At 40.1% G+C, this 115343-nt stretch carries 106 protein-coding genes and 2 tRNA genes (2 of these 108 running past the window's edge); 62 read left to right on the forward strand and 46 right to left on the reverse strand.

All coding sequences use genetic code 11. The annotated features are described in order from the left end of the window. From EHO65_RS12190 to pgsW, 7 genes are all read left to right on the forward strand, one after another. Window positions 1-142, forward strand: partial view of an RNA recognition motif domain-containing protein gene (locus tag EHO65_RS12190; protein ID WP_135774682.1) — the end only. 218 nt of this gene lie to the left of the window's left edge; only the last 142 of its 360 coding nucleotides appear in the window; its start codon lies off the left edge, out of view; the stop codon is at window positions 140-142. Beyond that, a complete protein-coding gene (locus EHO65_RS12195) occupies window positions 139-540 on the forward strand; it encodes an FKBP-type peptidyl-prolyl cis-trans isomerase (protein ID WP_167482031.1) in 402 nt (133 codons plus the stop codon). The genes EHO65_RS12190 and EHO65_RS12195 overlap by 4 nt, the downstream gene beginning before the upstream one ends. A 194-nt stretch (window positions 541-734) precedes the next feature. Next, on the forward strand, window positions 735-2252 hold the full coding sequence (locus EHO65_RS12200) for a PAS domain-containing sensor histidine kinase (RefSeq protein ID WP_135774684.1): 1518 nt from the start codon (window positions 735-737) through the stop codon (window positions 2250-2252). A gap of 35 nt (window positions 2253-2287) precedes the next feature. Then, window positions 2288-3895 (forward strand): SpoIIE family protein phosphatase, encoded by a 1608-nt coding sequence (locus tag EHO65_RS12205; RefSeq protein WP_135774686.1) that lies wholly within the window; start codon window positions 2288-2290, stop codon window positions 3893-3895. A 42-nt stretch (window positions 3896-3937) separates the two neighbouring features. Continuing rightward, window positions 3938-5128, forward strand: a complete 1191-nt coding sequence (pgsB, locus tag EHO65_RS12210) for a poly-gamma-glutamate synthase PgsB (protein WP_135774688.1) — start codon at window positions 3938-3940, stop codon at window positions 5126-5128. Window position 5129: 1 nt separating this feature from the next. Beyond that, the gene (gene pgsC, locus EHO65_RS12215) at window positions 5130-5594 is read left to right on the forward strand and encodes a poly-gamma-glutamate biosynthesis protein PgsC (RefSeq protein ID WP_135774690.1); all 465 of its coding nucleotides are present in this window, start codon (window positions 5130-5132) and stop codon (window positions 5592-5594) included. A gap of 5 nt (window positions 5595-5599) precedes the next feature. Beyond that, window positions 5600-6703 carry a poly-gamma-glutamate system protein gene (pgsW, locus tag EHO65_RS12220; protein ID WP_244243535.1) on the forward strand — a complete coding sequence of 368 codons (1104 nt, stop codon included), beginning with the start codon at window positions 5600-5602 and terminating at the stop codon, window positions 6701-6703. Here pgsW and EHO65_RS12225 read toward each other — a convergent pair. The 3 genes from EHO65_RS12225 to EHO65_RS12235 are packed head-to-tail and all read right to left on the reverse strand — an operon-like array spanning window position 6700 to window position 9218. Then, window positions 6700-7677, reverse strand: a complete 978-nt coding sequence (locus EHO65_RS12225) for an alpha/beta fold hydrolase (RefSeq protein WP_135774694.1) — start codon at window positions 7675-7677, stop codon at window positions 6700-6702. The genes pgsW and EHO65_RS12225 overlap by 4 nt on opposite strands. A gap of 10 nt (window positions 7678-7687) precedes the next feature. Next, on the reverse strand, window positions 7688-7987 hold the full coding sequence (locus EHO65_RS12230) for a hypothetical protein (RefSeq protein ID WP_135774696.1): 300 nt from the start codon (window positions 7985-7987) through the stop codon (window positions 7688-7690). A gap of 1 nt (window position 7988) precedes the next feature. Next, a complete protein-coding gene (locus tag EHO65_RS12235; protein ID WP_135774698.1) occupies window positions 7989-9218 on the reverse strand; it encodes a DUF445 domain-containing protein in 1230 nt (409 codons plus the stop codon). Between the two features lie 176 nt (window positions 9219-9394). Here EHO65_RS12235 and EHO65_RS12240 point away from each other — a divergent pair, with 176 nt between their 5' ends. The 6 genes from EHO65_RS12240 to EHO65_RS12265 all read left to right on the forward strand — a co-directional run bounded on the left by EHO65_RS12240 (window position 9395) and on the right by EHO65_RS12265 (window position 17577). Beyond that, window positions 9395-11059, forward strand: coding sequence for a PAS domain S-box protein (locus tag EHO65_RS12240; protein WP_135774700.1), 1665 nt, complete (start codon window positions 9395-9397; stop codon window positions 11057-11059). 49 nt (window positions 11060-11108) lie between these two features. Then, window positions 11109-11582 (forward strand): cyclic nucleotide-binding domain-containing protein, encoded by a 474-nt coding sequence (locus EHO65_RS12245; protein ID WP_135774701.1) that lies wholly within the window; start codon window positions 11109-11111, stop codon window positions 11580-11582. Between the two features lie 7 nt (window positions 11583-11589). Then, entirely contained in the window at window positions 11590-12501 is a 912-nt protein-coding gene (locus EHO65_RS12250) for an alpha/beta fold hydrolase (protein ID WP_135774702.1), read from the forward strand. A gap of 44 nt (window positions 12502-12545) precedes the next feature. After that, entirely contained in the window at window positions 12546-14777 is a 2232-nt protein-coding gene (locus tag EHO65_RS12255; protein WP_135774703.1) for a PAS domain S-box protein, read from the forward strand. A 49-nt stretch (window positions 14778-14826) separates the two neighbouring features. Beyond that, the gene (locus tag EHO65_RS12260; protein WP_135774705.1) at window positions 14827-16689 is read left to right on the forward strand and encodes an ABC-F family ATP-binding cassette domain-containing protein; all 1863 of its coding nucleotides are present in this window, start codon (window positions 14827-14829) and stop codon (window positions 16687-16689) included. A gap of 192 nt (window positions 16690-16881) precedes the next feature. Beyond that, window positions 16882-17577: a hypothetical protein gene (locus EHO65_RS12265; protein WP_135774707.1), complete on the forward strand. Its 696-nt coding sequence runs from the start codon at window positions 16882-16884 to the stop codon at window positions 17575-17577. A gap of 36 nt (window positions 17578-17613) precedes the next feature. Here EHO65_RS12265 and EHO65_RS12270 read toward each other — a convergent pair whose 3' ends face one another. From EHO65_RS12270 to EHO65_RS12285, 4 genes are read right to left on the reverse strand one after another with little or no spacing between them, the layout of a single operon-like run. Beyond that, window positions 17614-20052 carry a right-handed parallel beta-helix repeat-containing protein gene (locus EHO65_RS12270; protein ID WP_135774709.1) on the reverse strand — a complete coding sequence of 813 codons (2439 nt, stop codon included), beginning with the start codon at window positions 20050-20052 and terminating at the stop codon, window positions 17614-17616. Further along, on the reverse strand, window positions 20046-21233 hold the full coding sequence (locus EHO65_RS12275; RefSeq protein WP_135774711.1) for an LIC11435 family protein: 1188 nt from the start codon (window positions 21231-21233) through the stop codon (window positions 20046-20048). The genes EHO65_RS12270 and EHO65_RS12275 overlap by 7 nt, the downstream gene beginning before the upstream one ends. Beyond that, the gene (locus tag EHO65_RS12280) at window positions 21223-23337 is read right to left on the reverse strand and encodes a FecR family protein (protein WP_135774713.1); all 2115 of its coding nucleotides are present in this window, start codon (window positions 23335-23337) and stop codon (window positions 21223-21225) included. The genes EHO65_RS12275 and EHO65_RS12280 overlap by 11 nt, the downstream gene beginning before the upstream one ends. After that, on the reverse strand, window positions 23321-25978 hold the full coding sequence (locus EHO65_RS12285) for an adenylate/guanylate cyclase domain-containing protein (protein WP_135774715.1): 2658 nt from the start codon (window positions 25976-25978) through the stop codon (window positions 23321-23323). Before EHO65_RS12285 ends, EHO65_RS12280 begins: the two co-directional genes overlap by 17 nt. 215 nt (window positions 25979-26193) lie before the next feature. Here EHO65_RS12285 and EHO65_RS12290 point away from each other — a divergent pair, with 215 nt between their 5' ends. From EHO65_RS12290 to EHO65_RS12305, 4 genes are all read left to right on the forward strand, one after another. After that, on the forward strand, window positions 26194-26649 hold the full coding sequence (locus EHO65_RS12290) for a peptidylprolyl isomerase (RefSeq protein ID WP_108927145.1): 456 nt from the start codon (window positions 26194-26196) through the stop codon (window positions 26647-26649). A gap of 124 nt (window positions 26650-26773) precedes the next feature. After that, window positions 26774-28999, forward strand: a complete 2226-nt coding sequence (locus EHO65_RS12295; RefSeq protein WP_135774717.1) for a PAS domain-containing sensor histidine kinase — start codon at window positions 26774-26776, stop codon at window positions 28997-28999. Between the two features lie 2 nt (window positions 29000-29001). Continuing rightward, on the forward strand, window positions 29002-29445 hold the full coding sequence (locus tag EHO65_RS12300) for a response regulator (protein WP_135774719.1): 444 nt from the start codon (window positions 29002-29004) through the stop codon (window positions 29443-29445). Next, a complete protein-coding gene (locus tag EHO65_RS12305; protein ID WP_135775226.1) occupies window positions 29442-30866 on the forward strand; it encodes a histidine kinase dimerization/phosphoacceptor domain -containing protein in 1425 nt (474 codons plus the stop codon). The genes EHO65_RS12300 and EHO65_RS12305 overlap by 4 nt, the downstream gene beginning before the upstream one ends. Here EHO65_RS12305 and EHO65_RS12310 read toward each other — a convergent pair. Next, on the reverse strand, window positions 30863-31333 hold the full coding sequence (locus EHO65_RS12310; RefSeq protein WP_135774721.1) for a four-helix bundle copper-binding protein: 471 nt from the start codon (window positions 31331-31333) through the stop codon (window positions 30863-30865). The genes EHO65_RS12305 and EHO65_RS12310 overlap by 4 nt on opposite strands. A gap of 177 nt (window positions 31334-31510) precedes the next feature. Between EHO65_RS12310 and EHO65_RS12315 the strand changes: the two genes are divergently transcribed. Then, window positions 31511-32551 (forward strand): diguanylate cyclase, encoded by a 1041-nt coding sequence (locus EHO65_RS12315; RefSeq protein WP_135774723.1) that lies wholly within the window; start codon window positions 31511-31513, stop codon window positions 32549-32551. A 147-nt stretch (window positions 32552-32698) separates the two neighbouring features. Beyond that, on the forward strand, window positions 32699-33067 hold the full coding sequence (locus EHO65_RS12320) for a hypothetical protein (RefSeq protein WP_208744076.1): 369 nt from the start codon (window positions 32699-32701) through the stop codon (window positions 33065-33067). A 2-nt stretch (window positions 33068-33069) separates the two neighbouring features. On the opposite strand, the gene EHO65_RS12325 is transcribed toward EHO65_RS12320, so the two are convergent. After that, on the reverse strand, window positions 33070-33843 hold the full coding sequence (locus EHO65_RS12325; protein ID WP_135774727.1) for an exodeoxyribonuclease III: 774 nt from the start codon (window positions 33841-33843) through the stop codon (window positions 33070-33072). A gap of 64 nt (window positions 33844-33907) precedes the next feature. Here EHO65_RS12325 and hisD point away from each other — a divergent pair, with 64 nt between their 5' ends. The 10 genes from hisD to hisF are packed head-to-tail and all read left to right on the forward strand — an operon-like array spanning window position 33908 to window position 48075. After that, entirely contained in the window at window positions 33908-35200 is a 1293-nt protein-coding gene (gene hisD / locus EHO65_RS12330) for a histidinol dehydrogenase (protein WP_135774729.1), read from the forward strand. Next, window positions 35197-36048 carry a pantoate--beta-alanine ligase gene (gene panC, locus EHO65_RS12335; protein WP_135774731.1) on the forward strand — a complete coding sequence of 284 codons (852 nt, stop codon included), beginning with the start codon at window positions 35197-35199 and terminating at the stop codon, window positions 36046-36048. The genes hisD and panC overlap by 4 nt, the downstream gene beginning before the upstream one ends. A gap of 6 nt (window positions 36049-36054) precedes the next feature. Then, a complete protein-coding gene (gene mfd, locus EHO65_RS12340; RefSeq protein WP_135774733.1) occupies window positions 36055-39492 on the forward strand; it encodes a transcription-repair coupling factor in 3438 nt (1145 codons plus the stop codon). A 50-nt stretch (window positions 39493-39542) separates the two neighbouring features. Further along, on the forward strand, window positions 39543-40283 hold the full coding sequence (locus EHO65_RS12345) for a lipoprotein LipL31 (protein ID WP_135774735.1): 741 nt from the start codon (window positions 39543-39545) through the stop codon (window positions 40281-40283). Window positions 40284-40304: 21 nt separating this feature from the next. After that, window positions 40305-41150 (forward strand): undecaprenyl-diphosphate phosphatase, encoded by an 846-nt coding sequence (locus tag EHO65_RS12350; RefSeq protein WP_135774737.1) that lies wholly within the window; start codon window positions 40305-40307, stop codon window positions 41148-41150. Window positions 41151-41179: 29 nt separating this feature from the next. After that, window positions 41180-44125: an LPS-assembly protein LptD gene (locus EHO65_RS12355; protein WP_135774738.1), complete on the forward strand. Its 2946-nt coding sequence runs from the start codon at window positions 41180-41182 to the stop codon at window positions 44123-44125. Window position 44126: 1 nt separating this feature from the next. Beyond that, window positions 44127-45542, forward strand: a complete 1416-nt coding sequence (locus tag EHO65_RS12360) for an undecaprenyl-phosphate glucose phosphotransferase (protein ID WP_135774740.1) — start codon at window positions 44127-44129, stop codon at window positions 45540-45542. Between the two features lie 21 nt (window positions 45543-45563). Continuing rightward, window positions 45564-45854: an Asp-tRNA(Asn)/Glu-tRNA(Gln) amidotransferase subunit GatC gene (gene gatC, locus EHO65_RS12365; RefSeq protein WP_135774742.1), complete on the forward strand. Its 291-nt coding sequence runs from the start codon at window positions 45564-45566 to the stop codon at window positions 45852-45854. Then, window positions 45851-47311, forward strand: coding sequence for an Asp-tRNA(Asn)/Glu-tRNA(Gln) amidotransferase subunit GatA (gene gatA / locus EHO65_RS12370; RefSeq protein ID WP_135774744.1), 1461 nt, complete (start codon window positions 45851-45853; stop codon window positions 47309-47311). The genes gatC and gatA overlap by 4 nt, the downstream gene beginning before the upstream one ends. Then, the gene (gene hisF / locus EHO65_RS12375) at window positions 47308-48075 is read left to right on the forward strand and encodes an imidazole glycerol phosphate synthase subunit HisF (protein ID WP_100723333.1); all 768 of its coding nucleotides are present in this window, start codon (window positions 47308-47310) and stop codon (window positions 48073-48075) included. Before gatA ends, hisF begins: the two co-directional genes overlap by 4 nt. Window positions 48076-48293: 218 nt before the next feature. On the opposite strand, the gene EHO65_RS12380 is transcribed toward hisF, so the two are convergent. The 5 genes from EHO65_RS12380 to folD all read right to left on the reverse strand — a co-directional run bounded on the left by EHO65_RS12380 (window position 48294) and on the right by folD (window position 53649). Continuing rightward, window positions 48294-49517 (reverse strand): alpha/beta hydrolase, encoded by a 1224-nt coding sequence (locus EHO65_RS12380; RefSeq protein WP_244243525.1) that lies wholly within the window; start codon window positions 49515-49517, stop codon window positions 48294-48296. 149 nt (window positions 49518-49666) lie between these two features. Next, complete coding sequence (gene rlmB / locus EHO65_RS12385; protein ID WP_135774747.1) at window positions 49667-50410, reverse strand: 23S rRNA (guanosine(2251)-2'-O)-methyltransferase RlmB; 744 nt, start codon at window positions 50408-50410, stop codon at window positions 49667-49669. After that, entirely contained in the window at window positions 50407-51816 is a 1410-nt protein-coding gene (cysS, locus tag EHO65_RS12390) for a cysteine--tRNA ligase (protein ID WP_135774749.1), read from the reverse strand. Before cysS ends, rlmB begins: the two co-directional genes overlap by 4 nt. Continuing rightward, on the reverse strand, window positions 51813-52778 hold the full coding sequence (locus tag EHO65_RS12395; RefSeq protein WP_135774751.1) for an acetylxylan esterase: 966 nt from the start codon (window positions 52776-52778) through the stop codon (window positions 51813-51815). The genes cysS and EHO65_RS12395 overlap by 4 nt, the downstream gene beginning before the upstream one ends. Before the next feature lie 16 nt (window positions 52779-52794). Next, entirely contained in the window at window positions 52795-53649 is an 855-nt protein-coding gene (folD, locus tag EHO65_RS12400; protein ID WP_135774753.1) for a bifunctional methylenetetrahydrofolate dehydrogenase/methenyltetrahydrofolate cyclohydrolase FolD, read from the reverse strand. Window positions 53650-53729: 80 nt separating this feature from the next. Between folD and asnS the strand changes: the two genes are divergently transcribed. Together asnS and EHO65_RS12410 are read left to right on the forward strand one after the other, a co-directional pair. Beyond that, on the forward strand, window positions 53730-55037 hold the full coding sequence (gene asnS / locus EHO65_RS12405) for an asparagine--tRNA ligase (protein WP_135774755.1): 1308 nt from the start codon (window positions 53730-53732) through the stop codon (window positions 55035-55037). A gap of 148 nt (window positions 55038-55185) precedes the next feature. Then, window positions 55186-55980 carry a tetratricopeptide repeat protein gene (locus EHO65_RS12410; protein WP_135774757.1) on the forward strand — a complete coding sequence of 265 codons (795 nt, stop codon included), beginning with the start codon at window positions 55186-55188 and terminating at the stop codon, window positions 55978-55980. Here the strand turns inward: EHO65_RS12410 and EHO65_RS12415 are convergent. The 3 genes from EHO65_RS12415 to EHO65_RS12425 are packed head-to-tail and all read right to left on the reverse strand — an operon-like array spanning window position 55949 to window position 60624. After that, on the reverse strand, window positions 55949-56815 hold the full coding sequence (locus tag EHO65_RS12415; RefSeq protein WP_135774759.1) for a hypothetical protein: 867 nt from the start codon (window positions 56813-56815) through the stop codon (window positions 55949-55951). The genes EHO65_RS12410 and EHO65_RS12415 overlap by 32 nt on opposite strands. Continuing rightward, window positions 56812-58809: an ATP-dependent DNA helicase gene (locus EHO65_RS12420; protein ID WP_135774761.1), complete on the reverse strand. Its 1998-nt coding sequence runs from the start codon at window positions 58807-58809 to the stop codon at window positions 56812-56814. Before EHO65_RS12420 ends, EHO65_RS12415 begins: the two co-directional genes overlap by 4 nt. Before the next feature lie 6 nt (window positions 58810-58815). Beyond that, window positions 58816-60624, reverse strand: coding sequence for a sodium-dependent transporter (locus EHO65_RS12425; protein ID WP_135774763.1), 1809 nt, complete (start codon window positions 60622-60624; stop codon window positions 58816-58818). Between the two features lie 235 nt (window positions 60625-60859). Between EHO65_RS12425 and clpB the strand changes: the two genes are divergently transcribed. Further along, window positions 60860-63427: an ATP-dependent chaperone ClpB gene (clpB, locus tag EHO65_RS12430; RefSeq protein WP_135774765.1), complete on the forward strand. Its 2568-nt coding sequence runs from the start codon at window positions 60860-60862 to the stop codon at window positions 63425-63427. Window positions 63428-63539: 112 nt separating this feature from the next. Here the strand turns inward: clpB and EHO65_RS12435 are convergent, their stop codons facing one another. From EHO65_RS12435 to EHO65_RS12450, 4 genes are all read right to left on the reverse strand, one after another. Beyond that, entirely contained in the window at window positions 63540-63947 is a 408-nt protein-coding gene (locus EHO65_RS12435) for a helix-turn-helix domain-containing protein (protein WP_010515694.1), read from the reverse strand. Window positions 63948-64250: 303 nt separating this feature from the next. Next, a complete protein-coding gene (locus EHO65_RS12440; protein WP_135774767.1) occupies window positions 64251-65786 on the reverse strand; it encodes an LIC12015 family putative lipoprotein in 1536 nt (511 codons plus the stop codon). Window positions 65787-65826: 40 nt separating this feature from the next. Beyond that, entirely contained in the window at window positions 65827-66174 is a 348-nt protein-coding gene (locus EHO65_RS12445; RefSeq protein ID WP_086448955.1) for a hypothetical protein, read from the reverse strand. 18 nt (window positions 66175-66192) lie between these two features. Further along, on the reverse strand, window positions 66193-66663 hold the full coding sequence (locus EHO65_RS12450) for a hypothetical protein (protein WP_244243526.1): 471 nt from the start codon (window positions 66661-66663) through the stop codon (window positions 66193-66195). Between the two features lie 31 nt (window positions 66664-66694). Between EHO65_RS12450 and EHO65_RS20055 the strand changes: the two genes are divergently transcribed. From EHO65_RS20055 to EHO65_RS12470, 5 genes are all read left to right on the forward strand, one after another. Further along, the gene (locus EHO65_RS20055) at window positions 66695-66853 is read left to right on the forward strand and encodes a hypothetical protein (RefSeq protein WP_244243527.1); all 159 of its coding nucleotides are present in this window, start codon (window positions 66695-66697) and stop codon (window positions 66851-66853) included. An 88-nt stretch (window positions 66854-66941) separates the two neighbouring features. Further along, the gene (locus EHO65_RS12455) at window positions 66942-67292 is read left to right on the forward strand and encodes an STAS domain-containing protein (RefSeq protein WP_008590048.1); all 351 of its coding nucleotides are present in this window, start codon (window positions 66942-66944) and stop codon (window positions 67290-67292) included. Between the two features lie 35 nt (window positions 67293-67327). Beyond that, complete coding sequence (locus EHO65_RS12460; protein ID WP_135774771.1) at window positions 67328-68083, forward strand: diacylglycerol/polyprenol kinase family protein; 756 nt, start codon at window positions 67328-67330, stop codon at window positions 68081-68083. Between the two features lie 96 nt (window positions 68084-68179). Next, complete coding sequence (locus tag EHO65_RS12465) at window positions 68180-68479, forward strand: nucleotidyltransferase family protein (protein ID WP_208744078.1); 300 nt, start codon at window positions 68180-68182, stop codon at window positions 68477-68479. Beyond that, a complete protein-coding gene (locus tag EHO65_RS12470) occupies window positions 68469-68819 on the forward strand; it encodes a HepT-like ribonuclease domain-containing protein (protein ID WP_135774773.1) in 351 nt (116 codons plus the stop codon). The genes EHO65_RS12465 and EHO65_RS12470 overlap by 11 nt, the downstream gene beginning before the upstream one ends. Before the next feature lie 21 nt (window positions 68820-68840). On the opposite strand, the gene lcpA is transcribed toward EHO65_RS12470, so the two are convergent. Genes lcpA through eno form a run of 7 tightly spaced genes read right to left on the reverse strand, consistent with a single transcriptional unit; the run spans window position 68841 to window position 73717 of the window. Continuing rightward, window positions 68841-69413 carry a complement regulator-acquiring protein LcpA gene (lcpA, locus tag EHO65_RS12475; protein WP_135774775.1) on the reverse strand — a complete coding sequence of 191 codons (573 nt, stop codon included), beginning with the start codon at window positions 69411-69413 and terminating at the stop codon, window positions 68841-68843. Then, window positions 69388-69933: a DUF4416 family protein gene (locus EHO65_RS12480; RefSeq protein ID WP_135774777.1), complete on the reverse strand. Its 546-nt coding sequence runs from the start codon at window positions 69931-69933 to the stop codon at window positions 69388-69390. Before EHO65_RS12480 ends, lcpA begins: the two co-directional genes overlap by 26 nt. 26 nt (window positions 69934-69959) lie before the next feature. Then, on the reverse strand, window positions 69960-70961 hold the full coding sequence (locus EHO65_RS12485) for a YheT family hydrolase (RefSeq protein ID WP_135774779.1): 1002 nt from the start codon (window positions 70959-70961) through the stop codon (window positions 69960-69962). Window positions 70962-70964: 3 nt separating this feature from the next. After that, window positions 70965-71321 (reverse strand): hypothetical protein, encoded by a 357-nt coding sequence (locus tag EHO65_RS12490; protein WP_135774780.1) that lies wholly within the window; start codon window positions 71319-71321, stop codon window positions 70965-70967. A gap of 12 nt (window positions 71322-71333) precedes the next feature. Continuing rightward, window positions 71334-71936, reverse strand: coding sequence for a ClpP family protease (locus tag EHO65_RS12495; protein ID WP_135774782.1), 603 nt, complete (start codon window positions 71934-71936; stop codon window positions 71334-71336). 10 nt (window positions 71937-71946) lie between these two features. Further along, window positions 71947-72411 carry an FtsB family cell division protein gene (locus tag EHO65_RS12500; RefSeq protein ID WP_208744080.1) on the reverse strand — a complete coding sequence of 155 codons (465 nt, stop codon included), beginning with the start codon at window positions 72409-72411 and terminating at the stop codon, window positions 71947-71949. Window positions 72412-72418: 7 nt separating this feature from the next. Continuing rightward, window positions 72419-73717 carry a phosphopyruvate hydratase gene (gene eno, locus EHO65_RS12505; protein ID WP_135774784.1) on the reverse strand — a complete coding sequence of 433 codons (1299 nt, stop codon included), beginning with the start codon at window positions 73715-73717 and terminating at the stop codon, window positions 72419-72421. A gap of 126 nt (window positions 73718-73843) precedes the next feature. Between eno and EHO65_RS12510 the strand changes: the two genes are divergently transcribed. The 5 genes from EHO65_RS12510 (at window position 73844) to EHO65_RS12530 (ending at window position 78827) form a co-directional block, all read left to right on the forward strand. Further along, window positions 73844-74527: a DUF6989 domain-containing protein gene (locus EHO65_RS12510; protein WP_135774785.1), complete on the forward strand. Its 684-nt coding sequence runs from the start codon at window positions 73844-73846 to the stop codon at window positions 74525-74527. A gap of 6 nt (window positions 74528-74533) precedes the next feature. After that, window positions 74534-75526, forward strand: coding sequence for a UDP-3-O-acyl-N-acetylglucosamine deacetylase (locus EHO65_RS12515; protein ID WP_135774787.1), 993 nt, complete (start codon window positions 74534-74536; stop codon window positions 75524-75526). Between the two features lie 103 nt (window positions 75527-75629). Continuing rightward, window positions 75630-76010 carry a TIGR04452 family lipoprotein gene (locus EHO65_RS12520; protein ID WP_135774789.1) on the forward strand — a complete coding sequence of 127 codons (381 nt, stop codon included), beginning with the start codon at window positions 75630-75632 and terminating at the stop codon, window positions 76008-76010. A 105-nt stretch (window positions 76011-76115) separates the two neighbouring features. Continuing rightward, window positions 76116-77921: a translation elongation factor 4 gene (lepA, locus tag EHO65_RS12525; RefSeq protein WP_135774791.1), complete on the forward strand. Its 1806-nt coding sequence runs from the start codon at window positions 76116-76118 to the stop codon at window positions 77919-77921. Window positions 77922-77924: 3 nt separating this feature from the next. After that, window positions 77925-78827, forward strand: coding sequence for a PALP domain-containing protein (locus tag EHO65_RS12530; RefSeq protein WP_135774793.1), 903 nt, complete (start codon window positions 77925-77927; stop codon window positions 78825-78827). Between the two features lie 68 nt (window positions 78828-78895). Here the strand turns inward: EHO65_RS12530 and EHO65_RS12535 are convergent, their stop codons facing one another. The 3 genes from EHO65_RS12535 to EHO65_RS12545 are packed head-to-tail and all read right to left on the reverse strand — an operon-like array spanning window position 78896 to window position 82244. After that, window positions 78896-79627, reverse strand: coding sequence for a succinate dehydrogenase/fumarate reductase iron-sulfur subunit (locus EHO65_RS12535; RefSeq protein WP_135774794.1), 732 nt, complete (start codon window positions 79625-79627; stop codon window positions 78896-78898). Further along, window positions 79627-81543 carry a fumarate reductase/succinate dehydrogenase flavoprotein subunit gene (locus EHO65_RS12540; protein WP_135774796.1) on the reverse strand — a complete coding sequence of 639 codons (1917 nt, stop codon included), beginning with the start codon at window positions 81541-81543 and terminating at the stop codon, window positions 79627-79629. Before EHO65_RS12540 ends, EHO65_RS12535 begins: the two co-directional genes overlap by 1 nt. Next, a complete protein-coding gene (locus EHO65_RS12545; RefSeq protein WP_135774798.1) occupies window positions 81543-82244 on the reverse strand; it encodes a succinate dehydrogenase cytochrome b subunit in 702 nt (233 codons plus the stop codon). Before EHO65_RS12545 ends, EHO65_RS12540 begins: the two co-directional genes overlap by 1 nt. Before the next feature lie 336 nt (window positions 82245-82580). On the opposite strand from EHO65_RS12545, the gene EHO65_RS12550 reads away from it, so the two are divergent. The 4 genes from EHO65_RS12550 (at window position 82581) to EHO65_RS12565 (ending at window position 85684) form a co-directional block, all read left to right on the forward strand. Then, entirely contained in the window at window positions 82581-83942 is a 1362-nt protein-coding gene (locus EHO65_RS12550; RefSeq protein WP_244243528.1) for an aldo/keto reductase, read from the forward strand. Then, on the forward strand, window positions 83926-84408 hold the full coding sequence (locus tag EHO65_RS12555; RefSeq protein WP_135774801.1) for a DUF309 domain-containing protein: 483 nt from the start codon (window positions 83926-83928) through the stop codon (window positions 84406-84408). The genes EHO65_RS12550 and EHO65_RS12555 overlap by 17 nt, the downstream gene beginning before the upstream one ends. A 4-nt stretch (window positions 84409-84412) precedes the next feature. After that, window positions 84413-85306: an alpha/beta fold hydrolase gene (locus tag EHO65_RS12560; RefSeq protein ID WP_135774803.1), complete on the forward strand. Its 894-nt coding sequence runs from the start codon at window positions 84413-84415 to the stop codon at window positions 85304-85306. A 168-nt stretch (window positions 85307-85474) separates the two neighbouring features. Beyond that, entirely contained in the window at window positions 85475-85684 is a 210-nt protein-coding gene (locus EHO65_RS12565) for a hypothetical protein (protein ID WP_008590531.1), read from the forward strand. Between the two features lie 68 nt (window positions 85685-85752). Here the strand turns inward: EHO65_RS12565 and EHO65_RS12570 are convergent, their stop codons facing one another. Further along, window positions 85753-86058, reverse strand: a complete 306-nt coding sequence (locus tag EHO65_RS12570; RefSeq protein ID WP_167482032.1) for a PilZ domain-containing protein — start codon at window positions 86056-86058, stop codon at window positions 85753-85755. Window positions 86059-86573: 515 nt separating this feature from the next. Further along, the gene (gene serA / locus EHO65_RS12580; RefSeq protein ID WP_135774805.1) at window positions 86574-87797 is read right to left on the reverse strand and encodes a phosphoglycerate dehydrogenase; all 1224 of its coding nucleotides are present in this window, start codon (window positions 87795-87797) and stop codon (window positions 86574-86576) included. 113 nt (window positions 87798-87910) lie between these two features. Here serA and EHO65_RS12585 point away from each other — a divergent pair, with 113 nt between their 5' ends. After that, on the forward strand, window positions 87911-88456 hold the full coding sequence (locus EHO65_RS12585; RefSeq protein ID WP_135774807.1) for a hypothetical protein: 546 nt from the start codon (window positions 87911-87913) through the stop codon (window positions 88454-88456). Window positions 88457-88545: 89 nt separating this feature from the next. Here EHO65_RS12585 and lysS read toward each other — a convergent pair whose 3' ends face one another. The 4 genes from lysS to EHO65_RS12605 all read right to left on the reverse strand — a co-directional run bounded on the left by lysS (window position 88546) and on the right by EHO65_RS12605 (window position 91553). Then, window positions 88546-90045, reverse strand: a complete 1500-nt coding sequence (gene lysS / locus EHO65_RS12590) for a lysine--tRNA ligase (RefSeq protein ID WP_135774809.1) — start codon at window positions 90043-90045, stop codon at window positions 88546-88548. 1 nt (window position 90046) lies between these two features. Then, window positions 90047-90682, reverse strand: a complete 636-nt coding sequence (locus tag EHO65_RS12595; protein WP_135774810.1) for a hypothetical protein — start codon at window positions 90680-90682, stop codon at window positions 90047-90049. Window positions 90683-90735: 53 nt separating this feature from the next. Beyond that, a tRNA-Leu gene (locus tag EHO65_RS12600) sits at window positions 90736-90818 on the reverse strand. Between the two features lie 63 nt (window positions 90819-90881). After that, window positions 90882-91553: a CDP-alcohol phosphatidyltransferase family protein gene (locus tag EHO65_RS12605; RefSeq protein WP_135774812.1), complete on the reverse strand. Its 672-nt coding sequence runs from the start codon at window positions 91551-91553 to the stop codon at window positions 90882-90884. Window positions 91554-91681: 128 nt separating this feature from the next. Here EHO65_RS12605 and EHO65_RS12610 point away from each other — a divergent pair. After that, window positions 91682-91755, forward strand: a tRNA-Asp gene (locus EHO65_RS12610). Window positions 91756-91943: 188 nt separating this feature from the next. Here the strand turns inward: EHO65_RS12610 and fliG are convergent. From fliG to pdhA, 4 genes are read right to left on the reverse strand one after another with little or no spacing between them, the layout of a single operon-like run. After that, the gene (gene fliG, locus EHO65_RS12615; protein WP_135774814.1) at window positions 91944-92963 is read right to left on the reverse strand and encodes a flagellar motor switch protein FliG; all 1020 of its coding nucleotides are present in this window, start codon (window positions 92961-92963) and stop codon (window positions 91944-91946) included. Between the two features lie 22 nt (window positions 92964-92985). Next, window positions 92986-94326 carry a pyruvate dehydrogenase complex dihydrolipoamide acetyltransferase gene (locus EHO65_RS12620; protein ID WP_135774816.1) on the reverse strand — a complete coding sequence of 447 codons (1341 nt, stop codon included), beginning with the start codon at window positions 94324-94326 and terminating at the stop codon, window positions 92986-92988. A gap of 44 nt (window positions 94327-94370) precedes the next feature. Further along, window positions 94371-95345 carry a pyruvate dehydrogenase complex E1 component subunit beta gene (locus EHO65_RS12625; protein WP_135774818.1) on the reverse strand — a complete coding sequence of 325 codons (975 nt, stop codon included), beginning with the start codon at window positions 95343-95345 and terminating at the stop codon, window positions 94371-94373. After that, window positions 95345-96325: a pyruvate dehydrogenase (acetyl-transferring) E1 component subunit alpha gene (gene pdhA, locus EHO65_RS12630; RefSeq protein WP_135774820.1), complete on the reverse strand. Its 981-nt coding sequence runs from the start codon at window positions 96323-96325 to the stop codon at window positions 95345-95347. Before pdhA ends, EHO65_RS12625 begins: the two co-directional genes overlap by 1 nt. 152 nt (window positions 96326-96477) lie before the next feature. Here pdhA and EHO65_RS12635 point away from each other — a divergent pair, with 152 nt between their 5' ends. The 6 genes from EHO65_RS12635 to EHO65_RS12660 all read left to right on the forward strand — a co-directional run bounded on the left by EHO65_RS12635 (window position 96478) and on the right by EHO65_RS12660 (window position 103409). Continuing rightward, window positions 96478-97155: a response regulator gene (locus EHO65_RS12635; RefSeq protein WP_135774822.1), complete on the forward strand. Its 678-nt coding sequence runs from the start codon at window positions 96478-96480 to the stop codon at window positions 97153-97155. A gap of 4 nt (window positions 97156-97159) precedes the next feature. Further along, the gene (creC, locus tag EHO65_RS12640; RefSeq protein WP_135774824.1) at window positions 97160-98587 is read left to right on the forward strand and encodes a two-component system sensor histidine kinase CreC; all 1428 of its coding nucleotides are present in this window, start codon (window positions 97160-97162) and stop codon (window positions 98585-98587) included. Window positions 98588-98670: 83 nt separating this feature from the next. Further along, complete coding sequence (gene creD, locus EHO65_RS12645; RefSeq protein WP_135774826.1) at window positions 98671-100005, forward strand: cell envelope integrity protein CreD; 1335 nt, start codon at window positions 98671-98673, stop codon at window positions 100003-100005. 67 nt (window positions 100006-100072) lie between these two features. Further along, entirely contained in the window at window positions 100073-100774 is a 702-nt protein-coding gene (locus EHO65_RS12650; RefSeq protein ID WP_135774828.1) for a DUF1361 domain-containing protein, read from the forward strand. A 532-nt stretch (window positions 100775-101306) separates the two neighbouring features. Beyond that, window positions 101307-102152 (forward strand): flagellin N-terminal helical domain-containing protein, encoded by an 846-nt coding sequence (locus EHO65_RS12655; RefSeq protein WP_008591598.1) that lies wholly within the window; start codon window positions 101307-101309, stop codon window positions 102150-102152. A 408-nt stretch (window positions 102153-102560) separates the two neighbouring features. Continuing rightward, the gene (locus tag EHO65_RS12660) at window positions 102561-103409 is read left to right on the forward strand and encodes a flagellin N-terminal helical domain-containing protein (protein WP_008590488.1); all 849 of its coding nucleotides are present in this window, start codon (window positions 102561-102563) and stop codon (window positions 103407-103409) included. Between the two features lie 45 nt (window positions 103410-103454). Here the strand turns inward: EHO65_RS12660 and EHO65_RS12665 are convergent, their stop codons facing one another. Continuing rightward, complete coding sequence (locus tag EHO65_RS12665; RefSeq protein WP_135774830.1) at window positions 103455-105470, reverse strand: acyltransferase family protein; 2016 nt, start codon at window positions 105468-105470, stop codon at window positions 103455-103457. Window positions 105471-105804: 334 nt separating this feature from the next. Here EHO65_RS12665 and EHO65_RS12670 point away from each other — a divergent pair, with 334 nt between their 5' ends. After that, a complete protein-coding gene (locus tag EHO65_RS12670) occupies window positions 105805-106125 on the forward strand; it encodes an ArsR/SmtB family transcription factor (protein WP_135774832.1) in 321 nt (106 codons plus the stop codon). Window positions 106126-106127: 2 nt separating this feature from the next. Beyond that, window positions 106128-106673 (forward strand): SRPBCC family protein, encoded by a 546-nt coding sequence (locus tag EHO65_RS12675; RefSeq protein ID WP_135774834.1) that lies wholly within the window; start codon window positions 106128-106130, stop codon window positions 106671-106673. A gap of 73 nt (window positions 106674-106746) precedes the next feature. On the opposite strand, the gene EHO65_RS12680 is transcribed toward EHO65_RS12675, so the two are convergent. After that, window positions 106747-107994 (reverse strand): lipoprotein LipL46, encoded by a 1248-nt coding sequence (locus tag EHO65_RS12680; protein ID WP_135774836.1) that lies wholly within the window; start codon window positions 107992-107994, stop codon window positions 106747-106749. A gap of 66 nt (window positions 107995-108060) precedes the next feature. On the opposite strand from EHO65_RS12680, the gene EHO65_RS12685 reads away from it, so the two are divergent. The 6 genes from EHO65_RS12685 (at window position 108061) to EHO65_RS12710 (ending at window position 113528) form a co-directional block, all read left to right on the forward strand. Continuing rightward, window positions 108061-109320, forward strand: a complete 1260-nt coding sequence (locus tag EHO65_RS12685) for an exo-beta-N-acetylmuramidase NamZ family protein (protein WP_135774838.1) — start codon at window positions 108061-108063, stop codon at window positions 109318-109320. Window positions 109321-109351: 31 nt separating this feature from the next. Then, a complete protein-coding gene (locus tag EHO65_RS12690; protein ID WP_135774840.1) occupies window positions 109352-109954 on the forward strand; it encodes an LIC_11883 family protein in 603 nt (200 codons plus the stop codon). After that, entirely contained in the window at window positions 109951-110805 is an 855-nt protein-coding gene (locus EHO65_RS12695) for a DUF2797 domain-containing protein (RefSeq protein ID WP_135774842.1), read from the forward strand. Before EHO65_RS12690 ends, EHO65_RS12695 begins: the two co-directional genes overlap by 4 nt. 8 nt (window positions 110806-110813) lie before the next feature. Next, a complete protein-coding gene (locus EHO65_RS12700; protein ID WP_135774844.1) occupies window positions 110814-111677 on the forward strand; it encodes a M48 family metalloprotease in 864 nt (287 codons plus the stop codon). 100 nt (window positions 111678-111777) lie between these two features. Next, a complete protein-coding gene (locus tag EHO65_RS12705; RefSeq protein ID WP_135774846.1) occupies window positions 111778-112971 on the forward strand; it encodes a DUF2157 domain-containing protein in 1194 nt (397 codons plus the stop codon). Next, on the forward strand, window positions 112968-113528 hold the full coding sequence (locus tag EHO65_RS12710; protein ID WP_135774848.1) for a GDYXXLXY domain-containing protein: 561 nt from the start codon (window positions 112968-112970) through the stop codon (window positions 113526-113528). Before EHO65_RS12705 ends, EHO65_RS12710 begins: the two co-directional genes overlap by 4 nt. Here the strand turns inward: EHO65_RS12710 and EHO65_RS12715 are convergent. The 3 genes from EHO65_RS12715 to EHO65_RS12725 form a co-directional block, all read right to left on the reverse strand. Continuing rightward, window positions 113500-114378: an NAD(P)-dependent oxidoreductase gene (locus EHO65_RS12715; RefSeq protein ID WP_135774849.1), complete on the reverse strand. Its 879-nt coding sequence runs from the start codon at window positions 114376-114378 to the stop codon at window positions 113500-113502. The two genes, EHO65_RS12710 and EHO65_RS12715, sit on opposite strands and share 29 nt — an antisense overlap. 45 nt (window positions 114379-114423) lie before the next feature. Next, window positions 114424-115173 carry a mammalian cell entry protein Mce gene (mce, locus tag EHO65_RS12720; RefSeq protein WP_135774851.1) on the reverse strand — a complete coding sequence of 250 codons (750 nt, stop codon included), beginning with the start codon at window positions 115171-115173 and terminating at the stop codon, window positions 114424-114426. A 68-nt stretch (window positions 115174-115241) separates the two neighbouring features. Next, window positions 115242-115343: the end of an ABC transporter ATP-binding protein gene (locus tag EHO65_RS12725; protein WP_135774853.1), read on the reverse strand. The gene runs 666 nt beyond the window's last position; the window shows 102 of its 768 coding nt (coding positions 667-768); the start codon falls outside the window, past its right edge; it ends in the stop codon at window positions 115242-115244.

Raw genomic sequence — 115343 nt, forward strand, 5'->3', positions numbered from 1 at the left:
GGTAGACGCCGAAGAATGGAAAAAAGAATTCGATAAAAAACAATCCGTGAAAGGTGGGCCAAATCACAATAAGGTGCAGGGAAGCCAGACCACGGGCGGTTTTGGAAGTTCCGTCAGACGTACTGGAGGTAGAGGAAAATGAATTTAAAAAGAATCTATATATTAACCGCAATTTTAATCTCAGCATTTGTTCTGAGCCTGGGAGTATTCGCTCAAGGCAACGGTCTGGTGATTAAAGATATCAAAAAGGGAACAGGAAAAGAGGCCTTCAATGGGTCTAACGTAACCGTTCATTATACCGGCTGGCTTACCAACGGAAAAAAATTCGATAGCTCCAAAGACAGAGGAACTCCGTTCCGCTTCGATCTGGGCGCAGGGCAAGTGATCCGTGGTTGGGACAAAGGGGTCCAAGGTATGAAAGAAGGTGGGGTCCGTAAATTGACAATCCCTCCTGAAATGGGTTACGGAAGCTCCGGAGCTGGAACTATCCCTCCTAACTCTACACTGATTTTTGAAGTAGAATTACTCAAAGTTTACTGACATTTCTGTGTTAATTCTGTTGCTTCTATTCTAATGGATCAGAAGCAACAGTAGCAAAATATCACGATTTCACTTCAATTCGCGCCATTCCTGCATCTTAGATCATCTTACTTCTTCTTTTTTTTCAGAAATTGTAATATTTAAACAAGCCTATTCTTCCCATTTATTATATAAGAAAAGGGAGGAAGAAGGTTTTGAATCAAGAAAACATATTAACTACTACAACTTCTTCCCAGTATCGTACTCTATTCGAACACCAACCATTAGCCGCGTTTTTAGTAGAAGCAGACGGGACAATTGCTCTAGTAAACCAGAAGTTCGAAGACATCTCCGGAAAGAAAAAGTCGGAGATAGAAGGAAGAATGAAATGGTCCCAGTTCGCACATCCTGACGATACCGAAAGCCTGACAGATGCATTCATAGATAGATTTCGACATGAAGTCCCAAAAGTGTTTTCCGCAAGAACAAGACTACTTTCCGCAAGCGGTTACAAAAAAGTATATGTAAGAGCAAACAGGATCCCAACGGAAGAAGGTAGAGTACTTGTTCAAATACAAGAGTTAGATGAAGAAGGCCTTCTCAAAGATTATTCCTTAGAAGATTCGGATTATCGCTGGCGTTCCTTTCTTATGGAAGGAATGGATTTCGTGGTTATTATGGACCTGAATGGGAATGTATTATTCATCAATAAAACATTCACAGGAGTTCCTGCAGACGAGATCCAAGGTAAGAACTTTTTCGAAATATTAAAAACTTCTGATGCACTAAAATTGCAGGCAGTGATTGCGAGAGTATTAAAAACAGGAAAGCCGGAAGCATTCGAAGAATGGAGTAGCTTCACCGGGAAAAAAAGCCATTATTATATTAGGATTTCTCCGGTAACAAAACAGAAAGAGATCAGTGCGATCTTACTTGCGATCTCGGATACCACCCAACAAAAGGAATCGGATTCCGATCGTTTGAGAAGAATGGAATCCCAAAGACATCGCCAAAAATTAGAAGCACTTGGAACTTTGGCCGCAGGTGTTGCCCACGAGATCAATAATCCGCTTACAGGGATCTTAAATTACGCAGAACTTGTTCGCACCCAAGTAGAAGAGAATGAATCCCTTTCTAAAAATATGGAAGTTATTATTCGGGAAAGCGAAAGAATTTCCGGAATTGTAAGAAGTTTATTAGGTTTTGCTCATAAAGAAGAAGGGATCAAAGCCCATGTTTCTACCGGAGAAATTTTATATTCTTCTATCCAACTTCTTTTACCATTCCTGATCCGAGACGGGATCCGTGTAGAAGGAATGGACGATTTGGTGGATCCGGATTCGGAAATTCCGCTTGTGATCGGGGAACCCCAAAAACTAAAACAGGTTTTTCTAAACTTGATCACCAATGCGAGAGATTCATTAAACGAAAAATATCCTTTTGAGACGGATCGTAAGAAGATCAAAGTATCTCAGTCCGTTTTTGAAAGAGGAGATACTCGTTTTGTCCGGATCACTGTAAAAGATTGGGGACTCGGGATCGGAGACGAGAATTTAAATCGGATTTTTGATCCATTCTTCACCACAAAACCAACCACGGTCGGAACCGGACTTGGACTTTCAGTCAGCTATGAGATCGTCCGCGAAATGGGCGGAGATATAGAGGTAGAAAGCTCCGAAGAAGAATACGCGACATTTCATATCATGATCCCTGCTTCGGAAAAGATTTCTTGACCTTGCTTTAGGCGAGGAGATACTCTTGATCTCCTATGTCTGAAGCAGAGGAAAAAACTTCCGGAACCCGTACCCCTTTCCAATCCGCTTCTAGAAAAGATGTAATTCGGATCTTAGAAAGAATTACAGACGCATTCCTGTCTCTGGACAGGGAACTTAGGATCTTATACGCTAACTTTGAGGCTGAAAAACTACTGGATATTATCCGGGAAAATTTAGTGGGCAAAAGATTACCTGAGATACTTCCCCAATTCAATTATACTTCTTTATTCCCAGCAATGATAGAGTCCATGCATTCCGGACTTCCAAAAGATCTAGAAATCTTAGATCCTAAGGAGAATATCTGGTACGAGGTCCGTATATTTCCTTCTGTCGAAGATATTGCAGTTTATTTGCGTGATGTGACTGCCAGAAAAGAAGGAGAAGTAAAACTCAAAGAATCGGAGGAAAGACTTTCCGAACTTGTGAGAACTTCTCTGGATTCTATACTTTCCGTGAATGAGTCCATGCAAATTGTAATGATGAATCCGGCAGCGGAGAAGATGTTAGGATATTCCTCTTGGGAAGTAAATGGGAAGTCGTTGGATCTATTATTCCCCCCGAGACGTAAGAAATATATTTCCAGAGTATTGTATAAAATAGGAGAGAATCCTGATAGAGGGATCTTTGGACCGTTTAGGGCCAGGCGAAAAAATGGGACTGAACTTATTTTAGAAGCATCCGTTTCCAAGGTAAATACCTCTTCCGGAAAAGGTTATACCCTTATACTTCGAGATATCACTGATAGGATTTCCATCCAAAAGAAACTTAGAGGAACCGTTGAAGAACTTAAGACGGTAGATAGGCAGAGGCTGGATCTACTACAAAATCTGGAAGCAGAAGTAGAGTCCCGTTCCAATGAGCTTACAAGATTTTATCGTTTAATGAAGGAAGAATTGAGCCTTGCCAAGCGGGTCCAAAACAGCTTACTTCCTCCAATCGATTATTCAATCCCCGGAGTTCAAACTTTTGTAAATTACGTTCCAGTAATGGAAGTGGGAGGGGACTGGTTCGATATATTCGAATTTCGTCCTGGAGTTCTTAGAGTTATTCTGGCGGATGCTACGGGCCACGGTGTTCAAGCGGCACTTGTAACAATGACAATCAAAGGAGTTTATGAGCCTCTTAAATATTTGGCTGATTCTCCCGTGGAGCTAATTAGAGGGATCAATATTGATTATTGTAGGAACTTTAAAAACCTACAGATGTATTTTTCCTGCTTTATATTAGATGTGGATACGATAGAAAGAAAGATAAGATTCGCATCTGGAGGACACCCAGCGCTCTTATGGAAATCCAAATCAGGGATCAAACCTTTAGAAAGAACAGGATCTCTTTTGGGTTTAAATTCAAAGATGGAATATCTGGAAGAAGAATACGATTATTCGGCAGGGGATTCCATACTGATGCTAACAGATGGAATCTTTGAAGAATTTGATTCTGAGCAAAATCCATTCGGTGAAGAAAGGATCGAAAAAATTTATAGAGAATCCGACTTAAGTGGGTTGGAACTACATTCTCAGATCATAAAAGAAATGAAAGCCCACCTGGGAGAAAAAGATCCCCAGGATGATATCACTCTGATTTCTCTGAACCTGACCTAATCTAAGTTGACCTAATGGGTAATTTAGAAGGACATTCTTTACGTGTCCGAATTTCTAATATTAGTTCCATTACTTCTGGTTTTATTAGGATTCGGATTTGTTGAATATATTCTTCATCTTTCCAGAAGAAACAAAATCTCAGTGCGTATCCATGTAAACGGCACTCGAGGAAAAAGTTCCGTCACACGACTGATCGCATCCGGCTTGAAAGAAGGTGGATTTCAAGTTCTCGCTAAAACCACAGGAACTATTCCGAGGCTGATTTTGCCCGACGGTTCTGAAAAAAATATAATCAGATACGGCGCTCCCAATATTTTAGAGCAGAAGTTTGCGATCCAAGAGGCAGTAAAACAAGGAGCCAATGTAATCGTTTTAGAATGTATGGCTCTTGTTCCGTTCAACCAAAAAGTTTCGGAAGAAAAATTGGTTAAGGCTACACATACTATCATTACAAATGTAAGAGAAGATCATTTGGAAATTATGGGGCCGGAGAAAAAGGACGTGGCCTTAGCTCTAAGCGGTTCTATTCCTGAATCCAAAGTATTATTTACTTCGGAAAAGGAATTTTATGCTTTTTTTCAAGAAGTTTGTAGAAATAAGAATACTGAGATTATTCCGGCTCGTTTTGAAAAATATTCTGACCTGAACTATATGCAAGGTTTTGCATATTATGAACATCCTGAAAATGTAGTTTTAGCATTGGAAGTATGTGAGTCATTGGGAGTAAAACCGGAGATTGCGGTACGAGGAATGTGGTCTCATTCTCCTGATTTGGGAGCTAGTTTTTTTGCTAAATACAATTTAGGTAAGAAGAAGATAGCCTTTGCAAATGGTTTTGCTGCAAATGATCCAAGATCCGCGGCAAGTATTTGGGAGAATGCAATCCTAGAGTTTCCCGAATATGTATATAAAGTTTCTCTTGTAAATTGTAGAAAAGACAGACCGGAAAGATCGGAACAAATGGCTAAAGAGATCCTTTGCTGGAAAAAAAATCCTGCGGATTTGATTTTGGTCATAGGAGAGGAGACCGAAGTATTCAAAAAAACCTGTTTGAAACTCGGTTTAGCAAATTCTAAATTAGAAGATCTAAAAAACCTAGATGCAAAAGGGATCTTGGGATTTTTTGAAAGTTCTCTGCCTTCTAATTCAATGGTAGTTGGACTTGGAAATATAGGTGGAATAGGTTTGGAACTTTTGAAATATTTAAAACAAAAGGAAATGTCGAAAGATTGATATGGATTTATTGAGTATTTCCATAGGGTTGGGGCTCGGAGTTAGTCTGTTCTTTTCCGAGTTTTTCGGGATAGCGGGCGGACTTGTGGTTCCAGGCTATTTTGCATTACAACTCCATAATCCAATTAATATTCTTCTTACGTTATCCGTCAGTCTATGTGTTTTTGGTTTAGGAAAGATCATTTCTAAATTTGTAATATTATACGGAAAGAGAAGGACTGCAATTCTACTTCTGCTCGGATTTGTTTTGGATGCGGTCGGCAACGAATGGATATTTCCTAAGATCTTTACTGGGATCGTCTACTTAGAAGCAGAAGTAAAAGCAGTGGGGCATATAATTCCAGGACTTATTGCTGTTTGGATGGATCGACAGGGTTGGTTGGAAACCTTGGCATCTTTACTCACTGCCTCTATAATTGTTCGTTTGATTTTGATCTTATCTCTCGGAAAGGAGTTATTACCTTGAAGGGAATGTATTGGAAATCTTCCAATAGATCGGTTCTGTATTTTCTGGTTTTGATGGTATTTTCCATTTTTGGAATGTATTCAGTGGAACATTTTCGTATTGAGAAAGTCCAAGCACACTATTCTGAGAAAATTGAAGCAGCCAAACTCACTGCAAAAGCATTTGAAGAGATTAAACTTTATAAAAAATCTAAAAACAAAAAAATAGATCTGAATTTTGATCCTGCTCAGACGGGACTTATAGGTGAATTTTTTACACCTATTACAAGCAATTTAGGCCAACTGAGAGCAAAACAAAGTTCTATCAATCCGAACTTTGGGGCCTTGGTTTTGGAATATTTAATCCAAGCTGGAGCCGATAAAGGAGATACGATTGCTGTTTCTCTTTCAGGTTCTTTTCCTGCTTTGAATATTGCAGTCTATTCTGCTGCAAAAATTTTAGATCTGAAGCTTGTAATTATTTCCAGTATGACTTCTTCCCAATGGGGAGCGAATGATCCTGATTTTCTATGGCCTGATATGGAAAGGGTGCTGTATGCTCGAGGGATTTTTCCTTACCAGTCTTTGGCATATAGTTGGGGTGGGATAGATGACCAAGCATTCGGAATATCTAAAGAAGGGTTGAATAGCCTACAATATTCCGCATCTAAAAATTCGCTTCCAATGTTACATTCTAAAAATTACTCAGAAAGTTTGGAAGAGCGAATGAGTTTGTATTCCGCTACGATGCCTCTCGGATCATATAAGGCATACATTAATGTAGGCGGCGGAACTGTTTCAGTTGGATCTAAGAAGAATGCAGGAGAATTTTTACCTGGGTTGAATCTAAAACATACTGCAATTCATGATGGAAGAGATTCAGTCATGAGACGTTTTGCAAATTTAGGAATACCAGTTATTCATCTAGTTAGAGTAGAAGAACTTGCAACACTGAACGGATTTACAATCCAACCTAAAAAACTTCCGGAACCCGGAGAAGGTAAAATATTCAAAAGATCTGAATATGATCTACGTTTGGTTGTAGCAGTTTTAGTCGGAATATTCCTTTTACTTTATATGTTTTTTAAAAGGGACTCATTTATAGAAGAAGATAGGGATGAGTCACTTTAAGATCTCAAAAATTTGAATATTTCCTGATCTCTTTCCTTATCTTCCAATAGCACTGATTCATAATGATTTTTATTTGAGAGTTCATAAACTTTCAGGTTATGGATCTTCTCTTTCATTTTTTCGATTGCAGAAGAAGGTAAAAGTTCATCTCCCGATTTGAAGTTCGGTTTTAGTGCACGGATCACAAGCACAGGGCAACGCAAACTGGAATAAGGCATTACCTTATTCTCTTGGAGGGTTTTGAGAAATTCTTTTGGATTTTTGAAAAGTCTCGCTAGGATCCCGGCAGGTTTCATCGCTCCACCCATATTTTTTAATTCTGAATCGATCACAAATGGAGGAATAGAACAAAGTACTGGTCCGTAAAAACTATCTCCAGGCATTAAAGAACTAGAAAGTGTTCCGGTTGGTTCCAGTTCATATAATAGGAAATTTTGTATATTCGTATTCCATGCAGAAAGCAAAGGAGATTTTTTTGCTTCTTGCAGATACATTTCCTTACTCGAGATCCTCCTTCCCAAACGAGCCAAAGAACCCTGGATCATAAGTAAATTGGAAATTTTACGTTTGATGGAAAGTTCTCCACCTCCGTCTATTAAGACCGCTTTTTCCAGAGAATTTCCGAACTTCTCCGCAAATCTAAGAGTTATCCAGGCCCCTAATGAATGGGAAAGGATAGATATTTTAGAATATCCTAATATAGTTGAGAGTTCTTTTAGATCTTGCGCATGTACTCTTGCGGAATATTCTTCTTTAGGTTTGTCCGAATTTCCTCTTCCACGTAAATCGTAAACGATTACAGTGATCCCTTTTTTGGAGAGACCTTGAGCGATTGGTTCGAAGTTTTTAAGATTTCCTGTCAGTCCATGAACACAGAAGAGGGGAACTTTGGATTTACCTGGAAAGATCCGATAGGCGATTCGGATTCCGGAGGGTAGGGTAGCTATTTTGGAATCCGAACCGAATTGTAACATTCTGAAATGTTTAGGAAACTTCTGCTCCTAGTCGGATCAGAATATTCTCCAAATTTTTTTCCATTTCTGATCTGAGAGCTATATGTAGTAAAGCAATCTTTTCCCTTTTTTTAACGGCGGAGAATCCTTCACCTTCTCTTTGTAATTTAAACCAGATCCTGGATTCACCTAATCCTGAAAATTTGATACAAAAATCGTCTTCTTTCAGATCGAATTTTGTGATTTCACCTAATCTTCCTCCGGCGATTGCCTTGGTTAATTTCCGAAGGAAAGATTCAGGATCAGATTCTGTAACCTTGATCAGATTCATATTATACTGCTATCATGTAGATCCCTTGTACAAGACCTACGATTGCTCCTAATACGGAACCGATAAGAATAAGAACATACTCGTCTTCTTGGAAAGCGGATCTTAAGATCGGTTCGAATTCTTCAGGTGGGAGGTCCTTCATACGTTTGAACATATTATTTTCTATGCTCATTGCTCTTCCCATATAAGTTTCGAGTTTAGTAGAACTTCCGGCTAAGGAATCACTTACTTTGCGGATCACTTCTTTTTTGGTATTCTCGAAATCCGAATCTTCTCCTTTATTTTCTTCATCCAAATGTCCGGATAAATTTAAGCGAGTGGCGGCAGATTCAGTTTCTGCTTGGATGGTTTCCACGAGAGTTCTTGCTGCTCTTTTGTATAAGATCTCTTCTAATACGTTTCTTGCCGTAAGAACCTGAGTTGCGAATACGTTAGAATATTTTTTAGAAACTTCTTCCTGTCTTGCGATGAATAAACCTCTATATTTGATAGGTCCCACTCTTTTTTCATAAAGAGGGCGGAAGATCATAGTGAGTGCCACCCAGTTTGTGATATAACCTACGATCACTCCTTGGATCGGAAGAGTCCACCAAATAGGAAGATAATTCCAAAGCACTGCCTGAGCTATACCGAGCGCACCACCAAGAGCCCAACCGCAATGTTCAATAAATTTGAATTCTTTAGAACCGACTTCTTCGAATATGTTTACGATCCTTTCTACATTCGGACCAGTGAGTTTACGAAGTACCAGGGATCTGAAATTGAAAACGGAGGATACATTCTCCTTCACCTGGGTCATGATATTTTTAACAGTGTGAGCGCATTTTTCTTGGACCGCTCTTACGATCTCTTCCCCATGTCCGTTCTCTAAATGTTTTCTAAGAACTGGATTGATATGATGAACTATTTCATGAGTTGCAGAAGGAATTAGATCGTTTAGAACAGGTTGGAACTCTGTCTCTAATTGGTCCGGATCCACTTTGGAGAAAAAGTCTTCTACCTTGATCAACCTCTCGGTCATAATATTCACCGATTTTAGGGCCAATTTTTGGGCCTTCTTCGGAACGATCCCTTGCCAGCCTAAATATGGAGGAATTCCCACAAATTCCAAAGGGTAGAAGGTCATTTTTAAGGCTACCACGTTGGTAAACCAACCCACGAATCCGTAGGTGAAGGGCATCATTATGATCCCGATCAATTCTTTGTTTTGACTGAGGAAGGACAGATCCATATTTTCAATTCCTGTAGCGTGCGCTATACTATTCGGTTCTATTGCAAAGTCCTTTTCGACCCAGTGCACTGCAAGTTATTTTTCCGTCCGTTTTTCGGATCTTTCCCGGCGGTTTTGAAAAAAGATTTTTCAGAGTCGAATAAACTTCAGAAATAGTCCTCTCCTGTTTTTAAGTTATGAAGTCGTCTTTCTTTCCATACTGGTGTATTCTAATGGATCCTTCCGGATTGATCCTTGAGACCAATCTTCCTCTGGAATCCTGGAGGAAAAATCATCTCTCACATTTTTTGAATGGGACGGAGAAGATACAAGGGGAGAGCGGAAGTGCAGTACTTTCTTGGCAGCCTGGAAAAAGCCCTCTCTCATTTCCTGGAAGTACAGGATTACTCGCAAGCTGGTCTCTCACTCATGGGATGTTTTGGATCAAGATGGAACCGATGGAAGAAGGTTCAGCTTCTCTTATTGAAAATTCGTTTTGGAAAGAATTCCTTTCCAGCGACAGACCTTTTCGGCAAATTTTCGAGACCAACCAAGCGATTAAATGGATCTTAGATCCTGACTCTGGAGATATTTTATACGCGAACCAATCTGCTATTCAGTTTTACGGATACAGCCAAGAAGAACTTCTGCAAATGAAGGTCACAGATATCAATACTCTCACAAAAGAACAAATTTTCGATGAGATGAGACAGGCTGCACTCGAATCCAGACAATATTTCCGTTTTAGACATAGATTAAAAAGCGGGGAAGTCCGCGAGATGGAAGTTTATAGCGGACCTTTGCAGTTTGGAGGTAAAAGGGTATTATTTTCCATTCTATACGATGTTACAGAAAGGGTGAAGGCAATTTCTTTATTAGAAGAAAGCGAAAGGAAGAATCGTTCCTTGGTAGAGAACGCTTCCGATTCGATTATCATTACAAATTTTGAAACTAAAATTCTGGAAGTGAATAGAAGAATGTGTGAACTTTTGGAATATAATAAAGATGAACTCCAATCATTCACCTTAAAAGATATTCTGGACGAAGATAGTTTTGCAGATGCAATTCGTAGAATTCCTGTCTTAGAAATAGGCAAACCGGTAATCTTAAATAGAAGATTCAAAAGTAAATCAGGTAAAATTGTAGAAGCAGACGTAAATGCAGTCCGAATAGACGAGTCCCGTTATATGGGGATCGTGAGAGATGTGACCGAAAGAAATTGCATGACCAGAACCTTGGAGAAGTCGTTAAAAGAAAAAGAATCTATGCTCCAAGAGATTCATCATAGGGTCAAAAATAACCTTCAGGTCATCTCAAGTCTTTTAGATTTACAATATGAGAATACGGAAGATCCAAACCTAAAGAGGATCTTAAAAGAATGCGAGAACCGGGTCAAATCCATGGGATTTGTTCATGCTGAATTGTATAGATCTGAAAATTTTTCAGCCGTAGATCTGGAGAATTATTTTACCACAGTTTCTTCTAATCTGATGAGAGCTTATGGAGGACTTCCTCGAATTAAACTCCAATTGGAACTAAGTTCTTTGGAAGTGAGTATCGAAAGAGCTATCCCACTTGGACTTATCCTAAACGAACTTCTTACTAACTCACTAAAATACGCATTTCCGGAAGATCGTTCCGGAAAAATTCAAATCAGTATTTTTAAAGAAGAAAAGAATATCGTCTTCTCATACTCAGACGACGGGGTAGGTTTTAAAAAAGAAAATCAGATCGGCTCCGGAACTATAGGTATCCAGCTCATAGAGATCTTATCCAGGCAGTTAAAGGCAAACTCTGAATTTACTTCGGAAAATGGAGTTGTTTTTCGTCTTAGAATTCCGGACCGAAATCCAGGAAAGTAGCTTGATGGTTTTTTTCTAGGCTCAATACTCGGTCTTTGGTAAGGAACACATGCAACACACTACAGAAGAAATCCTACACCAGATTTATTTATTTTCCAGCTTCTCTATGGATGAATTGGCTAAAATAGCGGAGAAGACAAAATACAAGGTGCTTGAACAAGGGGACGCGGTTTACCAAGAAGGGAACGATGCAAAAGCGTTCTATGTGGTAATGTACGGGACCTTAAAAATTTTGACCTCTACCGAAAAAGGGGACGATGTAAACGTAACCACTATCGCCACAGGTGATCATTTCGGAGAATTCCCATTTCTGGATCAGGGAAAAAGAGCGGGAACAGTAGAAGCAATGGAACGTTGCGAACTTTTGGAAATTCCTTTCGATCATCTACAACATATTTTGGATGCCGACAAGGAACTTGCTCTTAAGTTTTATAAAGGTATCACCAACTACTTGGTGAAAAGAATGAGACTTTTGACTCATGACTTGGCTTACGCTAGAGAATTAAAGAAACGTTATTCTTGATCTGAAAATGAACCGCAAATTTTTCCCAATCTACCTTTTTCTAATTTTATTCGGGCTGACCTATTGTTCGGAGACTCTTGTCAAAACAGGCATCGGTTACGAAAGATGGAAAGCCGGTCTCGAAAAAAAACAAACCAAGATAGAACCTTGGAATTGGGTATACTTACAAGGTGGAGAAGGTAGCGAAAAAATCCTTATGGTCCACGGATTCGGCGGTGACAAAGACAATTGGACTAGATTTTCCAAATGGCTTACTCCTTCATACACTGTAGTAGCTGTAGATCTTCCCGGTTTTGGGGAGAATGATAGGATCGCAGATCAGGATTATAATATTGCTCAGCAAGTAAAACGACTGGATGATTTCGTTACTCAACTTGGTTGGGAAAAATTCCATATCGTAGGTAACTCCATGGGAGGTGCGATCTCTGGGGTATATGCGGCAACGTATCCTCAAAAGATCTTATCTCTCGGATTATTCGCTCCTTCCGGCGTGAATAGCCCTGAAAAAAGTGAATTGTCTAAAAATTTGGAGAAGGGAAAAAACAATTTAGTTGCGACTAACGCAGAGGAATTTCAAGAATTAATGAAATTCATTTTTGTCACTCCTCCTCCGATTCCTTCTTTTTTAGCTTCTTATTTCGCAGACAAAGCGATCAGAAATTCTGAATTTAATAAATATATATTCAAACAAATACGATCTACTGGTTTTCCATTGCAGGAAAATATGAATAAGATCAAAGCAAGAACTCTAATTCTTTGGGGAGACACTGACAGAGTATTGAGTGTTTCCGGAGCTGGAGTATTAGAGAAAGGGATAGCGGGATCTAAAAAGGTGATCTTGAAAGATATGGGCCATGTTCCTATGCTTGAAAGACCCGAAGAAGTAGCGAATACTTACAAAGAATTTTTAGTGAAGTAAGCTCCAAGAAAACTTCGGTTTTTTAGGAGTTGTTCGGAGTAACGATGGCTCTTGCCAAACTTCTAAAATGGTTTCAAAATCGGAATCTTCGAAAGAAAATAGAAAAAGAAATTCGTGCCCTCGCGCCCGAAGTATTTAATGATTATCTTTACAGAGTAGATGTATTAGATAATGGAGATCTATTATTAAGCTGGGCAAACGAAGGATTTTTAAAATTCTGCGGGATCAGTTTAGATGATCTCAATAACCCATGGCCTGCAGCTGATCCAAAGTATTTTCATCCTGACGATCAGGATTTAGTTAAACAAAGGACAAGGTCCTTATTATCCGGTTCCCCTAGATCGGATGAATATAGAGTCTATGGTCCTGACGGACAGATCAGATGGTTGAGGGATCATGCCCATCCAATCTGGGATCCCGTAAAAAAAAGAGTGTCTCAGATCTACGGCTCCGTCCAGGATCTAACTCCATTAAGAAAAAGTGAAATAGTTCTACAAGACCAACTTTCTTATACGAATATCCTATTAGATAGTACGGAAGAATGGGTGATCCGTGTAAACCAAGCTGGGAAGATCCAATATGTAAACTCGTCAGGTAGATCCGAGGTTAGAAGGCAATTTGGGATAGAATTACTTCCTGATTCTAAGATATTATCTTTGGTCTCAGAAACTCATAAGGAAATTTTCCAGGCGCAGCTAAACAAAGCATTTTCAGGAGCGAAGGTCAAATGGCATTTTTCCAAATTATTCCCTGTCCAACCGAATTCGGAATTAGAAGTATCATTCGCACCCTTATCTAAAGAAGGAGCAATTAAGGAAGTCGTAATATTCCTGAAAGACGTGACTCTTAGGACCGTTTGGGAAACAGCACTTCTTGCTAGCGAAGAAAAATATAGAAAATTGGTAGAAGTTTCTCCGGATGCAATAGGCCTACATGCAGATGGAAAAGTGATCTATATCAACCAAACCGGCCTTAAGATGCTCGGTTATGAGTCCTTGGAGGAGGTGGAAGGAAGGCCTATCGTAGAATTTATACATCCGGAATCCAGGCAAGTCGTCGGTGAAAGAGTTTTGAAAGCGATGCTTAAATCGGAACCGTTGGAGCCGATTGAGGAAAAATTCCTCAGAAAAGATGGAACAGAGATCTCTGTAGAAGTTTCCGGAATTGCATTCGAGCAAAGAGGCCAAAAATTAATGCAGGTGATTGTCAGAGACATCACTGAAAGAAAAAAAGCAGAACTCGAGTTAGGTGAACTTAGGAAAAAAATCCTACAAACAAACGATAGACTCCAAGCAATCATAGAAGGTGTAAAAGATTCCATTTGTGCTGTGGATATGGATCTCAGGATTATCTCCTGCAATACTGCATTCGAACTTATGGTTTGGAAAGTGTATGGAAAGAGGATCACAGTCGGCCAAAAGATCTGGGATATAGGTATAGATGATCCGGAAGAAAAAGATAGGATCGTGCGAAATTGGAGTAGGGCTCTCACTGGCGAAGTTTTTAAAATGGAGAGAAAAATTTCAGGTCTGATCAAAGATTCCATCGTTCTTGAGATCAATTATAGTTCTATCAGAGACGAAAGCCATAATATGATAGGTGCCACTCAGATCATCCGGGATGTAACTGATAGATACCAATACGAAGAAACATTAAGAAAATCCTTAGACGAAAAAGAAGTAATGTTAAAGGAGATCCACCATAGGGTTAAAAACAATCTACAGGTAGTTTCTAGTCTTTTAAGTTTGCAGACCGATTTTACGGATGATCCAAAACTAGTTTCTATTCTGAAAGAGTGCGAGAGAAGGATACAGTCCATGGCACTCGTCCATAAGGAACTATATCAGAATGATACGATCGCAGATGCGGACTTCACTGAATATTTAAACAATTTACTTGTGGCGCTTGTCCAATCGTTCGGTGCGAATAAAAAAGTGTCATACTATATAGAATCCGAAGACATACGTTTGAATTTGGATTTTGCGATCCCTCTTGCATTGGTATTCAATGAACTAGTTTCAAATTCCTTAAAATATGCATTCCCCGGAGATAAAAAAGGGGAAATATCCTTGTCCATCTCCAAGACAGACAATGGACTTTCTATTTCGATCGGGGATAATGGAGTAGGACTTCCTAAAAAGGTGGATGTAAGAAATTCGGAAGGACTGGGCTTACAATTAGTAGGAATGTTATTGGATAAACTGAAAGCGAAATGGGGACTTGAAACCGTAGAGATCGGCACCAGATATAAAATAGAACTTCCGATCCCTAAGTAGAATCCTTAAAAGAATTGCTTCTCACCTGGTTTCAAAAAGGCTGGAAGCGATGAATCTAATCTCCATAGATAAAGTCGGTAAATCCATCGGCGAAAAATTATTATTCCAGGGCTTAAGCTTTGGAATAGACGAGGGAGAAAAAACAGGACTACTCGGGATCAATGGCTCCGGGAAATCTACCTTACTCAGGATCTTACTAGGAATCGAAGAACCGGATACAGGCAAGGTAGTCCGAAACAGAGAACTCAAAATTTCATTTTTATCCCAATTCCCTGAATTCGATCCCGACAAGACCGTATTAGAACATATACTTTCAGGTTCGGGAATTCTTTTAGATACAGTCAGAAGATACGAAAGAGCATGTATTGAATTGGAAAAAGGCGGGGAAGAAGCTGAAAAAGAATATCACCTCGCAATGGAAGAAATGGATTCCAAACAAGCTTGGGAACTAGAATCCAAACTCAAAAACATATTAAGAGAACTGAATATACCTGATCTTTCCCGAAAAATGGGGGAACTATCGGGGGGTATGGCAAAGAAGGTATCCCTCGCCCAAGCTTTAACTGATGAATCCAATTTTTTGGTATTGGACGAGCCTACAAACCATCTGGATATAGATGCAATCCTTTGGCTCCAGGACTTCCTAAAAAGTACGGACAAAGCAGTTTTACTTGTTACACACGATAGATATTTTTTGGAAGAGATCGCAAACAGGATCTTAGAAATAGATAGAGGGAATTTCAGGATTTATCCTGGAAATTACGATCTATATCTTGAAAAAAAAGTAGAGATGCAGGTGATCGAAGAAAAGGAAGAAGCAAAACGAAAATCCTTTCTTAGAACGGAACTTGAATGGCTAAAACGCCAACCTAAAGCAAGGGGCACAAAACAAAAAGCCAGAACTGATCGTGTGATTGAAGTTATGGAAAGAAAGAAAGCAGGCAAGGATATTGTCCTCGATATTTCCGTTTCTGGAAGAAGACTCGGCGGAAAAATATTAGAATTAAAGAATATTAAAAAATCATACACTAAAACCGAACTGATCTCCGGATTTTCCTATGTATTCAAAGGAAAAGAGAGGATCGGGATTGTAGGGCCAAACGGTGCGGGAAAAACCACACTTTTAAACCTGATCACTGGGAGAGAAAAAACAGACTCGGGAGATGTGGCGACAGGTCTCAATACAAGTTTCGGGTATTTCGATCAGCTAGGAAAAGAACTTCCCGGTCCTAAAAAAGTAATAGATTATGTTAAGGAAGAGATTGCACCTACCATCAAGATGAATGATGGATCTTCTTGGACAGCTTCTCAATTCTTAGAAAGGTTTTTATTTCCTCCTCAACTACAACAGACAAAGATCGAAAGACTTTCCGGAGGCGAAAAGAAACGACTTTATCTCATTCTACTTCTAATGAAAAATCCGAACTTCTTAGTTTTGGATGAGCCTACAAATGATTTGGATATTCCCACACTTTCTGTGCTCGAGGAATTCTTGGATGATTTCCCTGGAGTGGTACTTGTAGTTTCTCACGATCGTTACTTCATGGACCGAGTCACGGATTATCTATTCATATTCAAAGGAGAAGGGAAGATAGATAGATTCCCTGGCAACTATTCGGAATATCTGGAATACAGAGAATACGAAGAGAAAGAAATTAAAGCAAATACTCCAAAGCCTGCCGAAAAACAAACGGACAATAAGAAGAAGGGCTTAAGTTACCAAGACAAAAGAAAACTGGAGATCCTGGAAAAAGAAATACTCTCTATGGAAACAGAGGAGAAGGAGCTAGTCCAAAACCTACAGTCGCCTGATCCCGAACTTGCCCGCAAATCAGGAGAACGTTTAACCCAATTACAGGACGAATTACAGAAGAAGGTCACTGAATGGGAAGAGCTTGCATCCAAAGAATAGAATTTGCTCTAATCTATGGATCATGGATCATTCTGTAACGATTACTTAAAGTTCATATCGTATTAAACAGTGTTAAACGAACTAATCCAAAGTGATTAGTTTTCCTTGTAGAATATTCCTAATCCTATGATTTTTATTCCTTAGTGTCGCTCGATGCTTGACGGGAAAAGAACAAGAAGCATCTTCCATCCTATGAAACATCTATCTGCAATACTTCTTTTTTCCATAATCTCTATATTAAACTGTGCAGGTCCGAAACAAGATGATCTAAGCGGCTTACTGCTGTTATTGGCCGGAGGTGGGGGGCCAGGAAATTCATCTCATTGCGGTCAGACAGTTGCGAATCCGGTTTCGGTTTCGTTCGGCGTGACTAATGGAAATTATGTGACTGAATCTAACTTACTTGCCGCCCTTGGAGGAGATAATTGTAGCACTCCTAGTCTTACTGATAATAATAATGGAACGGTTACTGATTCGGCGAATCGTTTCATCTGGACACTTTGTGTGCTCGATGATTCTTCAAAAGCACCAAATGCCTTTAATACTCCAAATTGTGATGCCTTCGATGCGAATGATGGTATTTTTAGTCAGACTTCAGCTTCGACTGCTTGCTCCAACTTGACATACGCAGGCCGTTCTAATTGGATTTTACCGGATGCAATCCGGTTACATTCCCTCCGAATTGCAAGTTCTCCTTATGTTCTTGGAGCTTTCGGATCTGCAAATAATTCTCTAGGGGATTCTGGGACTGCCTGGTCCAGTACCGTTATCAACGGTACTATAGAAACGCTGGGAATTACTCCACTTTATGAAACCGTAAATGTATTTAGAGCATTTACACCTAGTACCGACGACCAAACAACTGTAGTTTGCGTTGCAGAATATTGATAAAATACTAAATTCTTAAACTTTATTTAGATTTTTTTAAAAGCAGCTTGGGTCGTCGAGTTCGAAGGCACCAATGGAATATCCGTCTGAACCAGATGGAGTAGCTCCACCTGAAGATGTTGTTCTGGTTACAGGTGCTCCGATGACTGCATCTAATTTATAATTTGCATCAAAACTATTTAGATAAGAAGTAGTCTCTACTCCTCCGAATGCAATCGAGCAAGGACCACCAGTTGCAGTACTCATTGCCAACCAAGGTTGAGCGATTGGATAACCGTTAAAGGAAGGCGTTGTTAAAAAGTTCTGATTCGATCTGGTTGCACTTAGGACATCGTTCATAAATGCATTGGCGACTAAACAAAGGCCAGTAATATTAAAAGTTCCATTCCCGCAAAAGATTGAGAAATTTGTCGCGCCTACGGTAACTGTTTTGCCAGAAGGGCAATCTAAACTATTTCCTCTAAAGATTGAGTTGGTAGATGGGGTAGTAGAAAAGGACGTGCAAACAGCATTTGATCCTTGTCCTACGATCAAATTATTCGCCATCTGAGCATTAGTCGCGACGCCGGTCATATAGATTCCATAATTTGAACCTACAGTAGCTCCACCTGCATAGATCGTATTACCCGCTATATAGTGTTTAATTAGGGCGGTATTCTCTTCATTTCGAATTCCATAGTTAAACTGAGAAGTCGCGGCACCATCAGTGTACGGACGGAAATTCATCGTGTTATTTATAATTGCTACTAATCTATCTACGAAGTTCACAAGTAAGACTGAGTGGGAATCGTTTACAGCTTTATCTCCGCTGATTCTATTTCTAAGCAAATAAACATTGGAATTATAACTATACACGGCAGAAGAACTCAACGCACCGAAGCCGCCTTTGATCACATTTGTATCAATCTGGTTATTCGATGGGGAGCTAAGAAGATAGATTCCACCTCTTGTTCCAGCAGCATTCTCGACTCCTAGTCCTCCTTGCCCTCCGGAAATATAATTTGCATATATATATATATAACTATTCGCATCTCCATTGAGGATCCGAATACCGAAAGCGTTTTGTTTCGTTTCGTCGGCAAATATACTAAATCCTTGGACTACATGAGCTTTGGTACTATCACCTGCCATTCCGGATGCTGTAATTGTGATCGGAGCACATTCATTTGAACTTAAAACAGTTCCAGGGCATTGTACTATATTTCGGTTATCAAAAATCCTAGTCGGAGTACCATCCAAATCCTGAGTGGTAAATGCAGAATCAAAACTTCCCAGAAGTCGAACCCCACCGGAAGAATTGAGTGTGATCGGAGAAGTAGTTCCTATAATTACATAGTCTCCACCTTCTACAAATACAGTACAAATGCTCGAAGGTGTACATTGGTTGACCCCGGTTTGGATTGTCTTACAAGAATCGCTCGGGTCCATACAAGTATTACTATCATTACCGGAGGTATCGCTCACGAAGTAAACATCACCTTCCATCATTCTAACATTTAAAGATATGGTTGCTCCGCCGTTTGCAAGAGCCACTGCATCCTTACAGCCAGTAAGTATAAATACAACGTCAAGAGGGAAGGTCAATGCTCCGAAAGACCAAGGTAGAGTAGTAGGCGCAACTCTTGCGGTGTTTCCTGCGTAGGTTATTCCTGGACTATTGCTCGCAGTTCCTGCAGAATAAGGAGGGCCTCCCCCAGTTGCGTCTAATACACAGCCCGTAACCGGCGCGGAGAATGTGAAAACCATTTGTTTGGTGGAAGGAAAGAAAGCACCCGCAGCAGGCACACTTGTTTTCATTAAGGTTAAACAACTGATCTGTAGATTTACATCTGCGCCAGCAATCGTTCCATTTGAAGGAGTAGTAATTACTAGGCAATTATGTGTAGAAGGAACCGTAGGCATTGTTCCGAGAGTGATATCGTATCCTAAACCGTCTCCTACATCAAAACTGACCGTTCCGTTGGCAGAAGTCGTTTTTAAGTCTGTGCCATTATTATAAATTTGTAAATTAGTGTTGTTTGTGCTGTCGATACCTGTGACGACCACATTTGCCTTATACCAGTTTTCGGCACAATTTACCACGAATGTAGTGCTTGCGAAAGTAAGATTAAGATTCGGATTGCTGATAATACAGGTCTGGGTCGGAAGTGTAGCGGGTGCGGTGATGATGCTTAAAGTATAAACGATATTCGGATCAAAGTATCCGCTGAATGATTGTGTTCCCGCTGCAGTAAAGGTGAGTTGTTCTGAATTTATCCCTAATTCTACTACCAGAGTGCCTGAGTTTGTCAGACCGTTTACTTGCACATTAATCGGAAAAGCTGTCCCCGTCAAATAGGACACAAAATTAGATATATTCATAAAATCTAAAATGCCCGATTTTTTAGGTTTGGTATAACAACCCATTGTGCTCAAAGTGAACACGATCAGCAAAATGGAATATAGTTTAGGAAGAAAATTCTTGAGAGTTACCATGCGAATTCCACTCCTAATTCCATTCTCTGTTGAAGAAGATAAGAATTCCCGGAAGCGTATGTAGTCGCCCTATCTGATTCTCTTGCGTTTCTAAGGATAGGAGAGACTGTTACGGGAGTATCTGTTCCTTCTACTTTTACTTGTTTAGGTCCTGGGAAAAACCCTGCGTCGATCACATTGATTAAATAAAAGAATCCTAATACTCCTAATGCCACTCCAAGTTGGTTATATTCTCCTACAGCATTAGAATATTTGGGTGAGATCTGAGTATAATTATATACTGCCAAAGTGAAAAGTGTTGGGTCCCCGGATTGTAAGAATGCGGAGTTATACATAATATTGCTTTGCCTTGCTGCATCCAATTCATGAGTTGCACTTAAATAAGAACTCCCTCTGGCAGCAGCATAACCACCGGCTACGAAGATCAAACTTGGGAAGATTGCAGTCCTAAATGTTGACTTCTTTTGATAATATTGCCCCCAACCAGGAAGAACTGCAGATCTTGCGGCAGCTCCCAGATCAAAGATAGAAGGCCCAGAGGTCCCGGAAGAAGATGACTTGGAATCTAAGGCAGCTAATTCATCTTCTGTTTCAGCTACTAAGAAATAATTTTCCTTTTCTGTGGACTTGTTTCTAGGATTTTCCAAACGTAAGGAAACAGCACCTTCCGGGGCTTTTTTCTTATCGATGGTAACTACCATAGTTTCGGAATTCTTGAGATCTATGGACTTAACAGGGATTTCGTTTCCTTTAGAATCTTTTAATATTACTTTTGTGGCTTCTGTAAAATGTTTTCCCTTGATCTCGAAAGATTCAGGCATGTCCTTACTTAAGAACTTACTTTTTTCAGCAGCGATCACTTCAGGTTTTTGAGAAAGAATAACTTCGAATGGGATCCAAGCGGAGAAGACCGAGACTCTTCCGTATTTGTTTAATACACCGATCCTGTGCTCGTATGCTCCCGGAGGTAATTCGATTTGGATCTGAGAACCATTTGTCTTCTCTCTGGTGATCTTACCGCGAGAATCTTTGATCTCTACTTGGTAACCGCCAGCATCAGGAATAGGTCTCCATTCTAGTTTTACACCTTCTTCCTTTCCGAAAATCGGAAGAGAAAATAAGAGGAATCCGACTAAAAGCGCCCCTATCGTATTAGATTTTCGGAATCTTCTACTCAACATAAAATTCCTTAGGAGTCAAAATCTCCGGTGCCTTGAATGTCGCGGACATGATTACTTCGAAATCCCTCGTTAAAGGGAGGGTAGTGCGGATTTGTCCAGAGCTGTCCCTGTATTTTGCGCTCAGTCTCCACTGATATTTTCCTTCCCTTAACCTATACAACTCTCGATAGTCGTAGGATTCTCCCTTAATTTCCTTTTTAAAGACTGTTTTTAGCGTTTTTTGGTCCGCTTCTAAAAGCTCCAGGATGTATGCCTCTGATTTGCCTTCAATTTCCCAATAAAATGACAAACTTGGTTTCTCGTCCAAATCTATCTTGTCCCTATCCCTCGGATATACAGGAGAAACAAAAGGTGCTGAGTCGGAGGTTTTAAACCCAGAAGAAGGACTGCTCGTCAGAACTTCTCCCTCAGGAGAAAGAAGAGTAACTTTCCAATAATAATCCCCTGGCCCTGAAAGTGGGACGGAGTTTTGTCCGGAGCGAACGGATGTTTCGAATATCTTAGAAGCAAAATTAGGATCTTTAGAAACTTCTAATTTATAAGTTCCGCTTGGGTCCGGTCTATCCCATCTAAATTGTAATTTGCCGTCCACTGGATGACCTAATTCGGATCCATCTTTAGGGAAGGAGAGTCGAATCAAACCAAGAGGTTTTAAAGTAAACTTACTGACAGAAGAAGAGATTACTTCGTCAGAGTTGGAGTTTGCTTTAATTCTCCAGAAATATATGCCTTCTTTCCAATCTAGATCCGGTTTCATAAAATTGGAGTTAGTCGATTTGGAGAAAAGTATATTTTTGAAATCGGAATCAGCGGCTATTTCTATGGAATAAGATTTGAATTCCTTGTTGGAACTCCAACTGAAGAAGGAACCAACCTTAAAGATACGAATTCCTATCTCTTCTCCTTGCAAAGGTTTCAGAAGTTTAGGAGGTTCTGCCTGTTCAGATTTTCGTAAAACGAAAGAAATTGTATCCGAACTTAACTCAGTGAACCCTTGTTTGTCGGAACTCATTTTTACCCGAGCAAAAAATTGTCCTTCCGTTTTAGGTTCCCATTTTAAGAAACCTGCGGAAGAATCTCCGGTATATGCAATTTGTTTAAAGTTTGCATCCGAGGAAACTTCCAGTTTATATTTTGTCTGAGAATCGAATGTAGTCCATTGGAATCGGACAGGTGGTGCTGTTTCCGTATAAGAGAACGTCTCTTTGTTGGTAGGGGAGACTAATCTTGGTTTATTCCAAGAAACTAATTTAAAGTTTTTAGAAGAACTGAATTCATCTTTTCCAGACTGAGGATTTTTTCCAGCGAGTCTCCAATAATAAGAGCCGTTAGGAAGTGAGATAGACGCAATTGTCCCACCTGCATTCAATTTTTTTAAACCTGTTCTGAAACCAGAATCTTTGGCAACTTCCAATCTGAAAGTTTTCACACTCGGAGAATTTTTCCATTCGAATCTGACAGGAAGAGTCTCCCCAGCGATTGGAAAATATGTTTTATCCGAAGGAGAAACTGTCTCCAGATTTAATGTATGAACTTCTACTTTTCCGTCTTTTAGATCTGCAGATTGGTTTTTCCCAACGGTATTCTCACCGGAAGACGAGACAACCTTTGCCTCTCCTTGTTTTACTTCTAAGTTTAGGCCTTTGTTTTCGTCTTTGGAAATTTTCAGATCTGAATTTCCGAGAGAGATCTTGGTATCCCCGGAACTGATCTGTAAATTACCCGATCCTCCGCCGGTAGCCGAGAGTGAACCTGATACGAAACTGATCTTGTCCGTATCTTCTACAAGGATCATACTTCTTTCGTCCATTCTGATCTCTGCAGAATTTTCTCCATCAGTAAAAAGTAATACTGCTTCGGAACCTTCTTCTGTACGGATTGTATCTCTGTATCTGATCGGATCCGACTCGTCTAACTCTTCCCAGATGACTTCCGAATCAAGTTTTCTTAATATTTTGAGTTGTTTTGTTTTAAGTTGGCCTACAACTTTATTGGTCCCGGTTTTGGGACCCGCATTTGCATAAAGATATAATAGTCCCGAAAAAAAGAACAGTAGTAGAACTAAAGCAGTAACGACGACACGGCCGTCATTCAAGTATTTCATACTTTAATTCCTCTTCCTCATCTCCTGTTTTTGTTTTTTTCTTGGATTCGTATTCTATTCCGAGCTTTCTTCTTAGCTCATTCAGATCTCTTGGACGATCCATATCGTCTTTTCTTCCCAGAACGGCGTAAATGGTTTGGGGTTCTTCTTTTCCCTTCACCTTGATAGATTGCATTTTTTCGACCGCAAAAATATCTTTTACATGATCCAGTAAATCTTGTGTAATTAAAATATCTGTTCCGAAAGGTTTGTTCAACGCTTCCACACGAGAGGCGAGGTTCACTGCGTCACCGATCACAGTATATTCTAATCTTTCTTCCGAACCGATTTGGCCTGCGATCACAGGTCCAAAGTTAAGACCGCAACCGATACGAATGATCGGTTTTTTATCTCCACCTCTTCCTTCATTGAACTTAAGAAGAGCGGCTCTCATTAAAAGTGCACCGTTCACCGCATTTTCCGCATCGTGCTCCGAGGTGCGAACTGCTCCCCAGGTTGCCATGATCGCGTCTCCGATAAACTTATCCACGATCCCGTGAGTATCGTTCACACAACGAACCATCTCTGTCATGTATTCGTTTAAGAATTCTACTACTTCTTCAGGCTGTAGTTTTTCCGATATTGCAGTAAAGGAACGAATATCCGAGAAGAAGATCGCACACATCTTTCTTTCTCCACCCAGGGTCAGTTCCTTGTTCAAGACCATTTCAGCGATCTCTTTGTTTACGAAACGGCCGAGAGCGTCTTTTACCTTCTCTCTTTCTTCCAGACCTTTTCCCATACTCACGAAATAATCAGTCAAAACGCCAATCTCGTCCTTTGTGCTGGACTTGATCCCAATCCTGAAATTTCCTTTTGCGATCTCAACCGTTGCGGTCAGAAGTTTTAATACTGGAATTGTGATGGTTCTTGCTAAGAAGAATACGATGATAAGTGCGATACAAAGTGCGATCGCCATGATTAAAAGGTTTTTGGTCTGGATCCGATACACCATCTCAAAAACTTTTTCTTCCGGGACCGAAACTATTACTCCTGCTCCACCAAAACCTAATTTTTGGTAAGAACCGTAATATTTGGTTTTAGTGGAATCTTCATATCTTGTTTGTTGGCTGTCTTCTCTTACGGAGGAAAGCATTGTTTCAAAAATAGGAAGATCCGCCCAATTTGTTTGGGACGCCAAAAGTTGAAGATCATGATGTGCGATCAGATCCCCATCTCCATTGATCAAGAATGGAACGTTAATATCTTGTTTTTGGAATACAGCAAGAAGTCTCTCTGCTCTGATGATATAAAGTAGAATGGACTTGCTTTGAGGATCATATACGGAAATAGAAAAAGTAGGTTCTTTAAAATTAGGAGTAAGGTTGTCTATTCTTCCGCCGGATTGGATCGTTTTTAAAAAAGAAGATTCCTTTTGAGAAACCGCGGCATCCAATTCCTCTCTATTGGAAGAAATTCCATCCAAGTAAGAATCATTATATAGAACTGTTCTTTTTTTGATTTTATCACCTTCTGCGGAATAAATTCCCGCTAAAAGAAAATCAGGTTCGTTCCTAAAGAAAAGATCTGCATAAGCACCAGGACCTTTTGGATCCAAAAGTTTTTCGGTAAGAGTTTTACCTTTATCACGAATATCTTTTAGGTCCGATTTTACTTTGATACCTAAAATATTCACCAAAGAGAAGTTAGTCTCCAATACTCTTACTTCGTAATTCTTTTTGAATTCGCTGGATGCATATAAAATGACTGTAGAAACAGTAACAGTAAGTAAAAGAGAGATCACCGCCATCAGTTTTAACTGAAGAGGGAACTTTGCAGTAGTTGCTAAATCCCCGACATCAGCGGCAGGATTAGGAGTGGATTCCTTTTTTGGAATATTCTTCTTTTCTGGTGTTGCTTGCGCCTTTGGTGTTTCTGAAACAGGCGAGGTGGTTTCGGAATCTTGTTTTTCTCCGGAGAATACCGTATCAAAGGAGATGACAGGTTTACTTTCCAAGGTGCGGAAACTCTCGGCCTCTTGGAATTTCGGGACCTTCTTCTTTCCGTTAGAATCTTTATGGCCGTTCTTGAAAACTCCTAGTTCAATTCCAGAAACTGCCAAAGGAAGTTCCTTTAGGAAAAGTGAAAATTCTCCTCTTGTGGAATCTGGAATTTCTTTAGGAGCTTTTTTGCGAGAAGCGTAGGTTTTAAACTCTCCTAAAAATTCAATCTCTGCTTGTCCTTGCAAACTTGGGAACCAAGCGCCTAACTCTCCTGTGGCGATATGAGGGTAGGAAGATATTACCATTTTGGAAAGTATCACTTCCCATCTTTCTTCTAATTCTTCCGGGATTAAAAATAAAATATTAGATTTTGCTGCTGCAGAAATTAATTTCCAAGCTGAATGGAATACTGACTCATTTGTTTCAGGTCCAGGAGGAATTTCTAATGCGAATAGTTTCCATTCTCCTGCGTGTAAAACTTCTTCTAAGTCAGTGACTAAAGAAGAACCTTTTTCAGAGAATACGCAGACTATAGTTTTGATCCCTAGATCTGCCCAGGCTCTTAATTCATCCTGGTTTTGGATTTTATCCTTCGCTCTTGCCCAGAAGGCGACCGCACCATTTGGTCCGAAGGGAATGTATTTTGTAGATGATGGCATTTTGTTCCTAAGGAAGTTCCGGAATAAAAATTCTCTTTTAGAAAGCTAAAAAATCGATCCGTCTAGCGGAAAGTAGATTCTGGAAATCCTCCGTTAAATTATCGGAACAACTGCATTCTATATTGAAAACAAGTCGAATGCGTTCTTCCCAATATAGGATACCTATTTAGTTGATTATACGGACATCGCTGAGAATTTGGACTTTGAGGATATTTATGGCAACTGCTAAGTTTACCACCAACCGAGGGACCTTCTCCGTTTTATTAGAAGATGAGAAAGCTCCAATCACTGCCGGGAATTTCATCCAATTGGCTCAGAAAGGCTTTTATAATGGTCTGATCTTTCACAGAATTATTGCAAATTTTATGATCCAAGGCGGTTGCCCTCAAGGAACCGGAACTGGTGGACCGGGGTATAAGATCCAAGACGAGTTTCACCCGGAACTTAAAAATAAGAAGTTTACTATCTCCATGGCGAACGCTGGTCCGAATACCGGAGGATCCCAGTTTTTCATCAATGTGAGAGACAATCTATATCTGGATAATCGCCATGCAGTTTTTGGGCATGTGAGTGAGGGAGAAGACATAGTTCAAAGTATTTCCGAAACTCCTACTGCTCCTGGGGATCGTCCTCTGCAACCAGTTGTGATTGAAACGATAGAGATCATCTAACGTATCCTTTGTGGGGTGTAAATTCCACAAACTCCACAAAAAGTCGAAATATGCTTGAAAATATCTATATTTCGCCATAATTAGAAACCCCTGCCCGGAATTTCTATTCCGGGCGGATCTATTTATGGGTTCTCCTTCTCCAATATTTTCAAGTTCTAACTCGGGAAATCCCAAATCCTTACTAGACTATATCCTCTCCAATTCGCCTATCGTGCTATTTTCCGCAGACGAAACGGGGCTTATGAACTTTGCATCCGGAAAAGCGTTAGACATGCTTGGCTTAGATTCTAGCGCTTTTATAGGGACTAACTTTGTACAACATGAATGGAACGCTGAATTTAGAGAAGAAGATGGAACAGTCCGCAGTCTCGAACAGACAGAAGCATTAAAACTCGTACTTTCTGGAAAAGAGATAAGTGCAGAGACTGTTTTTTTAGGAAGGCATTTTGCGGTCAGGATCTCTCCCGCATTGGGAGAAGACGGAAATATAAGAGGACTCGTAGGAGTCTCTCTGGATATTACCGATCGTAAGATAGCTGAAGATATATTAGAAAAACGAACTATAGATTTCGAGATTTTAATAGGTGCCTTGCCTGTTATCGTATTTTCTATTTCTCCGGAGGGTAGGATCATACTCGCTGACGGGAAAGGATTGGAAAGATTAAAGATCAATCCTAAAGATGTGGTGGGAAAAACCATTTTTGAAAGAGCAGGAAATCGCCCGGAGGTAATGGAAGCATTCTCTAAATCCCTTCAGGGAGAAGAGAGTATCTATCATACCAACCAAAACGATCTTCTCTTAGAAACAAGAATGTATCCTAGGATAGGTAAGAATGGTCGTGTCCAAGAAATATTAGGAATAGTTTATGATATTTCGGATCGAAAAGAATATGAAAGTCGTATCCGTAAAAATGAAGAAAAGTATCGGAATCTATTCCAAAATAATCCCCAGATCATGTTTGTTTTTGAAAGATCTTCTCTTAAGTTCTTGGCAGTAAACCAGACTGCAATCCAAACTTATGGATATTCTGAAAAAGAATTTTTAGAAAAAAGCGCAGAAGAACTTAGGCTTCCTGAAGAAAGAGAGTTTATGAAGGAGAAGATCAGGGAACTTAAGATTGGTACGAATTTTTTCCAGGAAATGAAACATCTCCGAAAAGACGGAAGTATCGTATATTTGGATATAGTTTCTTCTCCGATCCAATTCCAAGATACAGAGTCTGTTCTTGTTTCTGCAATAGATGTCACTGAACGGGTCCGTATATCAAGAGAAAATCGTTTTAATATCGAAGTCATTTCCCAAGTCAATGATGCGATTATCGCATTAGATGGTGATATGAATATCACCTATTATAATAGTTATGCCGCAAAAATGTACGAAGTAGAAGAGGGGGAATGTTTAGGAAAACATTATACTTCTCTTTTTCAAGAGGATTGGATCTCCGAGGAAAATTACAAATCTGCAATGGAAGATTGGAAAACCTTAGGGGCTTCCAAAAGAGAACTGATCCATACATTAAGATCAGGTAGAAAGATCACAATCGAAAGTAATTTTAAAAAGATCAATGCGGAAGGTTATCTGGTACCCGGTCTTATCATGGTTAACAGGGATATTTCAGAAAAAATTGAGTCCAGAAGATCACTAGAAGAAGCTCTTTTAGGTTTGGCAAAAACCAATAAGGAACTAGAACAATTTGCATATATCGCATCTCACGATTTACAGGAACCACTTCGGACAATCGCAAGTTACCTTCAATTATTAGAGAGAAAATTCTCAGAAGAGATCAAACCTGAGATGAGAGAATTCATCCATGTGTCCGTAGAAGCAGCTAAAAGACAACAGGGGCTGATCGAAAGTCTTTTAAGTTACTCTAGAGTGGGTTCCGATTCTGTGAATAAATCAAAAGGAGATCCTAATCTGATTTTGGATGAGGTCAGAAAGGATCTTTCTTCCGTAATACAAGAAACAAGCGCAAATTTAGTTTTAGAAGGTCCTTTTCCGGAGGTGTATGCAGACCAGGATCAGATCAGACGTTTATTCAGTAATCTGATCTCCAATGGTATCAAATTCCGTTCTCCAGCTAGGAAGCCGGAGATCCGCATCAAAGTAAAACATATTCCAGGTGCAAATGTGTTTTCAGTTTCAGATAACGGGATAGGTATGGATTCCAAATACTTTGATCGTATTTTTATCATATTCCAAAAATTGCATACTAGGACTGAATATCCTGGAACTGGGATAGGATTGTCCATTTGCAAAAAGATCGTGGAAAATCACGGGGGAAAAATTTGGGTCCAGTCCTCTATTGGAAAAGGGTCCGAGTTCTTTTTCTCCTTACCTGAGGTTTAATTATGAATGCTTCTTCTAAACAATATTTTGATATTCTTCTGGTGGAGGACAATCCTGCGGATGTTCGACTCACTATAGAAGCTCTGAACGATCTTAAATCCGATAAGAGATTATTCGTAGCAAAGGACGGAGAAGAGGCAATTGATTTCGTAAAAGGGGAAGGGGAATTCGTAGGAGCAAGACGCCCCGATCTGATCCTATTAGATCTGAACCTTCCCAAAAAGAATGGATTGGAAGTTTTAGAAGAACTTAAATCTGATCCTGAATACAAAAGGATCCCAGTTGTGGTATTGACTACTTCCGGATCGGACAGAGATATTATCGCCACTTTCAATCTACACGCGAACTCATATATACAGAAACCGGTGGAATACGATAATTTTTTGGAAGCAATGGATACGTTACGCATCTATTGGTTCAAAACTTCGAGGTTGCCTCCGAAATGAATGCAAGAGCGGTGTCCGTCCGGGTGAAACAAATTTTGGTAGTCGAGGACAACGAGGACGATTCTCGTCTGTTCGAAATATTTTTGAAAGAAGCGGATCCTTCTGGGGTTCGATTGAAACATTCTCCCACAGTTGCTGATGCTTTGGAAGTTCTAAAAGATCATGGAGAAGAGATAGATTGTATTCTTCTGGACCTTACCTTGCCTGATAGTTTTGGCTTGGACGGTTTCGAAGCTATTAAAAAATCCTATCCCAAGATCCCGATCGTAATCTGTTCAGGGACCCAAGATGAAACCATTGCAATGGAGGCGTTGCAATCAGGCGGTCAGGATTATTTGATCAAGGGCAAATTTGATTCCCATCTTCTATTAAGATCAATTCTTTATGCAATTGAACGACAGGACATGTTGTCTAAGCTAGAAGAGCAGGCATTTCTAATCAAAGAGAATGAAAAAAGATATAGGCTTATCTTCGAACATAACCCTCATCCGATCGTTTTGTATAATTTTGATTGTGAAAGTGTTTTGGATCTAAACCAAGAAACGGAAAGGATCTATGGTTATGATAGGGAAGAACTCCTTCATATGAAATTTTCGGATCTGTTTATAGGTGGTCCCGGAGAACGTCGGCAATATTTGGCTCTACATAATGGTAAAAATATTCCGGAAACACATGTGCATAGATCCAAGGAAGGAACTCCACTTTTAATGGAGATCACTTCTTATAGATTCCAATTGGAAGGAAAAGAAGTGGTCCTTGCTATCCTTGTGGATATGACCAAATGGAAGCAGTCGGAAGATAATCTAATACAATCATTGAGAGATAAGGAAGCTCTTCTGCAAGAGATCCATCATAGAGTGAAAAATAATTTGCAGATTATGGCGAGTCTTTTGAATTTGCAGGCAAATTACGCAAAGAACAAGGAAGTGACTAGAGAACTTAGAGATACCGAAAGCAGGATTTACTCTATGTCCTTGGTCCATAATGAACTTTATAATTCTAAAAATCTAGCAGAGATTGGTTTAGGTTCTTATGTGGATAAGTTATTAGATAATCTTTGGAATGTGTATGGGGTCGGTCCTGAGATTGGAAGGATCGTTGATGTGGGAAATTTAAGTTTGGCAGTGGAGAAGGCACTTCCAATCGGAATGATGATCAATGAGATCGCCACAAATTCGATCAAATACGCTTATTCAGAAAAGAAGAAGGGACAGTTCTATATAAAAGCAAAATCCGGAAATGGGATATTCTATTTAGAAGTGGGGGACGATGGAAAGGGGATCCCGGATTATTCTCAGATCGAAGCCAAAGAAACCTTAGGTTTACAACTGATACGGATCTTATCCAAACAGTTGAAGGCAAAATTGGACATCAATACTGCAGCTCCGGGAACCCGTTTCAAGATAGAGTTTGAGTTTTAAGCAGCGAGTAACTTTTTGAATTCCGAAATACAAGCCTTACAAGCTTCGCCGCATGACTTACATTCTTCGTGATGGTCTGCGTGTTTATCACATTGAGCTGCACATCTTTCACAAGACTCCAAGCAGATAGATGCTAATTTTTTAGTAGATGCGGAGCCTAAGGAAGATAATACAACGAATGCGTCACAAAGTGCCACAGTCTCTTCCACAGATCTAAGACAATCCGCCATTTCCTTGTGACCTTCTGCAAGCATGTCCACACACATACTGATGCAGACTCTACCTTTTAAAATACAAGCAGAGGAGGCTTCGATCGCTGAACCAGGAACGGAAACTTTGTTCTCCTTCTTCTTTTTGGAGACTTTTTTATCTCCGTGGTCATGTCCTAAAACGGAGGAACTTGCAAGTAGAGCCATGGTAGTTGCACCCAGGCCAAGGATTTGTTTTCTAGATATTTTTCGTTCCAAAGGAACCTCCCTCGGTGCTCTAAATTATTCCAGAATCAGGTTTTCGTCGCCTAAAATAGGTTGAAAACCCTAAAAAAAACCGCTTTCTTTTCGGAACTTTTGGAATAGGTTTGGAAAATTCTTCCCACTAAGTAGCTCTAATTGAAAAGACTCGTCGGATGAATTACCACAGTTAAAATGTTCGGACCAACGAAAGAAAAAAGCGAATCATCTGCAGCGATTGGCGAATCGGACAAAATTCTCATTCTGGACGATGCTCCGGAAAACTGCCTACTTGTAGAAAGGATCCTGAAAAAAGCAGGATATGGGGATGTGATTTCTACACAATCACCAGAGACCGCCTTGGAATGGTTAGGCCTCCAAGGAAACCCGGAAAACAAAAAAGATATTTCACTTTTACTTTTGGACATTCTTCTTCCTGGAGGAATGAACGGTTTGGACATTCTTCGCACCTTAAGTTCTAAGGAAGAATTTTCAGACCTACCTGTTATTATCATCACTGCGATCCATGATACCCAGACCTTGGAATCCGCATTTGAATTGGGTGCAATCGATTACGTTACAAAACCTTTTGATGCTCACGAACTAAGAGCAAGGGTCCGTTCTACTTTGAGACTTCGTCATGAGATGCTCCAAAGAAAACAAAGAGAAAGAGATCTAGAAGAGATCACGGATAAACTTTCAGAGGCTTACCAAACTTTACTCCGAGTTTCTCGGACCGACGGTCTTTCAGGAATTTGGAACAGAAGATTTTTTGATGAGATCTTAGAAGTGGAATGGAAGAGAGCATGTCGTTCCGAAAAACCGATCTCTCTACTTTTATTAGATATAGATTTTTTTAAAAAGTATAATGATACTTATGGGCACCAAGCGGGAGATGAATGTATCCGTCAGGTTGCGGGAGTTTTAAAAAATACCGCGAGAAGAGCGGGGGACTTTCCAGCACGTTATGGCGGAGAAGAATTCGCGGTTATTCTTCCTGAGACCGATTCAGAGAAGGCGATGATCGTGGCGGAGAATATCAGGACACGTGTCCAAGAACTAAAGATCCCTCATGAAGCTTCTCAAACTTCTGAATTTGTTTCTGTGAGTATTGGGATCAGCACTCGTATGTCCGGAAAAGATAAAGAAAGTAAAAAGTTTTTGGAAGAAGCTGACAAGGCGCTTTATAAATCCAAAGAAGACGGAAGAAATAGAAGTACTGTCTTCAAAGATTAAACCATTGTGTTTAGCCCTGACCAGGGTCTTATTTCATCTTTTTTTTCCCAGATTGTAATGAATCCCGTTCATTTTTTTCCTAAAATTGGAAATTTGTTTGCATCGCACTAAGTCTTATAACTTAATAAACGATATATAGAGATAGAAATGGCTATATTGGATAAAATAGTACAGGAATTCAAAAACAGGTTTTTTGAGACCGTAAAGGTTCCAGTGCAGGTGCATTCTTCTTCCGGAGATTTCCAAGCAACTTGGGAGGGCATCCAAGGTACTGCGTTCAGCTTTACCTTAGATCGTTTTCATCCGGATCCGGAAGGAAGCAACGCTGTAATAGAAATACGTGTTCCTTTTTGGAAGGAACCGCTATTATTCTCTGGAAAACTTTTGGATAAGAAAGTAGTTAAATCTAAATCTTCTGAGAGGATAACGGATACAGTTTTAGTATTCGAATCAGAACTTTCAGAATTTCTAAAAAAGAATCTTCCAAAAATTGATCTTACACTTCCTAAAAAGTAATTTTACTTTTTAGGAAGATCTACTTCTAAGATCATTGCTGCATGATCGGACAAGATAGGATCTTTTTTGACTGTGAGTTTTTTGAGTTTGGATTTAAGCTCGGGAGTCACGAAGAAGTAATCTATCCTCCAACCCTTATTATTCCCTCTCGCTCCAGCTCTAAAGGTCCACCAAGTATATTCTTGTTTGTTCGGATATAATTCCCTGAAACTATCTACCCAGCCTGTGGAAAGAAATTTAGTCACCCAAGCTCTTTCTTCCGGAAGGAAACCGCTATTTTTCACATTTCCTTTTGGATCGTGAATATCTATTTCAGTATGAGCAATATTCACATCTCCGCATAGAATGATATTGGAATGTTTCTTTTTTAACTTAGCGGAAATTTTTAGGAATTCTTCTAAGAATCTCATCTTTGCGGCTTGTCTCACATCACCTGTGGTTCCGGAAGGAAAGTAAACTGTCCAGATAGCATATGAATCGAATTCAGCTAAAACACTTCTTCCTTCTTTATCGAATTCATCTAAGCCCAATCCATAGGTCACTTTTTTAGGTTCTTGTTTGCTCCATATAGAAACTCCAGAGTAACCTTTTTTAACGGCAGAGTGGAAGAATGCTTTGTAGCCCAGTTTTTCCCATATTTCCGAACTGAGTTGGTCCGGCTGTGCTTTGGTTTCTTGGAAACATACAAAATCGGGTTTTTCGGAAGAGATGACGTCCCCCAGGCCTTTGCCCCAGGCGGACCGGATTCCATTGCAGTTCAGACAGAAAACTTTCATAGGTGTAAAAGAGTTCCCAGGATTTTCGGGATGCTAAGTCCGGGCAAAGAAAAAAAATGTCCGTATGAGCATTCGTATCAGGGAAGTAGGCAAGGATTTTTCCTTAGAACCCATTCTCCAGAGAGCAAAGCAGGATCTAAACGATACTTTGGCCCTGGTACGTCCCATTTTGGACCGAGTGAGAGAAGGTGGGGACAAAGCTGTTTATGAATTCACTCAAAAATTCGACGGACTCAGACCTGAAAAATTGGTTTATCCAGTCTCAGAATGGAAAGGAAAGGCTGACCCTGAACTTGTTGCCGCATTGGAAAAGGCAAAAGAGAATATTGAAATATTCCATAAAGCCCAGTTACCTTCTGATCTTGATGTAAAAGTCTCCGGAAATACATTAGGAATTCGTTATACTCCAATAGAATCCGTCACCGTATATGCTCCAGGTGGAAAGGCATTATATCCTTCTACCATTTTGATGGGTGTGATCCCTGCAAAGATCGCAGGCGTAAAACATATTCAGATAGTAACTCCTCCTCAAAAAGATGGGATCCCTGACGGATTATATGCTGCTGCAAAAATTGCGGGTGCCGATGCGATCGTAACAGTGGGTGGTGCACAAGGTATTGCGGCAGCATCTTATGGAACGGAAACAATCCCTCGCTCCGAATTTGTGATCGGACCTGGGAACAAATTTGTGACTGCGGCAAAAGTTTTATTAAGCGGACAGGGAGTGATAGGAATAGACAGCCCCGCCGGTCCGAGTGAAGTTCTTGTGATCGCAGACGATTCCGCAAATCCAAACTGGGTAGCGGCAGATCTACTTTCCCAAGCAGAACATGGGGAAGATTCAGCTGCAATACTTTGTACCGATTCTATGGAATTTGCTAAAAAAGTTTCTGCGGAGATAGACAAGGCTTTGAAAGAAAGGCCTAAAAGAGAAACGATCAAAAGAGCCTCGATAGAAAATGAAAGTTGGATATTAGTTTTTTCGAATTTAGAAGAATGTGTAAACTTCTCTAACCTTTATGCTCCAGAACATTTGGAGATCCAAACTGCAAACTATCACGAATTATTTAAGAAGATCAAACATGCAGGTTCCGTATTTTTAGGACCTTATTCTCCTGTTGCTATGGGAGATTATATCAGCGGAACAAATCATATTCTTCCAACAGCGGGTGGAAGTAGGATCTTTTCTTCTTTAGGAGTCCTTACTTTCCTAAAAAGAGTAACCTACCAAGAAGTGACCAGGGACTCTTTAGAAAAATTGTATCCATATGTAAAAGTTCTTTCCGAATTTGAAGGTTTGGATGAGGAACATGGAAATTCTGTAAAAGTGCGTCTTTCTGGGAACGGCAATCCATGATCGTATCCAAGGATCCAAACGAAGTCAGAAACCAAATTCTTTCCTGGAAGTCCGAAAAACTTTCAGTGGGTTTTGCTCCTACCATGGGATTTCTGCATGAAGGACATTCGAATCTATTTATTAGATCTGCTTCCGAGAATTCTAAAACAGTAGTTTCTATTTTTGTAAATCCTGCGCAGTTCAACGATCCGGAAGATTACGCAAAATATCCGATCAATACGGATGGTGATTTAGAAATTTGTAAATCATCCAAGGTGGATCTGGTTTTTTTACCGGATAAAGATACAATGTATCCGGGTGGAATTCCTGAAGTAGAATTACGGATCCCACATTTGATGAAAAATCTGGACGCTAGTACTCGTCCTGGGCATTTTGAAGGTGTTCTTTTAGTTCTTTCTCGTTTATTCCATATAATCCCTGCAGATCGTTCATATTTTGGTAAGAAGGATTACCAACAATATCTGGTCGTAAAAGATTTTGTGAAAGCACTTGGTTTTCCAATGGAGATCATCGGAGTGGATACAGTTCGCTCGAGAGAAGGTTTGGCATTAAGTTCTAGAAACGCTCGTTTAACTGGACCAGAAAAAGAAGAAGCTCTATTATTAATCAGAGCATTACGTCTTGGGGAGACTTTGATCCGACAAGGAGAAAAAGATCCGGCAGAAGTTCTAACAGTAATGAAGGATGTTTTGGATTCTTCTTCCAAAATACAAACGGATTATCTGGAAGTTTTGGATGCGAACACATTAGAAGAACTTCATATTGTAAAAGGGGAAATTCTTCTCGCAGTGGCTGCCTTTTTAGGGCAGGTAAGATTGATCGATAATATAACCGTAAAGGTATCTTAATTTTATATGGCTAAGTCTGTTTCCACTCAATCCGATTGGAAAAAATCTCTGGAAGATCTTTTCTCTTCCGCAAAAGAGAATTCTAAAATTTCCTCCGTTCCTAATTCAGTTCATTCTCTTTTATCTTCCGTTATATTTCAGTCCCAGAAAAATTCTAAAATTGTAGTCTCTCCTACAAATACCGAATCAGAGTTTTTATATAGAGAATCCTTAAGTTATTTAGAGCCGGATCTTGTTTGTTATCTTCCTGGGCAGGAAGTTTTGCCTTACGAGTATATGCGTTATCCTCAGGAAATGAAAAGAGAGAGGATACAGGCCCTCGCTCGTATATTGTCCGGAGAAAAAGTTTTAGTATTCACTTCTGTTTCCGGTTTTTTAAAAACCCTTCCGGAAGCTTCCGCTTTGATGGAAAGATCTTTGTCCGTAAAGTTAGGCCAAGAGATCCAGCCTGAAAATTTGATGAGAGAACTTGTCCGACTTGGCTATCATAGAGTGGATATGTGCCAGGCTTTCGGTGAGTTCAGTTTGAAAGGAGGGATCTTAGATGTGTTTTCCTCCTTCTCCGCTGATCCAATTCGGATCGATTTTTTCGGGGACGAGGTAGAATCCATACGAACATTCGATCCCGAAACCCAGAGATCTTTGGAAAATTTGGAAGAGGCGTTTTTACTTCCCGCAGATGAGTTTATTCTGACGGATTCTCAAAAAGAGAAGTATCGAAATCTGATCACAAACGCAGACAAATCTCTTCATTTGCCTGAAATTCCCGACGACGCAGGTGGAACTTATTACGAAGAATTGATCCCTATGGTTCGGGAAAATAAAGGAATATTATCTTTTTTTAAATCAAAACCGGGACTTGTTTTTCCGGACCCGAATGGGGCTAAAGAAAGGTATTCTCATCTTTTGAGAGAATATGATGCTCTTTATGAGAAAAGAAGTAAGGAGATCTTATGTGCTCCACCTTCTTTCCTTTTGAGAGATAAAGAAGAATCCGAAATTTTAGAAAATCTAAACGGTATTAAATTTACACAACTTCCCCCGAGCAAAGAAGAAGATCTGGTATGTCCATTACATCAAGCCCCATCCTTTAAGGGAAAGATCAGAGAAGTCCGTGAAAAACTGAAAGAATTGAAAACAGACGGGGGATGGAAGATCATTCTCACTTCTTCTTTTGAAGCCCAGACCCAAAGACTTTTAGGACTTTTTGAGTCGGAAGGAATTCGTTTATTAAACCAAGATACATCCGAACCTGAACCGATCCTTCTTCCTAATAAATCTAAGGAAGAAGTGTATTTAGCGGTTTCTGAAATAAGAAACGGTTTCTTATGGGAAGAAGAGAAACTTCTGTTCTTATCCGAGAACGATGTATTCGGAAGAGAATATAAACGTAAGACCAGATTTAAAAAACAAAATAGTAAGGCCATCCAAAGTTTCTTAGACCTGAAAGAAGGAGACTTTGTGGTTCACGTGAATCATGGAGTTGGGAAATTCCTTAAAATTGAAAGAGTAAACGCGGGCGGAAAAGAAAGAGACTTTCTAAAATTAGAATATTACGGCGGTGACACGTTATTTGTTCCTTTGGACCAAATTTCTCTAGTCCAAAGATTTGTAGGTGGGACAGAAAGACCGAGATTGGATAGTCTCGGTAAGAGTACTTGGAAAAAAACAAAGGATAGAGTCCAGAAAGCCGTCGAAGGTCTCGCAGAAGATTTGGTCCATATGTATTCCAACAGGATCAAATTACAAGGGTATGCTTTTCCTCCGGATACAATTTACCAAGAAGAGTTCGAAGCTGAATTCGAATACGAGGAAACTCCCGATCAGATTGAAGCGATAGAAGCCGTTAAAAAAGATCTAGAATCTATTAAACCAATGGATCGTTTGATCTGCGGGGACGTGGGCTACGGAAAAACGGAAGTAGCCATCCGCGCTGCATTCAAAGTGGCGATGGCCGGTAAACAGATTCTCATGCTTGCGCCTACAACAATCCTTGCCTTACAACATTATAATAATATGAAGAAGAGATTCGAGAACTATCCGATCACTGTGGAATTAGTTTCTCGTCTTAGGACTGCAGCGGAAACCAGGGACGTTCTAAAACGTTTTGCTTCCGGAAAGGTGGATATGCTCATCGGGACTCATGCAGTTTTAGCAAATTCCGTCCAACCTAAAAATCTAGGCCTACTCATAATAGACGAAGAGCAAAGGTTCGGAGTGAATCATAAGGAATCCATTAAGAAGATCAAAAACCTTGTGGATGTTCTGACATTGACTGCGACCCCGATACCTCGCACACTTCATATGGCTTTGACCGGGATCCGGGAGCTTTCTATCATCGCAACTCCTCCTAAGAATAGACAAAGTGTGGAAACATACGTGATCGAAGAGGATGAAGAGGTTCTAAGAGATGCGATCCGCACGGAACTTGCCAGAGAAGGACAAGTATTCTATCTTTATAATAGAGTTGAATCTATTGAACAAGAGACTAAAAGATTAAACGAGATCGTGCCTGAGGCCGCTATCGGAGTTCTTCATGGGCAGATGACAGAGGACGAGATCGAAGAAACTCTTGTAGATTTTTACGCACGTAAATTCGATATTCTTGTCACAACCACAATCATTGAATCCGGGATAGATATTCCGAATGTGAATACTCTTATCGTAAAAAGGGCCGATCTATTCGGACTTTCTCAGCTTTATCAAATCAGAGGTAGGGTGGGAAGAAGTGACAGAAAAGCATTTGCCTACCTTCTTCTTCCTAAGGACAGAGTTGTGACGGAAGATGCGGAAAAACGTCTGAATACGATTTATGAATACCAAGAACTCGGTTCCGGATTCAAGGTCGCGATGCGTGATTTAGAGATCCGAGGTGCGGGAAATCTTTTAGGAAAAGAACAATCCGGAGATATCATGGAAGTAGGCTTCGATCTGTATGTGCAGATGTTAGAAGAAGCGATCGCCAGGATCAAAGGAGAAGAAGTTAAGATCGAAGTGCGGACTGCTATCAATTTGGATTCTAACTTCTTCATTCCGGAATCGTACATACCGGACACAAGACAGAAGATAGAATTTTACAAACGATTTGAAGGTGCAAGAGACCTGGATGAAATAGAAGAAGTCACCCAAGAAATGACGGACCGTTTCGGCGAACCGCCTGAGGAAGCAAAAACTTTCTTAATGTTGGAAAAGATCAGAACCCTGGCTTCCGTTTTGGGATTCGAATCTGTATCCGAGTTGGGAGAGGAAATCCGCTTAAAATTAGGAACACATTTCTTAGGCAGTTATGACAAAATCGTAAACTTGATTTCTGCTCGGATGGGTCTTACCATGAATCCAAGAGAACCAAATGTTCTTTTATATGTTCCTGGGAAAGCCAACCAAAAAGACAAACTTGTGAAACTTGTGTACTTCTTAACGGAAATGTTACCCGACAAAAAGTAATGGACGCCAGGCCAGGTTCTCCTATTTTTTGCGTAGGAATTCCAACACAGATGAAACGGCTATATATTTCCCTCACTTTACTCTTATCTTTTTTCTCTTTCGCATATTGCGGAGATGGGACTCCGGTTATCGAGTCTATCGACGGTAATAAGTTGACTACTGCAAGTTTTGAAAGCGCTTTTGACACTGCTCTAGATACTTTAAGCCGTACTCAAAACATTGAAAAAAAGAACGTTATCAAATTTTTAACTGAGGAAGAAAGCAAAGTTCCTCAAAGTTTCTTACAACTTAGAAACGAATTTAGAAAAAGAAAGTTTTTCGATCGTTATCATGAGATGATGGTTGTTAAAGCAGCTGCTGATAAAAGTGGTTTCAGCAAAAGATCCGATATTAAAGAAATCTTAAAGTTCCAAGAGATGCAGTTGATCTACGGAATGTATATCGCTGAACAGATCGAGTCCAGAATTAAGATCACCGAGCAAGAGTTAAACCAAGGTTGCCAAGAGCTCCGCACTAAATACAAACAAGCAGAGTCCCTAACTTTGGAGCAGTGTTATGATGCTGCGAGAGCTCAGATCAAAGGAAGAAAATCAGAAGAAGTTTATAAATCCGTTCTAGATAGAATTAAAGAAACTGTCGCTATCAAACATAACGATAAGTTCGACCTTGAAAAATATCTAGATAAAGAATTCAGCTTCCCTGAATTGAGCAAGGAAGAGGCTCCTAAAGTCGAGGAAACCAAGGCACCGGAGGCTATTACTCCTACACCGGCGCCGGAAGCTACTAAGTAAAAAAAGAAATTTTTCAACGATTTGAATTCATATCTAAACGCAATCTTCCGTAGCGTAATTGAAGCGATTACGGAATTCTTACCGGTGTCCTCCACAGGACACCTTTTCTTATTTTCCTCCTTCTATCCTTTTTCGGAGGGAGCGGATTTTGACGACTTATTCGATATATTCATCCAGAGTGGAGCGATCCTGTCTGTTGTTGTTCTATATCGTGAGAAGTTTCTAGAGCAGGGAAGATCTGCAGTACGTTACCTTCTCCGCAAAGAAGAAAACAAGGAAGGATTCCTTTTCTTAACCAGAGTTACCATTGGATTTTTGCCTATAATGGGTGCGGGATTCTTATTCAGAGGATTTTTAGATAAGATCAAAGCAAGAGAAGATATCTTAGCGATCTTGGGAGGGGCTTGGCTTGTTGGAGGGATTCTGATCTTAGCTTCAGAGTTCTGGTTCCAAAAAAGAGAGAAGATCAAAACAAGTGAACCTATCGGAACAAAGGATGCAATCCTGATCGGTATCTTCCAATGTTTGGCTTTGATTCCTGGAGTTTCCAGATCAGGAGCTACAATTGTGACTGCCAGATTTTTAGGAAAAGATACCAGAAGTTCCGCCGAGTTTTCCTTTTTCGTTGCGGTTCCTGTTCTGTTTCTGGCAGGGGCTTATAAATTATTCAAGCACAGAGCAGTATTAAATTGGGAGAATCTACCGATCTTAAGTTTAGGTTTTGTTCTTTCCTTCCTACTTTGTTTTTTCGTGATCAAATGGTTCCTAAAATACCTGCAAACCCATTCATTTACCGGGTTCGGTTGGTATCGGATACTTCTTGGGATCTCAGTGCTTTCCCTCTACAAATTAGTGATGCAGGGCTGACCAGACACAATAGTGTGGCTTAGATCGGAATGCGCCCCTGGATCCGAAATTGTCTATTTTTACTTTTTTTGCCCACCTTGCTATGGGGGCAGCCGGTCGACCTAGGCCCTAGGGGTTCTGCGGGTGATACAAACTCGGAAGATGATACCCAAAGGTCAGTTGTTAAGACCAGAAACCGCCTTTTAAACAAATCTATCGAAATACTTAGCGAAAGAGAAGTAGATGAGCAGCTTGAAAATCTGGGTCTTTCCAGAGAAGGTTCTATCTACACTAGACGTAAAAGATTAAAAGCCGCTTTAGGGGAGAAGGAAGACAATAAGCCTGATTTCGCCGCGTTAGCCGGAACATCTAAAAAAGATTTACCAATGGTAATCGAGAATGCCGCGGAAGGTGAACTCATGAGAGTCGACCAAACCAAGGGTGGGGTTCTCGTTTTAAGAGGTAGAGTTCGTATTAAACTTAGATCGGGAAGCTTAGAAGCGGAAACTATTTCCGTGGATTCCGATCGTGGGGAAGTTTATGCGGAAGGCGGGATCAAATTTGAAGACGGTCGCGCTAAGATCACGGGAGATAAATTCATCTATGATTATAGATTGGATAAGGGTGTGGTCTATAATACAAAGGGCACTGTTGCTCCTGCTTACTTCTTCGGAGAGAAGGTCAAAAAATTAGATGATAAACGTTACATGTTGGAGATGGGATATTTCACAACATGTAATGCGGAGAAGCCTCATTATTCTTTTAAAGTAGATAAGGTGGTTTTATACCAAGATAGAACCGTTGTCGGAACTAATGTTAGATTCCAGGTTGGAGGTACAACAGTATTCTGGCTTCCATTCTTCTATAATAATAACTTGGGGAACGGTTGGACCACACAAGCCGGTAAGAACAATACTCAAGGTCTATTCCTTCAGAACTCTTTACAATGGTCTACGATCCCTACTTGGTCTTGGACCCCAATGGGTTATAAGGCTCGCGCTGACTTCTATGAAAAAACGGGACAAGCCTTCCAGTTAGAAATGTGGAGGCAAAGTAATAATCTAAACTATTTGATAGATATAGGTTTTGCAAATCATAAGGCCTATCAGATCACTTCCGGTTTTGAGGATAGATTTGCAAATTACGGCCTCGGTACAAGTGCAGTCACTAACCAGGTGGATAAGGGAAATTATTGGGGAACCAATATCCCAAATATCGGAGAAGATAAGGATCCTTGGTGGAAAGGTAGAATATTCCTAAATTCTAAAATGAATAACACGGAAAAAGACGTTACCCGAAATCTTTCCGTTCAATATGAGAATTTTACAAACCGCCTATTCGAATATGAATACGGGAATAGGTACCAGCCAAGCAATAGTTTGCAGTCATTATATACATTCAGAGATGTTCGTTACGGTTACGTTCGTAATAACTTAGAATGGAAATTGGATTATACGGAAAATAGGGGAGATCTTTCGGTAAACGTTAATATGAAGAGAAATATGCTCTTCTATAACCTTTCTCCTCTTACTAAATCAGGTTATTTTCCTACGGTGGATGTTCTTCCATCCGTTACGATCAAGAATAGCACTGAGATAGCAAGGCTTCCTCATTTTGAAACTCCAGTATATTGGGATGTGTATTTAACAAATACATTGATGAGATTCTACGGAGTACCTACCCAGGAAAAATTGAAAATTCCTACCTCAGACGGAAGTTATGATAATCCGAATGGAGATTATAAAGAAAATCTTTTAAGGACCCAGAACTTCTTACAGGGTGAGACCGGATTCAGGACTTCTATGAATTTTGGAAGTTATGTGTCCTTAGCTCCGAGTGTTTATTACGGAGCTAAAAAACAATCCGCTCAATTGCCTGCAGGAAGTGCTGATACTGTTAATACAAACTTTACTTCCTTGGAAAGAAGTTTGGCCAGGGACAGTTATCAATATTTCAGAACAAATACCAATTTGAGAATTGGTGCTCCGATCTTATTCTTTAATACTACTTATCGTAAGTTAGAAGCAGAGAAGCCTGATTTACAAGATCCTATTCTCATGAAAAACAGACAACATGAGATGGAATTTTCTTTGGAAAGTTATGCTCTTGAGAATTTTGAAATTTCTTTAAAAACCATCCGAGATCTTAGGACCTTTTCGGATGAATACCAACCGCAACCTACAAGCCAGGAAAGATGGTATTATACGGTATTCCGTTTTGCGGGTCATATAGATTTCTTGGAAGGATTCAGCAAAAGAAAAAGGACCCTTCTGGAAAGAAAAAGAAGTTTTTATACTGGGCTATTCTTCAATAACGATTTTGTGTATCATACACCTCTCCATCGTCCTTTGTCCAATAACTTCACTCTTTCGTATAAGATGGGAGGATTCAGGCTTCCTTTCTTAAGATATATACGTGAGTTGGAAGTCGGCGGTACATGGTATCATATCTATTATGCTTCTATGATGGATAATTATAGGATCTATGCTAAAGCAAGTATTGATATCACAAGGGAATTCGGAATTGAAGCAGAGATAGATTCTAGGGTAACCGAACCTTGGAGATATACAAACCAAACGGATAATTATTATTACCAAAGATATATCCTGAATACCGACCCAACTTCTCCGTTCACTTCTATGAATATGAATCCTACAAATTTAGGCCAGGATATTCTCAATGGTTCCGGGATCAATGGGACCCAAGCAAGGCAGACCACTGCTATGAACGTCAATCGTGCAATGGCAGTCTTAAAATATAATTTACATACTATGAATTTCAGATTAGGTCTAAGTAGCGATCTTAGATCTGTACCTGGGGGAACGACCGGAACGAGTCAGGTGACTTTTTACGACCAGTCGATATTCTTCTCCATATCTTTAACGGATTTCAGCCTGGGTCAGGAAGATTCTTCTCAGCTTTCCAGGATCCGCCTATTCAGATTTAGAAAACGTCCGCTTCGGACAGGTTATACGGAAGGAGTCGAGTCGGAATAATATGCTGAAAGAAAGAAGCCAAACTTTTAAATTATTATTCGTTTCCCTGGATCTGATCTTCTCTTTGGGAAGTTGTGTATTCGCATTTATTCTTCGTTTTTATATAGGGGATCCAACAGGAGTAGATAGATCTTATATCGATCTAGGAAGTTATTTTATATTAGGCTCCGTACTTTCTATTTCCCAAGTAATCGTTTTCCTATTCATAGATTTGTATCATCCAAGAAGAGGATTATCTTTTTTAGATGAGTTCCTTGCGATTTTTGGCGGAGTATTCTTAAATTTACTCTTCGTTCTATCCATGTTATTCTTTTTCCGAGGCGATTTCGGAAGCGAAAGATTCTCTCGTTCTTTCATTTTAGTTTTTGCCGGGACGAATATTTTTTCGATCGGGTTTCTTCATCTTCTCGCCCGCCAATTCTTAAGATATCTCAGAAGCAAAGGATATAATTTACGTAGGGTACTTGTAATTGGAACAAGAGAAACGGCTGCTCGTTTTGCTGACTCAGTCCAAAGACATCAGATCTATGGATACCAAATCATTGGTTATGTAAGTTCGGGAAATTCTAAGGCAATCCGCAAAGACATGGTTCTTTTGGGGAAGACTGACAAGATAGAAAAAGTTTTATCCGAGATCAAACCCGATCTGGTTGTTTATGCTTTAAATAACGCGGAAGGTGATTGTCTGGAGACAGTTTTGGATGCATGTGATACGGAAGGTATCGACTTAAAAGTGATCCCTGGCTTCCAAGAGTTCATCAAGGCAAAAGGAAGAGTGGATGAGATGGACGGTCTTCCTGTCATTTCTATCCGAAATATTCCTGTACGTTTAGGTTATAATCGCGCTATTAAGAGAAGTTTTGATATTCTATTTTCTCTTTTCTTTATCATTCTTTTTTCACCTGTTTTTTTGATCATTGCTCTGCTGATCAAATTAACTTCCAGGGGACCTGTATTCTATCACCAGGAAAGAGTGGGGTTGGACAATAAAAGTTTCAAGATGCTTAAGTTCAGAAGTATGGTCGTCCAAACCAAATCCCAGTCAGAGACTACCTGGACTGTCCAAAATGATCCAAGGGTGACCGGGATTGGTAAGATCCTGCGTAAGACCTCCCTTGACGAAATACCTCAGTTTTTTAATGTGCTTTTAGGAGATATGTCCGTGGTGGGCCCAAGGCCCGAAAGACCTCATTTTGTCGAAAAATTCAAAACGGATCATAGACATTATATGAGAAGGCATGCGGTCAAGGCTGGAATTACCGGTCTTGCGCAAGTACAGGGTCTTAGAGGAGACACTTCTATCGATGATAGAATTGATGCGGATATCTACTATATAGAAAACTGGTCTCTTTGGTTGGATATTAAAATCATCCTGCTTACACCTTTAAAGGGTGTAATGGATAAGAACGCCTATTAAGGGAAAAGGAGAACGAAGGCCGTGAACCTAAACGAAGAATCCCTTCAAAAAATTGCAGAGTTATCTAGGCTCAAAATTGATCCTAAGGATATCCAAAACTTCCTTACGGATTTTAATAAGGTCCTGAATTATGTGGATACGATCACTGAGTTAAATGTGAGTTCCGTGTCCGACGAAGACTTATATCCTAATGAAGGAAATTCACTTCGTGCAGACAAAGCAAAAGAAGGTTTAAGTCGTTCTCAGATTGAATCCTTCGCGCCAAGTTTCCAAAATGGATACTTCGTAGTTCCAAAGGTGATCGAAACATGAAAGAACTTTGGAAATTAAAATATTCTGATATTAAAAAAGGATTAAATTCCGGAGAATTCACTCCTACGGATTTGATCCAATCTTTGATCTCTCGTATAGAAGCGGAAGATTCCAAAATTAAAGCATTTCTCTCTTGGGAGAAAGAAAGTATCGTCAAAGCTGCTGCAGAAAGTACTGAAAGAAGAAAATCAGGCAAACCTCTTTCCGAATTCGATGGAATTCCAATCGGAGTAAAAGATAATATTTGTATAGAGAACACGATCACTTCCTGTGCTTCTAAAATTTTAGAAAACTATCGTTCTCCATTTCATGCGACCGCTATCGAAAAACTTTTAGCAAAGGGTTTTGTTCTGATCCCAAGGGCAAATATGGATGAGTTTGCGATGGGCTCTTCTACAGAGAACTCTGCTTATCAGGTTACAAAAAATCCTTTTGATACTGCAAGAATTCCAGGCGGATCTTCCGGCGGATCAGCAGCAGCAGTTGCGGCTTCTTTTGTGCCTGTTGCGCTTGGCTCTGATACAGGTGGATCCGTTAGACAGCCTGCATCTTTATGTGGGATTTTTGGTTTAAAACCAACTTATGGAACAGTTTCCAGATATGGACTTGTAGCTTATGCTTCTAGCTTGGATCAGATCGGTCCATTGTCCAAGGACATTGACGGTATCATCGATGTGTATTCAGTCATCTCAGGAAAAGACCAGAGAGATGCTACTTCTAAGAATATTCCTGCATTCGACCCCTCTAAGGTGAAAGAACTTCCTTGGAAAGGTTTGAAAATAGGGAAGATGAAGATCACTTCTGAAATAGAACCAGATGTTGCAAAGGCATATGAGTCTCTTTTAGCTGAGTTAGAATCTAAAGGCGCTCAACTTGTGGATCTGGATTTTTCACTTCTTTCTAACTCAATTCCGATCTATTATATTATCGCTACTGCAGAATGTTCTTCTAATCTTTCCAGATTTGATGGGATCCGTTTCGGACAAAGAAAAGATCCAAGTGGAAAGCTGGAAGATCTATATGTAACTAGCAGAAGTGAAGGTTTCGGCAAAGAAGTCCAGAGAAGGATCTTACTCGGAACATTCTCCCTATCAGCCGGATATTATGACGCGTATTACGGAAGAGCTCAAAAAGCTAGAGTTCTGATTAAAAAGGAATATGAAGGTTATTTTTCCAAAGTGGACCTGATCCTTCAGCCAACTTCTCCTACAACCGCATTTAAAGTGGGAGAAAAAACTTCTGATCCGATCCAAATGTATAAAGCGGATATCTTAACTACTTCCGTGAATTTAGCAGGAGTTCCTGCAATGTCTGTTCCTATCGGAAAAGATTCCAATGGACTTCCTATCGGTTTGCAGATTACCGCTCCCGCATTGCACGAAGACAAAATATTCGGTTTTGCTAAAATGATCTCTGACTGGGCTTCTAAAGTAGAATTGCCTGAAACGATCAAATGAGTGAGCTCGCCGCGAGAATTATTCCCTGCCTGGATATCAAAGACGGCAGGGTAGTTAAAGGAGTGAATTTCGTAAATCTTGTGGATGCGGGAGATCCCGTTGAGTCAGCAGTGGTTTACGAAAAAAATCTCGCGGATGAGTTATGCTTCTTGGATATCACTGCCTCCAGCGATAAAAGAGATATTCTTATTCATTTGGTAGAAGCTGTTGCGGAAAGAATATTTATTCCTTTCACAGTCGGGGGCGGAATTCGCACATTAGATGATGTGAAAGCGGTTTTAGAGAAAGGAGCGGACAAGGTTTCTATCAATACTGCCGCTTTCCAAAATCCGGACCTTCTTCGTGCCGCCGCGGAAATTTACGGATCACAATGTATCGTATGCGCAGTAGACGTAAAATTCCATCCTGACAGACAAAGATACGAAGTGTTCCTTCACGGTGGAAGGACTGAAACAGGAAGAGATGCATTAGATTGGGGAAAAGAAGCTCAGGAAAGAGGCGCCGGAGAGATCCTACTCACATCTATGGATCGTGACGGAACCAAAAAAGGTTTCGATATCCAACTTCTCAAATCATTTTCTTCTAATTTAGAAATCCCTATTATTGCAAGCGGTGGTGCGGGTAACCCTGAACATATGGTAGAAGCAATCCTAAGAGGAAAAGCGGATGCCGTGCTTGCCGCATCCATTTTTCATTTTGGGGAATTTACGATCCGAGAGACCAAAGAAAATATGCAGGAAATGGGGATCAAGGTTAGACTTTGAGAAGAGTGGATAAACCGGAATCCGGAATCTACATTCCTCTCCAAGAGTGCGTGAATTCAACTTGCTACTTTGAAAATTTTCTGATATAGACCTGGAAGGCAAATCTCCCACGGGCCTCTCCCCACCACCCAAGATTCAGGGCGGGGGCAGTTTGACCTTCGGACTTGTTGGAATTCCAACACTTACAAAACAAAATTCCTATTTCTAAGCGACTTCTTTTATAACCCGCTCACAATCGTAAAAACTTCGCCGAACACATTATTAAAATGTGTTTTTACCTTAGTTAACCCGCCGCCGGTTCCACCTTCGTTCCTAAAAGACATTTGAGAATGATCCATATCGGAGACAGTATTTGTATTTCCTCCGGCTAGCCTATTGTTTAAAAGAGCGGAAGCTAAAGGTACAATTCCATCAGAATTATTAAACACAGGGTTTCCATTTGTAATCACTGTACAAGCAGCTTGGTAGGTTGTAGCATGATCCCCGCCGCTACAATTGGCGGAGCCCATATCCCCTCCATATACCGTAGTGATGGAGTCCTTAGAAGTATTTGCGATCATACTTTCTAATAGGAAGTTAAACGCTTGGTTGGTTCCGTCTGTAATAGTAGGGTTGATGCCGGTTACACCTGCGCTGATCCCATTCGTATAAGCAAGACCCTTTCCTCCGGGAGTGTCTGTCATAAATTTGATGATAGTCCCAATCGAACTCAAGTTTCCTGTGTATTGCGGAGAAGAATATGGAGAGCCATAATATGGAGTTCCTAAACTTACGATATGATCGATCACATTATCCGTATTATTCGGATGTTGAACAGCCGCTCTGGAAACAAGTCCTCCCATCGAGTGTGCAACTACTACAACCTTGTCCGAAGAGTTAAATGCTTCGTTTAGGGAATCAATGAATCTTCTACCATTCACGTCAATGTGGTCGGAAGTCCTATAGGTAAAAACATAGATCTCGAAAGTATCGTATACACTACTGCTATAGCCGGCTGGAAGGTCGGTAGTTTGAGTAATAAACGCGAGTCCTTGGTTCCATGTCCCGAGTAGATTTGCTACTTTTTTGTTAAAATCAGTAGGTAAGTCTGTTTGTCTTTCTGCAAAGTCCCAACCATGAATAAGTACGATTTTGGCTTTTGAATTGTCCCTTTGGAAGTATGGATTTTGGAAATATAAAGGAGAAAGATTTTCGGGCTGAAGATTCGGGACCACAGTGGAAAATTTATACAGCGCATGATTTTGTTCCGCAAAATAGGCCGCGACAACATAATCCTTAATTTGATCTGCTAGTGATTTGTTATCGGAGGGAGTAAGTCTATCTTGGAGATATTCGCAGTTTACGAAAGATAGAAGTGTAAAAAATAAAAACAGAGTTCGGAAAGATAAAAATCTTTTCATACTGAAAGGCCCAAGATTATCCAAAATCACATGAAGTTTCACTGTAGGAATTCCTACAATTTTACAAACTAGCAGTTTGAACTACATGTTCTATAAAGTTTGGGACCAATCCTAAAAAACCGCAAGCTAGAATTTGATAGGGGACACCTATTAATATGGTCACAAATAGGAAATAAATGTTTGAATAAGATTTACTTCGGTCGGTTTTTTAAACGGTCCAGTACGATCCCTGTGGCAACTGTCACATTTAAGGAGGAGATATGACCATGAAGTGGAATACGGACTGTAAAATCCGATTTCTCCATTAGGATCCTTTTAAGACCTTCTCCCTCATTTCCCATCAGGATTACCAGTTCTTCCCAAGCGGGAATTTTGGACCAATCTTCTGTTCCTTTGTCGGAAGTAGAAACCACCCAGAAATTTCGTTTTTGCAATTTTTCTAATATTTGAGCCAGGTTCCCGACTTTAAAAACGTTTAGATAAGCGAGTGCACCTGATGCTACTTTTTCCACTGCAGGAGTGATTCCTGAAGAATCTCTATCGGGGATGAGAACCGTTTCTACTCCGAAACATTCTGCTGTTCTTAAAATATTTCCCAAGTTACCCGGATCTTGGATACGATCCAACACAAGGATGGGACCCTTACAATTTTCCAAATGAGAATCGAATGATTTTTTGTCTCCGGAGTGGAGTTGGATCCTAAGTGCAAGAACGCCCTGGTGATTCACGCCCGGAGCCATTTTATCCAATTTACTCGGAGAAGCTTCCTTGATCAGAAGTTTGTTTCCTAATTCTGAAAGAATTTCTTCTAATTCTTTTTTTGCTCCGGAAGTTAACCAAATTTCTTGGAAGGAAAGTTCTGAACCTTTTTCGAGATGTCTTTCCAGAATTTCTCGGATATTTCTTCTTCCGTAGATATAATCCTGGCGGCTCATTTTCTTTTCCAGCGAAGACCTTCTTTTGTGTCTTCGATTATGATCCCTAATTCGTTCAATTTGTCCCTAAGTCTATCCGATTCCGCAAAGTTTTTATTTTTACGAGCTTCTTGTCTTTGTCTCACGAGCTCATCTATCTCAGAGTCTAAAACTTCTACTTTTCTTTCGAAATTTAGAACTCCTAGGATAGAATCTATTTTAAAAAATAATTCTAACCTTTGGATGATCTCAGATTCGTTCGGAGAATTTTGATCCAAGTATTGGTTGGAATCTTTTACCAATTCAAATACGGAAGCCAGGAATTTAGAAATATTCAGATCATCTGCAAGGCTTTCTAAAAATTCATCCCAGTTCCCTGCTTCTACATTTGCCTGGGATTGGAATGTTTTTCCTAATTTGGATAATTCTTCTAATAATCGATTGATACAATTTTGGATCTTGGAAACGGATCCGGCTGCTTCTTCTAATCTTTCTTTTGTGAAGTTTAATTTACTTCTATAATGTGCGGAGAGTAGAAGAAAACGGATATTCCGCGGTTCCACACCTTCTTTTACCAGATCTCTAAGGGTAAAAAAGTTTCCCTTGGACTTGGCCATCTTTTCTCCGTTTACAAGTAAATGTTCGGAGTGTAGCCAATATTTTACAAAGGATTCTTCCGGATAAGCTCCTTCACTTTGAGCGATCTCATTTTCGTGATGAGGAAAGGTAAGATCCACTCCACCCGTGTGTATATCCACTCCGGAGCCATATACGTCACGCACCATTGCGGAACATTCTAAATGCCATCCCGGTCTTCCTGAACCTATTTCAGTTTCCCAAGAGGGTTCTCCATCTTGTTTAGGGAATTTCCAAAGGACAAAATCTCTTACATCATCTTTGTCATATTCATCGGTATCATAACGAGTACCGCTCTTCATCCCGCTTACATCAATTCTGGAAAGTTTTCCATAATTTTTGAATTTAGAGATAGAATAATACAAACTTCCGTCTTTTTCGTAGACTAATCCCTGATTTTGGAGATGTTTTATGATCTCTACCATAGAAGGAATGGAATCGGTCGCTCTGGGATAATGTTCCAATTTTTGAATATTCAGAGATTCTAAATCTTCTTGGAAAGCTTTTACCCAAGGTTCGGTAAATTCCCTGATCCCTTTGCCTTGTGCCAAGGATTCACGGATAATCTTATCATCAATATCAGTGATATTCATTGTCATATCCGGTTTATAACCGAATGCGACTAAAGCACGCCTTAGAAGATCTACAAATAGGAATGCGCGTAAATTCCCTAAATGAGCGAAATTATAAACTGTAGGACCGCAGGAATATACGCGGACCCTGTCTGGAAACTCCGGGCGGAATACTTCTTTGTTTCCGCTAAGAGAATTATGGAAACGGATCTCTTTCATTCCGGGAACAGGATCTCTTTCGAGAATTCCAAATTGGCCAAATTCTGTTTGTCCCCTACGATACCGGCTTCATTTCCTTCTGTAGGATATACCTGCATTCTTTTATCGCAGACTAAATGGTTGAATAATGCAAATACGGATTTAGGATGAGAAACTTTATCATCCATTCCAACGGATACCAGAGTAGGGATCTTGATTTTTTTGGAAAAATTCAAACTATCAAAATAAGAAAGATTCTTTTTTACCTGGGCTTTCTTGGATTTTGCATTAGCGATCTGCTCAGCGATTTCCTTGGACCAGCTAGTTCCCAATTTCAGTTGTGTATCATCCACATGGCAAAAATTAGGAGTTTCTAATATAAGGGCCTTTACTCTAGGGGAATTCGCCGCCCCGAATAGAGCCATGGAAGCACCGATCCCTTTTCCGGCCAGGATGATCTTGTCGCCGTCGATCCCATCAGTGAGTCTTAAAAATTCGATCGTACGGATCACATCTAAGTAATTTGCTTTTAAGAAGAAGGATTCTTTTGCCTCTAATCCTTTTCTATAATATCCGGGAGTCCAATCCGGATCAGGAATTTCTCCTTCTTTCAATACCGGACGGATAAGTTGAGTTCCATGACCTCTTAGGTCCAGAATGAGTTGTGCTACTCCAGCTTCTGTTAGTCCCTTAATAATTTGAGGTCGATCTTTTGCATAATCATGGAAGTAGACAAGAACGGGAAGATCTCCTCTTTTCCTTGGGATCACTAAACTGCCTGTAAGAGTCGCATTCCCGTAAGATTGGAAAGAAATATCGTAGATGGTTTCTTTTAAAATGGTCCCTTTGAGTAGGGCCTTGGTTTGGTTTTTAACCGGAAAACCTTTGAGTTCTCGGATCGACTCCGCCCAAAAATCGTCCAAATCCGCTGGAGGTGAGAAGGGAGGATAAGTCTGGAAGCACTCGTCGAAACTGATAGCCATCAGAGATACATCGTTTTCATTTCAACGGGGGTGTAAAGTGATCTTTTGCGGAATACAATGTCTGGAGAAGTAGGACAGAAATTGTCATGGGTCCTACACCTCCCGGAACAGGAGTATAATGAGAGGATTTTTCCCAGGCTTTGGAAATTTCGATATCACCTACGTTTCCAGCATTATAACCGGCATCCAATAATACCGATCCCGGTTTGATCCAATCTGCTTTAATAAATTCAGGTTTTCCAACTGCACCTACAATGATATCTGCTTGGGCCACGATTTCGGGTAGGTTTTGGGTTCTGGAATGGCAGAGAGTGACAGTTGCGTTCATTTCTGTAAGAAGCATAGCCATAGGTTTTCCCAAAATAGGAGAACGTCCTACGACCACGGCTCTTTTCCCTGCAGGATCAATCCCGTATTCTTTAAGAAGAAGCACCATACCATACGGAGTACATGGCAGATAGGTTTCTACTCCCATGGACAATTTCCCGAAGGATAATGTAGTAACTCCGTCCACATCTTTCTTCAAATCGATCCTATCGAATGCCGCTCTTTCATCAATCTGAGGAGGGGTAGGATGTTGTAGAAGAATTCCGTGAGTGTCCGGGTCCGCGTTCAGGCGATCAATGACTGCAAGTAATTCCTGGGTGGTCGTCGTTTCAGGAAGTTCAATTTTTTCGGAAATCATTCCCACCGCGTGGCAGGACTTGACTTTCATATTCACATAAGTGGCGGAAGCTGGATCACTTCCTACCAGGATGGTTGCAAGTTTCGGGGGCTTTTTTCCGGAAGCCACGAGAGTTTTGATCTCTTCGGCGATAGAATCTTTTATCTTTTGGGAAAGTTTTTTGCCATCCAGTAAAATCGCAGTCATGGGTTCAGGATTTAGCTTCCGGTCCCGATGTCATCCGAAAATAATCCTTTTCAGTCGGGTAGATTGCTTAAAATAGGATCATGTCCGAAGTTTCCACCATTGACCTAAATCGTTTGCAGGAACATGTAAACCAGACCGTACGTATCCAAGGTTGGGTTCACGGTTTGAGAGGATCTAACGCCAGACAATTTTTAAGTCTGAGAAATTCCGGAAAGATATTACAGGTGCTCGCGGAAAAAGAAATTATAGGAGAAGATCTGTTTTCTGAGATCAAACATCTCAAACAGGAAACTTCTGTCGAGGTAATCGGCAAATTAGTGGAGAATGAAAAGTCTCCCATAGGATTTGAATTGGTTCTTTCTTCTTTCAAGAAGGTGGGAGAATCGGAAAATTATCCGATCACTCCCAAAGAACATGGAATTGACTTCTTACTTTCTCAAAGACATCTTTGGTTACGTTCCAGTAAGCAGCTTGCGATCATAAAGGTACGAAGTGAACTTTCTTACCAGATCAGAAAATATTTCCATAATAACCAATTCACCTTGATCGATACTCCGATTCTAACCGGTTCCATCGGAGAATCTGCAGGAACATTATTTTCTACAGAATATTTCGATCTTGGAAATGCTTACCTTGCCCAAACCGGACAATTATATTTAGAAACTGCAATATTCGCTCATAACAAAGTATATTGTTATGGACCGACATTCAGAGCGGAGAAGAGCAAAACCAGAAGACATTTAACGGAATTCTGGATGGTAGAAGCGGAAACTGCATTTTTAACACATGCAGAAAACTTAAAATTGCAGGAAGACTTCGTAAAAACAGTTATCAAAGAAACTGTTTCTTCTTGTTTGCCTGAACTGAAAGTTTTGGAAAGAGACCCTTCTCCATTATTAGATTATATCTCTAAACCGTTTGCTCTTATCGATTATAAAGAAGCACTAGAATACCTTCAATCCCAGGGAGAAGATATCGCTTGGGGAGATGATATCAATTCGGAAAGAGAACAGATGCTCTGCCAAAAATTTGGCGGACCTGTTTTTATCCAAAAATATCCAAGAGAAGCAAAAGCGTTCTATATGAAGGTCAACCCTGAAGATCCTAGAACAGTTCTTAACGCTGACTTGATCGCTCCCGACGGAGTGGGGGAGATCATAGGCGGCTCCGAAAGAGAAGAAAGTTACGAAAATATCACTAAAAGGCTAGAAGAAGAAAACCTACCTGTGGAATCTTATGAATGGTACTTGGAGCTTAGAAAATACGGCTCCGTTCCACATTCAGGTTTTGGGCTCGGAACAGAACGATTGATCGCTTGGATCTGCGGTCTTCAACATGTCCGTGAATGTATACCTTTCCCTCGTATGATGGAGAGATTATATCCATAAGGACTAATTTCGCACAGAGCTCACAAAGAACACAGAGCTTTCATTTTTTAACGCCGTGGACTCTGTGTTCTCCGTGCAAAACTTCTTTGGGCTAAAAAAAATCGCAGAAAAAATCGCGACCGGCCGATACCAAAAATAGAGGTATCGTATGGCTAAAAGTTCCGCCCTTTCCACACAGCTTTCCTTGGAAGAGTCCGCTTGGGAACTCTTTGAAACGGGAGCGTACGAGGAAGTATCCAAATTAGCGGAGAAGAATCCGAAAAACGTGTTCTTAAATCATTTAAGAGCGGTTTGCGAATTCGAAACGGAAACAAATACTGCCAATAATTTTCCATTAGAAGGAAAAACGGTCCTAACACCTTTACTCGGTGCATATTTGCATAGAGCAAAGGGAAATGCGAAAGAGGCCGCAGTATTATTTCACGAATACTTCAAGGCATCTTCCAGTCCTGTATCCTATTCTATCTTAACAACTGGGATCAAGGCATGCGAAGAAGTGGGAGCCCACAAAGCATGCGCGGATCTGATCCAAAGATATAAGGCTCTCTGGACAGATGGATATTTTTCCAAACTGGAATTTTTCTCCCTTTATCATTTAAGAAAATTCGAAGAAGCTCTTAAAGTATTCAAAGAAAATTCTGAAACCCTGAAAGAAGACAGAGACGTTCTGGCGGCTTTAGGATTATGTTTTGTTCATATAGGAAAATTCGAAGAAGCTTGTAATATCCTGGAAAAACTTCCTGGTGCAGGCGAGATTCCTTCCTTTGAAGATAAAGTGACCGAGTATTCTGATAGGATCAAAAATATTCCTAAATACGAAGCGAGAAAAAAAGAACTTTCTAGAATGGAACTTTTAGATCTGGGATATGCGTATTTATTCTCTGAGTCTTATAAAAAGGCGGAAGAGGTATTTACTTCTCTGGTTTCCGTAGAATCACGATAACCCTTCCTTTCAAAAGAGCCTCCCTGGATTTAGGGGAGGCCAAGACCTTCTCCGCATCTTCATTGGAGATTACAAGGTCTGCTCCCAATTTTCCAGAAACACCTAAAGCGGTAGTCAAAAGAGGTTTATAACCTGTTATTTCTTCCCTCATTGCGTCTTGCACTTTAGAAAAATAGCGAATATATCCGTAATTCACTATGGAACTTTTTTTAACAAATAGAGGAGAATAGATCCCGACTCCATCCTCATCTCTGATCTCAGAAAATAAAGCAGGCACCACTTCTAAATGCCTAGCATCCACGATCAGTCCCGTATAAGAATCTGCCGGGTTATGGATCGGGTGAGCTTCCGGAAAATTTTCGGAAGAATAGGGTAGAGTGATATGAGAAAGAATTCCTTTCTTTCCTTTTAAGGAAAGAATACCGGTTGCGACTAAATGATTTCCTTTGAACTGATTATGGATCTCGATCGGTTCCTTTTCATAGATCTCTTGAAAAATCTCTCGAAAGGATTCATCCTGTGCTATTTTTTCCCGGAGAAGAAGATTAGAATCCAATTTTAGATTTTCCATACTTCTATATAAGTATTTTTTAATTTCTTCTTTTGCGGTCTCTTTCGCGATATTTCTGGCTTCAGTTATATTTTTGGCGGTTCCGATCTTATTATAATCCGGATCATCCGGGTGGAATACAATTTTAGGAAGTTTGACTTCTACAGTTTTACTGATCTCCCCGGTTCTCCAATTCACGATCGTTTCTGTTTTGTCCTTGGACTCCCAAGCAAAAATAGAAAGACCAGAAATCAAAAAGAAGATCAGTAACGACTTACGTTTCATACGGCTTCTCCGGAAGAGTAATTGGGAAGTTTAGAATATTCTAATTTTAATTGGTTCCATTCGGAGATCCGCTTTGCGGGAGGAAGAGAATTGATCAGATCTGTTCCATATGACTTGGTCCAAATACGAGAATCCAGTAAACTTACAATTCCTGTATCTTTTTCAGAACGGATTAGTCTTCCAAAACCTTGTTTAAGAACTGTGGTAGCGTAAGGAAGTTGTAGATCCTTGAAAGGATTTCCACCTTTTTCTTTCAATTTTTCACTTCTTGCTTCCAAAACCGGATCATTTGGAGGTTGGAAGGGAAGTTTTGTTAGGATCACGGATCTGAGTTTATCACCTCTGATATCCACTCCCTGCCAGAAAGAAGATACCCCAAAAAGTACCGCATCCTTTTCTGCTAAAAACCGATTCTTAGCAGCCTCCGGTCCCATTTCCAATTGGGAGATTATTGGCAGGTCTGTAAGAGGTCTGATTGTTTCGATAATTTCATTTAAAGATTTATTTGAAGTAAATAAAACGAATGCTCCACCTTTAGTCAGCTCGATGAGTTTTAAGATATAACGGGAAAGGTCAGCCGCATTTCTTTCCGCAGATTCTGTTGCGTCCTTGATATCTTTAGGCAAAAACAAAAGTGCATTTTTCTCATAAGGAAAAGGAGAAGCCACAAGTTTAGATCGAGAAGGTAATCTCCCGATCCGATCTGCAAAATAACTGAGATCACCCTTATTAGTAGAAAGTGTGGCGGAAGTGAATACAATACTTTCAGTTCTAGGTTCTAACACTTCTCGTAGTATTGTTTCAGACTTTAAGGGTTGGGTCAAAAGTTTAGGGAACATTTCCTTTGTTCTGGTATTCGGTGGATCCGCCCAATATACTCTTTCTCCTTCATCCATTGTACGGAAAAGATGTAAACCTTCTGCGATCTGTCCGATACGACCTGAAGACATTTCTATCTCCATCGCGATCTCTTTTTCCTCTATCTCGTCGCTATCTTTAGAATATTTTTTTAATTCTATAAGTAGCGCTTCTTGCAAAGAATCTAATGCAGCTTCTAATTCTCCTCCGTCCATCTTTAAAGGCCTACGAATTCTTTGTGAACCGTAGAAGTTGAGTGGAAGTTCTCCCACTACCTTATTAAAACAAAGGAAAAGTTTTTCTCCTGCAAGATTTGTTAAATCATTTATCTTAGGAGAATTGAGTCTTGCTCCCAAGCCTGATTTTTTCTGAGAATTCCAAACACCTTGTAAAAGTTTTTGGATCTCTAAAGAAGATAATTCTATTCTGAATGCGTTCCCTAAAACTTCAGGGAAATTATGAGCCTCATCCACTACGATCTTTTTGAAATCAGGTAGAATATTAAAATCGGATGCTATATGAGCCGCGAGTAAAGAATGGTTTACGATCAACAGATTTGATTTCTGCCATTTAGCTCTTTCTAAAAAATAAAAAGAATGGGAGAAGTTCGGGCAACTTCTTCCTAAACAAGAATCCGCTTCTCTTGTTACCTTGGACCAAAAATCGGGAGAGGCATATCCATCATATTCTTGCCTTCTTCCTGATTCTGATTCGTTTACCCATTCCTTAAAAGAATTTAAATGTTCCATCATCTCGGGGCCGAAGGTTCCTTGTGTGAGGACATTTCCTAATTTTCTTTTACAAACGTAGTTGGAAGCTCCCATTGCAATTTCAGCTTTCACTTCTTGTCCCAAAATTTGGGAAACAAGAGGGATATCTTTCCGGATGAGCTGGTCTTGTAGTGCTTTCGTTTCAGTGGAGATGACTACTATCTCTTCTCCTTCTAAGGCGCTGATTGCCGCCGGGATCAAATAGGCTAATGATTTTCCTACGCCCGTTCCTGCTTCTACAATCAAATGTTCCGAACTGGCAAACGCTTGTTCTACACTATTTGCCATCTGGATCTGACCCGATCTGGATTCGAAATCAGGCCAGAGTTTAGAAAGTTTTTTGAATTGTTCTTCTACTCTACTCAAAGGTACTCACGCTTCCCTGGTTCGGAAAAGTTTGATCACACAATATAAGGATAGAAGGGTTACTAAACCTAAAGAAACCCACATGATAAGTGTTCCATCCAAAGTTAATTCTGGAGAAACCGAACCGAAAGCCTGTTTGATAGAGGGGGTTTCTTTGTATGGGAAGATATTCATAAAGAATGCCAGGATCAGTATAAAACTTCCTAAAAAGATTGGTAGCACTTTGTTCGTGGATTTATCCTTAGATTCTTCTTTGCCCTTCAAGCTGAAATGAACGAGTAGATATATTAATCCAAATACTGCGAGGATTGCCAGAAATACGTAACGAGAGATGAGGGCTTGGAATTTCGCTTCTTCTGCGCCCGTTCCAGCAGGAGCGTTTGCGATCATCCAGTCCACATCCATCTTATTGATATAAGATCCTAAGTTTTGATATAGGAACATTCCGAATACGATGAGTAAGAAGGCAGGTGTGATATATTGGATCACCCACCAGAAAAACTTAGGAAGGTGGGCATGAGCGCCCTTATGACCTTCTTCCAAACCTTTTTTAGCTCCTATTACCCAACCGAAAATTACTATCTGTAAGGTTGCTAATATATAGATAAGAACCGTTCCTACCCAGAAATCCGCTTGGTCTAGCGCATTGAAGTTTTTATTAAAATACAAGATCGGGAAAGAAAGCCCGAATGTAAAAAGGAAAAGTATAAAACTGGAAGTCCTTCTTCTGATATGAAAAGCTTCTTCCAAAAATACGATCACAGGTTGTAACATTGTTACGGAAGAGGTGAGTGCTGCTAAGAATAATACAAAATACCAGATGGCTCCAAAAAAGGAACCTCCAGGCATTAATGCAAACACGGAAGGCAGCGCGATAAATCCCATCCCGAATGTTCCGAAAGAAGTAGCGGATACTCCTAAGAACAAAAATGCAACTGGGATTGTGATCATTCCACCAAACGCAACTTCTACAAATTCATTTAGAGAAGCTGCAGAAACGGAAGATAAGATCACATCATTCTCTTTTTTAAGATAACTGGAAAATACCAAAGCGATCCCAAAACCGGCCGATAAAGTAAAAAAGATCTGGCCAGCTGCAGATATCCAAACCTTAGCCTCTCCCAATGCGGACCAATTCGGGTTCCACATCTGCGCAAGCCCCAACTCTATATTATCTAAAGTTAATACTCTTACAAGGACTATGACTGAACATATGAGCATGGAAGGAACCGCGATCTTAGCGAATACTTCCAGACCTTTTGCAATCCCTCTATACACTAAAATAAAATTCATTAAAAAGCAGGCGAGTGTGGCGTAAAAAATTTTACCTTGGACTGCACTTCCATTCTCTTTTGCTCCCACCAATGTATGGAAATGATTGGAAGAATTTTGGATAAGAGAATTCAGATCCCCATTCCCTGAATTTAAACTGATACCACCAGTTACAAAATCGAAAGCGTAAGCAAGACACCATGCTTCCACAAAAACATAATAGACATATATCAATAAAGGAATGGTAACACCTATCGCTCCAAGTAGTCTAAGAGGAACACCGGAAAGATAAGCTCGGAATAGATTCGGGAAACTATGGCCTTGTTCGCCACCCATTCTTCCCATCACCCATTCGGTGATACATACAGGAATTCCAACCAGGATAAAACTGATGATATAGGGGAGAAGGAAGGCTCCTCCTCCATTCTGTACTGCTTGTCCTGGAAATCGGAGGAAATTTCCGAGTCCGATTGCTCCTGACGCAACGGTTAATATGAGTCCAGTACGGGATTTCCAGCTTTCCTTGGGCGGTTCTTTAGTCATCTAGGGTTGTTCCGACTTTTAGGGATTTCGGACTTAACACCTGTCCGAAAAGGGAATGGACTATAATCCCAGTGGAACATACCTCCTTGTCAAAACGAATTCGAATTTAGGAATGGAAAAAAACGGGACATAATGGGGATAAAATCGTCTCTGACTTTCTGGCAGAAAAATTAGGATAACTTCTGGTCAGACCAGTCTAAGTACTAACTCGGATACAGAATGGATTCGGACAAAGATGAAACTAGATAAGATCACATTAAAATTGAATGAGGCTCTTTCAGGCGCACAAAGCTCTTATGATAAGAACCCGGAAATACAAGAGGAACATATCGTCGCTCAGATCCTAAATCAAGGAGATGGGTTTGCTCCTCCTTTGTTTTCCAAGCTGGGTTTGAATCTACCGGAGTTCCGACGCAAAACGGAAGAAGCGATCACAAGATTTCCTAAGGTAGAAGGTCATTCCGAAAAGGGATTTTCCCGGGCCGCGATCACTCTTCTGCAATCTTCGGACAAGATCAGGACCGAATTGAAGGATGAATATCTTTCTACGGACCATGTTCTCTTGGCATTCTTGAAGAATGGTACTTCTTCACTTCGCCAAGAATTCAATCGATTAGGACTAGATTATCCTAAATTATTAAAAGCAGTGTTAGAACTCAGAAAAGGACAACCTATCATGGATGATACTCCGGAAAACAAGGCGGATGCCTTAAAGAAATATGCAAAAAACCTAAACGAGCTGGCAAAACTAGGCAAGCTGGATCCGGTTATTGGACGGGATGAGGAGATAAGAAGGACGATCCAAGTTCTATCTCGCAGGACCAAGAATAACCCGGTGCTTATCGGAGAACCTGGTGTCGGTAAAACTGCAATCGTAGAAGGACTCGCAGGTAAGATCATCCAAGGAGAAGTTCCGGAAGGAATTAAGACCAAAACGATCTACGCCTTGGATCTGGGCGCCATGATAGCAGGCGCAAAATATCGGGGAGAATTTGAAGAAAGACTAAAAGCGACACTCGACGAAGTAAAACACAGTGACGGGAATATCATACTATTCATAGACGAGATCCATACACTCGTTGGAGCAGGCGCGCAAGAAGGAGCAATGGATGCTTCTAATATGCTTAAGCCGATGCTTGCTCGGGGAGAACTTCGTTGTATAGGAGCGACAACCTTAAAGGAATACCAAAAGTATATAGAAAAGGACGCAGCCTTAGAAAGAAGGTTCCAACCGGTTTATGTAAAAGAGCCAAGTGTGGAAGAAACAGTTACAATTCTCCGTGGTTTAAAAGATAGATACGAACTACATCATGGAATTAAAATATTGGATTCCGCGATCGTAGCTGCGGCCAGTTTATCGAATCGTTATATTGCGGATCGTTTCCTTCCTGATAAGGCTGTGGACTTGATCGATGAAGCAAGTTCCAAAATGAGGATAGAAATGGATTCTATGCCGGAAGAATTGGACAAGCTAAGTAAAAAGATCCAGTCTTTGAAGATCGAAAAAGAAGCCTTAAAAAGAGAAACGGATCCCGCTTCTAAACAAAGAGTAGAGAATATCGCAAAAGAACTTTCTGAACAGGAAGAACTTTTTAGGAATTTAAAAGCTCGTTGGGATCTGGAAAAATCTAAAATTTCCAAAATTAAGGAAATTAAAGAAGAAACGGATAAATACAAGGTTCTGGAAGCGGAAGCGGAAAGAAGAGGGGAGATCAATAGAGTCGCGGAAATACGTTATGGAAAACTAATAGAACTTTCCAAAGAAATGGAAAAGGCGAACGCGGAACTTAAAAAAATCTCAGGCTCAGGTAGACTTCTAAAAGAAGAAGTAGATGAGGAAGATATTGCGAACATAGTCTCTCGTTGGACCGGAATTCCTGTATCTAAGATGCTCCAAGGAGAGAAGGCGAAACTTCTCAAAATGGAAGATTCACTTAAGATCAAGGTGATAGGTCAGGACCACGCTCTGGAATTATTATCCGAAGCGATTCGTAGATCTAGAGCGGGGATTGCAGATCCGAATCGTCCTATCGGCACATTCTTATTCTTGGGACCTACTGGTGTGGGTAAAACAGAAACAGCAAAAGCATTGTCCGAATTCTTATTCGATGATGTGAATGCGATGCTTCGTATAGATATGAGCGAGTATATGGAAGCTCATTCCGTATCCAGGCTAATAGGTGCGCCTCCAGGTTATATAGGACATGACGAAGGCGGACAATTGACAGAAGCAGTCAGACGTAGGCCTTATTCCGTGCTCCTGTTCGATGAGGTGGAGAAGGCTCATCCTGAAGTGTTCAATATCTTCTTACAGATCTTGGATGAGGGTAGGTTGACTGATTCCAAAGGAAGGAATGTAGACTTTAAGAATACGGTCATCATTCTCACCTCTAATCTAGGCTCGGATGTTTTGGGTTCTACGGAATATTCGGAAGAGGAAAAAGAAAGAATGGTGGAACAAAGATTGAAAAAACATTTCAAACCTGAGTTCTTAAACCGCTTGGACGAAGTGATCCTATTTAAATCCGTAGACGAGGCAATGATCGCTAAGATTGCGGAACTTCAATTACAGATCATGGCTAAGAAGGCGACTGAGAATGGGCTTACAGTTAGTTTTACTCCTGCTTTAAGAAAACATATAGTGCAGGCAGGTTTTGATCCTGAATACGGAGCAAGACCTTTGAAACGACTCGTCCAAAGAGAAATTGGAAACGCTCTCAGTAATTTTATACTGAAGGGTGAATTCAAAGAGGGGCAGAGTATCGTCCTGGATTATTCAGGCGGATCCGTGATTGTGAAGTAGCATCCAATAAAAAACCCCGGGTTAAAAACCTGGGGTTTCACTAAGTACAGCACATAGTAAGGGAAAAGAATGTGCAGTATTGCTTACGGGAGTTTGACCTCCCGTGTTCGATTTAGAATTCTACTTTATGTAGAAATAATTCCTCTTTTTTCATTTTTAAAACTTTAGAAGCCATGCTCTTGAAATCTTCAGGCGGCTCTAATAGTCCTAACTCCACTTTCGAAAGGAAAGGAGTTGAGACCTTTAATTTTTTAGCCATATCGTATTGTTTAATTCCCAATTCTCTGCGTTTTGCCCAAAGTTTATTGGTAAGTCCTTGGCTGAATTCGGGATAAACCTCTTCTACCGGACTTTCGTTGAACAGCTTATCTAATGTCGTTTTCAAATATTTAGCGCAAGCCTGTCTGAATTTTTCAGTAGGAGCTTGGCTTCCGGTTTCAATTTTGGAAAGGTAGCTAGGGGATACACCCAGAGCCCTTGCCATATCATATTGCTTGATTCCCCGTTTTTTGCGGAGCATATAGATGTGGTTGTTCATTCTTTTCCCCTTTTTAACCGTTTTAAAACGACCTTACTTTGCCTCAAGAATAAATTTCCATCATGCCCAACAGGCACTTAAGTATAGAAATTTTTTCCAAAGTGGGCTTATACTAAGAGAGATAAGAATAAGAATCAAGCATTTGAAATCTTAATCTATAAAAAAAGGCGTTAGACTTTCTAGTGAATTATAGAACGCGGTCAGTAGTCCGAAGTATCAAGGCCTATAACCTTTTCGGACTACTGAACAGGGATATCTAAGTTATCTATAACTTAGAATAAACGATTAGATTTTACCTTCTTTCAATCTGCTGGAGTCCAGAATGAATTGGTAATCCGTTTTAAGCTTTTGGGTAAGCTCTCTTACGAAGTTTTGCTTTTTAGCTCGGATCAAATCTTCTTTGATTTTCTCTCTAACTTCTCCATAAGCCATAGGGATCCTATCCTGAGGATTGTTCGGATTTGATTTGGCATAAGAGAACATTTTGGCAGCTTCATATTGCTCTCTCATTTCCGCTTCGGAAACGGTTACATCGCTTGGAAGTTCCCTTTTGAATACTAAAGGTTGCACAATGTATAGTTTCATTACATTGAACATATCTTGGAAATCCTTGGATTCTAAAGCGTCTTTCAATTCAGTAGAATGATCCGCTATTTTATACCAAATATATTGTTGTCTGAAAAATTGGAGCACATTCGCCTTATCATCTAGTTTAGAAGCATCTAGGCCACTTTGTTTTGCCAATTGTTCCAGCTCATTCAAAACATCTTTGAACTTAACGGTTTCACCTGTTTTGGTATTGGTTAATAAAACCGACTCATGATTGAAAGTATTCAGATTGTCCTGAGTGATATTCGCCTTTTCGAAACCTGCATTTTTCACTAATTGTTCTTCTTGCTCGCTAACTGCGCTGAACAAGAATCTTTTTTTCATGAAGTCTTCGTAACGAGGAGCGATATCATCTACTTTCAGATCTAGATAATTACGTTTTACTTCTGCTTTGATCTGGTCGGAAATTCCTGGAGTCTCGATATATTTTTTAGCGAGAACTTTCAATTTTCCGAATTCTTTGGAGAAAAATTTTCCTACTCTGGAAGCGTAAATTGTCTCTACTCTTTCTACTCTTAAGATCAGGAATTTTTTCTTCCTAGGAGCTTTTGGATCTGCACCTGGAGGAAGTTGGTCATCGATCTCTTTTAGGACCCATTTCCCTTCATTCTCGGCAGCTTCTTGGTAAAGGACTAGATTAGGATCATTTCCACAATTCAAACATTGAGGCTCTAATAATCCGCCCACTGCTTTATATGCAGGTTGATCGGTATGATCTACAACGTATTGGATGATTTCTTTTTTAGAGGAAAGTTTTTGGATCCCTTCGAAAATACTTTGCGCTCTTTGTCTAGTAACTTCTTCGTCTTTAGGATCAAAAGAGAAAACTGCGATCACTCGAACAAAAGCAAATTTTAATTTACCAACTTGCTCCAACTTCTCCGCTAAATTTCTTTGCAGGAAAGAAGCAGCCATTTGTGGTTTGGAGTATTTTAGGAAAACTGCTAATTCATCTTCGGATACGAGTTTCTTTTCCGTATTGTACAAAGAGATCAATTTGAAAAGACCTAAAGTTTCCAGAAGTTGGGTTTGTTCTTCTTTGGTCGGATGATTCGGCTCCGGTTTGCGTCCGCCTGTATTTAGTTGGTAGAAGTTCCTGAGTTCTTTTCTGGTAACTGTTCCTCCTTTGAAAGAGGCTAATACATCCGAGTCCGAATTACACTGAAAGAGTAATGCAGCCAGGAAGGAGAGTACGATTATTTTTTTGTTCATGTTGTTTTATATAACCTGTTCTTTTCGGATCTCGAAAAGACTAGTATTTATGAATGGTCTTTCGGGCAGGTTGCTGCTTCTTACCTTGGATTTCAACGGATATTTCGCGAGTTAGGCGTTTTTCGTTGTCTTGGTAAAGTCCTTCGGCTGCCCTAGCGCCTGAAGGATTGCCGGAAGAATTCCAATCGGATGGAGTTTCCTTTGTCTTCATAGAAAGCATCTCTTGTTTTTGAGAAGATAGCTTATCCATCTCCGCTCCAATAGATACTTTTAAAGATTCCGAATAATCCCGGTCTGCTGCAATTCTATCCTTGATCTTGCCTAGTTCGGTCAGGTCCCGATCTATTTCTTCTGTTTTGCGTAATAGATGTGCCACTTTAATTTTCATGGAATAAGACCTGGAACTTTAAACTTCAGTTCCTGAGTCTAGGCCCCAGGCTGCTTCTTGCAAGTAGGAAAAAAAGAGCCCGCAGGTGAGGATCATCAACTCTTCTCCCGGTTTGGATAGGCATATAAGAAAGAAGAAGGTGGAAAATAAGAGACTGCTAAGAAGATCCTTCTTTCCCTTCCAAAGAACCCAAAACATTCCTAAAAATAACAGTACTGATTTAAATAGGGAAGGTTCTAAACCGGGATGAGCCGGCTCATATAAGAGCCAAACTCCCGAAAGTAAAACACAAAGTCCTAAAATAATAATACGAACCTGTTTCGGAATGGATAAAATTAGAAATAAGGAAAGTGCAGGGATGAGAAATGGAGAAAGTTCCCTTCTGGAAAAAGAAAGGATACAAGAACCAGCCAATATTAGAACACCTAAAGTTTCCCTGAACGCCGGAGAACGACTTCCTAAGAAAGAAAATCCCCCCGAGGAGATCATACCCGCGAGACTCAAGCAGACTAAATCTAAAATGGATTCCGCAGCTGTTCCATCCCAAAAGGAAACCGCACATATCGAAGCTGGAAATATTAAAAAATTGAGATTGGGTCTAAGCGTTTTAGAAGAATGGAATTGGGAAAATGCGATCGTAAGACAAAGTACCAAGGAACCGGAGAATGGAAATCCATAGGTTTTGAAAAAGAGATAAGCTGAGGTGAAGAATAGAAAAACCATTGTATCTATTATGAAATTCCGGTATCTTGACGAATCGAACAGTTATGATCCTGAACGAGATTATCATCTCAACGGAAAAGATAGACAGCGTTCAAGTTCTGAAATTGCAGGGTTCTATCAACTCCTTTACGGAGAAAAAATTCAAGGATGTGCTTTCCTTGGCGGTTCGCCAGGGACCGGTCATCATGGATATGGAAGACGTACATTTGGTATCCTCCACTGGGGTCCAGGCCTTAAAAGAAGTGAGCCAATCCAGTTTTTCCAGTAAGAACAAACTCGTCCTTGTAAATATCTCAAAAGCAGTGATCAATGTTTTTAAAATGGCAGGCTTAAGCGGATTTTTCCTAATCGCAAATGACGAAGAGGCCGCTTTAAAGATGGCTTCTAAACGTTGATTCTCGGATCAAAGATGGACTCTCGGAAATAGAAAATGAAATCTGAAAAAACTTCTTCCTTTAATTATTTTAGAAAGGCTTGGCATTTACTTGGGCTGATCATCCCAGCATTCTATTATTTCGATGTATTCCATGGACAATTTTTGCTCGTGTATGCAACTCGTGCCATTCTTACAATTTTACTCGTTCTATGTCTTGGACTTTTGGTCTTATTAGAATGGACAAGATTCCATATTCCGATTGTCCAAACTGTATTCGTGAAGTTAGCCGGTCCTTTATTAAAAGAAGAAGAGAAGTCGAGGATCAATGGAACTTTTCCTTATTTTCTCTCAATCACCTTAGTTGTATTTTTCTTCCCTCCTGATGTCGCAATTCTTTCTCTATTATTCTTAGTGATCGGGGATCCAATGGCTGCTTGGGTGGGAACTCATTTTGGAAAGAATAGATTTTCGAATGGAAAATCCAAAGAAGGGATCTTAGCATTTATCCTTTCTTCTACGATCGTAGGACTTTGGTTTATTTATGTGGTTCAGTCGGGTTCGAGGGAATTCGGGATCTACCAATTTTCTTCCGGTGAGTTTTTGCAGAATGTAATTTTAGTTCTACCGGCTGTGATTGCTGCCGCAGTAACCGAATTATACAGTGGAACTTATTGGAATGGGATAGTGGATGATAATCTTTTGATCCCGGTTGTTTCTGCGGTTGTCTTGGGAGTATTTGCTTATTATACTCTGGATCTGAGTATAGGACAGATCTTCCTGAACCCGGCACAGATTTTCGAAACGTATTAGGAAAAAGGATTTTGCTTTTATGATCATCTATTATCACAAAAGCAATAGGTCTTGACATTTTTGAAAATTAAGATTTGAATTAAAGTCGATCTTATTATGATTACTGCTCCGAAAGTCCAAGAAATTATTTTCGCTCATAGAGAAGAGTTACGTTCTTTGGGAGTAGAAAAACTTTTTCTTTTCGGCTCTGTTGCAAAAAAAAAGAACCAAGAAACTAGCGATGTGGATTTATTAGTTAAGTTTCATTTCGGTAAGAAGAATTTCGATAATTTTATGGATCTGTCCTTTCATCTGGAAAAGATCTTAGAAGAAGATGTGGATCTTATGACCGATGATTCTCTTTCTGAAAAGTTCAGAAACTCGATCATGTCCGAGGCTCTGGAAATTGAAATTTGATATAGAGTATCTAAATCATATCAAAGATGAAATAGATTTTTTGAACTTAAAATCCAATACCTTGGATCGAAACGAATTTTTAACCGATGAAACCATCAAAAGGGCATTTATTCGTAGTATTGAAATTATCGGAGAGGCGGCGACTAAGATTTCAGATCCTTTCAAAAGCAAGTATCCGGAAATTGAGTGGAAAAAGTTATCCGCAACCAGAAATCGATTAATACACGGATATTTTGTAGTGGATTACGATATCGTATGGGATTTAATTATAAATAAAATTCCTGCCTTAGAAAAACAGATAACATTTATACTCGAAAAAGAACGGACTTTATTCGATTAAAGTTGGAAATTCTTTTATCTGCTAAGGAGTCTTTTCCGCAGGAAGGACATGATACACAAAGTCGATTTTCGTTTTGGTACTACCCTTAATCCCTTTTGCTGACCAGGTAAATTCTAAATCCGTAGGAAAAATAGAAGTTTCGTAAGGATATTGGCCTAAACGATTTTCTTTTTTCTGTTTTTCTTTCACCATCGAACCTAGATAATTAAAAGAACCGATCCAATCTTCTCCGATCTCGAAACCTTCCATTTTACCTTTTACACCGGCAAATTCGTACATTGCAAAGTAGGTCTCTTGGATCTGTTTTCTTTCTTCCGGACTCATTCTGCGATTCATTCGAAGTATGAATCCTGGAGTTTCACGAGCATGGAAATAAAGAAAATTACCTAATTCTTCCCAGGTATTCGGCTTTTTGGCATTCGGAATATCCACTGAATATTTTTTATTCAAGGGAGAAGGTTCTCTGCACACTCCATCTCTCGTGAAATAGTCGCAAAGTTCCACATTGCTAACGGAGAGAACTGTAGGTTCGCAGGCTGCGAATACAAGCAAAGATAATGATATGAGTTTAACGTTTTTCCAAAGAGCTAACATAAGATTCTCGTAAATTAGTAAAAAAGTATAAAACTTCAGGATGTTTAAAAAATGCCCAGGCTGCGCTTTCCGGGATCCATTTTTGGCCTTGGTAGGTATAAATAATTTCAGCAAAGACTCCATGGAACATATAGATCCTATGCAAATCTTCTTCTAAAGAAGCTAGAACCAAATTATAAGGAGTTAGATAACCCGGTAATATTCTGATAGATTCATCCGATTTGCGCAAAGATGTCTGGAATTTAGTACATTCTTTTTGGAGACTCGGAAGTTCTTCTCTGGAAATCCTTCTCTTCAGAGAAAGGATACGAGTAAATCTTCCTATAGGAGAATCTAAAAAATTCTCAAATTGATGGGTCCATTTAGGAAGAGCTTTGGATTCGTAGAGTGCTTGCGAAAATGTATCTTCCGCTTTTTCTTTCAAACGATAATAGGCCTCTTCATTTTCATAGGAAACCACTATAAAGAAAGAAGCTGGGAGAGGTTTTTTGGGTTTGGAAGAAGTTTGTTTGGAATTCACTTGTTTGGCGGGTTTCAGGCAGCAGATTATAATTTGGAATCGAAATAATCCAGCAGAATTTTAGTAAGCCAGCGACCGTCCGGAAGGTCTGGTTTGGAATCGGTCACAAATCCAACATGGCCTCCTTGTTTGGTCAGAATGGTTTTTAAGTTCGGAAGTTTGGACCATTGGATCGAATTCCACTCGAATAAAGGAACAACTGGATCATCTTCCGCATGGATCAGTATTCCAGGAAGTGTTATGGATTGGATATAATTGATACAGGAATTCTTTTTATAATATTCCATTGCACTAGGATATCCGAAAGAAGGAGCGGTGATCATATCGTCGAAATCGAAAAAAGTTCTTATTTTCTTGGAATTTTCCAACTGCAAAGGAGTTAGATCCAAGATACCTTCTTTGATCTTCTTCTTAAAACTACTGATAAAATGATTCCTATAAAATCTTCCGGAAAGTGAATCTATAAAGTCACAGTTTTTTGCAAGATCCAGAGGAGGGGAGACTGCGGAGAATGCGATTGACTTATGATTTCTGGATTCTCCGAAAAATTTTAGGACCAGATTTGCGGAGAGAGAAAATCCGGACACATAGATCTTCTTGCTCAGATATTCATACATATAATCCAGAACATCTTGTAAGTCTTCCGACTGACCTGCGTAATATGACTTACTTGCAAATCCTCTTCCTCTTCCGCAGTTTCGCAGATTCATACGGATGACCCCGTATCCTCTTTCTAAGGCGGAAGTTGCTAGAGACACTAAATAAGAACTTTCTGAATCACCTTCCATTCCATGGATCATGAGTATATACGTTCCGTTGGAAGGAATTGCACTCTTACGATAAGAAGAAACGGGAGGGTTATGTTCTAACCAAAGTTTATCTCCGGATTCTCCGCTTACAGTAAGAAGAATATCTTCGCAATAGTAAGAAGTTCTAAGCGGATTTTCAGGAGGAAAAAGTGTGCTGTAAATAGTTTGAGCGTGTTTGCCCGAGACGAATCTTTTAGGTCGAAAATGAGAGGCTTCCATAGATCAACGGATTTCGTTTTCTTTAAAAAACTCTTTCCACTCTTCTTCTTGTTCTTTTTTTAAAAGTGATTTTTTATCTAAGAACTTTCTGAACTTTTTCAGGAAAACTTTTCCTTTTTCTCTGATCTTTGAATCGTCTGGAAACATATCTTCCAGATAGAAATTCAAAAACTCATCCAGCTCGAAACCACCCAGATCGGTTATTAGTATTTTTTCGGACGAATCTTCCGGGCCTTCGAATAATAACTCGGAGAATTCCAGAAATAAGGAAGGCATTTCTTTTTCTGAAGAAGAAGCTCCTTCCGGAATAGTTTCCAGAAAGGAGCGAACGGTTTCTTCTAAGGAAGAGGGACCAGACAAGTTTATAAAACCTTAATTTTGTTTAGGGAATTCGATTTTGGTTGCGAGAGTATCTACGATCCCGTATTTGATCGCTTCTTCTGCATCCATATAATAGTCTCTGTCTGTATCTTCTTCCAACTTTTCAACAGGATGACCGCAAGCTTCTGCAAGTATTTGATTCAATCTTGCTCTAGTCTTTAGGATCTCTTCTGCATGGATCTGTAGATCTGTTGCAGGAGCGACAATCTGTCCTCCGATACTTGGTTGGTGGATCATTACTTTTCCGTTTGGCCAAATGGATCTTTTTCCTTTGACTCCAGCGGCGAGTAGGACAGAACCCATGGAAGCTGCAAGTCCCATACATACGGTATGAACAGGAGAAGTGATCATCTTCATTGTGTCATAAATGGTAAGTCCTGAAGTAACAACTCCGCCTGGACTATTTATATAGAATGTAATTTCTTTTCCAGGATCTGACATTTCCAGGTATAAAAGTTTTCCTACGATGTCTTTTGCGGATTCATCCGTAACCGCACCCCATAAAAAGATTTTTCTATGGTCGATGAACTTTTTGGAAATTTTGCTACCGGCTAATTCTTCGAAAACTTCGCTGATTTTTTCTGTCTCGGACATTCTGGCTCCCTTACGTAGCGGTTCGTTCTTCCAGTTTCTTCCTCCGTAATTTCCTGAAAACTCCAATAAATACGAAAGCTACAAAGGAAACGTAAAAAAAGCGAAGCAACTGGATCGGAGGGACCGGCATATCACGATCCGCTCTTAAAGCAATTAGACGGGAGGCGAGGACCGGACGATTCTCCGCTTTTGGTTCCGGCTCCCTAAATTTGATAATTTGTGCGTTTTCTGATAGAAGATAATACTTTCTGGCTTCTTTCTCCAATGCGACCTTATCATCACGTAGAAGTTTTTGCCTTTCTTCTAATTGTCTATTCTCATACTCCAGTCTTTCCACATCCAAACGAAGGCTGGAAAGACTGGTTTCTAGGGTAGACCTTACGACCAAACCTGACTCTCCCAATACCGTGAAGTAAAACATTCCGGAAAGGAAGAGCAGAAGTATAAATAGTTTGTTCGCCAGATTCATGCCCATAAGAAGTTTAAAGATTATAGAATGTATTTCTCCCTTTGTAAACCGCAGAAGAACCTAATTCTTCTTCGATTCTCAAAAGTTCGTTATATTTAGCGATCCTATCGGTCCTGGAAAGGGAACCAGTTTTGATCTGGCCCGCGTTCGTACCTACCGCGATATGCGAAATAGTTACGTCCTCAGTTTCTCCGGATCTATGGCTGATCACATTCGTATATTTGGCTTTTTTAGCCATATCGATGGACGCCAATGTTTCGGATAAACTTCCGATTTGGTTCACCTTGATCAGGATGGAATTACCCACCTTTTGGGAAATTCCTTGAGAAAGTTTTTCTATATTGGTAACGAATAGATCATCACCTACGAGTTGGATTTTCTTACCCAATTTCTCGCTTAGAAGTTTCCAACCTTCCCAGTCGTTTTCATCCAGACCGTCTTCAATAGTAATGATCGGATACTTTGAGACTAGATTTGAATAGTATTCTACCAATTCTGCACTGGAGAACTCTTTATTTCCTTCTCCACCCAGAACGTATTTCTTCTTGGTTTTGTCGAAAAACTCGGAAGAAGCAGCATCCAAACCCAATAATACGTCCTTTTCCGGCTTATAACCCGCTTTTTCGATGGCTTGTAGGATCACTTCTAATCCTTCCAAGTTGCTTGCGAGGTCAGGTGCGAATCCGCCCTCGTCGCCCACTGCAGTATTCAGTTTTTTGGATTTAAGAACTGATTTCAAACTATGGAAAACTTCTGCCCCAACTCGTAATGCCTCACGGAAGCTATTTACTCCGACTGGAAGGATCATAAACTCTTGGAAGTCTACGTTATTATCTGCGTGGGCTCCACCATTGATGATGTTCATCATTGGAACTGGAAGTTCTTTTGCGAAGTTTCCGCCTATGTATCTGTAGAGCGGAAGTCTTGTATGAGAAGCTGCTGCCTTTGCAACCGCTAGGGAAGTTCCGAGAATTGCGTTTGCGCCTAATTTGGATTTGTTTTTGGTTCCGTCCTTATCCAACATTAGGGAATCAATTCTGTTTTGGTCTAAAGCATCTTCTCCGATCAAAACGTCTTTGATCTTTACGTTTACGTTCTCTACTGCTTTTAGGACACCTTTGCCTAAATAACGGGATTTATCCCCGTCTCTTAATTCAACTGCTTCGTATTCTCCTGTGGAGGCTCCGGAAGGGACTGCAGCTCTACCGAAGGAGCCGTCTTCCAGCTTTACATCTACTTCTACCGTAGGATTTCCTCTGGAATCCATGATTTCGCGGGCGCGGATCGCCGAAATTTTGGAGGATTGGGCCATGTGATTCTTATAATACCTATCTCTTATAGATTTTTCCTGAAATCCTTTTGTTACGGGGAAATAAATCAAGCGGGAAAAGGAGGAAAAAAGATTGCCTGGACCGGCTATAAAGATAGAAATCCATCGATGAAAACGACAGAAAAGCATTCTATATTCTTTCATATCTCCTTCACAATACTATGTATCATAGTTTTGTTACTTCCAGTCCCAGCTACAACAGGTTGGAGAATGTTTTTTCTGGTCCTAGTCTATAATATCTCTCTGCCGATTGTGGCTCAGGTTTGGGAACATGATCGTTGGATGGATATTTTCCTTTTTGTTTTGCCTGTAAGTATTTTGCAAGTGGTCCCGGATTGGTTTTTATCCAAGGTGCTTGGGGTTTTAGTTTTTCCTCCGGATGGATTTTACAAGATAGGAACAGTGTCGGCATATATGGCAGGACTTTGGACCATTCCACTTTTTATCATTGTATATGTTTCTACTAGATTCGAGAAAAGATATCCGGAAGCAAATCCAATCAGCAAATATGTGTTAGCCGGAATAAGTTCATTTGTTATCTTCTTCCTGTCCGAAGAGTTCATGAGGCTAATCCCAGTTTGGTATGCTCAGAATGTTTCTATGATAGGGCATACCGCAATCTATGTTCTGTTTCCTGAATTTGTTTTGGGAATATTTGCTACATTTGCATATTTTCATACGGAGCATAAACCGTTTAGAACGAAATTACTTTGGGCAATTCCAACAATGTCCGTATATTTGGGAGCGCTCTCCTTCAGTTATTTATTTGTAGAAGGTGTCTGGAAAGTATAAGAAAGAATGAAGGTCCTGACCAAAATTTCAGAAATTAGAGACCTAATCTCGGATCGAAATCCGGAGATTCTCCGTCTTCCTCCTGAGTTTGTGAAGAAGGTGGATATAGATCCGGACTATTCTTATACGATCCAAAAAGAATTCAGTGTAGAAGGTAAGGCCACCTTCGAAAATAAGGATGCAATAGTCAAAGTCATTCCTGTTCAGAATGGAATGTCCGGCTTTAGCTGGAATGGGACCAGGTATGATCTGGATAGCCAGAAATGTATTAAAGGAAATCATAATATACAATTAGGCGAAGTGAAGGTAATTGAACATCCTCTTGCATGGATGTTGGCCTTTGGGGTATATGCCGATTTCACTTTGAGCGAATCCAGTTTTCCTACATTCGATTATTGTGATCAGGTCTATATGGATCAATCGAAGGGAAATTGGAAAAAGTTAGAGAAAAGAAAAAAGATCTCCGTATCTTCTCCTTTTGCATTGGTTTGGGACAAGGGTTATTGTATATTAGAGCCTGAGACCCAGGAAACAAAAGGACTTTTAATAGACCACCAAGTAGAATATCCCGGAACAACAGTCGGAAAATCCAGGATACTGACTGAGCTGACTCCTGAAAATTTTTCCTACTTCGGAGACGCAAGAACAACTGCGTTCCGTAATAAAAAGGATGCAGAAAGTTTTTACCAAATCGGACTTGCCGGAGGATTGAAAGATTATCCTTTCACATTGGAGAACGTATTACTTTTAGATGAAGAAAAAATTTATAATATTCGGAACAAATTTAAGGATCCAAGATCGGATTATAATTACGAATTTATCTGTCATGAATTGATAGATATCATTTCTTGGTTACGTTTCGTGGAAGAAAAATACGAAGGAAAATTTTTCGGAAAGATGACAACCTTTCTGTTCGATCATCACAAACAGATAGATATCGCCCAATTTTCCTGCAATCCGGAAGAATTAGAAAAACATGGGATTAGGATCGGAAATTAATTTCAGGCAAATGATTTCCAAAAACTTAAAACTACTTGTAATAGAAACGGTTTCGTTTTAAAAAATCAAAACAGAGTCCAAATTTTCTCAGAAGAGGTTTCCAATGCGGATCGGAATATTACCGCTTTTATTTATTCTAACGATCGCAGTAAACTGCGTGGCGTTAAACACTACCGGATTAACGAATCGTTATAAAGGTAGTGAGGCGAAGGATAAAATTGCGGATGCGGCAACTGTTGCTGCTCAATTATACGCGATTTCTACAGGTGATTTTACAGGAACCACTTATGTGAATAATATCGTTCTTCCCCCTATTTTGGCAGGAATTAAGCCTGGTGAATACTATGCGAAGGAGGATGTGAATGCGTGCGTAGACGAGATCAAATTATTCGGAGCTTTGGGGCTTCGACCTTCTATCGGAATTCTGTTTGGTCAATGCTCAAACCTGCAGCCTGACAATAATGTTTACGGAAACGTAGATTAGTTCCTTTTCAATATCTTCTCCTCGGTCCTTAACGGGGCCGGGGACAAATTTCCCCCAGTAAAAGGCTTTTCAGGGGGTCCGTCTCGCTGGACTTTGTTTTTAGCAATGTCCGACCGCCAACAATTCATCCGCAATTTTTCGATTATCGCCCATATTGACCATGGTAAGTCCACTTTAGCGGACAGACTTTTGGAAATAGGCCGGATCACTGATGATCGGACAAAAAAAGACCAGATCCTGGACTCCATGGATATTGAAAGGGAGAGAGGGATCACGATCAAGGCGAACAACGCCACCTTCAATTATACCGCTGCTGACGGTAATACTTATACGATGAACCTCATCGATACTCCGGGTCACGTGGATTTTACCTACGAAGTATCTAGATCCTTAAAAGCATGCGAAGGTGTTCTTCTCATAGTAGATGCGAGCCAAGGCGTAGAGGCACAAACTCTTGCGAACCTTTATCTTGCAATGGAACAAGATTTAGCAATTATCCCAGTCATGAATAAAGTGGATCTTCCGGCAGCCGATGTAGAGAAGACAAAACTTCAAATTGAAGACAGTTTAGGTTTAGATGCGGAGAATGCCGTGGCGATTTCTGCAAAAACAGGACTGAATGTCCAAGCGGTCTTAGAAGAAATCACAAGACAAATCCCTCCACCTAAAGGAAATCCAAAAGGTCCTCTTAAAGCGCTGATCTATGATTCCTATTTCGATCCATATATGGGTGTTGTGATTAAGATCAGGGTATTCGACGGGACAGTTAAGAAAGGGGATCGCATCCTTTTGATGAGTAGCCAAAAGGATTTTACAGTTAACGAAGTTGGTATCAAAGGAATTGGTTTAACACCTACAGATTCTCTCACCGCTGGAGAGGTAGGATATATCATCGCAGGTATCAAAAAAGTTTCTGATGCAAGGACTGGAGATACGGTTACATTATTCTCTAATCCAAGTACAGAAGCAGTTCCCGGTTATAAAGACGCTAAACCTATGGTGTTCGCCGGATTATTCCCTATTATGGGAGAACAATTCGAAGAATTAGTAGATGCGATCGAAAAGATGAAACTGAACGATGCGGCTCTTGTTTATGAAAAAGAAAGTTCTGCAGCATTAGGATTCGGATTCAGGGTAGGGTATTTAGGCCTTCTTCATATGGAGATCGTACAAGAAAGATTAGAAAGAGAATTCAATCTTGACCTGATCACTACTGCACCTTCCGTAAAATATACGATCCGAATGAAAAACGGAGAAGTATTCGATATAGATAACCCTTCTAAATTCCCTGATCCTGTTTTTATAGAAGCTACAGAAGAACCTTATGTAAAAGCATCCATTATCACACCGAATGAGTATGTAGGGAACATCATGTCCTTAGCGATTGATAAAAGAGGAGTCCAGTTGGACACCGTTTATCTTTCTCAGGATAAAGTGCAGTTGACTTATGAGATCCCGCTCGCCGAGTTAATTTTCGAATTTTATGATAAACTAAAATCTTTAACCAGAGGTTATGCTTCCTTAGATTATGAGCCTTGCGGTTATAAGGCGTCTAGACTTGTTAAAATGGATATTCTCGTAAACGGAGAATCTGTGGATGCACTTTCTATGATCGTTCATACTTCTAAGGCGGAATCCCGTGGTAGAGAGATCATTGAAAAATTAAAAGAGATCATTCCTCGTCACCAATTTATGATCCCGATCCAAGCTGCAGTTGGAGGAAAAATCCTCGCAAGAGAAAGTATCTCTGCTCTTCGTAAGAACGTTACTGCTAAATGTTACGGTGGAGATATCACTCGTAAGAAAAAACTTTTAGAGAAACAGAAAGAGGGGAAGAAGAGGATGAAACAGATCGGAAACGTGGAAATCCCTCAAGAAGCCTTCCTAGCAGTCTTAAAAACCGGGGACTAATCTTTGAAAGACTCCGTTTTGCGTCCCCGCAGAACTGGAGTAGAATCCGTTCTCAAAGTACATTCTTCTGAATTATTTATCAAAAGAGAAGATCGTATCTTCTTTTCCCAAGGGACTAAGATCCGAAAATTACTCGGAATTTATAATAGTTTGGAATCGAAATTCCGGGCAGGAGAAATCCAAAAGGTTATTTTACAAGGGAATCTGCATTCTAATGCGATCCTGGCCGGGAGTTTGTTCTTTCGATCTGTCGAAGTGCCTACAAAAATCCTGGGATATTCCAGGGATCCAAAGCTAATTACTCCTGCTTCTATCATTTCGAAACGGTTTTCAGAACAGGAATTGTACCCTACGAGGAAGGAATGGGGGAAAGCCGTCGAAGATACTACAAAATCCCTCCCTTCCAACCAGATCCTAATCCCAGAATATTTATTCACATCATCCACATTGCAGGGTCTCGATTCTCTCTGGGAAGAAATTGATCCGACACAGTACGATCAGGTCGTTTTAGATGTCGGTTCAGGACTTACCTGGATTTCCGCAATCTTGTGGGGAAAACTTCCAGTAACCGGGATTTGTCTCGGTATACAAAAGGAGAAGTTTGCTAACTGGATGGAATCTAATCTGTCGTCACTTCTACTTCAAAATATAGATTTACCCTACGAAAACTTAATCGATCCGAAAGAAAAATTAGAAGGAGATTTTTCCTTCGGCAATAAAGGAAACTTCTGGTTAGAAAAATCAAAGGAATATCAAAAAAGATTTGGGATCTACTTTGAACCTATCTATGCTGCAAAGTCTATTAGCATTATTGAATCTATGATGGAAAGACGTGAGCTTGAAGGTAGGATTTTATATATTTACCAAGGTGGAATTCTACAAGGAGGAATTTCTTCTATTCTTTGACGAACTCCCCAAAAACAAAAAAGGCCCTCTTTCGAAGGCCTTTTTCTCAATTGGTCTTAACCAGGATCTTAAGAAAGAATAAACTCTTTGTTTAGAACCCTGATGAAATCCCGTTTGATATCTTTTGGACAAGCAGCTTCGCACTCATACTGATTTGTACAATTTCCGAAACCTTCTTTGTCCATCGCGTTTACCATGTTTTTCACACGTTCTTTTTTCTCTACCTGTCCTTGAGGAAGTAGTGCAAGGTGGGAAATTTTCGCAGAAACGAATAACATAGCTGAAGCGTTTTTACAAGAAGCTACACAAGCTCCACAACCTATACAGGTCGCAGCGTCCATTGCAACGTCCGCATCCTTTTTAGGGATTGGTAATGCGTTTGCGTCAGGAGCTCCTCCCGTATTGATACTAACGAATCCTCCGGCTTGGATGATCCTGTCAAAACCGCTACGGTCTACGACCAGGTCTTTTAAAACCGGGAAAGCTTTTGCTCTCCATGGTTCTAAAAAGATAGTGTCCCCATCTTTGAAACTTCTCATATGAAGTTGGCAGGTCGTCACACCAGGGAGAGGCCCATGAGCCTCTCCGTTGATCATAATATTACAAGAACCGCAAATACCTTCTCTACAATCATGCTCGAACGCAATCGGATCATCTCCTTTTACGATCAGGTCCTCGTTAACTACGTCCAACATTTCTAAGAAAGACATATCGGGAGAGATCCCTTTTGCATCGTAATTTACGATCTTGCCTTTCTCTTTTGCGTTTTTCTGTCTCCAGACTTTTAGTTTGAGGTCCATTATTTGTAGCTCCTCGTAGCGAGTTTAATATTCTCGAATTCCAGTTTTTCTCTGTGCTCTGTAGGTTTTGCGCCCACACCTTTCCATTCCCAAGCAGTAGCATGACAGAATTTTTCATCGTCACGTTTTGCTTCTCCGTCATCCATTTGGTGTTCGGAACGGAAATGTCCTCCACAAGATTCTTCTCTTGTAAGAGCATCTAAGCAAAGAAGTTCTCCGAACTCTAAGAAGTCCGCAACTCTTCCTGCTTTTTCTAAGGATTGATTTAGATCAGAACCGGAACCAGGAACGTTTACATTTTTCCAGAATTCTTCTCTGATCTCAGGAATTTTCACGAGAGCTTCTTTTAAGCTCTTATCGGTCCTTGCCATTCCGCAATTATTCCACATGATCTTTCCGAGTTCTTTATGGAAAGAATCAACAGTTCTCTTTCCTTTGATGGAAAGGAATTTATTGAGTTGTGAATTTGCATCTATCTCTGCTTTTTTAAATTCGGCATGATCCGTAGAAGGAGTTTTTCCGAATCCAACTTCTGCCAGATAATTTCCGATGGTGTAAGGAAGAACGAAATATCCATCCGCAAGTCCTTGCATAAGTGCGGAAGCTCCGAGTCTGTTTGCTCCGTGGTCAGAGAAGTTTGCTTCACCAATCACGAATAAACCTGGAAGGTTGCTCATCAGATTATAATCCACCCAGAGTCCGCCCATTGTATAGTGAACAGCTGGATAAATTCTCATTGGAACTTTATAAGGATTTTCTCCGGTGATCTGTTCATACATCTGGAAGAGGTTACCGTATCTTTCAGCAATTGTATGTTCTCCCAGACGATTGATCGCAGAGGAGAAGTCCAGATAAACACCTTGGCCTCCCGGTCCTACGCCGAATCCCGCATCACAAACTTCTTTTGCGGAACGGGATGCAATATCACGAGGACAGAGGTTTCCGTAACTTGGATACTTTCTTTCTAAATAATAATCTCTTTCGCTCTCAGGGATATCCGCAGGGTTACGAGTATCTCCCTGTTTTTTAGGAACCCAGATTCGTCCGTCATTTCGGAGAGACTCGGACATCAAAGTCAATTTGGATTGATGGTCTCCTGAAACTGGGATACAAGTAGGGTGGATCTGAGTGTAACAAGGGTTCGCGAAGAAGGCACCTTTTTTATAAGCTCTAAATGTAGCTGTAACATTGGAACCTTTTGCGTTTGTGGAAAGATAGAATACGTTACCGTATCCACCGGAAGCAAGAACCACTGCATCTGCAGAATGAACTGTTACTTGGCCGGTTACTAAGTCACGGATCACCACACCTTTTGCATGACCATCGATCACAACCACATCCAACATCTCAGTTCTTGGATACATCTTCACATTTCCTAAACCGATCTGCCTGGAAAGTGCAGAGTAGGCTCCTAATAGAAGCTGTTGTCCAGTTTGACCTTTCGCGTAGAATGTACGGGAAACTTGGGCTCCACCAAAGGATCTATTGTCCAAATGTCCGCCGTATTCTCTCGCGAATGGAACGCCTTGAGCGACACATTGGTCAATGATGTTTGCAGAAACTTGAGCTAAACGATATACGTTAGCTTCTCTTGCTCTAAAGTCTCCACCTTTGATCGTGTCATAGAAGAGTCGATAAACCGAGTCACCGTCATTTTGGTAGTTTTTTGCTGCGTTGATACCACCTTGAGCAGCAATTGAGTGAGCTCTACGTGGGCTGTCTTGGAAGCAGAATGTTTTAACATTATATCCTAATTCTGCTAATGTAGCAGAAGCGGAACCACCTGCGAGACCAGTTCCAATTACGATAACCGTATATTTTCTTTTGTTAGCCGGGTTAACTAATTTGATATGGGATTTATAATCGTCCCATTTTTTTTCCAAGGGACCCGATGGGATTTTGGAATCTAAACTCATTATTGCGCTCCTGGAACTTTCACGAAGTTGAGAAGAATGGCAACCGGCATAGAAACATTGCCGATGAAGATGGTCAAAGCGTAGAGAATTGCAAATGCGTTCGTCTTAGGCGCCCAGAAAGTGGTGTTAAAACCAAGAGTTTGGAAAACACTCGTCACTCCATGACGCAAATGAAACGCAAGCAAGGTCATCGCTACGATATAGGAAATAGAAACGTAAACATTCTTAAATCCTAAGATCACCATAGTGTAAACATCATGCCTTTGTCTGTCGCCAAGGGTTTCTTGGAGTGCAAAGTTTTCAGGCTGAATCTTACCAATAGTAAAATGAAGCAAATGGTATATTACGAAAGCTAATAATACGGAACCAGTCAAAGCCATATAGCGGGAAGACAAAGTCGCTTGGATCGTACTTTCTTTTACATAGCCAACCGGTCTTGCCTTCTTGTTTTCAAGAGACAATTTGAGGGCGTAGTAAACGTGTAATACGAACGCTACTAAGAGAATTCCGCGGGCCAGCCATAATAGTCCGCCTAAATTGTGTAAGAACTCAGCGTAAGTGTTAATCTTATCTGGTTCTTGGAAGATCTGGAGGTTCCCCAGCATGTGTACAAACACAAAGCCGAAGAGAATGATTCCGGTAATCGCAACGATAGTCTTTCTACCGATGGACGACCTTAGATATCCAGCTTGAAAATCCATTCAAAATCTCCTGTGAGGATCATGGGAAGAAGTCATCGATTTGTTTGAGGAAGGGAGTAAAAACGAAAGATCGAATTTAGAATCCCTCTACAAAGTAGGATAAAAAATCAGGTCTAGACGAAAAGCACTTTTAAACTAAAAGACAAAAAATGGACATTTGCTGAGGAATATTTAGACTTGGTCTCATTTAGTGCGACGCGAAAATTCAAAAAACCGCAAATGATTTCAAAAGATCCGTTTCAGACTTTGTATAGAGAGCCCCTTTACGAGGGGAGAAAGGAAAAACTTCCTCCAGGAAAAAAGGGAGAAGGACCAGGCTATTTTTTATTCCGAGAATTGAAACTATCCCGAATCGCGTTCGGTGGATACAGGATCGGATTAGAAGATCCGGAACATAAGGAAGCTCTTCAATTTGCCCTTCGCTCCGGAGTAAACGTCATTGATGTTTCCGCCAACTATGGAGATGGAGAAGCTGAAAGTTTAGTTGGTAAGGTCCTGGATGAAAATTTCAAAAAAAGACAACTGAACCGAAAGGAAATTTTTATCGTTACAAAGGCTGGATATATCCAGGGAAGAAATATGAAATTGGTCGAGTCGAAAGAAAAGGAGAAAGAGCAATTTCCGGAAATCACATACTACCAACCTGGCTGCTATCATTGTATCTCTCCTGAATTTTTAGAAGACCAATTGGAAAGATCTAGAAAGCGCCTCGGACTTTCTACCATCGATGCATTCTTATTGCATAATCCTGAATATTTCCTAAGCCATTCCGAAAAGAATGGAATTCCAAAAGAAGAAGCCCAAGCGGAATATTATCGCAGGATCAAAGAGGCTTTTCAATTTTTAGAGAAGGCAAGAAAAGAAGGGAAAATCCAGTTTTATGGAATTTCCAGCAATACATTTCCTGTGCCGGAAGTGGAATATACGCATACTTCTTTGTCGAAGTGCCTACAAATCGCAGAGAAAATTGCGGGAAAAGAGAACGGATTCGCAGTGGTTCAATTTCCTGGGAATTGGTATGAGGATGGATTTCTTAGGAATCAATCGCAAGGAAAGATACTACTTGAAATCTGTAGTAACTTCGACCTTCTCCCTCTGATCAACCGACCACTAAACTCATTCCAAGCAGGAAAGGGAATGGTCCGATTATCGTATACTCCCCAAAATCAAACCTTAGATCAGTCGAAGATACTACAAATCCTAGAACTCGAATCCTCTCTCCTCGAAGCACTTTCCCAAAATCCGAACCGGAATTCACTTTCCAAACTTTGGCAAACCTATGGGGAGAAAGTCCGCTCCGAAGAACAATTCCAGATACTTCTACAAAAATCCTGGATCCCTGCTTTACGAGCAGTCATCGACGAAGTATTTTCCGAAAAAGGAAAAGAATCCGCGGAAGAATACCTACGAGTCCTAAACACGGCGCTTCCATTATTGGAAGAACAAATACAAATTCGTTCTTCTGAAAATCTATCAGGACTATATGAAAACTTAGTTTCCCGATTCCATCCAAATGGAGAAGCACCTGAAAGTTTATCCTCTCTCATGGTTTTTCATTTGGCGTCTCTTTTGGAAAAAGGAGTCGTCCTTCTCGGAATGAGAAAAAGAAAGTATGTCCGGGATATTCTTCCAATCTTTAAAAATGAACCGCCACGAATCCCACGATCGGAATGGGGAGAAAATGGAATTCGATCCTGAAATACTTTCCATATTAGAAAAAGTGAAACAAGGGGACGCGGATGCGACCCTTGACTACGCCTGGGGAGAAGGACGAAAACTCTATCTAAAAGGTAGATATTTCGAATTACATGAAGTATTCGAATTTCAATGGAAGAAGGAAACAGACGGCAGACGGCTTCTTCTACACGGATGGATCCAACTTGCAATTTCCTTGAATAAGGTTTTCGTAAAACCGAATATACGTGGATCTAAAATGCAAGCAGAGAAGTCCAGGGAGAAGTTTCTAAAACTTTCGGAAACTGGAGAACTTTCTTCCCTCGGAAAAACACAAAATGCTCTTATAATCTCTTATTTAGAAAAACTTTTGAGCAATTTCCAAAGTGAAGAAAGTTGGGACCTCGAACGAATTAAAGAACTTTCCTTGCCCGAAATGAAAGAAAACATTAAGGAATTGTTTTCAAGTTCTGTTTTCCCCGCATCGTGACCCTATGGAAATTTCGGATCCTCAAAATAATAACCAAGAAAACGGATTTTTCGAATCAGGTGGATATAAACTCCATTATACAAAAAGAGATAATGGAAAGGGTAGAGCATTACTTCTTCTTCATGGATTTATGGATTCTTCTCAAACCTTTTTGTTCCAGGAAGAATATCTATCCAAACATTTCGATCTTTACCGTTTCGATTATAGAGGACATGGGGATTCAGAATGGTTGAGAGAAGGTTTTTACCATTTCATGCTTCCTTTGGTGGATACAAAAACGTTCATCCAAAAATTTCTTCCTGAAAAATTCCATATACTTGGACATTCAATGGGAGGCGGTTTAGGTTCTAGGATCGCCGGATTGTATCCTGAGAGAGTAGAAAGTCTTGTATCTTTGGAAGGATTTAGTTCTCTCCAAGATCCGGAAAAAGAAAGAAGAAGGTTCCTTGGCTGGTTGGAAAATTGGGAAATAAGTCTCGCAGGAAAAGATAGAAAACGCCAGAAAAATTTCAAATCTGTAGAAGACGCGGCAGCAAGACTTGCGCCAATCTATCCAAGACTTCCCAAAGAAAGACTTTTAAAGATCACGGAAACATTAACAAGGCCAGCAGAAGAAGGCGGTTATATGTGGAAGAGCGATCCTTCTTATAAAAATGGTCCCCCCGTTTTTTTAAGTCCTCAATTTACCAGACATTTGTGGGAAACAATTTCTTGTAATGTCCTCGTTGTATATGGACAAAAAACTCATCTTGCTTTGGACGATAGCAAGGAAGTGTTCTCGCATATTAGAAATTTAAAATATATTGAAATAGAGGATGCAGGCCATAATATGCATCATGATCGCCCGGAACTTCTCGAAAGTATACTCGAGGAATTCTACGTAACAAATTTGAAGTAAACGAATTTTAAATATATCGATGTGTCGGATAACGTATTTATTACTCACGCATGTTTAGTACGAAAACTTCTGAGACATAAAAAAATTTACTGAGTTTTTTCAAAAAAAACTTGTACTTTTATAGTACCGGAATAGTTTTCCTCCAACGTTTTGTAGTTAGGGGCGAACATGGTAAGCAGCAAATTTAAAGAACAAATGGAAAGATACGTAAACTACCGAGGAATAGACATCATTCTTCATTTGAAAGATGGTTCTATTATCGAATTGGATAAAAATAGAAGACTCGTAGGCGAAGAGATCGTGTATTTCCCACAAAAAGCGAATCCTAGCAAAATTTCTCTCACCATGATCCAAAAAGCGGATCTATTCGTCGCCTGACCCCAAAAGGCGACTCCCTTCAATATGATCAAAACTACACCGGGGCATCCCGGTGTTTGTTTAAGATCTTAAGCTAATGTCTGGATCAATTCTTCGATCTCTTTGATCTTATCGAAATCCTTTTCAGTGTAATTCAAGAACACATCGTATTCTGCATCGGAAACACGATCGCACTTGATTACTTTCATAGGAATATCAATGGAACCAGAGATACTTAGCGTTCCTACTTGCAAAGCCAGGTTAGTTCCCGGCTCCCACGGAATATCTGTTCTATGAACGATTCCTACGAGCACATTTTCTGCAATTCTCAGCTTAGAACTTTCTAAAATCTGAAAGCCTACGTTAAGAGTGGAAGGGATTCTATTGTATTTCATGGCGGTTATCCTCCCGGTTTATCTGAAAGAGCTTAGATTAAGTCGCTTACGTTCCGATTAAGATCCTTTTACGATCTTGAAAAAATCGGTCAGAGAGCAGATTACCTTTTTTATAGCAATTTCTATACCAGTAACCTTACATTAGGCCCCGGATAGAAATAAAATCGTGCAATGCACTAAAATATTAAGTCACTTTCTAATATAGCGAACGAAAGGAAAGGTTTAGCAGAAAGGGAGCTGGGTCTCTAGTTGATTGAGGGCTCTAATTTTGCTATTTAGTCGAAGTTACTACATGGCAGATTTTCGACAAGATTCAGATTATTCTTCTTTATTGCTAATTTATTAAGCGAATTGGCAGCATTCCATCCTTCTTTGGAAATTTTTTATTGCCGAATCTGCAAAAGCGGATTTGATCTTAAGTGGAGATTCCGATCTTCTGAAATTAAAACAGTTTCAGAAAATCGAAATCATTTCTCCAAGAGAATATAAACTGAAGTATTTGGTTTAAAATTGGTTCAGTAAAGAATTCTGGTCTTAAGAGATCCAGGATGTCTTTCTATTCTTTCTTTCAGTTCATCACCAACACTCATATTGATTACCATTGAAAGGTAACCGATTTCAGCACTAGTTCCTAAGTGTTGGGAGCTGATATTTGCTCCTATCTCGGAAACCATACTGTTGATATCTTTCAAGAACCCAGGTTGGTTTTTGTGAACGTTCAGAATTCTATACATTCCCTGAGGAATTGGGTTTAACTCCAGATGTGGGAAGTTCACTGCAAAAGTAGTGGAACCGTTGTTTACAAACTTCAAAAGTTTAGAAGCAACTTCTGTCCCAATATTCTTCTGAGCCTCTTCAGTAGAACCGCCGATATGAGGGGTCAATATTACGTTTTGGAGATTCTGCAAAGGAGTGATGAATGGATCGCTATTGGATTCAGGCTCTTGTGGAAAAACATCCACTCCAGCGCCCGCAATATGACCGGTCTTAATTGCCTCGGCAAGAGCCTCCAGATCCACAACCTTTCCTCTAGAAAGATTGATGATATAAGCACCTTTTTTCGTGACTTTGATTTCCTTTGAAGCATAAAGGTTTGTCGTTTCAGGAAGTTCAGGAACATGAAATGTAACAAAATCAGAAGTTGAAAGTAATTCTTCGTAAGAATTGAGAGGGGTTGCATTTCCTAAAGGAAGCACGGTTTGAGTATCGTAATAGACCACTTTTAAGCCCATCGCTTCCGCAAGTACGGAAACCTGGCTTCCGATATGGCCGTATCCTACGATCCCCAGGGTTTTCCCACGAACCTCGAAGCAGTTCTTAGAAATTTTATTCCAAATACCCGCATGAGTATTTCGGATATGGTCAGGGACCCTTCTTGCTAACATTACAACTTCTGCAATTACAAGTTCTGCAACGGAACGAGTATTAGAATAAGGTGCGTTGAATACCGGGATACCTTTCTTCTCCGCTTCCGCCAAATCCACTTGGTTTGTCCCGATACAGAAACAACCTACGGTCATAAGTCGTTTTGCCTTGGCTAAAACAGGGGCGGTCAGATTGGTCTTACTTCGGATCCCCAGAACATGAATGTTCTCGATTTCTTTCGAAAGTTCGTCTTCGCCCATTGCTTGAGGGAGAAGGCGGACATTAAAACCGTCTTTTTGAAAGAGTTGGAATGCGTCTTGGTGTACATTCTCTAATAGGAGGACGTTTATCTTTTCTTTCGGGTAGGAAATCATAGTTCTATTACCATGGAACGTATCCTTGGCTTCTCTGAAAACGGATTTTTTACTTCACCTTTGGGAGATCGTGGGAAGAATGGAATGGAAATCACACAGGAGACCACTTTTTAATGATCCGTCCTAATTTCTCTTTTTTACAAGTTTCTATCTTGGCCGTATTTTTTGGCGTTTTACTAAATTCCTGCTCTGCTCGAGTTCAAATCCTTCCTGAACCAGTGGTTGAGCAGACACTTTTCAGAAGTGGCCCAATATGCCCTGGAGCGATTTTCTGCAGTGCAGGAAAACCCGGGTCTCTGAACTTTAAAGGGATCCTGCTCAATAAGTCAGGAGAGAAGCCAATTTTCTTGGAATACTATATGAGTTCTTTCGAAGAAAGTTTTCCGATCGGGATCTCTATGAAGTTAGACCAAACTTGGCATAACCTCCGAAAAACTTCTACGGATTATGGGGATACAGTTCGTGTAGTCTCTATTCTTCCCGTGGATGTAGCAGATAAATTACTATCGGCGAAAGAAGTCCAATTCAGCTTTTCTTCTAGAGATAATACGAGTACATTCACTTTAAGCTCTTCCAATACGGATAATTTGAAATCTTTATTGAAAGACCTAAAAGAAAAGTTAGATGCTCAGGCGAAACTAACGATCACAAATCATTAAAAAAGTATTGCCCGAACCACGTGGCCTCGGGGTCGAAATTTGCCAGAGCCCGGTATCGGAAAGATCCGGGCTTTTCTATTAGAAACTGGTTATTCAGGTCTCATCAGAGGGAATAAGATGGTATCTCGGATCGATTGAGAATTTGTAAGTAACATTACCAAACGATCTATTCCGATCCCAAGACCTCCAGTAGGTGGCATTCCATATTCAAGGGCTCGGATATAATCTTCGTCCATCATGAATGCTTCATCGTCTCCTGCTTCTCTTTGTTTCACTTGATCTTCGAATCTTTCTTTTTGATCGAATGGATCGTTCAACTCTGAGAATGCATTTCCGATCTCTCTACCAACGATATAAGGTTCGAATCTTTCCACATAACCCGGATTTTCTGGATTCGATTTTGCTAATGGAGAAAGTTCCTTAGGATAATCGGTTACGAATACCGGTTGGATCAGATTTGGTTCCGCTTTTTCAGAGAATACCTCGTCTGCTACTTTCCAGATAGAAGTACATTTACTTGCATCTACTTTTACGGAACTTGCTTTCTCTTTTGCTTCTTCTAGGGTTTTTACCTGAGAGAAATCGATCCCTGAATATTCTTTGATAATATCCACGTATTTCACTCTTCTCCAAGGAGGGCTAAGATCCACTAGATCGTTTCCGTATTTGATCTTTAGAGTTCCGCAGATCTTTTGGGCAACTGTAGTGATGAGCTTTTCTGTCAGCTCCAACATTTTTCCCATATCACCATAAGCCATATAAGCCTCCATCATGGTGAATTCAGGGTTATGTTTGGTTGAAATTCCTTCGTTCCTGAAGTTTCTGTTTAACTCGAATACTCTATCTAATCCGCCAACAATTAGACGTTTTAGATATAATTCAGGAGCGATCCTTAGGAATAATTGCATATCCAATGTATTATGATGAGTGACGAATGGTCTAGCTGCTGCGCCACCCGCGATCGGTTGCATCATTGGGGTTTCCACTTCCAAAAATCCTTCGGAAGTTAAGAAATTACGGATCTCAGATACGATCCTACTGCGAGTGATAAAAGTTTCTCGCACCTGATCGTTAACTACTAAGTCCACATAACGCATTCTGTATCGTTGTTCCACATCAGCGAAAGCATCGTAGATCACTCCGTCCTTCTCTTTTACGACAGGAAGAGGGCGAACACATTTTGCGAGTAATGTAACCGAAGTTAAATGAAGAGTAGTTTCTCCCTTTTGGGTCTGGAAAAGATAACCTTCTATCCCGATCAGATCCCCAAGATCCAAACTTTTGAAAAGAGTATAATTCTCTTCTCCCAGATCGTCTCTGGTTGCATAAAGTTGTATCACTCCGGACTTATCTTTCAAATGAGCGAAGCTTGCTTTTCCCATTACACGTTTAGAATGCAAACGTCCGCCTAATAAAAATTTTTTCTCAGGTCCTGTGGGAGTTTTAGAATACATCTCTATTAAAGATGCTGAATCTGAATCAGGGAAGAATCTAATAGGGTAGGGATCCACACCCTTCTCCTTTAGATTTTTAATCTTCTCGATTCTTTGTTGGATAAGTTCGTTTGTTTCTTTTAAGTCTTGGGACATTTTAATTTCCTAATAGTATCAAATATAAATGTTTCGAGAGTCTTCCTAAGATGGATTCCAGGCTTTTTGGTTTTGTAAACCAATCCCAGGATCCGATCCCTTCACTTACTTTGGAGACCGCGATATAAATTCCCGCAGGCTCCAATACGTTTCTATATAATTTTAACAGGGTTGCAGAATCGTATTCTTTTCCTATCAAAAGAAAAGTTTTCCATTGGCGATCCAATGCGATCTTTAAGAGGGTTTTAGGGAATTCTTGAGGACCGGATTCTACGGTATAAACTAGGATTTTAGTTTCATCTACTCCCAAGGATACCAGATATGTTTGTAAAGAAGCCGTTGGATCTCCTACAATTCCCAAATCAGAATCTTGGTTCGGTGGAGAATGCAGAATTATGATCGCAGGAGCGAGGCCCTTCTTCCATAAAGCAGCTGCTTGTTTGAATTTATCTTTTTTACCCGTTTCGATTGCTTCTATTACAAGTGCGTCCGATTTTTTAGGATCTGCTTTTGAAACTAAAAGATAAGGAGAAGAGAAGAATAAGATCAGAAATAGGATCAATAGTCCGAAAAAGCCGTAAGAAACAAGTTTGGCTTTGTCTAAGAAATCTTTAACGGAGAGAGCACCCGATGCCATAGTTTTACCGAGGGTTGGTTTTTCGAAATGGGGAAAGGTTTTAGGTAGGACGATGCTCGAGAGGGGACTCGAACCCCTACACCGAACCGGCACAAGCACCTCAAGCTTGCGTGTCTACCAATTCCACCACCCGAGCGGTCGCGATTGACAGAATGGGTGGCTAGGCTCCGGTGTCAAGGAAATTCAACCAAGACCGGGATTAGACCAATTCGTACTTTTTCTTCTGCTTTTTATCTTCCGGATCTAGGATGAATCTTTCCGGATGAAACACTATATTCCAATATCTTTTGGAATAAGCTACCACTCCAATACTTAAGATCAGGACCAATACATAACCCGAATATTCAGGATGAAGGAAGAAATGATTTTCAGGTAAAGTAGGACCGATCAAAGGTAAGGTCATATACCAAAGGACTGCGGCTGCAACAAGACCGACTCCGATCTTCCCCCACCAATTCGGTTTTCCTTGGATCCCTCTTTTTAAATATAGAAATCCACCCAACCAAACTCCTAAAATTTCTCTCAAGATATAGATGAGAAGTATCCATAGAGGGAATTGATAATAATGAACGATTACAGAAAGTCCGCCGATGGTGACGAACTTATCGCAGATAGGATCCAGATATTTTCCCAAAACCGATTCTTGGGAGAGTAGTCTGGCTAGAAACCCGTCTAAAAAATCTGTAAGCACCGCAAGAACACAGGTGCCTATTGCTAAAAATAAATATTCACCGTTACGAGGAGACTCGATATGTTTACGAGTGAATTGTATAAAAAAAGGAAGAAGTAAAACTCTAGAGACGGATAGAAAATTTGAAAGAGTAAATACCCTCTCTTCGAGTAGATCCTTTGGTTTTTTTTCGTGAAGCATCTAAGAAAGCCGTCGGGCGGAAAAACTCCGCTATTGGAAAGGCTATGGAAGGGACTTAAAAATTCATCCCTTTTTCAGATAAACGAATTGACCCCCGAGCCCGCTCAGAAATTATGTTCTTCATAAAAGGAGCTGTAGCTCAGCTGGTTAGAGTGCCTGCCTGTCACGCAGGATGTCGCGGGTTCGAGTCCCGTCAGCTCCGGAATTCCCAACAATCAACTAGACTTTGACTCGAAGCTTTTGAGCGTGAGCATTTATAGCGACCCATAGGGAGCGTAATAAATGCGATCGGAGATCGCGCATTCGGCCAAAGGCTGAGGACCCCGAATTTAAAATATAATTTTCTTTAAGAACTAAAAATCATAAATCGATCAGTTGATCGCGAATATTCTAGATAAACTCTTCCGAGTCCTTTTTAATAATAATTTCCCCGATCTCTTCCAAATCGCGCAATGCTGTAAGAACACTGTTCCTTGCATCTGTGATCTCTTTCAGGGTCACTTTTCCTCGGATATCCATACTTTCTAAAATATCATTGGCTCTGTTTTTGGACATTGCTTCGAAGAAATGGACTTTGATCTGGTCGGAGGCTCCTCGAAGGGCGATCGCGATTAGATCGTCGTCAGCAATACGATTAATGAGAAGCCTCATCTCTTTCGAGTTAAGAAGAAGTACATCTTCGAATGTATATAATTTTTCACGAACCTGAGAAGCGAGTTCAGGAGATTGTTCTTCTAATTCTTTTAGGATTGTTTCTTCCAAAGATTTATCCATATGGTTCAGTATATTCGCGAGAGCTTCTGCTCCTCCCGCTTCGCTGAATTCGGATTTATCTCTTTGTTCGTATTTTTTCTTCAGAACTTTTGCGATCTGACGGATCGCGTCTGGATGTGTTTTAGTAGTATTTGCAAGTCTAAGCGCTACTTTACTTTGAAGTTCTTTTGGTAAAAACTTAAGAGTTTCAGCGGCTTTTTTAGGATGTAAAAATGCAAGTGTGACTGCGATAGTTTGTGTATGTTCCGGAGCGAGTAGGTGAGCAAGAGTTTGAGGCTCTGCATCGTTTAAAAAGGAAAAATCTTCTTCCGTGTCCTTTCTATCTAGTTTTCCTAATATGTTTTCGGACTTCTCTTTTCCAAGAGACTTTTGGAGTAATTCTCTAGCGGTTTCGATTCCGCCTCTAGATTCTGCAGCCAGGTCTTTCAGTGAACCTTGGAAATCCAAGAGAACTTCTTCTTTTTCAGACTTACTGATTGTTTTGATCTTCGCCATTTCTTGGACGATCTCTTCAATCAATTTCTCGTCCAGTTGGGCCAATGCCTTGGCAGCTGCATCCTTATCTAAGGATAGAAGTAGCATTGCTGCTTTTTTAACTTTTTGGTCTCTTATTTTAAGATTGGAATCCTGATCCACTGCTTCTTAGCCCACTAAAAAATCAGGCAAGTAACCGAAGAGGATGTTCCAGAAAATTTCGAAACACTTCCAACCAACCGGCTCCCACCGCGCCGTCTACCACTCTATGATCACAGGAAAGGCAGACTGAAAGAGTTTTTCCGGGGACTATGTTTCCGTTTTTGATTACCGGTTTAGATACCACGTTTCCTACTGCGAGGATTGCGGCCTCAGGCTCGTTGATCACCGCTGCAAAACGATTCACTCCGAACATTCCCAAATTGGAAACAGTGAAGGTTCCGTCTGAAAACTCTTCCGGTTTGAGTTTTCGTTCCCTTGCGCGGGAAGCAAGCTCTTTTACCGTCCTACCGATTTCCAAAACAGACCTTTTGTCTGCATTCCTTACATAGGGAGTGATAAGTCCGCCTTCAATAGAAACTGCTACACCAATATCCACTCTTCCATGTTTTAGAATATGATCTTCTCTCCAGGAAGAATTTACTTCGGGTACTTTTAGAAGCGCAAGCGCAGAAGCCCGTATGATAAAATCATTTATACTTAGTTTAATCTCTTCTCCTGATTCTTTAAGATCGGAGTTGAAATTTTCTCTTAAATTGACAAGTGCATCTGCATCAATTTCCATATCCAAATAGAAATGAGGCTGGTGGGTTTTAGAATGAACCAACCGAGAAGCAATTGTTTTTCTCATTCCTGAGATCGGGAGTTTCTCTTCTAGTATAATTTCTCCAGCAAATGGAGAAGTTCCGCTGGATGAAAATGCAGAGATCCCGTTTTCAATATCCCGTTTGATGATCCTACCGTCAGGCCCACTTCCTCGAATCTTAGAAAGATCGATCCCACTTTCTTCTGCTAGTCTTTTTGCCAAAGGAGAAGCTTTAATTCTTCCCTCTAGTGCCCCAGGAGAAAGTCCTCTGGAAACGGAACTTTCCTTCGGTGCGGGAGCTTCTTCTTCCGGTTCGGAAATTGTCGAAGATACTACATTTTCAGTCTTTTTAGGTGAAGGACTTGGGGCAGGTTTTGGAGAAGGCGAGGTAGTTGGTGCAGGTTCTGGTAAGTTCTGAGTAGGAGCCGCCGAGGTAGTGGATCTGGATTTTGCCTCCGAAAGTAGGGAAGTGATATCTTCTCCCGCTTTTCCTATGATAGCAACTGGGGCTCCGACGGGAAGTTTGGCCCCTTCCTGAGCTAAAATTTCCAAAATCACCCCGGAGTCGAATGCCTCCATTTCCATGACTGCTTTGTCGGTTTCGACTTCAGCTAATATTTCTCCGGGAGCGACAGAGTCACCCTTCTTCTTTAGCCATTTTACCAAAACACCTTCCGACATCGTTGGGGAAAGCTGGGTCATTTCGGAAATTTTTGCCATGTATTTTTCCTAATTATAATATAATAATATTCGAATATTATGATTTACTTAATCATTTCTCTGACTTTTTTTATTATTTTTTCCTCGCTTGGGAGAGAGGATTTTTCCAAATTGGCTGCATAAGGCATAGGAACATCTTCTTGGGTGATCCTTTCGATAGGAGAATCCAGATAATCGAATGCTTCTTTTTGGATAAGGTAAGCCACTTGTGCTCCAAATCCTGCTACATTCCAACCTTCTTCCACGATTAGCACTTTATTCGTCTTTCTGACAGAAGCCAAAATCCCTTCCTCATCTAAAGGTCTTATACTTCTTAGATCTATAACTTCGACTGAAATTCCTTCTTTTGCCAGTTTTTCTGCGGCAGGAAGAACGTACATAAGCGCTCTGGACCAACTCACGATCGTGAGTTGCGTTCCTTCTCTTTTGATGTCCGATTTTCCCATCGGGATCAAAAATTCTCCTTCGGGAACTTCTCCCTTAGAACCGTATAATACTTCGCTTTCAATGAAGATGGTTGGATTATTATCCCGGATGGAAGTTTTTAAGAGTCCGTAAGCATCGGAAGGTGTGTAAGGCGCGAGTACTTTTAATCCGGGAATATGTGCATACCAACTTTCGAAGGATTGAGAATGTTGGGCTGCAAGTCTTCCTCCGGCACCACCGGCACCTCTGAAAACGATTGGGATCGGGAATTGTCCCGCACTCATATAATTCATTTTTGCTGCGGAGTTAATGATCTGATCGATTGCTACAAGTGAGAAGTTCCAAGTCATAAATTCTATGATTGGCCTAAGTCCCACCATTGCCGCTCCGATCCCGACTCCTGCAAATCCGTTCTCGGAAATTGGAGTATCAATCACTCTTTTTTCTCCGAACTTGGCGAGCATTCCTTGGGAAACTTTATAGGCTCCTTCGTAATGTCCTACTTCTTCTCCCATGAGAAAGATATTTGGATCCTTCTCCATTTCTTCCGTCATGGCTCGATTGAGTGCTTCTCTATATGTGAGTACTGCCATTATACGTTCTCCGCATAAACATGCTTGTACAACCAGCCAAGAGGAGGCTCTTCACTTTTTTCTGCGAAGTCTACCGATTCCTCGACTGTTTTGAGGATGGTTTCGTCCATCTTGGTCAATTCTTCTTGGGCCCAGCCCGCTGATAGTAGATCCTTTTCCGCTTTTATAAGAGGATCACCTTGTTTATATTTTTCTAATTCTTCTTTGGTCCTATATTTAGCAGGGTCGGACATGGAGTGGCCTCTGAACCTGTAGGTGGAAATTTCCATTAGAGTAGGACCTTCTCCTCTTCTTGCTCTTTCCACGGCAACCTTTACGTGATCTCTGACTTTTCGAACTTCGTCGCCTTCTATATGATCTCTCGCGATATCATAGGCAGTTGCTCTTACGGAAACGTCTTTGACTGAGAGAGCTCTATACTCTGGAGTTCCCATCGCATAATGATTGTTCTCACAGATCATAACCAAAGGAAGTTTCCAGATTGCAGCTAAATTCATTCCTTCGTGAAAGGATCCGATGTTTGCTGCACCTTCTCCAAAAAAACATAATGTAACCGCTCCGTCTTCCCGGTATTTGGACGCGTATGCGATACCGGCAGCAAGTGAGATATGCCCACCTACGATCCCATGCCCTCCCATGAAATTTTTCTTCTTATCAAAGAAGTGCATGGAGCCACCGTTACCTGAAACAATCCCAGTTTTTTTGCCATATAATTCAGCCATGAGAGCTTTGGGTTCGAGACCTCTGGCAAGTGCATGTCCATGATCTCTATAGGTGGAAACTATATAATCCTTTTGTTCTAGAGCAGAGATTGCTCCCACGCCCACAGCTTCTTGACCGATGTACAAATGGCAGAAGCCGCCAATTTTGCCCATGCTGTATGCTTTGGCAGAAGCTTCTTCGAAGCGGCGGATCAAAAGCATTTGTCTGTATAATTCTAATAGATCTTCGGTTTCTTTTTTTGTTTTAGGTTGGCTCATAGTACTTTAGGAAATACGAAAACAATCGCAAAATATCTTCTTAGAACTAGGATATGCAAACTGATTTCCGAAATTTTGGAAAAAAAATGAAAAGCTTATATTGGAAAAAATTTTCCTTTCCTTGGTCAGGGTTACCTATTTCCTTTTTCTGAATGAACTCTGCTCGAACGATCCTTGTAACTGAAGATGAACCAGGGATTATCGATACTATTCGTATAGTCCTTGAATCGGAGGGATTTAGGGCTTTGACAGCAATGACTGGCAAGGAGTGTTTCGCACTTCTATCGGAATCTCCGGATTTACTCGTATTAGACATAGGACTTCCAGACTCCAGCGGTTTAGAAATTTTAAAAGAGCTTAGAAAGAAATATTCTATACCTGTAATACTACTTACCGCAAGAGAATCCGAACTGGACCGCGTACTTGGCTTAGAACTAGGGGCGGACGATTATATGGTAAAGCCCTTTAGCCCGAGGGAGTTAGTAGCACGTATTCGCGCAGTACTTCGAAGATACGACGGAAAACTGGAAGAAAAGGCCACCGATTTCGTTACGGACGAGGATAAAAAGGTAATTTATTATTATGGAAGGTCTTTGGGTTTAACTCCCTACGAATATAAAACTCTGGTATTATTTATCAAACGTAGAGGTAAAATTTTTACTAGAGAAGAAATTATGGATTTGGTTTGGACGGAACCTGAAGATAGTTTTGACCGTGCAGTAGATACTGTAATCAAAAATTTAAGAGCTAGACTAAAAGAGATCCGCCCTGACTTGGATCCGATCGAGACAAGAAGGGGACAAGGATACGGCTTGAAGGAATCTATATGAGTCTTTGGATTCGGATCATCATCGGTTTTTTTTTGCGTTCTCGATCGGCTTCTACTATTTAGTAGATAAGATCGAAGAATCTATTCGCCCTCGTTACATGGAAACTGTGGAAGAATCCATGAACGACACTGTATATGTACTCGCTTCTCTCATTGAACAAGAACTTTTAAAACATCCTGAGGCTAATTTTGAATCCAATATTAATAGAGCATTGGGAGGTTCTTTTAAAAAGGCTAAAGAAAAGAACTTTAATGCAAAGATCTATAATCATACCAAAAGAAAAATTGATCTAGAATTTTATGTAACTGATGCAAAAGGGATCGTACTATATGATTCTGCCGAAAAAAGGGTAGGTGAAGATTATTCTAGATATAATGACGTTTTCCTTACCTTAAAAGGAAAATACGGAGTAAGATCTAGCAAATTAGGCGCATCAGATTCAGAAAGTGCGATATTTATTGCGGCACCAATCTACTTCAAAGGAAAGATAACCGGCGTTCTTACGATTGTAAAACCGAAAGGAAGTATTCTACCTTTTATAGATTTTGCAAAGGAGAAGTTTTATAAGACAAGCCTTCTTGTTGCCGTCTTTATCTCTCTCGTTTTTTGTATCGCGGTTTACTTTATCTTCTCTCCTATCCGAAAATTATCCGGATATGTGGCAGCCTTACGTTCTAAGAAAAGACCGAGTCTTCCGAAGATCGGAGTTCCTGAAATTCGAGAATTGGGTGAACAAATGGATCAACTTGTTCGTGAAATTGCAGGAAAAGAATATGTAGAGAATTATATACAGGTTTTGACTCACGAGATAAAAAGCCCGTTATCTTCTATCTTAGCCTCCGTAGAATTATTAGCAGAGGATCCGAAAAGATTAAAGCCTCTTTTGCAAAACGTTCAGTTAGAAAGTAAAAGGATACAGACAGTAATCGAAAAATTATTAGAATTAAGTGCTTTGGAGAATGTGTCCAATTTGGAGATACAAACTGGATTGAACACGAAGGAACTTTTAAAGGAAGTTCTGGGTTCTTTGACCCCGGAAGCAGATAGAAAAAAGATAAAGCTAAACTTGTCCGGACCAGATGTTTTTATAGATGGAAACCGTTTCTTTTTAATTACTACATTCCGAAATCTATTACAAAATGCTTTAGATTTTTCTTATGCAAATACAGAGGTCAGAATTAATACAGGACTTCTGCAGGATAAAGAATGGTTTATCGAGATCAAAAACGAAGGACCGGGTATTCCAGACTACGCATTAGAAAGGATTTTCGAAAGATTTTACTCTCTACCTAGACCGGACACGGGTAGAAAAAGTTCCGGTTTAGGCCTTACATTTGTTCAAGAAGTTGCTGAATTACATTCGGGGCGGGTAGAAATAAACAATTGGGAAAAGGGAGTGATTTCACTTTTTTTCCTGCCAATCAAACCTTAAGCCCGGTTCCTCACGAAATCCACACAATTCGCTCATAATCAAATCACTTATTGATCGGATACTGTCTGGCAAGGAGTGATTAGATGAGTAAATTAAAAACCTCTATTGGTGTTAGGGTATTTATTCTAGGTGGAATGTTATTCGGATTCGTAATTCCTCTGTTTATGATGGGATCTCTTGTCAGCGAAAGGCAGGACAGATCTAGAGAAGCCGTACAGGAAATGAATTCTAAATGGGGTGCAAGTCAGGTAATTGCAGGACCATTTTTGGTAATCCCGTATAAATTAGAGAAAACAAAGAAGAATGTCCAAGATGAGGAAGAGGTGGATAGCGAAAGCGGAGAAATTTTTATTCTACCTGAAAATCTAACCGTTGATTCCGACTTAAAAGCGGAAAAAAGGAAAAGATCCATTTATGAAACCGTATTATTTTCCGGAGATTTTAAAATGGAAGGTAATTTTAAATCTCCCTCTCTTACGGATTTTCCTGCCCGAACTAAAACTATTTTGTGGTCTCAAACGAGAGTGATTCTATCCGTTTCCGACCCGAAAGGAATCGGAAAAGATGTAAAATTCAACGTGGCTGGAAATGATACATCTTTGCAGCCAGGATCTTCTTCTTATTTTTTCCCAGCAGGACTTCACGCCAAATTAAATCCTAAGGAAGGTAATGGTAATATTTCCTTCTCATTGAAGATCCCCCTAAAAGGATCTGATTCTATTTATGTGGCTCCCGTGGGAAAGAGTAGTTCCATTAAAATGTATTCTGATTGGAAAGATCCTTCCTTTGAGGGTTCGATCCTTCCAAGTGAAAGATCCGTATCTGAAAAAGGATTTAAAGCGGCCTGGGAATCTTCTTACTTTTCAAGAAATTATCCGCAGGTAATCCAGGATATGACAGGCTCCTATACTGAATCTATTATAAATTCAGCATATGGAGTTCGTTTTATAATCCCCGCTGATCATTATTTAAAATCGGAAAGATCCTTAAAATATGCGTTCTTGTTCTTGATGGCAAGTTTTGCATTATTTTTCCTTTTGGAGATTTTCGGAGGAAAAATTTTGCATCCTCTTCAATATTTAATGATCGGCGCTGCGATGTTGGTATTCTATGTTTTAAATCTTTCTCTTTCTGAACATATAGGATTCAATTTAGCTTATATCTGTGCATCTGTTTCTGTATCCGGATTAATATCTTATTATGCGACATCCGTGTTAAAAGATAAAAAGAGGGGATATCTGGCTGGGGGATATTTTACTATTCTTTATATCTTCTTATATGTGATCCTTGCATCGGAAGAGAATGCGTTACTTTTAGGTTCTTTAGCCGTATTCTTCGCTTTAGCAGGACTTATGCATCTCACTCGAAATGTGGATTGGTATTCTTTCGGAGCGAAAGAGGAGCAGATGCCGGCTTAGTATTTCTTTTTTCTTTCAGGGAGAATTTTTATTATCCCTGAAAGAATTTTTGCCGGTTTAAATTATTATGAAATTTATCAGTAAAATTCCTTTTATCCAACAATTGTTTGTATTTTCGTTAAGTTGTTTTGTTAGCGTATTTTTAGTCGCAATGCGCATCTTAGTTTCCAGAGAGAGGAGTTTCTCTTTTTTAGTCTGGAATTTGTTTTTAGCCATAGTTCCTTTAGTCATCTCATATTTTATCTATACATATTATGAATATAGAAATCGTAGAGTAGGCATATTATTTTTTATTTTATTAGTAGTTTGGTTAATATTCTTTCCTAATGCTCCTTATATTGTTACAGATTTCGTACATTTAAAAGTCAGGAATTCTATTCCGATCTGGTTTGATATATTGATGATCTTTTCTTTTTCCTGGTGTGGATTGTTTTCAGGCTTTATCTCTTTGAGAATTATCCAATTAGTCTTAAGCGATAAGATCAATCATTGGTTAGGCTGGGTATTTGTAGTTTGTATTTCTCCACTGACAGTTTTAGGAATTTGTATTGGTAGGTTTTATCGTTGGAATTCCTGGGATTTAGTTGGAAATCCTCAATCTCTCTTTTCCGATTCTTGGGAATTTCTACGGATAGTATTCAATAATTGGAAATTACTCTTATCGCTCGGATTTCTATCTGCGGGGATGTTTCTTGCGTATCTTTTAGCTTTATCGATGGGTGAAATGAAGATCCGCCCAGTTCTTTCAAATCTGAAAAGATCGCGCTAAGGTAAGAAGAGTCGCAGGGGGATTTTTCACGCAGAGGCTCAAAGCCACAGAGTAGGGGAGGAATTACAATAAGTTGTGGGTGAAAGCTTGGAGGAAAATGTTCCAATTTCCGCTATTTCATAATTCCTTTGCGTCTCAGCGCCTCTGTGTGAAAATATTGAGTGTCTTACCTAAACTCCGCAAGTTTCCAAAAAAAATGCTTATGGAAATTTGCAGTTCGTTCGAACCTTTAGATGAGCCCAAAAAAGAATAATTTTTTGGAAAAAAATCTTCAACTCCTGTTTTCTTATTTCTTTAAAAATAGCTAAAAATCATTAAAAAACAGCTAAAAATAACGAAATTATTCATTTTCGTAAGAATTAATCTAGGCCGATCCCTTCACCGAAGATATATTTGAAGGAAACCCTGAATTTCTAGGTTTTTCCCAGATTTCAGCCTTCATTTAAACATATAGAAAAAAGACCAAAACCAAACCAGCACAGATCCCGGCACGGACGCCGGGCTCATGATCTCAGTTTCAAGGAGGAAACAAATGATCATTAACCATAACTTAGCCGCGATTAACTCCCACCGCGTTCTGAAGTTCCAGAACAACGAAGTGGCGAAAAACATGGAGGCACTATCTTCCGGTATGCGTATCAACCGCGCCGGTGATGATGCATCCGGTCTAGCCGTTTCCGAGAAAATGAGAACTCAGGTGAAAGGACTTCGCCAAGCGGAGAGAAACACTGAGGACGGCATGTCCCTGATCCAAACAACTGAAGGATATCTGCAGGAAACTAATGATATCATCCAGAGGGTCCGTGTACTTGCTATCCAATCTTCCAACGGAATCTACGGTGCAGAAGACCGTCAGATGATCCAAGTAGAAGTTTCTCAGCTTATAGACGAAATTGATCGCATTTCCTCCCAAGCTGAGTTCAACAAGATGGCATTGCTCCAAGGCGATTTCGCTCGCGGATCAAGAACCGCTTCTATGTGGTTCCACATCGGACCGAACCAGCACCAGAGGGAACGTGTCTATATCGCAACTATGACCGCTAAGGCTCTGAATTTGATCAAGTCTGACGGAACACTTTTGACTCTTTCTACCGCTGAACTTTCAAACGAAGCAATCGGCTTTCTTGACGATGCTTTAATGAAAATCAACAAACAAAGAGCAAATCTTGGAGCTTACTATAACCGTTTAGAGCATGCATCTAAAGGCCTAATGGTAGCTTACGAGAACATCCAAGCTTCAGAGTCGAGAATCAGGGACGCGGATATGGCAGAGGAAACTGTTGCATTCACTAAGAACCAAATTTTGGTTCAATCAGGAACTGCAATGTTAGCACAAGCTAACGTAAGACCTCAGTCTGTCCTCCAGTTACTTAGGTAATTAGGACTTTCCGGCAGCGGGGGCAGTGATGCTCCCGCACCGGGAACTTTTCTGTAGAACTCCGAAGCCGCGCATGCGGCTATCGTTGTCTACGGACCCCTAATGAAAAGGTACAGGAAAAACGTCGGGTCTAGTCTTCTTCTTTCCCCAATTTTTTTCCGGTTCCTTTTCCAAGGAGGAATTCCGAAGAAACCGAACCGGGTTAGTAATAACCTAAAGCTTATTGTACTTTTGCAAGATCGCTGACGTTAGTTAGCCTTATTGCGGTTGATTGAAAATATCCTAGATCTCCTCGGGGGAAAATGACCTGTCGGGTGGTCCGACCGGGTCCATCCCGGAGCACCGGACAGGTCATGTCCGATCGGAGGATAGGGAGATCCTCCGGAAACTCTCTACAAGGAGTGTAGGATGATTATCAATCACAACCTGAGTGCGGTGAATTCTCACCGCTCTCTGAAGTTCAACGAGCTAGCTGTGGATAAAACCATGAAAGCTTTGTCGTCCGGCATGCGGATCAATTCTGCCGGTGATGATGCTTCGGGTTTGGCTGTCTCCGAAAAACTCAGAACGCAGATCAACGGGCTGAGACAAGCGGAGAGAAATACGGAAGACGGGATGAGTTTCATCCAGACTGCAGAAGGATTCCTTCAACAGTCTTCGGATATCATCCAAAGGATCCGGGTTTTGGCCATCCAAACCTCGAATGGGATTTACAGCCCCGAAGACAGACAATTGGTTCAGGTGGAAGTTTCCGCCCTTGTCGACGAAGTGGATCGTATTGCTTCTCAAGCTGAGTTCAATAGATTCAAATTGTTCGAAGGAGACTTCGCTAGAGGTTCCAAAAGAGCTTCTATGTGGTTCCATATGGGACCGAACCAGAACCAAAGGGAAAGGTTCTTCATAGGAACTATGACTTCCCGAGCTTTAAAGCTTACCAAGGCAGACGGTAGACCGATTGCGGTTTCTTCTCCTGGGGAGGCGAATGAAGTGATCGGCTTAGCCGACGCTGCACTCGGAAAGATCATGAAGCAGAGGGCGGATATGGGAGCTTATTTTAATAGGCTGGAACATTCCGCAAAAGGTCTCATGGCAGCATATGAAAATATGCAAGCTTCTGAGTCCAGAATTCGTGACGCTGATATGGCGGAGGAGATGGTTGCTCTAACTACAAAACAAATACTCGTGCAGAGTGGTACGGCGATGTTAGTGCAAGCAAACCTAAAACCGAATTCGGTCCTCAAACTTCTACAAATGTAGTTTTCGGGAACAGGCGCCACCGGATGGAAACTCCGGTGGCTTTTTTTATTTTGGATCGTAATACTTTCCTATCCAGTAAGATCCTTTTTCATTTAAGTGATTTGTATCTTTAAAAAGAACTTGGCCGTCTTTATATGCCCAACACCAATTGTCATCACAAAGATTTCTCCAAGATTCCCAGATTTTCACTTTTCCTTTCGGAAAATTATCTTTGATTTCATTAATAATTTTATGATATTCTGCACTTCTTTCTTGAAAATCATATCGAGGGACAGCGCATAATTTTTTATTTTTGCTTCTTGAAATTTTATACGGCCTCGTATTTTCGCATGACTTCGCATGAAAACCTAATTCAGGAGTATCGGAAATGATTATTACTTCCTTCCCGGCATCGATTAGCATTTTTACTGCATTTAAGAAAGCGGTCTTGTAAATGATCCTTCGATCGGTAATATTTGGGTCTGGAGTAAAGATAAGTTTAAAGTCAATATGTGATTCTATTTCCCCAAAACCTTTTCCGGTTAAATAGATCGGTCCTCTGCCGCTTAATAAAACTTTTTTAATGGAAGGATTTTTGCTTATATAGTCCAAGATCTCTTTAGTATTGCTGCAATCACCAACATAACTCTTCGGAACTCCTAGAAGCATCGGGCATCCGATAATTCCAAGGTTTAAAAGGTTTTCTCCGGTATGAAGTTTAAAATATTCCGAAAGGCCATAGAAAAAATGAAATGAGTGACTATCACCGATCAACGCGACGGTAGGGACTGGACCTGAAGAATTTCTACTACAATATGTAATTCCCGAACCGAGAGACTTTTTGAATTCATTAACACAATCGCCTTGCGTAGATTGCCAATTTAGATATTCTATAGGAATTTCTTCAGGAGGAGAAACTCCACGAAATTTCCACCCTTTATTAGAGTGAATACTCTGACCGATTACACCAAGTCCGATTAAAAACGTAATTAGGAAGACCGTGACAGATTTTCCCGGTCGGAATCTTATTTGTTTTTCTAGGAAAAGGTAAGTGGCGATAGAAAAAATAATCGAAAGCAGAACTGCGGAAATTCTAATCCAAAGCTCTGGCTTTCCTGATTCTAATATATTAGAAAAAGACAAAAGAGGCCAATGCCAAAGGTATAATGGATAACTAATCGTTCCAATTGCGACAGCTATTTTATTCGAAAGGATTTTCTTATTGAACCAAGCTCCTTCTCCTGCTGAAATAATAAGAAAAGCTCCGGCAACCGGTATTAAGGCGAGAAAACCAGGAAATTGGTTACTTTTAGGGATAAATAAAGTTCCAAGTAAAATTAAAAAAATGCCTATTAAAGATTGAAAATTGGAAATGAAATTTTTAATTGAAGTGTTATTTGTAAACTGTTCATACCAATCTGTTTTGTAGAGATGTAACCAGGCTAGAATGGCACCGGCTATAAGTTCCCAAGCTCTTGTAGTTGGAAGATAAAATGCGTAAATTGGATCATGTAAATGAACTTGAATACTCCAAAGGAAGGATAATGAGAAAAGAATCAATAATGATTTTAATAGATTAGCCTTTGATAAAAACTTTGATAAATTGAAGATAATTAAAGGCCAAAAAATATAGAACTGCTCTTCGATAGCTAACGACCACAAATGTAAGAGTGGCTTTTGTTCTGCCAGTGGATTAAAGTAATCTGTCACATCCTTTAGATATGCAAAATTGGAATAAAATAGGACACCTGCAACTGCTTGTCTTCCTAGATTCTGGTATTCGTCAGAAAACAACAAAACATATCCGACTATTAGAACACAAAGGATTAAAGCGCATAAAGCGGGAAATATTCTGCGTATTCTGCGATTATAAAAATCTATGAAACTAAATCTTGAGTTATCAATACCTAAAAATATAATCTTCGAAATCAAGTATCCGGATATAACGAAGAAAACATCTACTCCGATGAATCCACCTTTTAATAGTTCCGGAAAACCGTGAAAAATGACAACTGCTGAAACTGCAATTGCCCTCAGCCCGTCGATATCGGCCCGATAGTTAGTTGATTGGGTTTGGTGCATTAAAAGAAAAAATTGAATATTTTGGGAACTTTTTGGGAAGTTAATGGCAGTATAAAATTGGCACACTAGCTTCCGTCAAGTGAAAACAACCTAAATTTTTTAGACTAGTTTTACCCTCCTGAGATCTGAAATACTAAACAACTGATGCCGGTAATACTTGTGCAGAGTGGTACGGCGAGTTAGTTTTTTTAAAGGTTTGAAGATTGGGAAATGCTTATTCTTCTAATAATTACATCGTCGAAAGCAATTTTTACTAAACATTTCCAGCTTAGAATTTTCTAAAAAAATATATTTAAGTTTTGACTTAATTAAGTGTATACTTAAATGTTTGGTCATGCAGGCTTTAGATGCGATTGCGGATCCAACCAGACGCAAAATTTTAGAACTACTATTCGAAGGTGAAATGGGAGCAGGAGAAATCGCAGGACATTTTGATATAAGTGCCGCTGCTATCTCCCAACATCTTAAGGTTTTGAAAGAATGTAATCTGATCCAAGTAAGAGTGGATGGGCAAAGAAGGATCCACTCTTTGGACTATAAAGGTTGGAAAGAGATCCAAGACTGGATTGATAGAGCAAAAACTTTCTGGGAAGGAAGACTGGATCTTCTGGAAAAGGAATTGAAAGCCAATAAAATGAGAAAGGGGAGAAGGTAGTGATGAAAGATCTATCTGTAAACAAAACGTATGGGACCTTTACTTCGGAGGCGGAAGTTCGTTTCCAAAGATTATTACCCGGACCAATCGAAACTGTTTGGGAATATCTAACTGATTCTGAAAAGCGTGGCACCTGGCTTGCTTCAGGACCTATGGAGTTAAAGGTTGGAGGAAAAGTAGAATTAAACTTTTTACATTCTTCTCTTTCTGATGAAAAAACTTATCCGGACAGATTTAAGGCAATGGAAAACGGTATTAGTGGAGTAGAAACGATCACTGCAATCGATGCACCTCGTTTTTTGAGTTTTACTTGGCATCCTGATTCCGAAGTTAGTTTCGAATTAGAGGAGAAAGGAGAAAACGTTCTTCTCAGTATTCGACATTATAAACTGACTGATGAGTTTGGCAAACTTATGGTTTCTTCCGGCTGGCATACTCATTTAGATATCCTAGTTTCAAAATTGTATAAGGAATCCGTTCCTAAATTCTGGAAAACATTTACCCAACATGAAGCTTATTATGGTGAAAAACTGAAAAGTGGTCGCTAAGAAAGTAAGGACTTAAAATAAAAAAGCCGACGAGTTTCTCGTCGGCTTTTTTGTTCGATTGGTAGAAAACCGATTATTTATTCGGAGTAAACTCCAAAGTAACCACACCTCTTGCAGCAGACTTAACATTCATTTTCTTAGTAGCTAAGAAAGTAAATCCTCTGTCTTTTTTATAGACTAATTCGTCCATAAAGAGTGCGTCTTTTCCAGGGTAGGTAACTTCCCACTCGGAACCGCTTACATTGCTAGTTCTAACATTGATGTCTTTTGCAGCAGTTAATTCTGCCAGATCATCTTTGAACTTAGTGGACTCATCAGCATCCAAACCAGTAAACTTAAGAATGATCGTATTGTTCTCGGTGAGATTGAACCATTCTTCTTTCAGTTGTTTGTTTACTTTTTTGGTTACGTCTTCTGCCCAACCAGCAAGTGCTTTCTCTCTGGAAACTTTTTGAGTGATATCTGCTCCGCGAGCGTCTCCGTTCCCAGAAGCCACAACTTTACCGTCTCCCCAAAGTAGGATCACTTTATAAGGGCCAGTTGCTGCAGTATTGAATAAAGGTCTATCCAATTGTTTTCCACCGATTGCTGTTACAGGTGCTTGGTCTTCCGTTTCTACCGAACCAACTACCAGAACTTCCGCTCCGGAAGATTGAGCTTGGATTAAGATCGCAGCTCCGGCATCCAAAGAGTTTACCGCATCAGCATTCAAACCGGAAGGTTTAACTGTTTTAGAAGCAGTTCCTGGATCTACGATCTTGTTTCCTGCTTTTTTAAGTCCTTTGATGATCTCAGCTTCTGCAATATTACCATTGCTTAAAGGAGCAACTGGAGCTCCTCCAACTTTAGAAGGAACTAAAACTACGATTCTTGGATTTCCTACGTCAGCAAGTAAACCTTCTACAGCAGTGGAAAGTTTAGATTCTTCGATAGTACAACGAACAGTAAGTTTTAAGATTGGTTGGGTATCTATCTTACCTTGGTCTTCCGCAACGATATCGTATGATTTTACGAATGCATCCGTTTTGGAAAGTAGACTAGAGCCTAAACTTTCTCCATCGGAAGCTTGGCTTTTGTTGGAAATTTCTTCACCAACTACTTTACGTACCGCATTAACTTTTGCGTCTTTGATCGCTCTTTGTTTTGCGTTCGCTATATCTCCGTTGTAAATCGGAGCTTCTCCGATCACGGTGATCGTATTTCCTTCTCTAGTGAATTCTTCTTTTTTCTTGCGTCGGGATCCGTCACCCGTTGCGCATGCAAAAGCGAAACCTAAAATCAGTGTGAGAGCGGTAATCCGCAGGATGGGCAGCTTTGCCATATCGCTTCCTTTTTCTCCTTGATGTATTGAATTCTGTCTATTTACTGAACAAATAAGGTATCTTACATGCGGTTCAAAGAAAGAAACAAAAAAATCCTAACTTTACTCATTTTTTTTCTGACAATTTCCTCAGGCTCCTGTGTAGAAGCGTCATCCAGAAGTCATATTTCTAAATCTAAAATTATTCCAGCCGAAGTTTCCTTTTACGAGCAAGTGCTTCCAAGTCTTGCCGGCAAATCCGTTGTGCTCGTTACAAATCCTTCCGGCATAGGAAGACATCCTGAGAAGATCTTAAAAGAATTTAAGGATAAAAAAGTTAAGATCAAACATTTGATCGGACTTGAACATGGATTTTTAGGATTGGAAGAAGACTTCAGCAAGTCTCCAGTCACAATGGATGAAACTTTTCAGCTTCCTATCTATCATATTTATAAGGTTAAAAACTCGGAGATCCCTGCAATCTTGAAAGGTGCGGATGCGGTAGTGTTCGACGTAGTCGATATGGGAATGCGTTGTTATACATACTTAAGCGTTCTTAAACGTTTGATGGATAATTTGCCGGATCCAAACACTAAATTTATTCTTTTGGATCATCCAAACCCTGCGTTATATTTAGGTGCAAGGGGAGAAGGTATACAGAAGAAGTTCTTAAACTTTGCTGGAGAATTTCCTTCTCTATTTTTCACAGGTATGACTCTGGGCGAAGCTGCCGCGTTCTATAACGGAGAATATTTGGGCGGAAAAGTGAAACTGGATATTATTTCGCCCGAAAATCTAAAAAGAGGATTTGATTGGGAGAGAGAAGGGATCCCTTGGTCGACACCTTCTCCGAATCTTCCTATGTTGGATTCCGCAAAAAATTATCTAGGTTTAGTATTATTAGAAGGAGTGAATGTTTCTGTCGGAAGAGGAACTCAGGCTCCATTCGTATATTTTGGCGCACCTTGGATGAATGAACCTGAAGAGATTATCTCTGAATTGAACGAAGACAGCAAAGGTGATTATTATTACCAAAGTGTATTTTTTAAACCGGTTTTCGGGCCATTTAAAGGAGAGATCTGTAGAGGTCTTCGTTTAACAGTTGTAAATCGTAAATACGATCCGATTAGAATGGCATATAACCTAACTACCATTATGAAGAAGAAATATAAAGATTTCAAATGGAGACAATATGCGGACGGATCTCATAATATTGACTTCCTTTGGGGGACCGAAAAATTCAGAGAGTCTGTGGATGCAGGCCTTACATACGAACAATTTAGGGCTTCTTATGCAGATTCTGAATCTTCTACGAATAAGCTGATCCAGAAATATCTGATCTACTAATGTTTTATAGATAAATTTCGAAAGATAGAGTATGAGAAATAGATTTGTAGTTATAATATTGTTTTGTCTTTCCTTCTCCCTTTTCGCAGAAAATGAAAATGGAGAGTGGAAAGAATACGGTTTAAAGGAAGTTTTAGGCCGATTGAAATTTTATGCTTTCGCTAAGATTGCTCAAAGTGTTCGGACAGGTGCTTCCTTCGACCAAGAATTGTATGTAAAAGAAACTTCTTGTGCTCGGGATTTTCCTATATTAGAAGGAAATTTCCAATGTGCATTATTAAAAGTTTCTACTTTTGAAGAGAAGGTGGCGGAAAACTTAGGGCCTACAACTCCAAGTGCTGCATCCGTTGCTAACGGTTTGACTCCTAGTAAAACGATACCTCCGATCCCAATAAAAGCAAAATGGTATGAGGGAAGAACTCTCGCAGGTAAAGGAGTACTTTCTATTCCGGGGAAAGAAGGCCAGAGTGATTTGAAATTATTCTATCATACGGATGGAAGATTAAGTCATTATTCTTATGAAGATAAAATAGTTGTTTTTGACTGGAAAGGCCAGGAGTTAAGCACTATTCTAACTGTAAAAGTGGATCCAAAATTGCGACCACTTGGCGGTAAGGAATATTTTTTTCCATGAAAGAACTCTCTTCCGGTTTTTTAAGAATGATGGACCACGAAGGAATCGACCCGGTAGAATATATATGGGTAGTAGCTTCTTATCCTTCTTCCGAATCCGGAAAACAAGAGGCACAACTAGTTCCTGCAAATTTTAAGATTGGAAGTCTCGTTGGCAAAAAAGTAAAACTGGAATTTACCGGAAAGATCCGTTGCGTGAACTGTGGAAAAGTCACGAGCAAAAGTTTCAACCAAGGAAGTTGTTTTAACTGCTTCCAAACATTAGCGGAGAATGATCTATGTATCCTTCGTCCGGAAACCTGCCATTTTCATTTAGGAACTTGTAGGGAACCAGAATGGGGAGAAGGTTACTGCTTCCAAAAACACACAGTATATCTTGCAAACACTAGCGGATTAAAAGTGGGAATCACAAGGGAAAAACCGGTTTCCAATCGTTGGGTGGACCAGGGAGCACAAGAAGCAATCCCACTTTTAGAAGTTACTTCCAGAAGAGATGCAGGTCTCATCGAAAAACAATTTACCACCGTTATAGATGATAAAACTAAATGGCAGAAGATGGTAACGGAAGATTCAGTTCCATTCGATCTAATCTCCAAAAAGAAAGAACTTCTTGAAGTTCTGGATTCTTGGGATTTAGGAGTTCCTTACACTGAATCCAATGAGCAGAATATTACAAAATTAAGTTATCCTATTTCGGAATATCCTAAAAAATCTAAATCTTTCTCCCCAGATAAGGAGAAGGAAATAGATTCTAAATTACTCGGTATCAAAGGACAGTATCTTTTGTTCGAGGATGTTGTTATTAATATCCGCGCCTATGGCGGATACGAAATACGTTTGTATTCGGAGTGAGTTATCCTGTGAGTAAAAAATCTATTCGTAAATATTTCCTGGTCCTATTTTTACTTTTTTCCCTCCAAGGTTGCGGTTGGATGGTAGATCTTGTTTTTCCTTTAGATGTTGACCGATTTTTAGGAGAACAATTTTATAAGGCTGCTGTAACAGGCGAAGCTCACGGCGAAATTTATAAAGACAAGGCCTTAGAAAAATATCTGCAATCGATAGTCGATCGTATCTTAAAATCCAAATCTATCCAATACAAGGACGAATTCAAATATAAGGTAACCATAATAGATGATGATAAGGTAATCAATGCTATTTGCGCACCAGGTGGTTATATATTCGTATATACTGGTCTTCTTCATTTTGTAAAAAATGAAGCTACTCTTGCGGGTATTCTTTCTCATGAAATTGCACATGCGGAAAGAAGGCATTCTACCAAGCAATTATCCACGAATCTTACCTTATATTTTGGATTATACTTTGTACTTTCTTACGTACTTGGTCCTGATTTAGCACAACATGCGGCAGACATAGCAGGTCTTTCTACAAATCTATTAGGTCTCGCAAATAGTCGCTCTATGGAAGAAGAAGCAGACGAATTCGGATTTGATTATATGAGATCCACTCCCTATTATCCGGGGGCAATCGCCGACTTTTTCAAAGATATCCAAAAAGAGAAGAAGGTAAATCCTGAGTTAAAAGGTACAGATATTCCTTTGGAGAAATATTTGAGCACTCACCCTCTGGACGAGGATAGAATTTCTGCAAACGAAAAAAGACTGAAAGATGCTAAGATCGGCGCTCCGAATGCAAAGTCCTATTTTAAAGAAAGATATCGCAGTAATATAGAAAGATCTTTAGGAAGCCAAGAAGAAGACTGATTCTTCATCTGATAATCCTTCCAACCGGGTGAGATTCTGCCGGTAAAATATAGAAAGAAAGATTGACTGATTTCGATTCCATTCGGATAACTTTCGCGTTATGAATTGGAAGAAAAAACTAAAAACTTGGGTGGATTCCGGACTCATCAGCCAGGCTCAGGCAGAGTCCATTCTCAAATTCGAAGATTCTAAAAAAATTCCTTACGTATTCTATTCCTTCTTAGCATTGGGGATCGTGGTCATTGGACTCGGAGTCATTGCAATGGTGGCTGCTAATTGGGATAAGATCCATTATTCAGTTAAATTAATCACAAGTTTTACTCTTCTCTCCGGAATTGGGATTGCGATCCTATATTCCCAAAGAAAAGAGATCTGGAACGATACAATTCGATATCTTTTAGTTTTACTACTTTGTGTATTATTTTTTGCGAATATTGGTCTAGTTTCCCAGATCTATCATACCCAAGGAAAATTATACCAGGCACTTTTGCTTTGGTCCGGAATTACGATCTTACTCGTGATCATGTATCCTGGTAGGGTATTACAACATCTATGGATCGCAGTATTCAGTTCTTCTTTTTTGAGTTGGATAGACAATCATCCGGATATCAGTTGGAAGGAAAGAAGCCATTATTTTTCTCTCTTCTTTTTTGTAGCGTCTTGGCTATTTGCCGGGATTGCTATCTTTACGGAGAGAAGATTGGAAACGAAAGAAAGTAAAACTTCTATCCTGGTGAATCCTTTCTTACTTTGGGCCTTCGGTTTCTTTTTAACTGCTTCCGTTTGGGGAAGTTTTGAAACCCACGATATTCCTAATTTAGACCAAGATCCTGAATTTGCTAGAAGATACGATTTGCCTTTCTCATGGTACTGGCCTTTACTTCTTCCAATTCTGTTAATCACAGTTTCTCAGATTTTCAGAAAACGTTTCTCTCGCAGGAAGATCATTCTACTTTCCATTTCTGGATTATTCTTAGGTTTTCTGAATTATCCGCAAATTTTCCATTGGTATGGAAAATATCCTGCTATGATATTTTTCTTTTTGTCTTGGATCCCGTTTACTTTTCTATTTTTCGAATCCAGAAGATGGTTCGATCTATCTTTATTAATTTTAGGTCTTCGATTTGTATCCGTATATCTGGAAGTATTCGGAAGTTTACTCGCTACAGGAATTGGACTGATAGTTTCCGGCGTATTTATTTTAGGTTTCAGCATCTTAGTATTTAGGATGAGGGAAAATATTAGAAGTGCTGCGAATCAACTCTTTGCAGAAGAAGAGGAGTTAGGAATATGAAGAAGTTTGGCATTTCAGTTCTTGCGGTATTTTTACCGATTATCGTTTTAGCCTCCGTTGCATTAGAAAGGGAATTCGATCTTAGGAACGGAAAAATCCTGATACTCCCGATTACCGGATATGATCCTAGAGATTTACTTTCAGGACAATATCTAAGATTCCAGATAGACCGTAAATATTCGGATGATATTTGCCTAAAGGGTGATTACGTTTCTTCCGCTGTCGAGTCAGCAGTTGCAACTACGGACGGAAGTAAACTCACTAAAAAAGAAACCTGTGTTTGTTTTGATTCCAGAGAACCTACCGAATATGAAATACGTTTTTACTCGGATTGTAACGAACTAAAAGACGATACAACTTGCTGGAACCACGTCAAAGGAGAATGTAATTACGGAAACTTTAATTATCCTTTCCGCAAATACTTTATCCCGGAAGCGAGTGCGAAAGAGTTAGAAGAAAAGCTACGAGAGCCTGGCGCCAAAATCCAATTGAGAATGGACGAAAACGGAAATGGTTTGATCGAAAAGATCATTTGGCCGGAGGTATCTTCGCAGTAACCTCGTTTAGACTACAATAGTCTTTCTCGCCAAAACCCGCGTCCATACCGGCGCGGTAGATCTCATCTAATCCGGAAGAGAGTGGTAACTTTGTTCCGGATTCTTTTCCCAAAGAGAGTGCATGTTTGAGATCCTTATACATATTTTTTAAAGCAAAATGTGTTTCGTAATTTCCTGAAAATACAAATGGAAACTTAAACTCTGAAATTCCTGACTTAGCAGCGGATTGTTCTAAAATGGATTTCAGGATAGAAGGGTCTATGCCTTGATTTTTTGCCAATAGGAAACCTTCCATATAGATTTGAAAGATCCCAGCTTGTACCATATTTAGTGCAATTTTTGCTTTCTGCCCGTCTCCCACTTCTCCACAATATACTGTGTTCTTGCCGCAGATCTCGAAGACAAAGGAAATGTCTTGGACCTCTTTTTGGGATTTTGCTCCCACCATAAATAAGATCTGGCCATCTCTGGCTGCATTTTTGGATCCTGTCATAGGTGCATCTAAGAATTGAATATTCTGTTTTTGGAATGTATCCTTTAGTTTGAATGTTAGAGAAGGGGAGGTGGTGCCCATATCTATCACATATTTTGCCTTTGTTTCCAAAAGTCCTGCGGAGAATACTGACTCTTCTACCACATGATCCTCTGTCAGACAGAGTATTATAATTTCAGAATCTTTTACAGTTTCTTTGATGTTTCCATGGATAGAGACCCGATCCGATTTTAGGTCTTGTATCTTTTTAGGATCACGAGCATATAATTGGAGAGAATGACCTTCTTTAGAGAGATTATTTGCGATCCCTCTTCCCATGATTCCAGTTCCGATGATTGCAATTTTTCGAGAAGACATACGGAAAGTCTCTCGGATGGAACCGGATTTGGCAAGAAAAAGGTTTTAGAAAGAGCTAAGTGCTGCTCGGATAAAGCTTGTGACTGGCGCCTGTTCCCTGGTATCTTCCAGACCTTCTCTTAGTTCTCTAAGAACTATCTGCGCATCCGTTAAAACAGTATTCACATTTGTATGAAGATCATCTCTGTTGATAAGCCTTCCTAAAGTCCCGTCTCCGCTATTGATCTTAGTAGTGATATCCGCTACGTTGGAGAAAGTTTTACGGATATCTCCTCTGTTTTCTGCAATCAATTCTGAAAGAGATACAAGTGGATCTTGTAAGACTCTTCCTTTTAAGGAAGAAGCTCCAGATTTATAATCTACAACTTGGAAGGTCCTTGGAGCGCCTTTACCTTCTTCCGTGGACTCGGAAGTTCCCGGGTCTATAGAAATTACTCGCCCGGAAAGTAAACTTTCATTACGTATTGCAATATCATAATTTTCGTACATACGCACAGGTTCTTTTAGAAGAATGGTAACTTCTACCCTAGTGGCAACTCCCACTTCTCCTGCGGGAAGAACAGCCCCATTCTCATCTATTTGGATGAGTCGGATATTGGAAACATAACCGAATGGAACACCTTGTACGGTGACCTTGTTTCCTACCTTGATCCCTTCCGAGTTTTTGAAATTGATCTTTAGGAATTCACCCCGTTTTTGAACAGGGCCACCTTCGGTCATAACGGTAAAATAACCTACTACGACTAAGGCGACTGAAAAGATAGCACCTACTAAAAGATAACGAAAGGATTTCATTTAGGATCCAAAACTCTTACTATATATATCGGACTTTTTATCCAGAATATTCTCTTGGGACCCAGGTTTCAATTCTTAGTTTCCAGAATCATCGGTCCCTTTGTATGCCCATTGATAAACTGACGGATGAATTCGTTTGGAGAATTCTGCACTTCTTCCGGAGTTCCGGT

This window comes from Leptospira andrefontaineae, assembly GCF_004770105.1.
GTDB lineage: Bacteria > Spirochaetota > Leptospiria > Leptospirales > Leptospiraceae > Leptospira_B > Leptospira_B andrefontaineae.

What these genes read in the sequence shown, in the direction of transcription:
- EHO65_RS12280 (WP_135774713.1), bottom strand. Translation starts at nt 23,337, where the DNA reads ATGAAATACTTGAATGACGGCCGTGTCGTCGTTACTGCTTTAGTTCTA.
- EHO65_RS12685 (WP_135774838.1), top strand. Translation starts at nt 108,061, where the DNA reads ATGCGGTTCAAAGAAAGAAACAAAAAAATCCTAACTTTACTCATTTTT.
- eno (WP_135774784.1), bottom strand. Translation starts at nt 73,717, where the DNA reads ATGGCCCAATCCTCCAAAATTTCGGCGATCCGCGCCCGCGAAATCATG.
- EHO65_RS12665 (WP_135774830.1), bottom strand. Translation starts at nt 105,470, where the DNA reads ATGCACCAAACCCAATCAACTAACTATCGGGCCGATATCGACGGGCTG.
- pgsC (WP_135774690.1), top strand. Translation starts at nt 5,130, where the DNA reads ATGGATTTATTGAGTATTTCCATAGGGTTGGGGCTCGGAGTTAGTCTG.
- EHO65_RS12705 (WP_135774846.1), top strand. Translation starts at nt 111,778, where the DNA reads ATGAATTGGAAGAAAAAACTAAAAACTTGGGTGGATTCCGGACTCATC.
- EHO65_RS12325 (WP_135774727.1), bottom strand. Translation starts at nt 33,843, where the DNA reads ATGAAAGTTTTCTGTCTGAACTGCAATGGAATCCGGTCCGCCTGGGGC.
- lepA (WP_135774791.1), top strand. Translation starts at nt 76,116, where the DNA reads ATGTCCGACCGCCAACAATTCATCCGCAATTTTTCGATTATCGCCCAT.
- EHO65_RS12560 (WP_135774803.1), top strand. Translation starts at nt 84,413, where the DNA reads ATGGAAATTTCGGATCCTCAAAATAATAACCAAGAAAACGGATTTTTC.
- EHO65_RS12240 (WP_135774700.1), top strand. Translation starts at nt 9,395, where the DNA reads ATGAAGTCGTCTTTCTTTCCATACTGGTGTATTCTAATGGATCCTTCC.
- clpB (WP_135774765.1), top strand. Translation starts at nt 60,860, where the DNA reads ATGAAACTAGATAAGATCACATTAAAATTGAATGAGGCTCTTTCAGGC.
- EHO65_RS12285 (WP_135774715.1), bottom strand. Translation starts at nt 25,978, where the DNA reads ATGCCATCATCTACAAAATACATTCCCTTCGGACCAAATGGTGCGGTC.
- EHO65_RS12585 (WP_135774807.1), top strand. Translation starts at nt 87,911, where the DNA reads ATGATCCGTCCTAATTTCTCTTTTTTACAAGTTTCTATCTTGGCCGTA.
- EHO65_RS12250 (WP_135774702.1), top strand. Translation starts at nt 11,590, where the DNA reads ATGAACCGCAAATTTTTCCCAATCTACCTTTTTCTAATTTTATTCGGG.
- EHO65_RS12660 (WP_008590488.1), top strand. Translation starts at nt 102,561, where the DNA reads ATGATTATCAATCACAACCTGAGTGCGGTGAATTCTCACCGCTCTCTG.
- EHO65_RS12715 (WP_135774849.1), bottom strand. Translation starts at nt 114,378, where the DNA reads ATGTCTTCTCGAAAAATTGCAATCATCGGAACTGGAATCATGGGAAGA.
- EHO65_RS12225 (WP_135774694.1), bottom strand. Translation starts at nt 7,677, where the DNA reads ATGTTACAATTCGGTTCGGATTCCAAAATAGCTACCCTACCCTCCGGA.
- EHO65_RS12305 (WP_135775226.1), top strand. Translation starts at nt 29,442, where the DNA reads ATGAATGCAAGAGCGGTGTCCGTCCGGGTGAAACAAATTTTGGTAGTC.
- EHO65_RS12695 (WP_135774842.1), top strand. Translation starts at nt 109,951, where the DNA reads ATGAAAGAACTCTCTTCCGGTTTTTTAAGAATGATGGACCACGAAGGA.
- EHO65_RS12260 (WP_135774705.1), top strand. Translation starts at nt 14,827, where the DNA reads ATGAATCTAATCTCCATAGATAAAGTCGGTAAATCCATCGGCGAAAAA.
- EHO65_RS12410 (WP_135774757.1), top strand. Translation starts at nt 55,186, where the DNA reads ATGGCTAAAAGTTCCGCCCTTTCCACACAGCTTTCCTTGGAAGAGTCC.
- EHO65_RS12425 (WP_135774763.1), bottom strand. Translation starts at nt 60,624, where the DNA reads ATGACTAAAGAACCGCCCAAGGAAAGCTGGAAATCCCGTACTGGACTC.
- EHO65_RS12680 (WP_135774836.1), bottom strand. Translation starts at nt 107,994, where the DNA reads ATGGCAAAGCTGCCCATCCTGCGGATTACCGCTCTCACACTGATTTTA.
- mce (WP_135774851.1), bottom strand. Translation starts at nt 115,173, where the DNA reads ATGAAATCCTTTCGTTATCTTTTAGTAGGTGCTATCTTTTCAGTCGCC.
- EHO65_RS12290 (WP_108927145.1), top strand. Translation starts at nt 26,194, where the DNA reads ATGGCAACTGCTAAGTTTACCACCAACCGAGGGACCTTCTCCGTTTTA.
- EHO65_RS12670 (WP_135774832.1), top strand. Translation starts at nt 105,805, where the DNA reads ATGCAGGCTTTAGATGCGATTGCGGATCCAACCAGACGCAAAATTTTA.
- hisF (WP_100723333.1), top strand. Translation starts at nt 47,308, where the DNA reads ATGAGTGAGCTCGCCGCGAGAATTATTCCCTGCCTGGATATCAAAGAC.
- EHO65_RS12460 (WP_135774771.1), top strand. Translation starts at nt 67,328, where the DNA reads ATGAAATCTGAAAAAACTTCTTCCTTTAATTATTTTAGAAAGGCTTGG.
- EHO65_RS12295 (WP_135774717.1), top strand. Translation starts at nt 26,774, where the DNA reads ATGGGTTCTCCTTCTCCAATATTTTCAAGTTCTAACTCGGGAAATCCC.
- EHO65_RS12450 (WP_244243526.1), bottom strand. Translation starts at nt 66,663, where the DNA reads ATGATCTCCTCGGGGGGATTTTCTTTCTTAGGAAGTCGTTCTCCGGCG.
- EHO65_RS12195 (WP_167482031.1), top strand. Translation starts at nt 139, where the DNA reads ATGAATTTAAAAAGAATCTATATATTAACCGCAATTTTAATCTCAGCA.
- EHO65_RS12360 (WP_135774740.1), top strand. Translation starts at nt 44,127, where the DNA reads ATGCTGAAAGAAAGAAGCCAAACTTTTAAATTATTATTCGTTTCCCTG.
- EHO65_RS12500 (WP_208744080.1), bottom strand. Translation starts at nt 72,411, where the DNA reads ATGGGCATGAATCTGGCGAACAAACTATTTATACTTCTGCTCTTCCTT.
- EHO65_RS12455 (WP_008590048.1), top strand. Translation starts at nt 66,942, where the DNA reads ATGATCCTGAACGAGATTATCATCTCAACGGAAAAGATAGACAGCGTT.
- EHO65_RS12395 (WP_135774751.1), bottom strand. Translation starts at nt 52,778, where the DNA reads ATGGCTATCAGTTTCGACGAGTGCTTCCAGACTTATCCTCCCTTCTCA.
- EHO65_RS12555 (WP_135774801.1), top strand. Translation starts at nt 83,926, where the DNA reads ATGGAATTCGATCCTGAAATACTTTCCATATTAGAAAAAGTGAAACAA.
- EHO65_RS12620 (WP_135774816.1), bottom strand. Translation starts at nt 94,326, where the DNA reads ATGGCAAAAATTTCCGAAATGACCCAGCTTTCCCCAACGATGTCGGAA.
- pgsW (WP_244243535.1), top strand. Translation starts at nt 5,600, where the DNA reads ATGTATTGGAAATCTTCCAATAGATCGGTTCTGTATTTTCTGGTTTTG.
- EHO65_RS12320 (WP_208744076.1), top strand. Translation starts at nt 32,699, where the DNA reads ATGGCTATATTGGATAAAATAGTACAGGAATTCAAAAACAGGTTTTTT.
- EHO65_RS12315 (WP_135774723.1), top strand. Translation starts at nt 31,511, where the DNA reads ATGTTCGGACCAACGAAAGAAAAAAGCGAATCATCTGCAGCGATTGGC.
- EHO65_RS12570 (WP_167482032.1), bottom strand. Translation starts at nt 86,058, where the DNA reads ATGAAATACAATAGAATCCCTTCCACTCTTAACGTAGGCTTTCAGATT.
- EHO65_RS12710 (WP_135774848.1), top strand. Translation starts at nt 112,968, where the DNA reads ATGAAGAAGTTTGGCATTTCAGTTCTTGCGGTATTTTTACCGATTATC.
- EHO65_RS12540 (WP_135774796.1), bottom strand. Translation starts at nt 81,543, where the DNA reads ATGAGTTTAGATTCCAAAATCCCATCGGGTCCCTTGGAAAAAAAATGG.
- EHO65_RS12445 (WP_086448955.1), bottom strand. Translation starts at nt 66,174, where the DNA reads ATGAAAATTAAAGTGGCACATCTATTACGCAAAACAGAAGAAATAGAT.
- EHO65_RS12495 (WP_135774782.1), bottom strand. Translation starts at nt 71,936, where the DNA reads ATGTCCGAGACAGAAAAAATCAGCGAAGTTTTCGAAGAATTAGCCGGT.
- EHO65_RS12275 (WP_135774711.1), bottom strand. Translation starts at nt 21,233, where the DNA reads ATGTTGAGTAGAAGATTCCGAAAATCTAATACGATAGGGGCGCTTTTA.
- EHO65_RS12415 (WP_135774759.1), bottom strand. Translation starts at nt 56,815, where the DNA reads ATGAAACGTAAGTCGTTACTGATCTTCTTTTTGATTTCTGGTCTTTCT.
- EHO65_RS12230 (WP_135774696.1), bottom strand. Translation starts at nt 7,987, where the DNA reads ATGAATCTGATCAAGGTTACAGAATCTGATCCTGAATCTTTCCTTCGG.
- hisD (WP_135774729.1), top strand. Translation starts at nt 33,908, where the DNA reads ATGAGCATTCGTATCAGGGAAGTAGGCAAGGATTTTTCCTTAGAACCC.
- pdhA (WP_135774820.1), bottom strand. Translation starts at nt 96,325, where the DNA reads ATGAGCCAACCTAAAACAAAAAAAGAAACCGAAGATCTATTAGAATTA.
- EHO65_RS12205 (WP_135774686.1), top strand. Translation starts at nt 2,288, where the DNA reads ATGTCTGAAGCAGAGGAAAAAACTTCCGGAACCCGTACCCCTTTCCAA.
- EHO65_RS12675 (WP_135774834.1), top strand. Translation starts at nt 106,128, where the DNA reads ATGAAAGATCTATCTGTAAACAAAACGTATGGGACCTTTACTTCGGAG.
- EHO65_RS12625 (WP_135774818.1), bottom strand. Translation starts at nt 95,345, where the DNA reads ATGGCAGTACTCACATATAGAGAAGCACTCAATCGAGCCATGACGGAA.
- EHO65_RS12465 (WP_208744078.1), top strand. Translation starts at nt 68,180, where the DNA reads ATGATTACTGCTCCGAAAGTCCAAGAAATTATTTTCGCTCATAGAGAA.
- serA (WP_135774805.1), bottom strand. Translation starts at nt 87,797, where the DNA reads ATGATTTCCTACCCGAAAGAAAAGATAAACGTCCTCCTATTAGAGAAT.
- EHO65_RS12515 (WP_135774787.1), top strand. Translation starts at nt 74,534, where the DNA reads ATGAAGGTCCTGACCAAAATTTCAGAAATTAGAGACCTAATCTCGGAT.
- cysS (WP_135774749.1), bottom strand. Translation starts at nt 51,816, where the DNA reads ATGAAAGAGATCCGTTTCCATAATTCTCTTAGCGGAAACAAAGAAGTA.
- EHO65_RS12300 (WP_135774719.1), top strand. Translation starts at nt 29,002, where the DNA reads ATGAATGCTTCTTCTAAACAATATTTTGATATTCTTCTGGTGGAGGAC.
- EHO65_RS12605 (WP_135774812.1), bottom strand. Translation starts at nt 91,553, where the DNA reads ATGCTTCACGAAAAAAAACCAAAGGATCTACTCGAAGAGAGGGTATTT.
- EHO65_RS12535 (WP_135774794.1), bottom strand. Translation starts at nt 79,627, where the DNA reads ATGGACCTCAAACTAAAAGTCTGGAGACAGAAAAACGCAAAAGAGAAA.
- EHO65_RS12245 (WP_135774701.1), top strand. Translation starts at nt 11,109, where the DNA reads ATGCAACACACTACAGAAGAAATCCTACACCAGATTTATTTATTTTCC.
- EHO65_RS12255 (WP_135774703.1), top strand. Translation starts at nt 12,546, where the DNA reads ATGGCTCTTGCCAAACTTCTAAAATGGTTTCAAAATCGGAATCTTCGA.
- EHO65_RS12485 (WP_135774779.1), bottom strand. Translation starts at nt 70,961, where the DNA reads ATGGAAGCCTCTCATTTTCGACCTAAAAGATTCGTCTCGGGCAAACAC.
- EHO65_RS12270 (WP_135774709.1), bottom strand. Translation starts at nt 20,052, where the DNA reads ATGGTAACTCTCAAGAATTTTCTTCCTAAACTATATTCCATTTTGCTG.
- creD (WP_135774826.1), top strand. Translation starts at nt 98,671, where the DNA reads ATGAGTAAATTAAAAACCTCTATTGGTGTTAGGGTATTTATTCTAGGT.
- EHO65_RS12595 (WP_135774810.1), bottom strand. Translation starts at nt 90,682, where the DNA reads ATGGCATCGGGTGCTCTCTCCGTTAAAGATTTCTTAGACAAAGCCAAA.
- lcpA (WP_135774775.1), bottom strand. Translation starts at nt 69,413, where the DNA reads ATGTTAGCTCTTTGGAAAAACGTTAAACTCATATCATTATCTTTGCTT.
- mfd (WP_135774733.1), top strand. Translation starts at nt 36,055, where the DNA reads ATGGCTAAGTCTGTTTCCACTCAATCCGATTGGAAAAAATCTCTGGAA.
- rlmB (WP_135774747.1), bottom strand. Translation starts at nt 50,410, where the DNA reads ATGAGCCGCCAGGATTATATCTACGGAAGAAGAAATATCCGAGAAATT.
- EHO65_RS12435 (WP_010515694.1), bottom strand. Translation starts at nt 63,947, where the DNA reads ATGCTCCGCAAAAAACGGGGAATCAAGCAATATGATATGGCAAGGGCT.
- panC (WP_135774731.1), top strand. Translation starts at nt 35,197, where the DNA reads ATGATCGTATCCAAGGATCCAAACGAAGTCAGAAACCAAATTCTTTCC.
- asnS (WP_135774755.1), top strand. Translation starts at nt 53,730, where the DNA reads ATGTCCGAAGTTTCCACCATTGACCTAAATCGTTTGCAGGAACATGTA.
- EHO65_RS12510 (WP_135774785.1), top strand. Translation starts at nt 73,844, where the DNA reads ATGAAAACGACAGAAAAGCATTCTATATTCTTTCATATCTCCTTCACA.
- EHO65_RS12635 (WP_135774822.1), top strand. Translation starts at nt 96,478, where the DNA reads ATGAACTCTGCTCGAACGATCCTTGTAACTGAAGATGAACCAGGGATT.
- EHO65_RS12265 (WP_135774707.1), top strand. Translation starts at nt 16,882, where the DNA reads ATGAAACATCTATCTGCAATACTTCTTTTTTCCATAATCTCTATATTA.
- EHO65_RS12440 (WP_135774767.1), bottom strand. Translation starts at nt 65,786, where the DNA reads ATGAACAAAAAAATAATCGTACTCTCCTTCCTGGCTGCATTACTCTTT.
- EHO65_RS12690 (WP_135774840.1), top strand. Translation starts at nt 109,352, where the DNA reads ATGAGAAATAGATTTGTAGTTATAATATTGTTTTGTCTTTCCTTCTCC.
- EHO65_RS20055 (WP_244243527.1), top strand. Translation starts at nt 66,695, where the DNA reads ATGGATTCCGCAGCTGTTCCATCCCAAAAGGAAACCGCACATATCGAA.
- EHO65_RS12520 (WP_135774789.1), top strand. Translation starts at nt 75,630, where the DNA reads ATGCGGATCGGAATATTACCGCTTTTATTTATTCTAACGATCGCAGTA.
- EHO65_RS12235 (WP_135774698.1), bottom strand. Translation starts at nt 9,218, where the DNA reads ATGGATCTGTCCTTCCTCAGTCAAAACAAAGAATTGATCGGGATCATA.
- gatA (WP_135774744.1), top strand. Translation starts at nt 45,851, where the DNA reads ATGAAAGAACTTTGGAAATTAAAATATTCTGATATTAAAAAAGGATTA.
- lysS (WP_135774809.1), bottom strand. Translation starts at nt 90,045, where the DNA reads ATGTCCCAAGACTTAAAAGAAACAAACGAACTTATCCAACAAAGAATC.
- EHO65_RS12565 (WP_008590531.1), top strand. Translation starts at nt 85,475, where the DNA reads ATGGTAAGCAGCAAATTTAAAGAACAAATGGAAAGATACGTAAACTAC.
- EHO65_RS12545 (WP_135774798.1), bottom strand. Translation starts at nt 82,244, where the DNA reads ATGGATTTTCAAGCTGGATATCTAAGGTCGTCCATCGGTAGAAAGACT.
- EHO65_RS12655 (WP_008591598.1), top strand. Translation starts at nt 101,307, where the DNA reads ATGATCATTAACCATAACTTAGCCGCGATTAACTCCCACCGCGTTCTG.
- EHO65_RS12355 (WP_135774738.1), top strand. Translation starts at nt 41,180, where the DNA reads ATGCGCCCCTGGATCCGAAATTGTCTATTTTTACTTTTTTTGCCCACC.
- folD (WP_135774753.1), bottom strand. Translation starts at nt 53,649, where the DNA reads ATGACTGCGATTTTACTGGATGGCAAAAAACTTTCCCAAAAGATAAAA.
- EHO65_RS12345 (WP_135774735.1), top strand. Translation starts at nt 39,543, where the DNA reads ATGAAACGGCTATATATTTCCCTCACTTTACTCTTATCTTTTTTCTCT.
- EHO65_RS12650 (WP_135774828.1), top strand. Translation starts at nt 100,073, where the DNA reads ATGAAATTTATCAGTAAAATTCCTTTTATCCAACAATTGTTTGTATTT.